This is a genomic window from Rhodovulum sp. YNF3179 (genome assembly GCF_050586465.1).
Classification (GTDB): domain Bacteria; phylum Pseudomonadota; class Alphaproteobacteria; order Rhodobacterales; family Rhodobacteraceae; genus CAJXYS01.
In genome coordinates this window covers 160,815-270,008 of sequence record NZ_JBOCEG010000004.1, presented here as the reverse complement: position 1 = coordinate 270,008, position 109,194 = coordinate 160,815, and the positions used below count along the sequence as shown (strand labels likewise).

The 109,194-nt window shown below is 68.6% G+C and carries 108 protein-coding genes and 1 other RNA gene (2 of these 109 running past the window's edge); 67 read left to right on the top strand and 42 right to left on the bottom strand.

The window, feature by feature from the left end; genetic code table 11:
- Positions 1–1,084: the 3' portion of an FAD-dependent oxidoreductase gene (locus ACQ5SP_RS09015; RefSeq protein ID WP_430938027.1), read on the top strand. 959 nt of this gene lie to the left of the window's left edge; only the last 1,084 of its 2,043 coding nucleotides appear in the window; its start codon lies beyond the left edge, outside the window; it ends in the stop codon at positions 1,082–1,084.
- Positions 1,085–1,090: 6 nt separating this feature from the next.
- On the opposite strand, the gene ACQ5SP_RS09010 is transcribed toward ACQ5SP_RS09015, so the two are convergent.
- Positions 1,091–1,960 (bottom strand): MurR/RpiR family transcriptional regulator, encoded by an 870-nt coding sequence (locus ACQ5SP_RS09010; protein WP_430938026.1) that lies wholly within the window; start codon positions 1,958–1,960, stop codon positions 1,091–1,093.
- Between the two features lie 136 nt (positions 1,961–2,096).
- On the opposite strand from ACQ5SP_RS09010, the gene ACQ5SP_RS09005 reads away from it, so the two are divergent.
- The 10 genes from ACQ5SP_RS09005 to ACQ5SP_RS08960 all read left to right on the top strand — a co-directional run bounded on the left by ACQ5SP_RS09005 (position 2,097) and on the right by ACQ5SP_RS08960 (position 12,091).
- Complete coding sequence (locus tag ACQ5SP_RS09005; RefSeq protein ID WP_430938025.1) at positions 2,097–3,065, top strand: TAXI family TRAP transporter solute-binding subunit; 969 nt, start codon at positions 2,097–2,099, stop codon at positions 3,063–3,065.
- Between the two features lie 74 nt (positions 3,066–3,139).
- Positions 3,140–5,770 carry a TRAP transporter permease gene (locus tag ACQ5SP_RS09000; protein ID WP_430938024.1) on the top strand — a complete coding sequence of 877 codons (2,631 nt, stop codon included), beginning with the start codon at positions 3,140–3,142 and terminating at the stop codon, positions 5,768–5,770.
- Between the two features lie 12 nt (positions 5,771–5,782).
- Positions 5,783–6,214 (top strand): universal stress protein, encoded by a 432-nt coding sequence (locus tag ACQ5SP_RS08995; RefSeq protein WP_430938023.1) that lies wholly within the window; start codon positions 5,783–5,785, stop codon positions 6,212–6,214.
- A 290-nt stretch (positions 6,215–6,504) separates the two neighbouring features.
- Complete coding sequence (pcaF, locus tag ACQ5SP_RS08990) at positions 6,505–7,707, top strand: 3-oxoadipyl-CoA thiolase (protein ID WP_430938022.1); 1,203 nt, start codon at positions 6,505–6,507, stop codon at positions 7,705–7,707.
- Between the two features lie 19 nt (positions 7,708–7,726).
- Positions 7,727–8,716 carry a 1,2-phenylacetyl-CoA epoxidase subunit PaaA gene (gene paaA / locus ACQ5SP_RS08985; protein ID WP_430938021.1) on the top strand — a complete coding sequence of 330 codons (990 nt, stop codon included), beginning with the start codon at positions 7,727–7,729 and terminating at the stop codon, positions 8,714–8,716.
- Positions 8,717–8,728: 12 nt separating this feature from the next.
- Positions 8,729–9,013 carry a 1,2-phenylacetyl-CoA epoxidase subunit PaaB gene (paaB, locus tag ACQ5SP_RS08980; RefSeq protein WP_430938020.1) on the top strand — a complete coding sequence of 95 codons (285 nt, stop codon included), beginning with the start codon at positions 8,729–8,731 and terminating at the stop codon, positions 9,011–9,013.
- Positions 9,013–9,771: a 1,2-phenylacetyl-CoA epoxidase subunit PaaC gene (gene paaC, locus ACQ5SP_RS08975; RefSeq protein WP_430938019.1), complete on the top strand. Its 759-nt coding sequence runs from the start codon at positions 9,013–9,015 to the stop codon at positions 9,769–9,771. The genes paaB and paaC overlap by 1 nt, the downstream gene beginning before the upstream one ends.
- Entirely contained in the window at positions 9,765–10,238 is a 474-nt protein-coding gene (paaD, locus tag ACQ5SP_RS08970) for a 1,2-phenylacetyl-CoA epoxidase subunit PaaD (RefSeq protein ID WP_430938018.1), read from the top strand. Before paaC ends, paaD begins: the two co-directional genes overlap by 7 nt.
- Positions 10,239–10,248: 10 nt before the next feature.
- Positions 10,249–11,319, top strand: a complete 1,071-nt coding sequence (gene paaE / locus ACQ5SP_RS08965) for a 1,2-phenylacetyl-CoA epoxidase subunit PaaE (protein WP_430938017.1) — start codon at positions 10,249–10,251, stop codon at positions 11,317–11,319.
- 10 nt (positions 11,320–11,329) lie between these two features.
- Positions 11,330–12,091 carry a Phenylacetic acid catabolic protein gene (locus ACQ5SP_RS08960; protein ID WP_430938016.1) on the top strand — a complete coding sequence of 254 codons (762 nt, stop codon included), beginning with the start codon at positions 11,330–11,332 and terminating at the stop codon, positions 12,089–12,091.
- Positions 12,092–12,139: 48 nt separating this feature from the next.
- On the opposite strand, the gene ACQ5SP_RS08955 is transcribed toward ACQ5SP_RS08960, so the two are convergent.
- From ACQ5SP_RS08955 to paaG, 4 genes are read right to left on the bottom strand one after another with little or no spacing between them, the layout of a single operon-like run.
- Positions 12,140–12,736 (bottom strand): TetR/AcrR family transcriptional regulator, encoded by a 597-nt coding sequence (locus ACQ5SP_RS08955; RefSeq protein ID WP_430938015.1) that lies wholly within the window; start codon positions 12,734–12,736, stop codon positions 12,140–12,142.
- A gap of 3 nt (positions 12,737–12,739) precedes the next feature.
- The gene (gene paaK / locus ACQ5SP_RS08950) at positions 12,740–14,050 is read right to left on the bottom strand and encodes a phenylacetate--CoA ligase PaaK (protein WP_430938014.1); all 1,311 of its coding nucleotides are present in this window, start codon (positions 14,048–14,050) and stop codon (positions 12,740–12,742) included.
- 11 nt (positions 14,051–14,061) lie between these two features.
- Positions 14,062–14,505: a hydroxyphenylacetyl-CoA thioesterase PaaI gene (paaI, locus tag ACQ5SP_RS08945; protein WP_430938013.1), complete on the bottom strand. Its 444-nt coding sequence runs from the start codon at positions 14,503–14,505 to the stop codon at positions 14,062–14,064.
- The gene (gene paaG / locus ACQ5SP_RS08940; RefSeq protein WP_430938012.1) at positions 14,502–15,293 is read right to left on the bottom strand and encodes a 2-(1,2-epoxy-1,2-dihydrophenyl)acetyl-CoA isomerase PaaG; all 792 of its coding nucleotides are present in this window, start codon (positions 15,291–15,293) and stop codon (positions 14,502–14,504) included. The genes paaI and paaG overlap by 4 nt, the downstream gene beginning before the upstream one ends.
- Positions 15,294–15,418: 125 nt before the next feature.
- Between paaG and ACQ5SP_RS08935 the strand changes: the two genes are divergently transcribed.
- The 5 genes from ACQ5SP_RS08935 (at position 15,419) to paaZ (ending at position 22,567) form a co-directional block, all read left to right on the top strand.
- Positions 15,419–17,464, top strand: a complete 2,046-nt coding sequence (locus tag ACQ5SP_RS08935) for a 3-hydroxyacyl-CoA dehydrogenase NAD-binding domain-containing protein (RefSeq protein WP_430938011.1) — start codon at positions 15,419–15,421, stop codon at positions 17,462–17,464.
- A gap of 37 nt (positions 17,465–17,501) precedes the next feature.
- Positions 17,502–18,524 (top strand): TRAP transporter substrate-binding protein, encoded by a 1,023-nt coding sequence (locus tag ACQ5SP_RS08930; protein WP_430938010.1) that lies wholly within the window; start codon positions 17,502–17,504, stop codon positions 18,522–18,524.
- A 59-nt stretch (positions 18,525–18,583) separates the two neighbouring features.
- A complete protein-coding gene (locus ACQ5SP_RS08925) occupies positions 18,584–19,087 on the top strand; it encodes a TRAP transporter small permease (protein ID WP_430938009.1) in 504 nt (167 codons plus the stop codon).
- On the top strand, positions 19,084–20,427 hold the full coding sequence (locus tag ACQ5SP_RS08920) for a TRAP transporter large permease (RefSeq protein WP_430938008.1): 1,344 nt from the start codon (positions 19,084–19,086) through the stop codon (positions 20,425–20,427). Before ACQ5SP_RS08925 ends, ACQ5SP_RS08920 begins: the two co-directional genes overlap by 4 nt.
- Before the next feature lie 109 nt (positions 20,428–20,536).
- Positions 20,537–22,567 (top strand): phenylacetic acid degradation bifunctional protein PaaZ, encoded by a 2,031-nt coding sequence (gene paaZ / locus ACQ5SP_RS08915; RefSeq protein WP_430938007.1) that lies wholly within the window; start codon positions 20,537–20,539, stop codon positions 22,565–22,567.
- A 4-nt stretch (positions 22,568–22,571) separates the two neighbouring features.
- On the opposite strand, the gene ACQ5SP_RS08910 is transcribed toward paaZ, so the two are convergent.
- Positions 22,572–23,006: an acyl-CoA thioesterase domain-containing protein gene (locus tag ACQ5SP_RS08910; protein ID WP_430938006.1), complete on the bottom strand. Its 435-nt coding sequence runs from the start codon at positions 23,004–23,006 to the stop codon at positions 22,572–22,574.
- Positions 23,007–23,086: 80 nt separating this feature from the next.
- On the opposite strand from ACQ5SP_RS08910, the gene ACQ5SP_RS08905 reads away from it, so the two are divergent.
- Entirely contained in the window at positions 23,087–23,914 is an 828-nt protein-coding gene (locus ACQ5SP_RS08905) for a PaaX family transcriptional regulator (protein ID WP_430938005.1), read from the top strand.
- A gap of 63 nt (positions 23,915–23,977) precedes the next feature.
- Positions 23,978–26,167, top strand: a complete 2,190-nt coding sequence (selD, locus tag ACQ5SP_RS08900) for a selenide, water dikinase SelD (RefSeq protein ID WP_430938004.1) — start codon at positions 23,978–23,980, stop codon at positions 26,165–26,167.
- Positions 26,168–26,279: 112 nt separating this feature from the next.
- On the opposite strand, the gene mnmH is transcribed toward selD, so the two are convergent.
- A complete protein-coding gene (gene mnmH / locus ACQ5SP_RS08895; RefSeq protein WP_430938003.1) occupies positions 26,280–27,344 on the bottom strand; it encodes a tRNA 2-selenouridine(34) synthase MnmH in 1,065 nt (354 codons plus the stop codon).
- Between the two features lie 131 nt (positions 27,345–27,475).
- Between mnmH and ACQ5SP_RS08890 the strand changes: the two genes are divergently transcribed.
- From ACQ5SP_RS08890 to ligD (ACQ5SP_RS08880), 3 genes are read left to right on the top strand one after another with little or no spacing between them, the layout of a single operon-like run.
- The gene (locus ACQ5SP_RS08890) at positions 27,476–28,051 is read left to right on the top strand and encodes a DNA polymerase ligase N-terminal domain-containing protein (RefSeq protein WP_430938002.1); all 576 of its coding nucleotides are present in this window, start codon (positions 27,476–27,478) and stop codon (positions 28,049–28,051) included.
- The gene (gene ligD / locus ACQ5SP_RS08885) at positions 28,048–29,046 is read left to right on the top strand and encodes a non-homologous end-joining DNA ligase (protein WP_430938001.1); all 999 of its coding nucleotides are present in this window, start codon (positions 28,048–28,050) and stop codon (positions 29,044–29,046) included. Before ACQ5SP_RS08890 ends, ligD (ACQ5SP_RS08885) begins: the two co-directional genes overlap by 4 nt.
- Positions 29,043–29,969, top strand: a complete 927-nt coding sequence (ligD, locus tag ACQ5SP_RS08880) for a non-homologous end-joining DNA ligase (RefSeq protein WP_430938000.1) — start codon at positions 29,043–29,045, stop codon at positions 29,967–29,969. Before ligD (ACQ5SP_RS08885) ends, ligD (ACQ5SP_RS08880) begins: the two co-directional genes overlap by 4 nt.
- Before the next feature lie 67 nt (positions 29,970–30,036).
- Here ligD (ACQ5SP_RS08880) and ACQ5SP_RS08875 read toward each other — a convergent pair whose 3' ends face one another.
- The 4 genes from ACQ5SP_RS08875 to ectA all read right to left on the bottom strand — a co-directional run bounded on the left by ACQ5SP_RS08875 (position 30,037) and on the right by ectA (position 33,880).
- A complete protein-coding gene (locus tag ACQ5SP_RS08875; protein WP_430937999.1) occupies positions 30,037–31,494 on the bottom strand; it encodes an aspartate kinase in 1,458 nt (485 codons plus the stop codon).
- Positions 31,495–31,574: 80 nt separating this feature from the next.
- Positions 31,575–31,967 carry an ectoine synthase gene (locus ACQ5SP_RS08870; RefSeq protein WP_430937998.1) on the bottom strand — a complete coding sequence of 131 codons (393 nt, stop codon included), beginning with the start codon at positions 31,965–31,967 and terminating at the stop codon, positions 31,575–31,577.
- 8 nt (positions 31,968–31,975) lie between these two features.
- Positions 31,976–33,268, bottom strand: coding sequence for a diaminobutyrate--2-oxoglutarate transaminase (gene ectB / locus ACQ5SP_RS08865; protein WP_430937997.1), 1,293 nt, complete (start codon positions 33,266–33,268; stop codon positions 31,976–31,978).
- Between the two features lie 75 nt (positions 33,269–33,343).
- Positions 33,344–33,880 (bottom strand): diaminobutyrate acetyltransferase, encoded by a 537-nt coding sequence (gene ectA / locus ACQ5SP_RS08860; protein ID WP_430937996.1) that lies wholly within the window; start codon positions 33,878–33,880, stop codon positions 33,344–33,346.
- A 257-nt stretch (positions 33,881–34,137) separates the two neighbouring features.
- Between ectA and ACQ5SP_RS08855 the strand changes: the two genes are divergently transcribed.
- From ACQ5SP_RS08855 to dctP, 5 genes are all read left to right on the top strand, one after another.
- Positions 34,138–34,623, top strand: a complete 486-nt coding sequence (locus tag ACQ5SP_RS08855; protein ID WP_430937995.1) for a MarR family winged helix-turn-helix transcriptional regulator — start codon at positions 34,138–34,140, stop codon at positions 34,621–34,623.
- A gap of 72 nt (positions 34,624–34,695) precedes the next feature.
- On the top strand, positions 34,696–35,496 hold the full coding sequence (locus ACQ5SP_RS08850) for a DeoR/GlpR family DNA-binding transcription regulator (RefSeq protein WP_430937994.1): 801 nt from the start codon (positions 34,696–34,698) through the stop codon (positions 35,494–35,496).
- A gap of 169 nt (positions 35,497–35,665) precedes the next feature.
- Positions 35,666–36,172: a TRAP transporter small permease gene (locus ACQ5SP_RS08845; RefSeq protein WP_430937993.1), complete on the top strand. Its 507-nt coding sequence runs from the start codon at positions 35,666–35,668 to the stop codon at positions 36,170–36,172.
- Positions 36,172–37,461, top strand: coding sequence for a TRAP transporter large permease (locus tag ACQ5SP_RS08840; protein WP_430937992.1), 1,290 nt, complete (start codon positions 36,172–36,174; stop codon positions 37,459–37,461). The genes ACQ5SP_RS08845 and ACQ5SP_RS08840 overlap by 1 nt, the downstream gene beginning before the upstream one ends.
- 40 nt (positions 37,462–37,501) lie before the next feature.
- Entirely contained in the window at positions 37,502–38,560 is a 1,059-nt protein-coding gene (gene dctP, locus ACQ5SP_RS08835; RefSeq protein ID WP_430937991.1) for a TRAP transporter substrate-binding protein DctP, read from the top strand.
- 74 nt (positions 38,561–38,634) lie between these two features.
- On the opposite strand, the gene ACQ5SP_RS08830 is transcribed toward dctP, so the two are convergent.
- Complete coding sequence (locus ACQ5SP_RS08830; RefSeq protein WP_430937990.1) at positions 38,635–39,105, bottom strand: tetratricopeptide repeat protein; 471 nt, start codon at positions 39,103–39,105, stop codon at positions 38,635–38,637.
- A gap of 33 nt (positions 39,106–39,138) precedes the next feature.
- Here ACQ5SP_RS08830 and ACQ5SP_RS08825 point away from each other — a divergent pair, with 33 nt between their 5' ends.
- The 6 genes from ACQ5SP_RS08825 to ACQ5SP_RS08800 all read left to right on the top strand — a co-directional run bounded on the left by ACQ5SP_RS08825 (position 39,139) and on the right by ACQ5SP_RS08800 (position 46,308).
- Positions 39,139–40,419, top strand: a complete 1,281-nt coding sequence (locus ACQ5SP_RS08825) for a cytochrome-c peroxidase (protein ID WP_430937989.1) — start codon at positions 39,139–39,141, stop codon at positions 40,417–40,419.
- The gene (locus tag ACQ5SP_RS08820; RefSeq protein ID WP_430937988.1) at positions 40,416–41,297 is read left to right on the top strand and encodes a PfkB family carbohydrate kinase; all 882 of its coding nucleotides are present in this window, start codon (positions 40,416–40,418) and stop codon (positions 41,295–41,297) included. Before ACQ5SP_RS08825 ends, ACQ5SP_RS08820 begins: the two co-directional genes overlap by 4 nt.
- A complete protein-coding gene (locus ACQ5SP_RS08815; protein ID WP_430937987.1) occupies positions 41,294–42,316 on the top strand; it encodes a tagatose 1,6-diphosphate aldolase in 1,023 nt (340 codons plus the stop codon). The genes ACQ5SP_RS08820 and ACQ5SP_RS08815 overlap by 4 nt, the downstream gene beginning before the upstream one ends.
- 2 nt (positions 42,317–42,318) lie before the next feature.
- The gene (locus tag ACQ5SP_RS08810) at positions 42,319–43,707 is read left to right on the top strand and encodes an L-fucose/L-arabinose isomerase family protein (protein ID WP_430937986.1); all 1,389 of its coding nucleotides are present in this window, start codon (positions 42,319–42,321) and stop codon (positions 43,705–43,707) included.
- Between the two features lie 3 nt (positions 43,708–43,710).
- Positions 43,711–44,808 carry a Gfo/Idh/MocA family protein gene (locus tag ACQ5SP_RS08805; RefSeq protein WP_430937985.1) on the top strand — a complete coding sequence of 366 codons (1,098 nt, stop codon included), beginning with the start codon at positions 43,711–43,713 and terminating at the stop codon, positions 44,806–44,808.
- Positions 44,809–44,871: 63 nt separating this feature from the next.
- Positions 44,872–46,308, top strand: a complete 1,437-nt coding sequence (locus ACQ5SP_RS08800) for an FAD-binding oxidoreductase (protein WP_430937984.1) — start codon at positions 44,872–44,874, stop codon at positions 46,306–46,308.
- Between the two features lie 135 nt (positions 46,309–46,443).
- Here the strand turns inward: ACQ5SP_RS08800 and hemC are convergent, their stop codons facing one another.
- Positions 46,444–47,391, bottom strand: a complete 948-nt coding sequence (gene hemC / locus ACQ5SP_RS08795; RefSeq protein ID WP_430937983.1) for a hydroxymethylbilane synthase — start codon at positions 47,389–47,391, stop codon at positions 46,444–46,446.
- Positions 47,392–47,498: 107 nt separating this feature from the next.
- On the opposite strand from hemC, the gene hemE reads away from it, so the two are divergent.
- Positions 47,499–48,530 (top strand): uroporphyrinogen decarboxylase, encoded by a 1,032-nt coding sequence (gene hemE, locus ACQ5SP_RS08790; protein ID WP_430937982.1) that lies wholly within the window; start codon positions 47,499–47,501, stop codon positions 48,528–48,530.
- 18 nt (positions 48,531–48,548) lie between these two features.
- On the opposite strand, the gene hemF is transcribed toward hemE, so the two are convergent.
- Positions 48,549–49,442 (bottom strand): oxygen-dependent coproporphyrinogen oxidase, encoded by an 894-nt coding sequence (gene hemF / locus ACQ5SP_RS08785; RefSeq protein WP_430937981.1) that lies wholly within the window; start codon positions 49,440–49,442, stop codon positions 48,549–48,551.
- Between the two features lie 116 nt (positions 49,443–49,558).
- On the opposite strand from hemF, the gene ACQ5SP_RS08780 reads away from it, so the two are divergent.
- Entirely contained in the window at positions 49,559–50,503 is a 945-nt protein-coding gene (locus ACQ5SP_RS08780) for a DMT family transporter (protein WP_430937980.1), read from the top strand.
- A gap of 43 nt (positions 50,504–50,546) precedes the next feature.
- Positions 50,547–50,939, top strand: coding sequence for a hypothetical protein (locus tag ACQ5SP_RS08775; protein ID WP_430937979.1), 393 nt, complete (start codon positions 50,547–50,549; stop codon positions 50,937–50,939).
- 3 nt (positions 50,940–50,942) lie between these two features.
- Here the strand turns inward: ACQ5SP_RS08775 and recR are convergent, their stop codons facing one another.
- The 5 genes from recR to ACQ5SP_RS08750 form a co-directional block, all read right to left on the bottom strand.
- Positions 50,943–51,542 (bottom strand): recombination mediator RecR, encoded by a 600-nt coding sequence (recR, locus tag ACQ5SP_RS08770; protein WP_430937978.1) that lies wholly within the window; start codon positions 51,540–51,542, stop codon positions 50,943–50,945.
- A gap of 34 nt (positions 51,543–51,576) precedes the next feature.
- Positions 51,577–51,921, bottom strand: coding sequence for a YbaB/EbfC family nucleoid-associated protein (locus ACQ5SP_RS08765; RefSeq protein ID WP_430937977.1), 345 nt, complete (start codon positions 51,919–51,921; stop codon positions 51,577–51,579).
- Positions 51,922–51,995: 74 nt separating this feature from the next.
- Positions 51,996–53,768: a DNA polymerase III subunit gamma/tau gene (locus tag ACQ5SP_RS08760; protein ID WP_430937976.1), complete on the bottom strand. Its 1,773-nt coding sequence runs from the start codon at positions 53,766–53,768 to the stop codon at positions 51,996–51,998.
- Between the two features lie 106 nt (positions 53,769–53,874).
- Positions 53,875–53,971, bottom strand: an RNA gene (gene ffs / locus ACQ5SP_RS08755) — signal recognition particle sRNA small type.
- A gap of 53 nt (positions 53,972–54,024) precedes the next feature.
- Positions 54,025–55,926, bottom strand: coding sequence for a bifunctional 2',3'-cyclic-nucleotide 2'-phosphodiesterase/3'-nucleotidase (locus tag ACQ5SP_RS08750; RefSeq protein ID WP_430937975.1), 1,902 nt, complete (start codon positions 55,924–55,926; stop codon positions 54,025–54,027).
- 195 nt (positions 55,927–56,121) lie between these two features.
- Between ACQ5SP_RS08750 and nudC the strand changes: the two genes are divergently transcribed.
- Positions 56,122–57,087, top strand: coding sequence for an NAD(+) diphosphatase (gene nudC, locus ACQ5SP_RS08745; RefSeq protein WP_430937974.1), 966 nt, complete (start codon positions 56,122–56,124; stop codon positions 57,085–57,087).
- A gap of 43 nt (positions 57,088–57,130) precedes the next feature.
- Positions 57,131–57,616: an SRPBCC family protein gene (locus tag ACQ5SP_RS08740; RefSeq protein ID WP_430937973.1), complete on the top strand. Its 486-nt coding sequence runs from the start codon at positions 57,131–57,133 to the stop codon at positions 57,614–57,616.
- Here ACQ5SP_RS08740 and ACQ5SP_RS08735 read toward each other — a convergent pair.
- Positions 57,610–58,443, bottom strand: a complete 834-nt coding sequence (locus ACQ5SP_RS08735; RefSeq protein WP_430937972.1) for a prephenate dehydratase — start codon at positions 58,441–58,443, stop codon at positions 57,610–57,612. The two genes, ACQ5SP_RS08740 and ACQ5SP_RS08735, sit on opposite strands and share 7 nt — an antisense overlap.
- A 161-nt stretch (positions 58,444–58,604) precedes the next feature.
- Here ACQ5SP_RS08735 and ACQ5SP_RS08730 point away from each other — a divergent pair, with 161 nt between their 5' ends.
- From ACQ5SP_RS08730 to ACQ5SP_RS08710, 5 genes are all read left to right on the top strand, one after another.
- Positions 58,605–59,651, top strand: coding sequence for a c-type cytochrome (locus ACQ5SP_RS08730; protein ID WP_430937971.1), 1,047 nt, complete (start codon positions 58,605–58,607; stop codon positions 59,649–59,651).
- Between the two features lie 227 nt (positions 59,652–59,878).
- Positions 59,879–61,795 (top strand): extracellular solute-binding protein, encoded by a 1,917-nt coding sequence (locus tag ACQ5SP_RS08725; RefSeq protein WP_430937970.1) that lies wholly within the window; start codon positions 59,879–59,881, stop codon positions 61,793–61,795.
- Between the two features lie 3 nt (positions 61,796–61,798).
- Positions 61,799–62,884: a microcin C ABC transporter permease YejB gene (locus tag ACQ5SP_RS08720; RefSeq protein WP_430937969.1), complete on the top strand. Its 1,086-nt coding sequence runs from the start codon at positions 61,799–61,801 to the stop codon at positions 62,882–62,884.
- Positions 62,884–64,095, top strand: a complete 1,212-nt coding sequence (locus tag ACQ5SP_RS08715; protein WP_430937968.1) for an ABC transporter permease — start codon at positions 62,884–62,886, stop codon at positions 64,093–64,095. The genes ACQ5SP_RS08720 and ACQ5SP_RS08715 overlap by 1 nt, the downstream gene beginning before the upstream one ends.
- Positions 64,092–65,705 (top strand): ABC transporter ATP-binding protein, encoded by a 1,614-nt coding sequence (locus tag ACQ5SP_RS08710; protein WP_430937967.1) that lies wholly within the window; start codon positions 64,092–64,094, stop codon positions 65,703–65,705. Before ACQ5SP_RS08715 ends, ACQ5SP_RS08710 begins: the two co-directional genes overlap by 4 nt.
- Before the next feature lie 7 nt (positions 65,706–65,712).
- Here the strand turns inward: ACQ5SP_RS08710 and hemN are convergent, their stop codons facing one another.
- Positions 65,713–67,068, bottom strand: a complete 1,356-nt coding sequence (gene hemN, locus ACQ5SP_RS08705; RefSeq protein WP_430937966.1) for an oxygen-independent coproporphyrinogen III oxidase — start codon at positions 67,066–67,068, stop codon at positions 65,713–65,715.
- Positions 67,069–67,130: 62 nt separating this feature from the next.
- Here hemN and fnrL point away from each other — a divergent pair, with 62 nt between their 5' ends.
- Complete coding sequence (fnrL, locus tag ACQ5SP_RS08700; RefSeq protein ID WP_430937965.1) at positions 67,131–67,877, top strand: transcriptional regulator FnrL; 747 nt, start codon at positions 67,131–67,133, stop codon at positions 67,875–67,877.
- A 38-nt stretch (positions 67,878–67,915) separates the two neighbouring features.
- On the opposite strand, the gene ACQ5SP_RS08695 is transcribed toward fnrL, so the two are convergent.
- The gene (locus ACQ5SP_RS08695) at positions 67,916–68,752 is read right to left on the bottom strand and encodes a universal stress protein (RefSeq protein WP_430937964.1); all 837 of its coding nucleotides are present in this window, start codon (positions 68,750–68,752) and stop codon (positions 67,916–67,918) included.
- A gap of 200 nt (positions 68,753–68,952) precedes the next feature.
- On the opposite strand from ACQ5SP_RS08695, the gene ccoN reads away from it, so the two are divergent.
- From ccoN to ACQ5SP_RS08645, 10 genes are all read left to right on the top strand, one after another.
- Positions 68,953–70,554 (top strand): cytochrome-c oxidase, cbb3-type subunit I, encoded by a 1,602-nt coding sequence (gene ccoN / locus ACQ5SP_RS08690; protein WP_430937963.1) that lies wholly within the window; start codon positions 68,953–68,955, stop codon positions 70,552–70,554.
- Positions 70,555–70,565: 11 nt separating this feature from the next.
- Complete coding sequence (ccoO, locus tag ACQ5SP_RS08685; RefSeq protein WP_430937962.1) at positions 70,566–71,291, top strand: cytochrome-c oxidase, cbb3-type subunit II; 726 nt, start codon at positions 70,566–70,568, stop codon at positions 71,289–71,291.
- 10 nt (positions 71,292–71,301) lie between these two features.
- Entirely contained in the window at positions 71,302–71,514 is a 213-nt protein-coding gene (locus ACQ5SP_RS08680; RefSeq protein ID WP_430937961.1) for a cbb3-type cytochrome c oxidase subunit 3, read from the top strand.
- Positions 71,511–72,368: a cytochrome-c oxidase, cbb3-type subunit III gene (gene ccoP, locus ACQ5SP_RS08675; protein ID WP_430937960.1), complete on the top strand. Its 858-nt coding sequence runs from the start codon at positions 71,511–71,513 to the stop codon at positions 72,366–72,368. Before ACQ5SP_RS08680 ends, ccoP begins: the two co-directional genes overlap by 4 nt.
- Positions 72,369–72,668: 300 nt before the next feature.
- A complete protein-coding gene (locus tag ACQ5SP_RS08670) occupies positions 72,669–73,544 on the top strand; it encodes a LysR family transcriptional regulator (protein ID WP_430937959.1) in 876 nt (291 codons plus the stop codon).
- Between the two features lie 131 nt (positions 73,545–73,675).
- Complete coding sequence (ccoG, locus tag ACQ5SP_RS08665; protein ID WP_430937958.1) at positions 73,676–75,109, top strand: cytochrome c oxidase accessory protein CcoG; 1,434 nt, start codon at positions 73,676–73,678, stop codon at positions 75,107–75,109.
- On the top strand, positions 75,106–75,573 hold the full coding sequence (locus ACQ5SP_RS08660) for a FixH family protein (protein ID WP_430937957.1): 468 nt from the start codon (positions 75,106–75,108) through the stop codon (positions 75,571–75,573). The genes ccoG and ACQ5SP_RS08660 overlap by 4 nt, the downstream gene beginning before the upstream one ends.
- Position 75,574: 1 nt before the next feature.
- Entirely contained in the window at positions 75,575–77,755 is a 2,181-nt protein-coding gene (locus ACQ5SP_RS08655) for a heavy metal translocating P-type ATPase (protein ID WP_430937956.1), read from the top strand.
- A 9-nt stretch (positions 77,756–77,764) separates the two neighbouring features.
- On the top strand, positions 77,765–77,926 hold the full coding sequence (gene ccoS, locus ACQ5SP_RS08650) for a cbb3-type cytochrome oxidase assembly protein CcoS (RefSeq protein WP_430937955.1): 162 nt from the start codon (positions 77,765–77,767) through the stop codon (positions 77,924–77,926).
- A gap of 84 nt (positions 77,927–78,010) precedes the next feature.
- A complete protein-coding gene (locus tag ACQ5SP_RS08645; RefSeq protein ID WP_430937954.1) occupies positions 78,011–78,985 on the top strand; it encodes a glycosyltransferase family 8 protein in 975 nt (324 codons plus the stop codon).
- On the opposite strand, the gene ACQ5SP_RS08640 is transcribed toward ACQ5SP_RS08645, so the two are convergent.
- The 3 genes from ACQ5SP_RS08640 to ACQ5SP_RS08630 form a co-directional block, all read right to left on the bottom strand.
- Positions 78,972–79,658 carry a fumarylacetoacetate hydrolase family protein gene (locus tag ACQ5SP_RS08640; protein ID WP_430937953.1) on the bottom strand — a complete coding sequence of 229 codons (687 nt, stop codon included), beginning with the start codon at positions 79,656–79,658 and terminating at the stop codon, positions 78,972–78,974. The two genes, ACQ5SP_RS08645 and ACQ5SP_RS08640, sit on opposite strands and share 14 nt — an antisense overlap.
- 56 nt (positions 79,659–79,714) lie before the next feature.
- Complete coding sequence (locus ACQ5SP_RS08635) at positions 79,715–81,115, bottom strand: D-alanyl-D-alanine carboxypeptidase family protein (RefSeq protein WP_430938165.1); 1,401 nt, start codon at positions 81,113–81,115, stop codon at positions 79,715–79,717.
- A 172-nt stretch (positions 81,116–81,287) separates the two neighbouring features.
- Entirely contained in the window at positions 81,288–82,004 is a 717-nt protein-coding gene (locus ACQ5SP_RS08630; RefSeq protein ID WP_430937952.1) for an HAD family hydrolase, read from the bottom strand.
- A gap of 117 nt (positions 82,005–82,121) precedes the next feature.
- Between ACQ5SP_RS08630 and clpS the strand changes: the two genes are divergently transcribed.
- The 3 genes from clpS to ACQ5SP_RS08615 are packed head-to-tail and all read left to right on the top strand — an operon-like array spanning position 82,122 to position 84,304.
- The gene (gene clpS, locus ACQ5SP_RS08625) at positions 82,122–82,445 is read left to right on the top strand and encodes an ATP-dependent Clp protease adapter ClpS (protein ID WP_430938164.1); all 324 of its coding nucleotides are present in this window, start codon (positions 82,122–82,124) and stop codon (positions 82,443–82,445) included.
- Positions 82,446–82,469: 24 nt separating this feature from the next.
- On the top strand, positions 82,470–83,498 hold the full coding sequence (locus ACQ5SP_RS08620) for a class I SAM-dependent methyltransferase (RefSeq protein WP_430937951.1): 1,029 nt from the start codon (positions 82,470–82,472) through the stop codon (positions 83,496–83,498).
- Entirely contained in the window at positions 83,495–84,304 is an 810-nt protein-coding gene (locus ACQ5SP_RS08615) for an SDR family NAD(P)-dependent oxidoreductase (protein WP_430937950.1), read from the top strand. Before ACQ5SP_RS08620 ends, ACQ5SP_RS08615 begins: the two co-directional genes overlap by 4 nt.
- 106 nt (positions 84,305–84,410) lie before the next feature.
- On the opposite strand, the gene ACQ5SP_RS08610 is transcribed toward ACQ5SP_RS08615, so the two are convergent.
- The gene (locus tag ACQ5SP_RS08610) at positions 84,411–85,184 is read right to left on the bottom strand and encodes a DUF1013 domain-containing protein (protein ID WP_430937949.1); all 774 of its coding nucleotides are present in this window, start codon (positions 85,182–85,184) and stop codon (positions 84,411–84,413) included.
- Between the two features lie 135 nt (positions 85,185–85,319).
- On the opposite strand from ACQ5SP_RS08610, the gene ACQ5SP_RS08605 reads away from it, so the two are divergent.
- Positions 85,320–85,949, top strand: a complete 630-nt coding sequence (locus tag ACQ5SP_RS08605) for a ribonuclease T2 family protein (protein ID WP_430937948.1) — start codon at positions 85,320–85,322, stop codon at positions 85,947–85,949.
- On the opposite strand, the gene ACQ5SP_RS08600 is transcribed toward ACQ5SP_RS08605, so the two are convergent.
- From ACQ5SP_RS08600 to ACQ5SP_RS08590, 3 genes are read right to left on the bottom strand one after another with little or no spacing between them, the layout of a single operon-like run.
- On the bottom strand, positions 85,946–86,944 hold the full coding sequence (locus ACQ5SP_RS08600; RefSeq protein ID WP_430937947.1) for an NAD(P)H-quinone oxidoreductase: 999 nt from the start codon (positions 86,942–86,944) through the stop codon (positions 85,946–85,948). The genes ACQ5SP_RS08605 and ACQ5SP_RS08600 overlap by 4 nt on opposite strands.
- Before the next feature lie 10 nt (positions 86,945–86,954).
- Complete coding sequence (locus tag ACQ5SP_RS08595; protein WP_430937946.1) at positions 86,955–87,809, bottom strand: branched-chain amino acid aminotransferase; 855 nt, start codon at positions 87,807–87,809, stop codon at positions 86,955–86,957.
- 19 nt (positions 87,810–87,828) lie between these two features.
- On the bottom strand, positions 87,829–88,539 hold the full coding sequence (locus tag ACQ5SP_RS08590; RefSeq protein WP_430937945.1) for a COQ9 family protein: 711 nt from the start codon (positions 88,537–88,539) through the stop codon (positions 87,829–87,831).
- 109 nt (positions 88,540–88,648) lie between these two features.
- Here ACQ5SP_RS08590 and rpsU point away from each other — a divergent pair, with 109 nt between their 5' ends.
- Positions 88,649–88,855: a 30S ribosomal protein S21 gene (gene rpsU, locus ACQ5SP_RS08585; RefSeq protein WP_430937944.1), complete on the top strand. Its 207-nt coding sequence runs from the start codon at positions 88,649–88,651 to the stop codon at positions 88,853–88,855.
- A gap of 103 nt (positions 88,856–88,958) precedes the next feature.
- Here the strand turns inward: rpsU and ACQ5SP_RS08580 are convergent, their stop codons facing one another.
- The 4 genes from ACQ5SP_RS08580 to ACQ5SP_RS08565 form a co-directional block, all read right to left on the bottom strand.
- On the bottom strand, positions 88,959–89,576 hold the full coding sequence (locus tag ACQ5SP_RS08580) for a hypothetical protein (protein WP_430937943.1): 618 nt from the start codon (positions 89,574–89,576) through the stop codon (positions 88,959–88,961).
- A gap of 27 nt (positions 89,577–89,603) precedes the next feature.
- Entirely contained in the window at positions 89,604–89,738 is a 135-nt protein-coding gene (locus ACQ5SP_RS08575) for an aa3-type cytochrome c oxidase subunit IV (RefSeq protein WP_430937942.1), read from the bottom strand.
- 85 nt (positions 89,739–89,823) lie between these two features.
- Positions 89,824–90,873 (bottom strand): MBL fold metallo-hydrolase, encoded by a 1,050-nt coding sequence (locus ACQ5SP_RS08570; protein WP_430937941.1) that lies wholly within the window; start codon positions 90,871–90,873, stop codon positions 89,824–89,826.
- Positions 90,873–92,591: an acyl-CoA dehydrogenase gene (locus ACQ5SP_RS08565; protein ID WP_430937940.1), complete on the bottom strand. Its 1,719-nt coding sequence runs from the start codon at positions 92,589–92,591 to the stop codon at positions 90,873–90,875. Before ACQ5SP_RS08565 ends, ACQ5SP_RS08570 begins: the two co-directional genes overlap by 1 nt.
- Before the next feature lie 93 nt (positions 92,592–92,684).
- Between ACQ5SP_RS08565 and ACQ5SP_RS08560 the strand changes: the two genes are divergently transcribed.
- Positions 92,685–93,668 carry an L-threonylcarbamoyladenylate synthase gene (locus ACQ5SP_RS08560; protein WP_430937939.1) on the top strand — a complete coding sequence of 328 codons (984 nt, stop codon included), beginning with the start codon at positions 92,685–92,687 and terminating at the stop codon, positions 93,666–93,668.
- Positions 93,669–93,670: 2 nt separating this feature from the next.
- On the opposite strand, the gene ACQ5SP_RS08555 is transcribed toward ACQ5SP_RS08560, so the two are convergent.
- Complete coding sequence (locus tag ACQ5SP_RS08555; RefSeq protein ID WP_430937938.1) at positions 93,671–94,246, bottom strand: YqgE/AlgH family protein; 576 nt, start codon at positions 94,244–94,246, stop codon at positions 93,671–93,673.
- A gap of 114 nt (positions 94,247–94,360) precedes the next feature.
- Here ACQ5SP_RS08555 and ACQ5SP_RS08550 point away from each other — a divergent pair, with 114 nt between their 5' ends.
- On the top strand, positions 94,361–95,182 hold the full coding sequence (locus ACQ5SP_RS08550) for a protein-disulfide reductase DsbD domain-containing protein (protein WP_430937937.1): 822 nt from the start codon (positions 94,361–94,363) through the stop codon (positions 95,180–95,182).
- 5 nt (positions 95,183–95,187) lie between these two features.
- Here the strand turns inward: ACQ5SP_RS08550 and ACQ5SP_RS08545 are convergent, their stop codons facing one another.
- From ACQ5SP_RS08545 to ACQ5SP_RS08525, 5 genes are all read right to left on the bottom strand, one after another.
- Positions 95,188–98,577 (bottom strand): efflux RND transporter permease subunit, encoded by a 3,390-nt coding sequence (locus tag ACQ5SP_RS08545; RefSeq protein ID WP_430937936.1) that lies wholly within the window; start codon positions 98,575–98,577, stop codon positions 95,188–95,190.
- A gap of 3 nt (positions 98,578–98,580) precedes the next feature.
- On the bottom strand, positions 98,581–100,047 hold the full coding sequence (locus tag ACQ5SP_RS08540; protein WP_430937935.1) for an efflux RND transporter periplasmic adaptor subunit: 1,467 nt from the start codon (positions 100,045–100,047) through the stop codon (positions 98,581–98,583).
- 87 nt (positions 100,048–100,134) lie between these two features.
- Entirely contained in the window at positions 100,135–100,605 is a 471-nt protein-coding gene (locus tag ACQ5SP_RS08535; RefSeq protein WP_430937934.1) for an NUDIX domain-containing protein, read from the bottom strand.
- The gene (gene moaB, locus ACQ5SP_RS08530) at positions 100,602–101,144 is read right to left on the bottom strand and encodes a molybdenum cofactor biosynthesis protein B (RefSeq protein WP_430937933.1); all 543 of its coding nucleotides are present in this window, start codon (positions 101,142–101,144) and stop codon (positions 100,602–100,604) included. Before moaB ends, ACQ5SP_RS08535 begins: the two co-directional genes overlap by 4 nt.
- On the bottom strand, positions 101,144–101,959 hold the full coding sequence (locus ACQ5SP_RS08525; RefSeq protein ID WP_430937932.1) for a uracil-DNA glycosylase: 816 nt from the start codon (positions 101,957–101,959) through the stop codon (positions 101,144–101,146). The genes moaB and ACQ5SP_RS08525 overlap by 1 nt, the downstream gene beginning before the upstream one ends.
- Positions 101,960–102,070: 111 nt before the next feature.
- Here ACQ5SP_RS08525 and ACQ5SP_RS08520 point away from each other — a divergent pair, with 111 nt between their 5' ends.
- From ACQ5SP_RS08520 to ACQ5SP_RS08495, 6 genes are all read left to right on the top strand, one after another.
- Positions 102,071–103,021, top strand: a complete 951-nt coding sequence (locus ACQ5SP_RS08520; protein ID WP_430937931.1) for an aspartate carbamoyltransferase catalytic subunit — start codon at positions 102,071–102,073, stop codon at positions 103,019–103,021.
- Positions 103,018–103,599, top strand: a complete 582-nt coding sequence (locus tag ACQ5SP_RS08515) for a hypothetical protein (RefSeq protein WP_430937930.1) — start codon at positions 103,018–103,020, stop codon at positions 103,597–103,599. The genes ACQ5SP_RS08520 and ACQ5SP_RS08515 overlap by 4 nt, the downstream gene beginning before the upstream one ends.
- A 13-nt stretch (positions 103,600–103,612) precedes the next feature.
- The gene (locus ACQ5SP_RS08510; protein WP_430937929.1) at positions 103,613–104,071 is read left to right on the top strand and encodes a hypothetical protein; all 459 of its coding nucleotides are present in this window, start codon (positions 103,613–103,615) and stop codon (positions 104,069–104,071) included.
- On the top strand, positions 104,068–105,345 hold the full coding sequence (gene pyrC, locus ACQ5SP_RS08505) for a dihydroorotase (protein WP_430937928.1): 1,278 nt from the start codon (positions 104,068–104,070) through the stop codon (positions 105,343–105,345). The genes ACQ5SP_RS08510 and pyrC overlap by 4 nt, the downstream gene beginning before the upstream one ends.
- A 3-nt stretch (positions 105,346–105,348) precedes the next feature.
- Positions 105,349–105,957, top strand: a complete 609-nt coding sequence (gene plsY, locus ACQ5SP_RS08500) for a glycerol-3-phosphate 1-O-acyltransferase PlsY (RefSeq protein ID WP_430937927.1) — start codon at positions 105,349–105,351, stop codon at positions 105,955–105,957.
- Between the two features lie 74 nt (positions 105,958–106,031).
- Positions 106,032–106,463 carry a DUF805 domain-containing protein gene (locus ACQ5SP_RS08495; protein WP_430937926.1) on the top strand — a complete coding sequence of 144 codons (432 nt, stop codon included), beginning with the start codon at positions 106,032–106,034 and terminating at the stop codon, positions 106,461–106,463.
- On the opposite strand, the gene ACQ5SP_RS08490 is transcribed toward ACQ5SP_RS08495, so the two are convergent.
- The 3 genes from ACQ5SP_RS08490 to ACQ5SP_RS08480 form a co-directional block, all read right to left on the bottom strand.
- Complete coding sequence (locus tag ACQ5SP_RS08490; RefSeq protein ID WP_430937925.1) at positions 106,457–107,827, bottom strand: glutamate--cysteine ligase; 1,371 nt, start codon at positions 107,825–107,827, stop codon at positions 106,457–106,459. The genes ACQ5SP_RS08495 and ACQ5SP_RS08490 overlap by 7 nt on opposite strands.
- A gap of 64 nt (positions 107,828–107,891) precedes the next feature.
- A complete protein-coding gene (locus tag ACQ5SP_RS08485; RefSeq protein WP_430937924.1) occupies positions 107,892–108,428 on the bottom strand; it encodes a hypothetical protein in 537 nt (178 codons plus the stop codon).
- A complete protein-coding gene (locus ACQ5SP_RS08480) occupies positions 108,425–109,156 on the bottom strand; it encodes a 16S rRNA (uracil(1498)-N(3))-methyltransferase (protein WP_430937923.1) in 732 nt (243 codons plus the stop codon). Before ACQ5SP_RS08480 ends, ACQ5SP_RS08485 begins: the two co-directional genes overlap by 4 nt.
- A gap of 12 nt (positions 109,157–109,168) precedes the next feature.
- Here ACQ5SP_RS08480 and ubiA point away from each other — a divergent pair, with 12 nt between their 5' ends.
- On the top strand, positions 109,169–109,194 hold the 5' portion of the coding sequence (gene ubiA, locus ACQ5SP_RS08475) for a 4-hydroxybenzoate octaprenyltransferase (protein WP_430937922.1). It continues 955 nt past the right edge of the window; 26 of the gene's 981 nt are visible here — the first part of the coding sequence; the start codon lies at positions 109,169–109,171; its stop codon lies beyond the right edge, outside the window.

The window sequence follows — 109,194 nt, the reverse complement described above, 5'->3', positions numbered from 1 at the left end:
GACCCGGGCACATATCGCGGACCCGCATATCGGCCACAAGCTTTCTCAGGGCCAGGAGGATCGTATCCGGCCCTGCGTCGGCGCCACCTATTGTCTTGACCGGATCTACGAGGGGGGCAGCGCGCTCTGCATCCACAACGCCGCGACGGGGCGCGAGGCGCGGATGCCGCATGTGATCCGCCCGACCGAGGGGGCGAAGCGGCGCGCCGTGGTGGTGGGAGCCGGCCCTGCCGGGCTCGAGGCGGCACGGGCCGCGGCCGAACGCGGGCACAGCGTCACCGTGCTCGAGGCCGCGGACCGCGCCGGCGGCCAGGTCGCGCTGCTGGCACAGAACCCGCGGCGGCGCGAGATGATCGGGATCATCGACTGGCGGTGCGCGGAACTCGACCGCCTGGGCGTCGAGATCCGCTTCAACACCTTTGCCGAAGCCGAGGACGTGCTGGCGCTGTCGCCGGAGATCGTCGTCGTGGCGACCGGCGGGCTGCCGCAATGCCCCCCGCTCGCGGCCGGGGAGGATCTGACCGTGTCCAGCTGGGACATCCTGGCAGGCACGGTGAAGCCCGCCGGCCGGGTTCTGGTCTATGACGACAATGGCGGGCACCAGGGCATGAGCGCGGCGGAGGCGATCGCGCGGAGCGGCGCCCGGCTGGAACTGATGACGCCAGAGCGGTTCTTCGCCCCGGATGTGGGGGGGCTGAACCATGTGCCCTACATGAAGGCGCTTCACGAGGCGGGGGCCACGATCACCATCAATACACGCCTCGAGTCGGTCGAACGCCGCGGCAACGCGCTCTGTGCGCGGCTCCGCTCGGATTTCGCGCCCGGCTGGCAGGACGAACGCATGGTGGACCAGGTCGTCGTCGAGCACGGCACGGCCCCGCTGGACGAGCTGTATTTCGCGCTGAAACCCGGGGCGCGGAACGCCGGCGCGGTGGACTACGACGCCCTGATCGCGGGCGCACAGCCCTTTCCCGAGACGAACAGCGAAGGGCGCTATCTTCTTTACCGCATCGGGGACGCCGTGGCGGCGCGCAACATTCATGCCGGGATCTACGACGCGCTGCGCTACGGACTGACCTGGTAGGCCCGTTCAGCCGATATATCCGCCCAGCCGCCGGATCCGCGCCTCGAAGCCCTGGATGCGATCGGTCGCTGCGTCGGAGCGCGCCGCCATCTCGGCAAGGATCAGTTCCGCGACCAGGATCGCGGACATCTGCGAGGGCATGATCTGCGGTCCGGACATCGGCAGCGGCACGACAAGCTCGGCACCCTCGGCGATCGGCGCGGCGTAGCTGTCGGTCAGCGCGATGATCCGGGCGCCGCAGTCCCGCGCGATCTCGCAGGCGCGGACGACCTCGGCCGAGTAGTAGGAAAACGTGATCGCGACCAGAACGTCCTCGGGGCCGGTTTCGCTGATCGTGTCCATGATCGCGCCCGGAACGGTGACGGGCGGCGCGAAATTCGGGAATGCCATGCGCCCGAGATAGGCGAAGTAATGCGCCGCGCCGTAGCAGCTGCGCACACCGACGCAGTGGACGCTGCGCGCGGTGCCGAGGATCGCCGCGGCCTCGCAGGCCAGGCGGTTCATCTCGGGGCTGAACAGCGCCTCGACATTGGACAGCGCGGCCGCCCGCACCGAGTCGAACACGTCCTCGTCGTCACGGTTACGCAGCGCCGCCGCCCGCGCGGAATAGGCCAGCGTCGTGCCGCGCAGCGCCTCCTGGAAGGCGGCGCGACAGGCCTCGTAGCCGTCGAAGCCAAGCCCGTGGGCGAGGCGGACGACCGTGTTCGAGTTGACCTGGGCTTCGGATGCAAGCCCGCGAACGGACTGGAAGGCCAGCTCGTGTGGTCTGTCCAGAAGCCACCCGGCGAGCGTCGCCAGTTGCGGCGCGCCCTCCTGGGAAAGGGTTCGCAGCCTGTCGGTGAGGGTCTTCAGCGTGCCCGTCTGACCGTCCGCCATGTTCGCTCCCTTCGTTTTGCCCGAGATCGATAGACACGGATGATAGCTTACCTTGACATGTTGAACACATTCGTTTCACCTTTTCGCCGCTCGCCGCGTGCGCGGCTGACAGTGTGCATATCAAGGGAGACGTAAGATGAAGAAGCTAATCCTTGGCGCGGCCGCCGCGCTTGCCACGGGGCTTGCCGCCCCGGTTGCCACGGCGCAGGACCAGCAGTTTATTTCGATCGGAACCGGGGGCGTCACCGGCGTTTACTATCCGACCGGCGGCGCGATCTGCCGCCTGGTGAACCGCGACCGCAAGGAGCATGGCATCCGCTGCGCCGTCGAGTCGACCGGTGGCTCGGTCTACAACATCAACACCATCAAGGCCGGCGAGCTGGAATTCGGCGTCGCCCAGTCGGACTGGCAGTACCACGCCTATAACGGCACCTCGCGGTTCGCGGACAACCCGTTCCCGGAAATCCGCGCCGTCATGTCGGTGCATCCCGAACCCTTCACACTGCTGGTGCGCGGCGATAGCGGCATCGAGAGCTTCGAAGGCATCAAGGGCAAGCGCGTGAACGTCGGCAACCCCGGCTCCGGCCAGCGCGCCACGATGGAAGTCGTGATGGAGGCGTTCGGCATCGGCATGGACGACCTGGCGCTCGCGACCGAGTACAAGGGCTCGGAGATGGCCAAGCAACTCTGCGACGGCAACATCGACGCGATGATCTACACGGTCGGCCACCCGGCCGCGGCGATCCAGGAAGCCACCACGACCTGCGACGTGCAGCTCGTCGACGTGGCCGGTGCGCCCATCGATCAGCTCGTGGCGGACAACCCGTTCTACCGCGTCGCCACCATCCCGGGCGGCATGTATGCCGGCAACGACCAGGAGACGACCACCTTCGGCGTGGGCGCGACCTTCGTGACCTCGGCATCGATCCCGGAAGACACGGTCTATGTCGTCGCCAAGGCCGTGATGGAAAACATCGACGACTTCAAGCAGCTGCACCCGGCCTTCGCCAATCTCGACCCGTCGCAGATGGTCAAGGACGGCCTGTCCGCGCCGCTGCACCCGGGCGCCGAGAAGGCGTACAAGGAACTGGGTCTGCTGGACTGACCAGCCCCCGAAACGCCCGGCCCCTTGCCGGGCGTTTCACCCCGGACGATCTCATTTTTTTCTAGGGAAAAGCCATGAGCGACCAGCCCGAGCTTGATCGGTCCGCCGACGATATGGTGGCCGAAACCGACACCGGCGCGCGCGATCCTTCGGCCGCCTGGCAGGCCAGGCTGATCATCGGGACCTGTATCGCGTGGTCCGTGTTCCAGCTCTATATCGCCTCGCGGCTGCCCGGCGTCGTGGCGCAGGCCACCGGCATGGGGATTTTCGCCAATATTGTTGCCCAGGCCCGGTTCGTGCACCTGGCCTTTGCAATCATGTTGGCCACGCTGGCCTTCCCGCTCTTCAAGTCCTCCCCGCGCGACAGGGTCCCGTTCTATGACTGGATCCTGATGGCCCTCGGCGTCGCGGCCTGTCTCTATCTCGTGGTCTTCCGCTTCGAGATCGCGGATCGGCCGGGGCTCTGGAACACGACCGACATCACGATGTCCGCCATAGGGATGACGGTCCTCATGATATCGGTCTACCGGTCGCTCGGCCTGCCGCTGGTCGTCGTCGCGAGCTGCTTCATCCTGTTCGCCTTCTTCGGCGGCTATTCCGAGTGGGCGCGCAACATTACGAACTATGGCGGCGCGTCCCTCTCGAAGGCGCTCGGGCACTACTGGATGCAGACCGAGGGGGTCTTCGGGGTGGCCCTCGGCGTGTCCACCACGATGATCTTTCTCTTCGTCCTGTTCGGCGCGCTGCTGGACAGGGCCGGTGGCGGCAACTGGTTCATCAAGGTCGCCATCGCGCTGCTCGGCGCGCTGCGCGGCGGGCCGGCCAAGGCGGCCGTCCTGAGCTCGATGATGACCGGCATGATCTCGGGAAGCTCGATCGCCAACACCGTCACGACCGGCACCTTCACCATCCCGCTGATGAAACGGATCGGGTTCCCGGCGGAAAAGGCCGGCGCGGTCGAGGTGGCCAGTTCCACGAACGGGCAGCTCACGCCGCCCGTCATGGGGGCCGCGGCCTTCCTCATGGTCGAATACGTCAACATTCCCTATATCGACGTGGTGAAACACGCCTTCCTGCCGGCGGTGATTTCCTACATCGCGCTTCTCTATATCGTGCATCTCGAAAGCCTGAAGATCGGGCTCAAGGGTCTCGAGAAGCCCGGACGCCGCATCGGCGTCCTGATGATCATGATCCTGTTCCTCTCGGGCTTCATCTTCCTGGGGATCTGCACCTTCCTGATGATCGGGCTGCGCGCCGTGCTCGATCCCTTCATGGGGGAAAGCGTCTATGCCGCCGTCGCGCTGCTGGCGGTTCTCTATATCGCGCTCGTGGGCGTTGCCGCCCGCTACCCGGACATCGCCATGGACAAGGACGACGACGGTCCGCCGACGGCGCCCCGCCTCACGCCCACGCTGATCGGCGGGGCCTATTTCGCGATCCCTATCTTCGTTCTCATCTGGAACCTGATGGTGCGCACGGACAGCCTCGACCGGCTGTCGCCGGCGCTCTCGGCGCTGTGGGCCACCGTCTTCATGATCGTCATCGCGCTCACCCACCGTCCGCTGAAGGCGATGTTCCGCAGCCAGGGCTTCGGGACCGAACTCGCCCGGGGCTGGCGCGATTTCGTCGACGGCCTGATCCTCGGCGCGCGCAACATGATCGGCATCGGCGTCGCCACCGGCGCCGCGGGCATCATCGTCGGCACGATCAGCCTGACAGGCGCGCACCAGGTGATCGGCCAGGTGATCGAGGTCATCTCCGGGGGCAACCTGATTATCCTGCTGGTGCTCGTGGCGGTGCTGTCGCTGATCCTCGGGATGGGCCTGCCGACGACGGCCAACTACATCGTCGTCTCGTCGCTCATGGCCCCCGTGATCGTGAGCGTGGGCGCACAATCGGGCCTGATCGTGCCGCTGATCGCCGTGCACATGTTCGTCTTCTACTTCGGCATTCTGGCGGACGACACGCCGCCGGTGGGCCTGGCCGCCTATGCCGCGGCCGCGATCAGCCGCGGCGATCCGATCCGGACCGGCGTGCAGGGCTTCGCCTATGACATCCGCACGGCGCTGCTGCCGTTCCTCTTCATCTTCAACACGGATCTGCTGTTGATCGACGTGGGCTTTGCGAAGGCCATCCTGGTCTTCTTCGTGTCGCTGATCGCGATGCTGCTCTTTGCGGCTGCGACGCAGGGATACTTCATCGCGAAGTCCCGGAAGTGGGAATCGGTCGCGCTGCTCTTCATCGCGTTCATGCTGTTCCGGCCGGATTTCTTCCTCGACCAGGTCAGCGAACGTTACGCCACCGCCACCGGTCCGGCCGGCCTGACCCTGATGGACGAGACCGCCGACGGCAAGGACATCCGCCTCGTGGTCGAGGGACCGGATTTCGACACGGGGGAAATGAAACCGACCACCATCACGGTCCCGGCGATCGCGGACGACGCGCTGGCCGCGCTCGAGGCGCAGGGACTCCTGGTGCGCGAGGAAAGCGGCGCGCTGCTGCTGGACGAGCCCTTCCCGGGGACGCCGCATTTCGAGAGCCTCGGGATCGGCTACGACTTCTACGGCGACCAGCCGGTGACCATCACGACCGTCGAGGTGGAAAACGAGCGCTGGCCGAAGGAACTCTTCTTCATCCCGGCGCTCATCCTGCTGGCGGGGATCGTGTTGATCCAGCGCCCGCGCGCCACCCAAGCCGCCTTCTGAAGGAGCCCCGCGATGTTTTCCGCCATTCTTCTGCCCATCGACCTCGAGGACGACGGCGGCGCCGCGCGCGCGGCCGAGGCCGCGCTGCGCCTTGCCCGGCAAGAGGACGCCAAGCTCCACGTGCTCAGCGTGCTGCCGGATTTCGGCATGTCGATCGTCGGCTCCTATTTCAAGAAAGGCTTCGAGCGCGAGGCCACCGCCGAGGCGGAGACCAAGCTCAACGCCTGGATCGCCGATCACGGGCTCGATGCGGCCGGGGCGACCCCGCATGTGGCCCATGGCAAGATCTATGACGAGATCATCCACGCCGCCGACGCCTTCGGCTGCGACGCCATCGTGATGGGCGCCCACCGGCCGGAGTTGCAGGACTACCTTCTCGGGCCGAACGCGGCGCGTGTGGTCCGGCACGCCAGGCAATCGGTTTTCGTCGTCCGCGACGTCTGAGCGGCCTCCGCAGGCACGGCGCGCACCCGCGACGGCGGAACCTGCCCCCCCTCGATCCCGCTGCCGGCGGTCACCGGACCCCGCTGTCATGCCCGCGGCACGGCCCCTGTCATGCCGGGCAACGGATGCCACGGGATCGCGCCACGGTGTCCCGGCCGAGTTGCGTTACACGATAGGTGGATTTTTTCCGTTTAGGTAACATTAATTCTTGCCAGATGCCCCCGGCGCTGCTATTACCGACCATGCGGTCGGCTAATTTCGCCGCCACGATTCGGGAGGACAGCACGCCCATGAGCGCATTCATCTGCGACGCCATCCGCACGCCCATCGGCCGTTACGGCGGCGCACTCTCCGCCGTGCGGGCCGACGACCTGGCCGCCGCGCCCATTGCCGCCCTGAAAGACCGCAACCCCGGCGTGGACTGGGCCGCGGTCGAGGACGTGATCTACGGCTGCGCCAACCAGGCCGGCGAGGACAACCGCAACGTGGCGCGTATGGCCGCGCTCCTGGCGGACCTGCCGGTGGAGGTGCCGGGCACGACGATCAACCGGCTCTGCGGCTCGGGCATGGATGCGGTCGGCATGGCCGCGCGGGGAATTCGCGCCGGCGACTACGACATGGTCATCGCCGGCGGCGTCGAAAGCATGAGCCGCGCCCCCTTCGTGATGCCCAAGGCAGAGGCCGCCTTCTCGCGCGCGAACGCGGTCTACGACACCACCATCGGCTGGCGTTTCGTGAACCCGCGCATGAAATCCGCCCACGGCGTCGACTCGATGCCGGAGACCGCGGACAACGTCGCGGCCGACTACGATGTCAGCCGCGCCGACCAGGATGCCTTCGCCGCGCGCAGCCAGGATCGCTGGGCGGCCGCGCAGGAGGCCGGCGTTTTCCGGCAAGAGATCGTCCCCGTCACCGTGCCCCAGCGCAAGGGCGACCCGGTGATCGTCGATACCGACGAGCACCCGCGTCCCGGCACCACGGCCGAGAAGCTGGCCAAGCTGCGGGGCGTCAACGGCCCGGACCTGACCGTGACCGCCGGCAACGCCTCGGGCGTGAACGACGGCGCCGCGGCGCTGCTTCTGGCCAGCGAGGCCACGGCAGAAGCCCAGAGCCTGGAACCGATGGTCCGCGTCGTCGCCATGGCGGCGGCCGGCGTGCCGCCCCGCATCATGGGCGTCGGCCCGGTGCCCGCCACCCGCAAGGTGCTGGCCAAGGCGGGGCTCACGCTGGACCAGATGGATGTGATAGAATTGAACGAAGCCTTCGCGGCACAGGGCCTCGCCGTCCTGCGCGAGCTTGGCCTTCCCGACGACGCGCCCCATGTCAATGCCAATGGCGGCGCCATCGCGATGGGCCATCCGCTCGGCATGAGCGGCGCCCGCCTGGTGCTGACGGCGGCCTATCAGCTTCGGCGCACCGGCGGGCGCTATGCGCTCGCGACCATGTGCGTCGGCGTGGGACAAGGGATCGCAATCATTCTTGAACGGGTCTGAGGACCGGGAGGAAACGCAGATGTACGCACAGATGGTGAAATCGACCGGCAAGGGCATCAAGAGCCGCGAGGAAATGACCGACGAAGAGCGGCAGTTCCAGGACCGCGTCGATGCCGACGAAAAGATCGAGCCGAAGGACTGGATGCCCGAGGGCTACCGCAAGACGCTGATCCGCCAGATCGGCCAGCACGCCCATTCCGAGATCGTCGGCCAGCTGCCCGAGGGCAACTGGATCACCCGCGCGCCGACGCTGGAGCGCAAGGCGATCCTTCTGGCCAAGGTGCAGGACGAGGCCGGCCACGGGCTCTACCTCTACTGCGCCGCGGAAACGCTCGGCGTCAGCCGCGACGAGCTGATGGAAAAGCTTCATTCCGGCGACATGAAGTATTCCTCGATCTTCAACTACCCGACGCTGAACTGGGCCGATATCGGCGCGGTCGGCTGGCTGGTCGACGGCGCGGCGATCATGAACCAGGTGCCGCTGCAGCGGACATCTTACGGCCCGTACAGCCGCGCGATGATCCGCATCTGCAAGGAAGAGAGCTTCCACCAGCGCCAGGGCTACGACATCATGATGAAGATGGCCTTCGGCACCGAGGATCAGAAGAAGATGGCGCAGGATGCGCTGAACCGCTTCTGGTATCCCTCGCTGATGATGTTCGGCCCGTCGGACAAGGACTCGGTGCACTCGGCCCAGTCCATGGCCTGGAAGATCAAGATCAACACCAATGACGAGCTGCGGCAGAAGTTCGTCGACCAGACCGTGCCCCAGGCCGAGTATCTCGGCCTGACCGTCCCGGACGAGAACCTCAAGTGGAACGAGGAAACCGGCCATTACGACTTCACCGAGCCGGACTGGTCGGAGTTCTTCGAGGTCATCAAGGGCAACGGCCCCTGCAACAAGGAACGTCTCGGCGCCCGGGTGAAAGCCTGGGAAGACGGCGCCTGGGTCCGCGACGGGCTCATGGCCCATGCCGAGAAGAAAGCCGCCAAAGTCGCGGCCGAGTGAGGAGAGAGATCCATGTCCACCGAATGGCCCCTCTGGGAGGTCTTCATCCGCGGCCAACACGGCATGTCCCACCGCCATGTGGGCAGCCTGCACGCGCCGGATGCAGAAATGGCGATCAAGAACGCCCGTGACGTCTACACCCGCCGCAACGAGGGCGTGTCGATCTGGGTGGTGAAGGCCGCCGACATCGCCGCCTCCTCGCCGAGCGACAAGGGCCCGCTCTACGAGCCGTCCCAGTCCAAGGTGTATCGCCACCCGACCTTCTTCGACATTCCCGACGACGTTGGAGCGATGTGATGACCCGTGACGAGGCTTTCTTCGAGTTCCTCCTGCGCATGGGGGACAACACGCTTATCCTCGGCCATCGCGTCAGCGAATGGTGCGGCCACTCGCCAGTGCTGGAAGAGGACATCGCGCTGGCCAACACCGCGCTCGACCTGATCGGCCAGACGCAGATGTGGCTGGGCCTCGCGGGCGAGATCGAGGGCAAGGGCCGCTCGGCCGACGACCTGGCCTATCTGCGCGACGCCTGGGATTTCCGCAACGTGCTGCTGGTCGAACGCCCGAACGGCGATTTCGGCCAGACCATCATGCGCCAGTTCCTCTTCGACGCCTGGCACAGCCTGATGCTGGGCCGGCTGATGCAATCCTCCGACACACGCGTGGCCGAGATCGCCGCCAAGGCGTCGAAGGAAGCCGCCTATCACCTGGAACGCTCGGCCGATCTGGTGGTCCGTCTCGGCGACGGCACCGCCGAGAGCCATGCCCGGATGCAGGCGGCGCTGGACGATCACTGGCCCTATACGGGCGAGCTGTTCCTCTCGGATGCCGCCGACAAGGCCGTGGCCGAGGCCGGCCTCGCGCCGGACCCGGCATCGCTCAAGGAGGAATGGGACGAGATGGTCACCCGCGTGCTGACCGAGGCGACGCTCGCCATCCCCGAGGGCGCCTATGTCCACAAGGGCGGCAAGGCCGGCACCCACACAGAGCACCTGGGCTATATCCTGGCCCAGATGCAGTGGCTGCAACGCGCCTATCCCGGAGCGACGTGGTGAGCACCGCCGCGCTGCCCTCGACCGACGAGGTCTGGACCTGGCTCGACCAGGTTCCCGACCCCGAGATCCCGGTGATCTCGGTCGTCGACCTCGGCATCGTGCGCGGGGTGGAATGGCAGGACGACACGCTGGTCGTCCATGTCACCCCCACCTATTCCGGCTGCCCGGCGACGACGCTGATCAATATCGAGATCGAGAAGGCGCTGCGCGACCGTGGCATCGAAAAGCTCCGGATCGAGCGGCGCATCTCGCCGGCCTGGACGACCGACTGGCTGTCCGAGCGCGGCCGCCAGAAGCTGGAGGACTACGGCATCGCGCCGCCCCAGGCCGCCGGCGGCCCCGATCACTGCCCGCGTTGCGGCAGCAAGAACGTCGAGAAGGTCAGCCAGTTCGGCTCCACGCCCTGCAAGGCGCAGTGGCGCTGCAAGGACTGTCTCGAACCCTTCGACTATTTCAAGTGTATCTGAGGAGAGGCGCATGGCACGCTTCCACCCCCTGACCGTCACCGATGTGCAGAAGACGATCCGCGATGCCGTCGTGGTGACCCTTAGGCCCGAGGATCCGGCGGCCTTCGATTTCATCCCGGGCCAGTACCTGACCTTCCGTCGCGATTTCGACGGCGAGGAGTTGCGCCGCAGCTATTCGATCTGCGCCGGCAAGGACGAGGGCGTGCTGCAGGTCGGTATCAAGCGGGTCGAGGGGGGCGCCTTTTCCACCTGGGCCAACGAAGAGCTGAAGCCCGGCGACACGCTGGAAGCGATGCCGCCCATGGGCAACTTCCACACGCCGATCGCGCCCGGGGCCGACAAGCATTACCTCGGCTTCGCGGGCGGATCGGGCATCACGCCGGTGCTGTCGATCCTCAAGACGGTGCTGCACCGCGAACCGGAGTCGCGCTTCACGCTGGTCTACGCCAACCGCGCGGTGAACACGATCATGTTCCGCGAGGAACTGGAGGATCTGAAGAACACCTATCTCGGGCGGCTGAACGTCATCCATGTTCTCGAATCCGGCGGCGAGGAGATCGACCTCTTCACCGGCCGCGTGGACGAGGAGAAATGCGCCCAGCTCTTCCGGCTCTGGATCGACGTGAAATCCGCCGACACGGCGTTCATCTGTGGCCCCGAACCGATGATGCTGGCGATTTCGCAGGCGCTGCGCGACCACGGCATGGGCGACGATCGCATCAAGTTCGAGCTTTTCGCCAGCGCCCAGCCCGGCCGCGCCCGGCGCAAGGCCGTGTCTGCCGACGCGGCCCGCCAGGGCAACACCACCGAGGCGACCGTGCGTCTCGACGGGGCGGCACACAGCTTCACCATGCCCAAGGACGGCCAGACCATCCTGGATGCTGCTCTCGGGCAACAGATGGACGCGCCCTTCGCCTGCAAGGCCGGGGTGTGCTCGACCTGCCGCGCCAAGGTGGTCGAGGGCGAGGTCGAGATGATCGCCAATCATGCGCTCGAGGATTACGAGGTCGCACGCGGCTACGTGCTGACCTGCCAGTGCTTCCCGCTGACCGACACGGTCGTCGTGGACTACGACCAGTAAGGAGAGATCGATGGCCGAGGACATGACGATCGAGAGCTATCTCGCGCAGGGCGGGGTGCTGTCCAACCCGGAAAACGTGCCCCCGCGCTACCGCGCGGAACTGATGAAGCTGATGACCACCTTCGTGGACAGCGAACTGGCCGGCTCGGCCGGCTTCGCGGATATCATCAACGAGGCGCCCGGCATCAAGGAACGGATCGCCGCCTGCCGGATCGTGATGGAAAAGACCGATCACGCGGAACGCGTGATGAAGGTCATGGCCGATTTCGGCGCCGATATCGAGAAATACGCCACCCACCAGCCCTGGACCGCGCGGCTGGACCGTGACGCGGTGCTGGGACCGACGCGCACCGGCGGCGACATGCGTCTCTCGGTCTTTCACTACCCGCTCGCGGGCTGGACCGACGCGGTGGTGATGAACGTCCTGATGGGCCGCGCCGTGAGGATCCAGCTGGACGAGTTCGCCCGGGTCTCCTACCAGCCGCTGGCCGAAGCCTTCCGCGCGATCCTGCCCGTCGAGACGCGCCACGCCGAGCTTGGCGAGGAAGGCCTGCGCAAGCTAATCGCGGACCCGGCCGCGCGCGACGCGGCCGCGGCGTCGGTCGCCTATTGGTGGCCGCGCGTGGCCGAAAGCTTCGGCGCCGCCGAATCCGCGCGCTTCGAGCAGCAGAAGGGCTACGGGCTGCGGCACCGGTCCAACGCGGACTTGCTGGCAAGCTGGGAAAAGGACGCCGGCGCGCTTCTGTCGGAACTGGGCCTCAAGGCCGGCTGACGCCCCGCCTGCCTGCCGTCCCGCACGGCCCGGTCGGCCGGCGGCGGTTCAGAGTCCCTTCACCCCGTGCAGCACGAGCTTGGTGACGAGATCCGCGTAATCGCGCCGGGCCTCTTCGCTGTCGTCGTGGTTCCACATGTAAAACCAGTTGAGCATCCCGAAGACCGACATGGTGGCGGCGCGCAGCTTGCGGCTGTCATCGGCGAAGACGCCGGGCGCCACGGCACGCACGATCTCGGCCACCTGGCCCACGAGGTCACGCTGGTAGTCGCGCAGGACGCGCTGCTGTTCCGAAGGCAGGGCCGCCATGCCCCCGATCTGCACCCGGTGCTCGTCATCCGCGCCGCGATAGGCCATCAGGATCTCGAGCACGACCGCCCGCAGATGCGTCTCCGGGGTCATTCCCGCGCCGTCCACCGCGGCGATGCGGTCGCGCAGCTCTTTCAGGTAGGTATCGAGGATGTCGTAGAGCAGCGCTTCCTTGCTGTCATAGTAGTGGTAGATGTTCGCCTTCGAGATTCCGCATTCCCTGGCGAGCAGGCTCATCGACGCGCGGTCGTAGCCCTGCTCGGCGAAGACCCGGGCGGCCGCGGCCAGGATCTGGCCGCGCTTCTCGTCATGATCCTTGGCGATCGTCCGGGCCACTGGTCACTCCTTCGGGCGCTTGTCGACGACGCGCTGCGCCTTGCCTTCCGACCGGGTCACGCCGCCGGGTTCGGCCACGATGATCTCGGCACTGACGCCGACCGTGTCCTTGATCTTCTTGCCCAGCGCCCTGGCCGCGGCCGCGCGGCCCTCCTCGCTCGCCGCCGCCGGCAGGCATTCGCAATGCACCCGCATCGCGTCCATCCGCCCGTGGCGGAAAAGCTCGATCTGGAAATGCGGCGCCAGCCCGGTGGTGGCGAGCAGCAGCTCTTCCACCTGGGTCGGGAAGACGTTGACGCCCCGCAGGATGATCATGTCGTCCGACCGGCCGGTGATCTTCTCCATCCGGCGCATCGACCGCGCCGTGCCCGGCAGCAGCCGCGTCAGGTCGCGGGTCCGGTAGCGGATCATCGGCAGGCCTTCCTTCGTGAGCGTTGTGAAGACCAGCTCGCCAAGCTCGCCGTCCTCGACCGGCTCGCCCGTCTCGGGGTCGATGATCTCGGGGTAGAAGTGATCTTCCCAGATATGCAGCCCGTCCTTGGTCTCGACGCATTCATTGGCCACGCCCGGCCCCATGATCTCGGACAGGCCGTAGATGTCGACCGCGTGCATGTCGAAGGCGTCCTCCACCTCCTTGCGCATCGCGTTGGTCCAGGGCTCGGCCCCGAAGATGCCGACATCGAGCGAGGTCAGCCGCGGATCCATGTCCTCGCGGCGGAACTCGTCGAGAATGTTCAGCATGTAGGACGGCGTCACCATGATGGTCGAGGGCTCGAAATCCTGGATCAGCATGACCTGGCGCGGCGTCATGCCCCCCGAGACCGGCACAACCGTGCAGCCCAGGCGCTCGGCCCCGTAATGGGCGCCGAGCCCGCCGGTGAAAAGCCCGTAGCCATAGGCCACGTGCACCACGTCACCCGGCCGCGTTCCGCTGGCGCGCATCGACCGCGCGACAAGATCGGCCCAGGTGTCGATATCGTTCCTGGTGTAGCCGACGACGGTCGGTTTGCCGGTGGTGCCGGACGAGCCATGCACCCGCACGATCTGGTCGCGCGGCACCGCAAAGAGGCCGAAGGGATAGTGATCGCGCAGGTCCTGCTTGACGGTGAAGGGAAACTTCGAGAGATCCTTCAGGGTCTTCAGGTCGCTTGGATGCACGCCGACCTCGTCGAAGCGCTGCCGATACATCGGCACGTTCTCATAGGCGTGGTGCAGCGACCATTTCAGCCGCTCGAGCTGCAGCGACTGGATCTCGTCGCGCGACGCGATTTCGATTCGATCGAGGTCTTCCTTCCTCGGCGTCAGGTCCTTCATGTCTCCCCCCTTCAGGCGTCCGCCTCTTCGGCGAAATGCTGTCCGTTGATGATGCGCGAGCAGCCGCGGAACTCGGCGATGGTCGCGCCGTCCGAATCGGTCACGGTTACGTCGTAGATACCGCTGCGCCCCCGCAGGCTGATCTCGCGCGCGGTGGCGGTCAGCCTGTCGCCAAGCTGCCCCGGCGCGATGAAGGTGATCGTGTTGTGCTGGGCGACGGCATGCTTGTTGTAGCTGTTGCAGGCAAAGGCAAAGGCGCTGTCGGCCAGGCTGAAGATCACGCCGCCGTGGCATATGTCATGGCCGTTGGTGTGGTGCTTCTCGACGGTCATGGTCAGCACGGCACGGCCCGGCCCGACCTCGGCGATTTCCATGCCGAGCCACTTGGACGCGTCGTCATTGGCCCACATCGCCTCCGTGCTGCGGCGGGCGCGGTCCTGGGCGGAAACGGTCATGCCTGTCCCCCGGTGAATTTCGCGGGCCGCTTTTCCAGGAAGGCCGACACGCCCTCGGCATAATCCGGTGTCGCGCCGCAGGTCTTCTGGTAGTCGGCTTCGAGGTCGAGTTGTGCGTCGAGCGTGTTGGTCGCCGCGGCATGGATCGCCTTCTTCGTGTGGGCGAGCCCGACCGTCGGCCCGGCGGCCAGCGTCGCGGCGAGCGTGCGGGCCTCGTCCATCAGCGCCGTGTCGGCCACCGCCTTCCAGATCAGGCCCCACTCCGCGGCCCTCGCCGCGGGCAGCGGCTCGGCCGTCAGCGCCAGCGCCTTGGCGCGCGCCTCGCCCAGCAGCCGGGTCAGGGACCACGTGCCGCCGCCATCGGGAACCAACCCGACCTTGGCGAAGGACTGGATGAACTTGGCGCTCTCGGCGGCCAGGACGATGTCGCAGGCCAGCGCCACGTTGGCCCCTGCCCCCGCGGCCACGCCGTTCACGGCGCAGACCACCGGGCAGTCGAGCGACCGGATCAGCCGCACCAGCGGGTTGTAGAACTCGGTCAGGGTGCGGCTCAGGTCCGGCGCGCCCTCCATCTCGGACGGGTCCCGGTCGCCAAGGTCCTGGCCGGCGCAGAAGCCCCGCCCGGCACCGGTCAGCAGAACGGCACGCGCGCCGCCATCCCGCGCCGATTCGAGTGCGGCGCGCAACGCGAGATGCATCTCGTCGTTGAAAGAGTTCAGCCGATCCGGGCGGTTGAGGGTAATCTCCACCCAATCACCGTGATCCTGCGAAAGAATCGTATCGCTCATGCCCTGTCCCGTTTCCGGTTGTTTCGACAAAACATTTGCATAAACCGAACGGTTGGTCAATAATGTTGGTCAATCACCCGCCGCGCTGATTCCGGCGGCGGCCAGACGAGACATTCGGGGGGAGCATGACGGAACGGGAGCCGGTGACGGTGCGGATAGAGGGCGACCTGGCCTGGGTCAGGATCGACAATCCGCCGGTCAACGCGACATCGGCCGCCGTGCGCGCCGGGCTCGAGCGCGCCGTCGACGCGGTCGCCGCCGCCGGCGCACGCGCCGCGATTCTCTCCTGTGCCGGCAAGACCTTCGTGGCGGGCGGCGACATCTCGGAATTCGGCAAGCCGCCGGTCCTGCCGCACCTGCCCGACGTCGTCACGAAGATCGAACAGAGCGACGTGCCGTTCATCGCGGCGATGCATGGCAACGTGCTTGGCGGTGGCTTCGAGATCGCCATGGCCTGCGCGTGGCGAATCGCGCGGGCGGGCACGAGGTTCGGCCTGCCGGAGGTGAATATCGGGCTCGTGCCCGGCGCGGGCGGCAGCCAGCGTCTGCCGCGCCTGATCGGCGTCGAAGCCAGCGTCGAGGTTGCCTGCCAGGCCAAGATGCTCGACGCGCAGACCCTCCATGACCTGGGCGGCCTCGACATGGTAACGGATGGCGATCCCGAACTGGCCGCGGCCGAATTCGCCAAGACCCTCCCCGAACGGCCCGCGCCGGTCAGCGCGCGTCCCGTGGCCCCGGTGGCCAGCGACTTCTTCGACACGACCCGCGCGGCGCTGCGGAAGAAGTCCAAGGGCCAGCAATCGCCCCTGCACAATCTCGACGCCATCGCATGGGCGACGCAGATGCCCTTCGACGCGGGGCAGCCGAAGGAACGCGCGCTGCACCTGGCGTTGCGCGACGGGGCCGAATCGCGGGCCCTGCGCCACGTGTTCTTCGCCGAGCGGACCGTCGCCCGGCCCGGCGCCATCGACGGCGTCGCACCCCGCGACGTCGCGCGGATCGCCGTCGTCGGCGGCGGGCTGATGGGGGCGGGTATCGCGATGGCGGCGCTTTCGGGTGGCCTGTCGGTCACCCTGGTCGAGCGTGACGCCGACGCGGCCGCAGCCGCGCATGATCGCGTGGCGGGGCTCCTCGAGGGCGCCGTCAGCCGCGGCAAGATGCGTGCCGACGACCACGCCGCCGCGCTGGCCCGGTTCACCGCCACCGCGGATTACGCCGACGCCGCCGGCGTCGATCTCGCCGTGGAAGCGGTGTTCGAGGATCTCGCCGTCAAGCAGGAAGTCTTCCGGCAGCTTGCCGCCGTTGTGGACGGCACGGCGATCCTGGCGACCAACACCTCCTATCTCGATCCACGCGAGATCTTCGCCGGCATCGCCAATCCCGGCCGCTGCCTCGGGCTGCATTTCTTCTCGCCCGCGCATGTGATGAAGCTGCTGGAAATCGTGAAGACCCCCGACACCGAGGCCGCGGTGCTCGCCACCGCCTTCGCGCTCGCCAAGCGGCTCCGCAAGGTGGCCGTGCTGTCGGGCATATGCGACGGCTTCATCGGCAACCGGATGCTCTCGGCCTATCGTCGCGAGGCCGATTACCTGCTGGCCGACGGCGCCTTGCCCCACGAGGTCGACGCGGCGATGCGCGCCTTCGGCATGCCGATGGGCCCCTACGAGTTGCAGGACCTGACGGGGCTGCAGATCGCCTGGGCCAACCGCAAGCGCCAGGCCGCGACCCGCGACCCGGCCGAGCGCTACGTCACCATCGCCGACCAGCTGTGCGAGATGGACCGGCTCGGCCAGCGCAGCGGGCGCGGCTGGTACCGCTACGAGGCGGGCGACCGGACGCCAAGGCACGATGCGGAGGTCGACACGCTCATCGAACGGTATTCGGCGGACAACAGAATCTCGCGCCATGCCTTCACCGCCGAGGAGATTGCCGACCGGCTGATCGCCGTTCTCGTCAACGAGGGCGCGCGCATCGTCGAGGAAGGCATCGCCGAACGCCACGCCGACGTCGACATGGTCCAGATCCACGGCTACGGTTTCCCGCGCTGGAGGGGGGGACCGATGCATTACGCGACCGAGACCGGCACCGACCGGGTCGCCCGCACGATGCGCGACGTCGCCGAGCGGAGCCCCGGCTCCTGGACAATTTCCGATTTGCTACTCGGGGCCTGAACAGGCCCTGTCCGACTGGTCAGAAAGGGAGGAAACCATGACCAAACTCAACACGCTCTCGACGCTGCTTGCCGGCGCCGCCCTTGCGGTCACCGGCACCGTCGCGTCGGCGCAGGACTACACGCTGACGATCTCGAGCTGGGCACCGCCCACGCACAACATCAACGCGAAGATGTGGCCGAAATTCATCGAGATGGTCGAAGAGGCCACCGACGGACGCGTCACCGCCGAGCTGAAGCTGGGCCTCGCCCCCCCGCCGGCGCAAATGGACATGATCATGGACGGCGCCGCCGATGCCTCGATCATCTTCCACGGCTACCAGGCCGGCCGCTTCGTCACCACGAAGATGATCGAGCTGCCCGGCTATGAAGGCTCCGCCGAGGCCGCGTCCGTCGCCTATTGGCGCGCCTATGAAAAGTACCTCTCCGAGGCCGACGAGCATCGCGGCGTCAAGGTCATCGCCATGCACACCCACGGCCCGGCCCAGGTGCACGTGGCCGAGAAGATCGAGAGCCTCGACGAGATCGCCGGCCTGAAACTCCGCGTGCCGGGCGGCGTCGGCAGCGCCGTGGGCGACGCGCTCGGCGCGACCGGGATCCAGGTGCCCGCGCCCAAGGTCTACGAGACGCTGGCCTCCAACGCCGCCGACGGCGTGGTGATGCCGGTCGACTCGCGCAAGGGCTTCAACCTGATCGAGGTGGCACCGCATCTCTACGAGATGCCGGGCGGCTTCTACCGCGGCTCCTTCGCCTTCATCATGAACGAAGACACCTTCGCCAGCCTGCCGGAGGACATCCAGCAGGTCCTGGACGAAGAGGTCTTCGGCGAACCGCTGTCGCGCGAGATCGGCAAGATCTGGGACGGCGGCGATATCGAGAGCCTCGAGGCGACGGAAGCCGCCGCGGACAACACGATCACCGAGGCCTCGGAAGCCGACCAGGCGAAGTTCAAGGAAATCGCCTCGGGCGTCATCGACGCGGTGATCGAGGAAGTCTCCGCCACCGGCGTCGACGCCGGTGCCGCGCATGAGATGATCATGAACGAGATGGCGAACTACTGAGCCACAGGGCCCGGCGGCGCGTCGTCGCCGCCGGGCCGCATTTCCCGGAGGCATCCCCCATGCAATCCCTCATCCGCCTGATCCGACGTGCAGAGGTCCTGCCGGTTCTGCTGGCGTCGGTCGCGCTGTTCGTGCTGATGGTGATGACCTTCGCCGACGTCGTTCTGCGCTCGGCCTTCAACGCCCCGATCGAGGCCGCGACCGAGCTGACGCGCATCCTGATGGCGATCATCGTCTTCTCGGTCCTGCCCATCGTGTCGGCCCGCAACGATCACATCGCCGTCGACCTGACCGACCCGGTGTTCCGCCGCCTCGGCATCGCCCGGCTGCGGGACGGGCTGGTGCAGATCGTCTGCGGCGGCCTGCTCTACTGGCCGGTGGAACGGGTGCTGGTCCTGGCCGGGCGCTGGCGCGACTACGGCGACGTGACCGAGTATCTCGCCATCCCCGAATTCTACGTGGGCTATTTCATCGCCGCCCTGGCCGGCCTCTCGGGGCTGCTGATGGTGATTTCCGGCCTGCTCACCCTGTTTGCCCCGCGTGTTCTGAAGGAAGCGAAATGACCGAAGCTCTGATCGGGTTCGCCCTCGTTCTTGTCCTTGTCCTTGCCCGCATGCCCATCGTCTTCGCGATGGGGATCGTCGGCACCTTCGGCTATGTCTGGGTGCGGGGCGACGGCGGCCTGTTCGACGAGCGGGGCATGACCGCCGCCATGTCGATGGTCGGCCGGCAGATCACCGACACGGCCCAGAGCTACGGCCTGTCGGTCGTGCCGCTCTTCATCCTCATGGGGCTGTTCGTCAACAAGGGCGGGCTGAGCCGCGAGCTATACGCCGTGTCCAACGCCTTCCTCGGGCATCTGCGCGGCGGGCTGGCCATGGCCACGGTCATGGCATGCTCGGGCTTTGCCGCGATCTCGGGCTCGTCTCTGGCGACGGCCGCGACCATGTCCAAGGTCGCGATGCCCGAGATGCGCCGCTACAAGTATTCCGACGAGCTGTCGACCGCCTCGATCGCGGCCGGCGGCACGCTCGGGATCCTGATCCCGCCCTCTGTGATCCTGGTGATCTACGGCCTGCTGACCGAGACCTCCATCGGCAAGCTGTTCATCGCCGGGATCCTTCCGGGTCTGCTGGGCGTGGTGTTCTATCTTCTGGCGGTGCGCTGGACCGTCTGGCGCAAGCCCGAAGCCGGCCCGGCGGGCGAGCGCCACGCCTGGCCCGAACGGCTGCGCGCGCTGCGGTCGGTCTGGGCGGTTCTGCTGCTGTTCTTCCTCGTGATCGGCGGGCTTTACGGCGCGCTCGATATCTGGCCGCTCAACCTGACCTTCTCGCCCACCGAGGCCGCCGGCATGGGGGCGATGGGCGCCTTCCTGATCGCGCTTTTCCGTGGCAATCTCGGCATCCGCGACATGCTCGAAGCCCTCAAGGAGACGGCCATCACCTCGGCGGCCCTCTTCGCGGTGCTGATCGGTGCGCAGGTCTTCTCGAACTTCGTGAACCTCGCGGGTCTGCCCACCGAACTGATCACGCTGGTGACCGAGAACGCGGTCTCGCCGATGGCGGTGATGGCGCTGATCCTGCTGATCTACATCGTGCTCGGCATGGTTTTCGAAAGCCTCTCGATGCTGCTGCTGACGGTGCCGATCTTCTTCCCGCTGGTGACCGAGCTTGGCTTCGACCCGGTCTGGTTCGGCATCGTGGTCGTGGTGGTCACCGAGATCAGCCTGATCACCCCGCCGGTGGGACTCAACGTCTTCATCCTGCGCGGCGTCGTGGGCGACGTGACGACGGGCACGATCTTCCGGGGCGTCACGCCGTTCTGGATCGCCGACATCCTGCGCCTTGCCCTGATCGTGCTGATCCCGGCGCTGGTCCTGTTCCTGCCGAACCAGATGGGCTGAGCCGCGCACGACCCGACCCGATTGCCGCCGCGCCGGGCGCGGCGGCCGCCCACCGCCCCGGCGGACGGGCGGAGCCTTTCCTGACCTAACCCAGACAGGGGACGACACCATGACGATCATGCAGATCAGCAGCTTTGCCGCAGGCGAATGGATCGCGCCGGGCGCCGGCGCCCGCCCGATCGCCAGCGCCATCACCGGAGACACCATCGCCGAGGCCGGCAACCGCGGGCTCGACGTGCAATCGATGCTCGACCATGCCCGCGAGGTTGGCGGGCCGGCCCTGCGCAGGATGACCTTTCACGACCGGGCGCGCATGCTGAAGGCGCTCGCCGCCTATCTCTCGGACCGCAAGCAGCCGCTATATGATCTGTCCTTCGACACCGGCGCCACGCAGAAGGACCACCTGATCGACATCGACGGCGGCATCGGCACCATGTTCGTCTTCGCTTCCAAGGGCCGGCGCGAGATGCCGGACGCCCATGTCTATCTCGACGGGGGCGTCGAACAGCTCTCGCGTTCGGGCAGTTTCCTCGGCCAGCATATCTGCACGCCGCTGCAGGGCGTGGCGGTGCATATCAACGCCTTCAACTTCCCGGTCTGGGGCATGCTGGAAAAACTGGCGCCGACCCTGCTGGCGGGGGTCCCGGCGATCGTGAAGCCGGCCACGGCGACCAGCTACGTCACCGAGGCCGCGGTGCGCATGATGCTCGACTCGGGTCTTCTGCCCGAGGGGGCGCTGCAGTTCATCGCCGGCGGCACGGGCGACCTGCTCGACCGGCTCGGCTGCCAGGACGTGGTCAGCTTCACGGGCTCGGCGTCGACGGCGCTCAGCCTGCGATCGACCCCGAACATCCTGCGGAACTCGGTGCGCTTCGTGGCCGAACAGGACAGTCTCAACGCCTCGATCCTCGGTCCCGACGCGGTGCCGGAGACGCCGGAATTCGATCTCTTCGTGAAAGAGGTCGTGCGCGAGATGACCGCCAAGGCGGGGCAGAAATGCACCGCGATCCGGCGCATCATCGTGCCCGAGGGGCAGGTCGACGCCGTGAACGCGGGGATCTCGGCCAAGCTGGCCCGGACCACCATCGGCGATCCCCGCGACGCGGACACCCGCATGGGGGCACTGGTCTCGGCCGACCAGCGCGCGGACGTGCTGGAAAAGGCCGCGATCATCGGCACCGAGGCCGAGCGCGTCTTCGGTGACCCGGAGAACTTCGAGGTCCATGGCGCCGACCGCGACAAGGGCGCTTTCCTGCCGCCGATGCTGTTCTGCTGCCGAGATCCCGACGCGGCCGAGAAGGTCCACGACACCGAGGCCTTCGGCCCCGTCTCGACCGTCATGGGCTACCGCGACATCGGCCACGCGATCGAGATCGCCAATCGCGGACAGGGCAGCCTCGTGGCCTCGGTCATCACCCATGACCGCGATGTCGCGCGCGAGATCGCCATGGGCGCGGGCGCGTATCACGGCCGGATCTACTTCAACAACCGCGACTCGATGAAGGACTCCACCGGCCATGGCTCGCCCCTGCCGCACATGGTCCATGGCGGCCCCGGCCGCGCCGGCGGCGGCGAGGAAATGGGCGGCGTGCGCGGCGTGATGCACTACATGCAGCGCACCGCGATCCAGGGCAGCCCCGACATCCTGTCGGCCGTGGGCGAGACCTGGATGCCCGGCGCGCGCGAGATCGAGGGCCCGGCGCATCCCTTCACCCGGCGCTTCGGGGATCTGCAGGTGGGCGAGACGCTCTATACCGAACCACGCGAGATCACGCTGGAGGATATCGAGCATTTCGCCGCGTTCACCGGCGACACCTTCTACGCCCACATGGACGAGGAGGCCGCCGCCGCGAACCCGTTCTTCCCGGGACGCGTCGCGCATGGCTACCTGCTGCTGTCCTTCGCGGCCGGGCTCTTCGTGGAACCGGCGCCGGGGCCGGTGCTGGCCAATACCGGCCTGGACGGCCTGCGCTTCGAGAAACCGGTCAGTCCCGGTGACAGCATCAAGGTGCGGCTCACGGTCAAGCGCAAGACCAAGCGCACCGACGACTACGGCGAGGTCCGCTGGCACGTGACCGTCACCAACCAGGACGACGAGACCGTGGCGGAATACGAGCTGCTGACGATGAACGCCTTCTGAGGCGTCAGTCCTCGAGATACATGAAGGTGGCGGTGGCAAGGGCCGCCGCCTTCTCCGCGCCCTCGGCGCGCAGGCTCACCCGCGCCACCGCCATCTTGCGGCCGTTGCTCTCGATATCGACCGTTACCTCGGCCGGTCCGGATAGCGGACGGATGAAACTGACCGACAGGTCCACCGTGGTGCAGACGCGGAAACGTCCATTGGCCCCGGAAAGCGCCAGCACCACCGCCGTATCCGCCACCGCCGCGACCGCCTGGCCGCAGAGCACCCCCTGCCCCGGCCCGCCGCGCAGGGCAAGCCGCGGGTTTTCCGGCAACCGAAAGCGCGCCTGACGATCCGAAAAGACAAGCGGTTCCAACCCGATCTCCGCCACCCAGGGTGCAAAGACCTCCTGCAGCAGCCGCTTGGCGTCTTCCGGGCCGAATGCGTCTTGCGTCATGCCGTTTCCTCCCGCTGATGTGAGCCTGCCTCGCGCCGGGGCGTGTGGCGCTCGGCGCGTTCCCGGTCTATAGCTTCGCCATGAGCCAGGAAACCCGTTCCGACGCAGACCGCATGATCGCGCGCCTTGCCGCGCTTGGCGATCTGCGGGTCTGGTCGGTGATCATCACCATCTTCGGCGACGCGGTCCTGCCACGCGGGGGCACCGTCGCGGCGACGACGCTGGCACGCATCGTCGAGCGGATGGACATCAAGCCCGAAGCACTGCGCGTGGCCCTCTTCCGCCTCGCGCGGGACGGGTGGCTCACCCGCACGAAACAGGGCCGGAACAGCTTCTACCGGCTCTCCGAAAGCGGCATCGCCAACTTCCAGCCGGCGACCAAACGGATCTACGCCGCCGCGCCGGCGCTGCAGGGGCCGTGGTACCTGGCCGTCGCGGACCCGGGCGGCCCGGACCTGTCGGACGCGATGACCGCGGCGGGATTCCTGCCGGCTCATGGCGGCGTCTTCATCGGCCCGGCGGGGGCCGGCCCGGCGCCGGAGGGGGTGCTGGTCGCCGAAGGCGAGCTGCCCCGCCTGCCGGACTGGCTGCGCGCCGCCTTCGGCCCGCCGGACCTCGCGGCCGATTACGCGCGGCTTTCCGACGGTCTCGCCGCGCTCCGGGCCGATCTGGAAAAAGGCCCGCCGCCCGACCCCCTCGACGCGGTGGCGCTGCGAACCCTGGTGGTGCACCAGTGGCGCCGGCTCCTGCTGCGCCATCCCGACTTGCCGGAGAGATTCTTTCCCCGCGACTGGCCGGGCGAGACCTGCCGGGCGCGGGTGCTGGCGCTCCACGCGGCGCTGACGCCGTTGGCCCGTCCCTGGCTCGACGCCGAGATCGGCGCCTCAGAACCGGCACGCGGCCGGTGACCGCATCGCCGCGCGCCCATCCCCACCCTAGAGTGTCACGCGGAGCCTGACCGGAACCCCGAGATGATGCAGACGCCCCTTCCCCTGACCCGTGACATCGTCCTGATCGGCGGCGGCCACGCCCATGCGCTGGTGCTGCTCAAATGGGCGATGGCGCCCTTGCCGGGGGCGCGGCTGACGCTGATCAACCCCGCGCCGACAGCCCCCTATACCGGGATGCTGCCGGGGCACGTGGCCGGCCACTACCCGCGCGAGGCGCTGGAAATCGACCTCGTCCGGCTCGCCCGGCACGCCGGGGCGCGCCTTGTCCTGGGGCGCGCGAGCGGCATCGACCGGCAGGCCCGGCGGGTGCAGCTGCCCGGACGCGCCGATATCGCCTACGACATCGCGTCGCTCGACATCGGCATCACCTCCGACATGCCCGGCTTGCCGGGCTTTGCCGAACACGGGCACGCCGCCAAGCCGCTCGGGCCATTCGCCGACGCATGGGCACGATTCGTGGACGCGGCCGCTGCCGGCGCGGTGCCGGCCCGCGCGGTCATGATCGGCGGCGGGGTCGGCGGGGTCGAGCTGGCCATGGCGATGGCCTGGCGGCTGCGCCGGGCCGGCTGCCGAGACGCCGAGGTGACGGTGGTCGAAACGGCGGGCGAGGTGCTGCGCGACCTGCACCCGGGCGCACGGGCCGCACTGCGCCACCGGATGCAGCGGCTGGGCCTTCATCTGCGGACCCGCGCCCAGGTGACCGCGCTGCGCGACGACCGCGTCGTGCTGGCGGGCGGCGAAAGCCTGCCCTCGGCCTTCACGGCGGGGGCGGCCGGGGCGCGCCCGCAGGACTGGCTCGGCGGCACGGGGCTGCACCTGACCGACGGTTTCGTGACCGTCGACCGGCAGTTGCGCTCGGTGACCGACCCGGCGATCTTCGCCGTGGGCGATTGCGCGCATCTCTCCCACGCGCCGCGCCCGAAGGCCGGCGTCTACGCCGTGCGCGCCGCGCCGGTGCTCTATCGCAACCTGCGCGCCGCCGCGTCGGGGCGGCGCCTGCGCAGCTTCCGGCCGCAGGCGGACTACCTGAAACTCATCTCCGCCGGGGACCGCGACGCGGTGGCCGACAAGTTCGGCCTGCGCGCCGGCGGGCGCCTGCTCTGGCGGCTCAAGGACCGCATCGACCGCCGCTTCATGGCCCGCTTCCAGGAGCTGCCCGAGATGACGCCGCCACCACTCCCGCGGGAAACCGCCGAGGGCGTGCGCAGCGCGCTGGCCGGCGGCAAGCCGCTTTGCGGTGGCTGCGGCGCGAAGGTCGGCAAGGAAGACCTCGCCGCGGCGCTCGCGGCCCTGCCGGCGCCCCGGCGCGGCGACGTGCTGTCGGGGCCGGGCGACGACGCCGCGATCCTCGCCCATGGCGACGACGCGCAGGTCTTCACCACCGATCACCTGCGCGCCTTCGTGGACGATCCCTGGCTGCTGGCGCAGATCACCGCCGTCCACGCCATGGGCGACATCTGGGCCATGGGCGGCAACCCGCAGGCGGCGCTGACCCAGGTGATCCTCCCGCGCATGTCGGACCGGCTGCAGGCCGAGACCCTGCGCGAGATCCTCGCCGCCGCGGCCGAAACCTTCGGCGCGGCCGGTGCCGACGTCGTGGGCGGGCACAGCTCGATCGGGGCGGAACTCACGATCGGCTACAGCGTGACCGGGCTCGTGGCCGGCCGTCCCATCGGGCAGGACGGTGCCCGCCCCGGCGACGCGCTCATCCTGACGAAGCCGATCGGCAGCGGCACGATCCTGGCCGCCGAGATGGCGAGGGCGGCCCGTGGCGACTGGGTCGCGGCCGCCTATGACGTGATGGCCCGCCCGCAGGACCGGGCCGCCCGGATCCTCGCGGGCGCCCATGCCATGACCGACGTCACCGGCTTCGGCCTGGCCGGTCACCTGATGGGGATTTGCGCCGCCTCCGGCGTGGCGGCGCGGCTCGAACTGGACCGGATCCCGCTGCTCGCCGGGGCGGAAACGCTTGCGGCCGCGGGCACGCGCTCGACGCTCTGGGAGTCGAATGCCGGCCAGTCGGGCCGCGTATCGCGCCCCGACGGGCCGCACGGCGATCTGCTCTTCGATCCGCAGACGGCGGGCGGGTTGCTGGCCGCCCTGCCGCAGGCTGCCGCCCGGTCAACGCTCACCCGCCTCCATGACGCCGGCGAGACCGCCGCCATCATCGGCGAGATCACCGACGGCGCGCCCTGGATCGAGGCGCGCTGAGCCGCTGCGCGGCGATTCCATGCCTCCGGCGGGGATATTTTTCCACTTGGAGGGACACGCCTGGCTTCCAAGTGGTCCAAGTATCCTCGCGCCGGAGGCGCGAAACCCCGGCTCAGCGGCCGGCCACGAGCGCGGCGATGCGGGGCAGGAGCCGCTCGGCCGCGCGCGCGATCCCGGTCTCCGACAGGTCGTCCAGCGTGACCCGCGTCTCGCGGGGCGACGCCATCCGGCGGCGGTGCTTGGCATAGCGCGGGTCGTAGTGCTCGGCCATCAGGTCGCGTGCCAGGGTCTCGAACGCGCCGGAGCCGGCAAGGCCGCGCCAATGCGCGATCGTGGCCGCGGCATGCATCGGGCGCATCCGCTCGATCGTCTCCGCCAGCGCCGCCGGGTCCCCCGCCAGATCGGCATAGGCGCGCGCGAGGTAGCGCGCCCGCTCGTCGAGGCAGGCGGACAGCGTGATCCGCGGGGCCGCCTTCATCGCCTTCCAGAGCGCTGGCGGCAGGATACGGTCACCGACCCTGCTCGACTCGGCCTCCACGATCACCGGGCGCGCCGGATCGAGCGCCGCGATATCCATCGCCAGGCTGCTTTCGAAGGCCTTCTGTCCCGGCTGTCCGCCGGTCCGCGCGCCGAACAGCGATCCGCGGTGATTGGCACGCCCTTCGAGGTCGAGCACCTGCACGTCGCGTGCGGCCAGCGCATGCAGGATGTCCGTCTTGGCCGTGCCGGTATTGCCGTCGAGCAGCACGACGGGGGCGGGGAAATCCTGCGCGTACAGGGCTTCGGACACCAGCCGGCGATAGCTGCGATAGCCACCGTCCAAAAGCTCGACCCGCCAGCCGATCTGCGCCAGGATCGACGCGAAGCCCCCCGAGCGCTGCCCGCCCCGCCAGCAATAGACCAGCGGCCGGTAGCCGCCATGCTTCCCCGCCAGCGCCGTTTCGAGATGGTGCGCGGCGTTGCGCGCCACCAGCGCGGCGCCGATCTTTCGAGCCTTGAAGGGATCCTCCTGCACGTAGATCGTGCCGACCCGCGCACGCTCCGCGTCGCTGAGCACGGGCAGGTTGACGGCGCCGGGCAGGTGATCCTCGGCATATTCCGAGGGACTGCGGACGTCGATGATCTCGTCGAAGGGCAGCGCCGCCAGGTCGGCGAGCGCGGTGAGTCTGAGGGCCATGTCGCTGACATAGCGCCGCGCCCGGGCACATGGAAGCCCGCGCGGAACCGCCCCCGGGGCGCGCTGCGTTTCCATTCCACGCGGTCGTCGGGCTATGATGCGGGCGGCCGCCCCAGGAAAGGATGCCCGCGATGCCGGAAAGCGCATACCAGAAAAAGCGTGACTTCTCGCGGACCCCGGAACCCGACAGGGACACGCCACCCGGCGGGGACGGTCCGCTCTTCGTGATCCAGAAACATGACGCCTCGACGCTTCATTACGACTTCAGGCTCGAGGTGGACGGAACCCTCAAGTCCTGGGCGATCCCGAAAGGTCCCTCGACCGATCCCCGCGAGAAGCGGCTCGCCGTGATGACCGAGGATCACCCGCGCGCCTATGCCGATTTCGAAGGCGTGATCCCCGAGGGCGAATACGGCGCCGGGACGGTGCTGATCTGGGACCGCGGCCGCTACGAGAACATCACCCGGAAAGAGGATGGCCTGCGCGCGGTCGGCGACGCGCTGAAGGACGGTCATCTGCTGGTGCGGCTGCACGGCGAAAAGCTCAGCGGCGGCTACGCGCTCCAGCGCATGGAAGGCGACGACTGGCTGCTGATCAAGATGGACGACGACGCGGCCGATGCCCGGCGCAACCCGGTCTCGACCGAACCCGACTCCGTGGCGAGCGGGCACAGCCTCGAGGAGATCGCGGCGGAGGCCGGGGCATGAGCGCGCTCGACCGGCTCTCGCCGGAGGTGCGCGCCGCGCTGCCGGAGGCCGCGGCGCCGGGCTGGACCGCGCCCATGCTGGCGGTGCTGACCGACAGCCCCTTTTCCGACGCCGGCTGGGTCTATGAACGCAAGCTGGACGGGGAACGCGCGCTCGTTTTCATCGCGGACGGGCGTGCGCGGCTCATGACCCGCAACCGGAAATGCCTGAACGATACCTATCCCGAGCTTGTCGACGCGCTCGAGGCGGCCGCCCCGCGCGACGCCATCCTCGACGGCGAGATTGTCGCCTTCGATGGGCGAGTGAGCAGTTTCGCGCGGCTGCAGAAACGGATGCAGATCAAGGATCCGGCGGCGGCCCGGCGAAGCCCGGTACGCGTCTGGCTCTATCTCTTCGACATCCTGCACCTCGACCGGCGCAAGCTGGACGGCCTGCCGCTCAGGGATCGGAAAAAGCTGTTGCGGGCGGCGGTCGACTGGGACGACCCGCTACGTTTCACCCCGCACCGGAACGAAACCGGGCTGGACTATTACAGGGAGGCCTGCGCCAGGGGGTGGGAGGGCGTGATCGCCAAGCGGGCCGACGCGCCCTATGCCCATCGCCGGTCGCGCGACTGGCTCAAGTTCAAATGCAGCCAGGGCCAGGAGCTGGTGATCGGCGGCTTCACCGCGCCCCAGGGGGCGCGGACCGGCTTCGGCGCGCTGCTGGTGGGCTATTACGAGGATGGAGACCTGCGCTACGCGGGCAAGGTCGGCACCGGCTACGACGATGAGACGCTGGCGCGGCTCCATGAGCGCATGTGCGAGATCACCCGCGCGAACAGCCCCTTTGCCGATCCGGTGGATGACGGCGACGTGACGTGGATCGATCCGGAACTCGTCGGGGCGTTCGGATTCACCGAGTGGACGGAGGCAGGCAAGCTGCGCCATCCGCGGTTCCTGGGCCTGCGCCGGGACAAGCCGGCGGGCGAGGTGGTGCGGGAGCGTCCGGCATGACCGACACGATGGAGGTTCTTGGCAAGCAGATCGAGATCAGCCACCCGGACAAGCCGTATTTTCCGGATGACGGGATCACAAAGCGCGATCTCGTGGCCTATTACGCCCGCATCGCCGAGACCGCGGCACCGCTCTGGCAGGGCCGCGCGGTGACGATGCAGCGCTTTCCCGACGGCATCGGGGCGGAGGGGTTTTTCCACAAGAACGCGCCGGATCATTTCCCCGGATGGGTTCGGCGCGCCGAGCTTCCGAAAGAGGGCGGAAGCGTCAGCTACGCGGTCGCCGACCACCCGGCAACGCTTGCCTTTCTCGCCACGCAGGGCACGATCACGCCGCATCTTTCGCTCGCGCGGGTGGACCGTCCGGATCATCCGGACCGGATGATCTTCGATCTCGATCCGTCGGACCGGGATTTCGGCAAGGTGCGCCGTGCCGCACGGCACCTGAAAGACCTGTTCGAGGCTCTCGACCTGACCGCCTATGTCCAGACCACCGGGTCGCGCGGATTCCACGTCATCCTGCCGCTGGATCGCAGCGCCGGATTCGACCGGGTGCGGGCGCTGGCGCGACGGATCGCGGACCGCCTGGCAGCGGCCGAGCCGGACAGCTTTACCACCGAGCAGCGCAAGGCCGGGCGCGGCGACCGGGTGTTCCTGGACACGCTGCGCAATGCCTATGGCCAGACCGGCGTGGCGCCCTACGGCGTCCGCGCGAAACCGCGCGCGCCCATTGCGACGCCGCTCGACTGGGACGAGGCACTGGGCCGGACCGGCCCGCAGGATTACCACATGGGCAACATCTTCCGCCGGCTGGCGCAAAAGGAGGATCCGTGGCGCGGGATCGCGCAGGCCGGCGTCGCCGCCGAAACGGTAGAAGCGCGGCTCGATGCCCTTGGCACCGAGGGTCGAGATGTGGTGGGGTAGATGACCTAGGGGCCGGGCGCGTTGAGATGAGGACGTAGCGCCCGGCCGCCCAGGGTTGCACGCCGCCTCAGGCGGCGTGCAATTCCGCGGTCTTGCCGGCGGTCTCCGCCGGTTCGACCAGTTCCTTGTGAAGCTGGCGGATGGTGTCCGCCATCTTGTCCTTGGGCACGACGAACTGCACGTCCACGTCACGCGTGGTCTGCTGCACGGCGATCGGCTCGATGCCTGCCGCATCCAGCGCCGAGAGACCGCGCAGCATCACCTTCAGCCCCGAGAGATCGCCGCCGATGGCGGCCACGATGGCCAGGTTCCGCGCCGACAGCTCGGCAGACGGGTAGAGCTTGCGCAGGTCCTGCTCCACGCGGCGCACCGATTTGAGCGGCGCGTCGACATAGTGCGTGATCGTGTTGGCGTTCGACGATTTCGCCACGATGCGCACCTTGTGGCGCGTCAGCACGTCCAGCACCGTCGTGTCGTAGCCCTTCACGCCAACCATGTCCTGCTCGAAGAGTTCCAGCGCGTAGACGCCGAGACCCGTCACCATTTCGACGCGCGGTTCGCCGGCGGCCTCCTCGTCGATCAGCGTGCCGGGATCTTCCGGCTCGAAGGCGTTGGCCACGCGCAGCGGAATGCCGGCACGGCGCAGCGTCTTGGCCGCGCGCGGATGGATCGCTTCCATCCCCATGTTCGAGAGCTGGTCGGCCACGTCGTAATTGGTCCGGCCGATCTTCTGGACGGCCTCCACGCCGACCAGTTTCGGGTCCGCGCTCGACAGGTGGAATTCCTTGTGGATCACCGCCTCGCGCGCGCCCGTCAGCGCGGCGATCTGGCTGAAGGTGACCTCGGAATAGCCGCGGTCGAATTCACGCATCAGCCCGCCCTTGCACTGGGCATACCCGGTGACGACAGGCAGCTCGGTGGCGAAATCGACGTCCTCGAAGGCGCGGGTGATGCGCTCTTCCAGCGTCACGACCTCGTCGTCGCGCCAGCCGGTCAGGTCGACGGCCCGCGCGTTGACGCCCTCGCGGTTCAGCAGCAGCGAGGTGACGAAAGCCGAATGGGCCTCGCCCAGCCCCGAGAGCAGTTCCCGGATGGTCAGCATGTGCTCGTTAAGCCGGAAATGGCCATAGGAACACAACCGCTGCAGGTCGATCAGGCAGCTGCGCGCGCCCTCGATCCGTTCGCGGACGAAGTCGTCGGCCATGCGCTGGTCGCCCGGCTCGCTCAGGATCTCGCCATGGGTGTCGCACATGGCCTCCGCGACCTTGTTCAGCGCGTCGGACCAGGCGTGATCGTTGTCGGCATTCGCGAACAGCCCGTAGACCCCGGGCGTGCCGGATTTCTTGTGTTCCAGCAGCAGGTCGGTGATGCCGCCGAAGGCCGACACGACGAAGACGCGGTTATAGGGCGTCCCGTCAGGGCCCTCGCGCTTGTAGAGGCTGTCGATCAGCTCGCGCGAACGGCTCATTGTCGTGCCGCCGATCTTCTCGACGGTGTGGCCCGTATGGGCTTGCTTGTCAGTCACTGTGAACCTTCCTGGTTTTCCTTGGCAGGCGCGGCCCCGAACCGGGGCCGCCGCCGCGTTCCTGCGAAACGTCTCGCGCTTCAGGCGTCGGCCGGGGCCGGCGCGTAGGATCCGTCGGCCTGGTGCACCTCGGTCCCGGTCACGGGCGGGTTGAAGCAGCAGGCCATCACCAGATCCTCTTCGGACCGCACGGTGTGCTTGTCGTGCTGGTCCAGCGCGTACATCACGCCGGGGCGGATCTCGTGGGTCTCGCCGGTGGCGAGATCCGTGATCGAACCCTTGCCCGAGATGCAGTAGACGCTCTCGAAGTGGTGCTTGTAGTGGAACGTGTGTTCCGACCCGGCCTTCAGCGTCGTGATATGGAAGCTGAAGCCCATCCCGTCGCCGGCCAGGAGCATCCGGACGGATGTCCATTCCGCGTCAGAGACGGCCTTGTCGGTGTTCTTCAGCTCGTGAAAATCGCGTACGATCATGGGTGGTGTTACTCCGCTGCGATGGATTTGCTTCCGGCGACGCCGCGCACGGCTGCCTCGAGGATGTCGAGGCCCTCGGCCATCACCTCGTCGGGCGTGGTCAGCGGCGCCAGCACCTTGACCACCTCGTCATGGGCGCCGGAGGTCTCGATCACCAGCCCGTTGTCGAAGCAGGTGGCGCAGATTTCCTCGGCCATTTCGCCCGAGCCCACGTCGATGCCCTGCATCATGCCGCGGCCCTTGAGGTGCGCCCCGGGGATGTAGGCGGCGATCTCGGACAGGCGCTTGTTCAGCACCTCGCCCTTGCGCTTCACCTCGGTGGCGAACTTGTCGTCGCGCCAAAACTTCTCGAGCGCGATGCGCCCGGTGACGAAGGCATGCGTGTTGCCGCGGAAGGTGCCGTTATGCTCGGCCGGCTTCCAGATGTCGTGCTCCGGCTTCAGCAGCAGCAGCGCGAAAGGCAGGCCGAAGCCCGACAGCGACTTCGCCAGCGGGATCAGGTCGGGCGAGATGCCCATCCCGTCGAAGGAGAAGAACTCACCCGTGCGGCCGATGCCGGCCTGGATATCGTCGACGATGAAGAACGCCCCGTGCTTGCGGGCGAGCTTCTCCACGCCTTGCAGCCATTCCTTGGAGGCGGCGTTCAGCCCGCCCTCGCCCTGGACGGTTTCCAGGATGAAAGCCGCCGGCGCGTCGATGCCGCTCGAGGGGTTGCTCAGCATGGCGTCGGCCAGTTCCAGCGTGTCGACGTCCGGACCCATGGCCCCTTCGAAGGGCAGGTGCGTCACGTCGCCCAGCGCCACGCCGCCCGCGCCGCCGCGCTTGCCGGAATTGCCGGTCAGTGCCAGCGACCCCAGCGTCATGCCGTGGAAGCCGTTGGTGAAGGAGACGACGTTCTTGCGGCCGGTCACCTTGCGCGCCAGCTTCAGCGCGGCCTCGACGGCGTTGGTGCCGGTCGGGCCGGTCATCATCACCTTGTGATCCATGCCGCGCGGCTTGAGGATCAGCTCCTCGAAACTCTCGAGGAAGGCGGCCTTGCTGTCGGTGTACATGTCGAGCCCGTGCGCGATGCCGTCGCCGGCGATATGCTCGACCAGCGCGGCCTTCATCTCGGGATCGTTGTGGCCGTAGTTCAGCGACGAGCAGCCAGCCAGGAAGTCGATGAATACCTCGTCGTTCTCGTTGATCAGGTGGCTGCCCTGCGCGGTGGAAAACACCGTGTCGAAGCTGCGGCTGTAGCTGCGCACCTCGGATTCACGGCGCGCAAAGATCGATTTATCCGCTGTCTTGGCGGTGGTCATGACTATCCTCGTCATCTGGGGAAAGGGGGTGGGCGCGGCAGCGACTCCGCCGCGCCGGCCGGGTGAAGGGGCCGGTCAGGCCGCTTTCTTCAGATCCTCGGCCGCAAGGTCGATGGTGACCAGGTGTTCGGTCGCCGCCGTCCCGTCGAAGTGTTCGTCGCGGGTGAAGTGCGGCTCGTGATCCATGTCGCCGTCCATCCGGTCGCAGAAGCGCGAGAAGAGCGCCCAGCTGGCCGCGTTGGAGCGGGTGATGGTCGTCTGCAGCGTGGTCACGTCACGGCACGCGTCGCGGTCGAGAAGCGCCGTCAGCATCCGGCTGCCGACGCCCATGCCGCGGGCGGTTTCGGACACGGCCACCTGCCAGACGAAGACCGTCTCGGGTTCGCTCGGCTTGATATAGGCCGAGATCCAGCCGACGATTTCGCCGTCCAGCTCTGCCACCACGCAGGTATCCGCGAAGTCCGTGCACTGGATCAGGTTGCAGTACATGGAATTCTCGTCGAGAGGCTTGCTCTCGCGGATCAGGTTCCAGATCGCGGCGCCGTCGGTGTCCGTGGGTGTGCGGAACACCACGTCCCGCGATCGGCTAGGATCGTTGTCTTTCGAAGGCATGTTTTCCGTCCTCAACTCATCTGGACGTATAGATAGCCAATGAAGCTGAATATTTCAACAGCCTAAGCAACATTTCCTCAGAGCCCTATTTTTTAAGGCTATATGCGCAAATTTTACATTCGATAGCCGTTACATTCCCCGAATCCCTCGACGCGCAGGGGCATTTTCATTTAGCCAGCCAAACAATTAGCTATTGCGAAACACCGGTTTCGGTGGAAAATCGGCGCGTCCGATGTTGTCCCGCGAGCGGAGGGTCCATGAAACGGTCCGATATTGCCCTGATCGCGCTCCGCCGCATCTTGCGCGCCACCGAGATGCACAGCCGGAATCTGGCCAAGGCCTCGGGCCTGACCACGGCGCAGATGCTGACCTTGCAGGCGGTCGGCGAGACCGGACGCTCGACGCCCAAGGAAATGGCCGCGACCCTCGGCGTCTCCCAGGCCACGATGACGGCTTTGCTGGACCGGCTCTCCGAAAAGGGCATGATCCGGCGCCAGCGCTCCGAGACCGACAGGCGCCAGACCAACATCCTGCTCACCGACCAGGGCCGCGAGGTGCTCGACCGTGCGCCCGATCCGCTGCAAGACCAGTTCACCGCCCAGTTCGACGGGCTGGAGGACTGGGAACAGGCGATGATCGTGGCCGCGCTGGAACGTGTCGCGCTCCTGCTGAACGCCAAGGGACTCGATGCCTCGCCGGTGCTCGACCTGGGCGACATCCGCCGGAGTCCCGCCGGGCACTGAGGCGGATTTGCGAATTGTTTCGTTTCTGGTCTATAAACGAAACCTGTTCGCCCTGTCCAAGCGGCCCCACCCATGCTCTCGCCTCGCCAGACCGCCATCATGAGCCAGATCCGCCAGGAAGGCCGGGTCCTCGTCGAAGAGCTGGCACAGGTTTTCGGCACCACGCCCCAGACGATCCGCAAGGACCTGCGCGCGCTTGAGGCCGCGCACCTTGTGAACCGCTTTCACGGCGGCGCGACCCTGCTGGCGGGGGTCGAGTACACCAGCTTCGAGGTGCGCCGCGACATCGCCGCCCCGCAGAAAGAGGCCATAGGCGCCGCCGTGGCCGAACGCCTCCCCAACAACGTGGCGCTGCTGATCAACGCCGGGACGACGACCGCGGCGGTGGCTCGGGCGCTCGGGCGGCATGTCGGGCTCAAGGTGATCTCGGACAATGTCGGGATCGCCAACGAGCTCAGGAAATTCCCGGGTGTCGACGTGATGGTGCCGGGCGGCACCGTCCGCCACTCCGATGGCTCGATCGTCGGGGCCGGCGCGGTGGAGTTCATCCGCCAGTTCCGCGCCGATTTCGCGGTGATCGGGGCGGCCGCCGTGGCCGAGGACGGCGCGCTTCTGGATTTCGACCTGCGCGAAGCCCATGTCGCGCGCGCCATCATCGAGAACGCCCGGCACGTGATCCTGGCCGTGGACAGCGGCAAGTTCGGCCGCTCGGCGCCGGTCCGGATCGGGCATGTGCGGCAGATCCACAGCCTCGTCACCGATCGCTGCGATTCCCCCGCGCTGCGGCGGCTCTGCCGGACCCACGACGTCGATCTCGTCGAGGCCGCCCCGCACCGCACCGAACCGCAGCCCGCCTTGACCGGTCAGGGTTGACTCAGGGTTTCGTTTCGGAAAGCATTCGAAAGCAACGCGGCAACAAACGAACCGCGCGTGAATCTGACCGACCGGGGAGGAGCCTGCCATTCGGGGGATTCTGCTAATCCTGCGGGCGCATTGCGCGGTCAACACGGCCGTTCTGCGCGTCGGTCGCCACATCGCCTGGATGGCGATGTTCCTGATGGTGCTCGTCATCCTGGTCCAGGTCGTCGCGCGCTACGTCTTCAACAGCGCCCTGCCCTGGCCGGACGAGGCCGCCCGCTTCCTGATGTTGTGGATGACGGGGGTGGTCGCGCCCTCGGCCTATCGCTGGGGCGGCTTCGTTTCGATCGACATGTTCGCCCGCCTCCTGCCCAGGGTGCCCGGGCTGATCTTCGGCATCCTGCTCTTCGCGCTGTCGCTCGTCGTTCTGGTGGTGGGCCTGCAGCTTGGCCTCAAGCATGTGAACAGCGGCTGGCTTTTCGCCTCGTCGACGCTGAAGCTGCCGCTCGATCTCTTCGGGCTGAAGGCGGTGCCGATCAAGCTGGCGTGGATGTACATGTCGCTGCCGGTCGGGCTGGTGCTGCTGATCTCGGTCAATGTCGAGCTGATGCTGAAATGCCTGGTCCGCATCTTCGACCCGGAGGTCGAACTGCCCTCCGATGACCACGCCCTCGTCGTGGGGGCCGAGTGATGCTGGTCTGGTTCCTGCCGGTCTTCCTGCTGTTCCTGATGGTCGGGCTGCCGGTCTTCTTCGGGCTCCTGGCCGCGCCGGGCCTGCTGCTCTGGCTGAACGGGCAGGAGCGCGACATCGCGCTGCTCTACCGCAACGTCTACAACGGGATGGACAGCTTCCCGCTGATGGCGATCCCCTTTTTCATGCTCGCGGGCGAGCTGATGAACCGTGGCGGCATCACCATGCGGCTGGTGGAATTCAGCCAGGCGATGATGGGGCACCTGCGCGGCGGGCTGGCGCATGTGAACGTGCTCTCCTCGATCCTCTTCGCCGGGCTCTCGGGATCCGCGGTGGCGGACACCTCGGCGCTCGGCTCGATGCTAATCCCGGCGATGGAAAAGCAGGGCTACACCCGCCGTTTCGCCGCGGCGATCACCGCGGCAAGCTCGGTGATCGGGCCGGTGATCCCGCCCTCGGGCATCATGATCATCTATGCCTATGTCATGGGCGAATCGGTCGCGGCGCTGTTCCTCGCCGGTATCGTCCCCGGGCTGATGGTCGGGATCGGCCTGATGATCATGGTCAAGCTGCAGGCCGACAAATACGGCTTCCCCGCCGCGACCGCCAAGGCGAGCTGGGGCGAGCGCGGCCAGGCGAGCCTCAAGGCGTTCTTTCCGCTGATGACGCCGGTCATCATCCTGGGCGGTATCCTCGGCGGCATCTTCACCCCGACGGAGGCCTCTGCCGTCGCCGCCGGCTACGCGCTGATCGTCGGGCTGTTCATCCTGCGCACCCTTGGGCCGTCCGACATTCCCGCGGTCTTCACGAAGGCGGCGCTGACCTCGTCGGTCGTTCTGCTGCTGGTCGGCGCCGCGATGGCGTTCAAGACCGTCGTCAGCCTCAGCCACACGCCGGAGATACTGGCCGAGTTCATCCTGGGCCTCAGCGAGAACCCGCTGATGCTGCTCTTCCTGATCAACCTGCTGCTCTTCGTGGTGGGCATGTTCCTCGATGCCGGCCCGGCGATCATCATCCTGGGCCCGATCCTCGCGCCGATCTTCACCGATCTTGGCGTGCATCCGGTGCATTTCGCGATCATCATGTCGGTCAACCTGACCGTCGGCCTGGCGACGCCACCCATGGGGCTGGTGCTTTTCGTGGCCTCCTCCGTGTCCAACGAGCGGGTGGAGACCATCGCCAAGGCCATCCTGCCGTTCCTCGCCATCGAAGTGCTGGTGATCTTCCTGATCACCTACGTGCCCGCGATCTCGATGTTCGTTCCGCGGATCACGGGCTTCGTGCAGTGAGGCAAATCCGAGACGCATGACCAGAAAAGGGAGGTACACCATGCTCAAGGGAACCATCGGGTCGCTGCTGATGGCGACGCTTCTCGCGGGGGCGCCGCTGGCGGCCACGGCGCAGGAGTACACCATCCGCGCGACCGCAAATTCCAACGAGAACGACGAGGACTACGACGGCCTCATCGTCTTCGAGAACTACGTCGAGAACGCCTCCAACGGCGCCATCGACGTGGAACTCTTCATCGGCACGCAGCTCTGCTCCAAGGGCGCGGAATGCCTGCAGGGCGTCTCCGACGGGTCGATCGACGTCTATATCTCCACCTCGGGCGGCGCGGCCGGCATCTTTCCCTATGTTCAGGTGCTCGACCTGCCCTACCTGATGGCCGATGACCGCATCGCCGAGAAGGTCCTGCGCAGCGATTTCGTCAACGAGATGCGCGACATGGCGCTGGAGGATTCGGGCGGCACGATCCGGCTGATGACCGTCGGCAACACCGGCGGCTGGCGCAACTTCGCCAACACCGAACGGCGCATCGCCGCGCCCGAGGACATGGAAGGCCTCAAGATCCGCACCGTCGTGGCCGACCTGCCGCAGGAACTCGTCAAGGCGATGGGCGCCAGCCCGACGCCGATTCCGTGGCCCGAGCTCTTCACCAGCTTCCAGACCGGCGTGGTCGAAGGCTCCAAGAACGGGATCACCGACATCATGGGCATGAAGTTCCCGGATGCCGGCCTGCAATACGTCACGCTGGACGGGCATGCCTACATGGGCGCGCTCTGGTGGATGAACAACGAGAAGTTCATGTCCATGCCCGACGAACTGAAACGCGTCGTGGTCGACGGCTTCTACCAGCTGCAGCAGGCGACCTTCGCATCGCCGAAGCGCAAGTCGATCCAGGCCTACACGGACTTTGTCGACGGCGGCGGCGATCTCTACGTTCCGACCCCGGAAGAGAAGGCCGCGTTCCGCGCGGCGGCGGCGCCGGTCTTTGACTGGTTCCAGGAGAACGTGAACCGCGGGCCGGAGATCTTCGCCGCCTTCACCGAAGCGGTCGAAGAAGCCGAGGCCGAGGTCAACGCGGCCCGCCAGGCCGACATGCAGTGACCCAGGGCGGCGCCCCGGTCCGCCGGGGCGCCCGATTTTCACCGCGCGGCCCGGTGCCGCGCTGCCGTTGCCGCTCAGCGGAACGGGTAAAGCCACACCCGGTAGTCGTCGATCAGCTCATGCGCCGCCTCGATCTGTTCCTCCGTCATTTTCTTGACCACCTCCTCCTGCGAGATGGCCGCGTCGGGATCGCCGCCGATGGCGGAGAGGACGTACCACATGTAGGCGCGCACGAGGTCGGGTTCGGGCATGCCGCGGCCGACCTCGTAGTACCAGCCGACACCGGATTGCGCCCCCGGATGCCCCTTCATCGCCGAGCGCAGGTACCATTCGAAGGCACGCCGGTCGTCGCGCTCGACGCCAAGGCCCAGCGCATACATGACGCCGATCAGTTCCTCGGCATCGGCATTTCCGGACCGGGCAGCGGGGCGCAGCTCCGCCATTGCCTCGGCAAAGCGCCCCGTTTCCATCAGGTCGCGGGCATGTTCGATCTCGGCCGCCGCCGGGGCGGCCAACAGCATCAGCGCAAGGGCAAGCGCGCGCATCTTCCGGCTCTCCTCCTGTCCTGCGTCGCGGGGATGGCCGGCGCGGCCGACCTGCCGGCCCCTTTGACCGACGACGATTTCCACGCATTTGACGCAGAGAAGGCCCGGATCGGTCAACTGCTCTTCCACGACAAGATCCTTTCGGGCAACCGCAACATCGCCTGCGCGACCTGCCACCACCCCGATCACGGCACCTCGGACGGGCTGTCGCTGGGCATCGGCGAGGGCGGCACGGGCCTCGGGCCGGAGCGGCGGGCCGGCACGGGTGAGGACCGCATTCGCAAGCGCATCCCGCGCAACGCGTCCGCACTCTGGAACCTCGGGCACAAGGATATCGACGTGCTGTTCCATGACGGCCGGCTCGAGGTCTCGGACATCTACGGCAACGGCTATAATTCCCCGGCCGAGGAATGGCTGCCCCCGGGGCTGGAAACGATCCTCGCCGCGCAGGCCCTCCTGCCGCTGGCCGCGCAGTTCGAGATGGCCGGCAACCCGAAGGAAAACCAGATCGCCGGGGCCGCCCATGACCGGATCGATTACGTCTGGCCCTATGTCGCCAAGCGGGTCCGGACGATCCCCGAATACGGGCGCATGTTCGTCGCGGCCTTCGACGATGTCGACAGCCCCGAGGACGTCACCATCGTCCATGTCGCCAACGCCCTCGCGGCCTTCCAGGGGACCGAGTACCGCTCGCACGACGCGCCGTTCGACGCCTATCTGGCCGGCGACCGGGGCGCGCTGGACCCGGCCCAGCGGCGGGGGCTGGACCTGTTCTATGGCAAGGCGCTTTGCGCGACCTGTCATTCCGGGCCGCTCCTGACGGATCACCGCTTCCATGCGCTGGCGCTGCCGCAATTCGGCCCCGGCCGCACGCGCCGCTTCGACCCTTATGCCCGCGACGTGGGGCGCATGGCCGAAAGCGACCGGCTCGAGGACGCCTACCGCTTTCGGACCCCGTCGCTCCGGAACGTGGCGCTGACCGCGCCCTACGGGCATAACGGGGCCTTCCCGACGCTCGAGGGCATCATTCGCCATCATCTCGACCCGCTGGGCAGCCTCGACGACTGGCAAGGCGACATGGCGCGCCTGCCCGCGGCACCCTGGCTGGCCGCAACCGATTTCGTGGTGACGCAGGACCGGCTGGAACGCGCCCGGCACCGCGCCCGCGTCGATATTGACCTGCCCCCGTTGACCGGGGCCGAGATCGAAGACCTTGTCGCCTTCCTCCACGCCCTGACCGGCACCGAAAGCGTGGAGGGACGGCTCGGCGTGCCGGACTCCGTGCCCTCCGGACTGGCGGTGGACGGACCATGACCCGTATCCTCATCGCCGGCCAGGCCGTGCTCGACCTCATTTTCGACGTGGACGCGATCCCCGACGCGGCGCGCAAATACCGGGCCACGGGCGGACGCATCGCCGGCGGCGGCTGCGCCGCCAATGCCGCGGTCGCGGTGGCACGGCTGGGCGGGCGGGCACATCTCGCGGCCTGCGTCGGCGATGACGAGATCGGTGCATTGATCATGGACGGGCTCGCCGCCGAGGGCGTCGAGACGTCCAACATCGCCCGCCGGACCGGCAGCCGGTCTTCCTACTCGGCGGTCATGGTGGACCCGGCCGGCGAGCGGCAGATCGTGAACCTGCGCGGTGACCCGCCGGGGCCGCCCGATGCCTGGCGCCTGCCCCGGCTCGACGCGGTGCTGGCCGACACAAGATGGGTCGAGGGCGCGGCAGCCGCGCTCGACTTGGCCCGCGCGGCCGGGATCCCCGGCATCCTCGACGCCGAACCGCCGATCGACGCCCCGCTCGCGGAGAATGCAAGCCACGTCGTCTTCTCGCGCCAGGGCCTCTCCGGTTTCACCGGGCTCGACTCGATCGAGGACGGCCTGCACGCCGCGGCCGCCCGGCTACCCGGCTGGGTCGCCGTGACCGACGGCGCCGCGGGCTGTTTCTGGGTCGCGCGGGGCGCCATCGCCCACGCCCCGTCCTTCGCCGTGGAAGCCGTCGACACGCTCGGGGCCGGCGACGTCTGGCACGGGGCTTTCACGCTCCGCCTGGCCGAGGGCGCGGCCCGCGCGGACGCGATCCGCTTCGCCGCCGCGGCGGCGGCGCTCAAATGCACGCGGCCCGGCGGCCGGGCAGGCACGCCCGACCGCGCCGAGGTCGAGAAATTTCTGAAGGAGACGGACAGATGAACCTGACGCCCGGCAAGCTCTGGGGCATGCGCCGCATGGCCGACGCCAAAGGGATCTTCAAGATGACCGCCGTGGATCAGCGCCCGCCGATCAAGGGGCCCATCGCGCAGGCGCTCGACGTGGCGGAGGCGCCCTGGGACGAGGTCGCGCGGTTCAAGCGGCTGCTGATCGAAACCCTGCAGCCGGGCAGCACCGCCCTGCTGCTCGATCCGCATTTCGCCATCCCGCACGCCATCGACGTGATGTCGCCCGAGAAGGGCCTGGTCGTCACGCTGGAGGACTCCGTCTTCGAGGAGACACCCGGCGGGCGGCTGTCGGACAGCATCGACGACTGGAGCGTGAACAAGATCAAGCGGATGGGCGGCGACGCGGTGAAGGTGCTGGCGTGGTACCGCCCCGACGCCACGCCCGAGGTCTGCCGCGCCCAGCAGGATTACGTCAAGCGCGTGGGCGCGGCCTGCGCGCGCTTCGACATTCCCTTCCTGTTCGAATTGCTCGTCTACCCGCTGGCCGCGGACGCCGACCAGACCAGGGACTATGTCGAGATGCAGGGCAAGAACACGGATCACGTGCTCGCCTCGGTCGCGGAATTCGCCAAGCCCGACTACGGCGTCGACGTCTTCAAGCTGGAAAGCCCTGTCGCCGCCGCGGCGGCCGACGGGTCGGCCGGGGTGCAGGATGCCTTCGACGAGATGGGCCGGCTCGCGGGCCGGCCCTGGGTGATGCTGTCGGCCGGGGCCGGCCAGGCAGAGTTCCGCCGGATCCTCGAACACGCCTTCCGCGCCGGCGCCTCGGGCTTCCTCGCGGGGCGTGCGATCTGGCTCGACGCCTTCCGCGCCTATCCCGACTGGGACGCCATCCGCCAGGGCCTGTCCGGCGGCGCGGTCGCCTATCTCGACGAGATCGGCGCGCTGGCCGATGCGCAGGCCACCCCTTGGAACGCGCACCCCGTATTCGGCGGCGAGGCCGGTTTCCGGCCCGCCGACGCCTCTTTCCGCCACCAATATGCAGAGATGTGATCTTGAAACTCGGACTTCTTCCACTCGGCCGGCCCACCTTCGACGTCCCCTTCGCAGAGGAAAAGCTCGCCGCCATGTGCGCCGCGCTCGACGCGACGGGCCACGAGATCGCCGGCCCCCGAACCCTGCTCTTCGACGCCGGGACGACCGAGGCCGCAATCGCCGATCTGCAGGCCGCCGGCATCGATCAGCTGCTGATCCTGCAGGTGACCTTCACCGATGCCTCGATGACGGTGGCCGCCGCGCATGCCTTTCCCGATACGCCGCTCTCGCTCTGGGCGGTGCCCGAGCCCCGGCTGGGCGGGCGTCTCAGGCTCAACGCCTTTTGCGGCCTAAACCTGGCGAGCCACGCGCTCGGCCGGGCCGAGCGCGGCTTCGGCTGGCTCTTCGCCGATCCCGCGGGCGATGTCGCGGCCGATCTCGAGTCGATGCTTGCCGGCCACCGGCCTTCGGGGCGGATGCGCCCGCACGGCAACGCCATGCGCACCACGCCCGAGGCCGAGGACATCGCCGACCGGATCGCCACGCGCCGCATCGCCCGGATCGGGGCGCACCCCGACGGCTTCACCACCTGCGCCTACGATCCCGACGAGATCGAACGCCTCGCCGGGGTGAGCGTCGACGAGATCCCGCTCGAGCGGCTGTTCGACGACGCCCGCGCCCTGCCCGAAGGCGCCGAGGCCGCCGTCCGCGCCGCGGCCGAAGCCCAGATGACGGACCTCGAGTCCGTCGACCAGGCAGAGTTGACCCGGTCGCTCCGGCTCAAGACGGCGCTCGACGGGCTTCGCGCGCAAGGCGACTACGACGCCTTCGCGATCCGCTGCTGGCCCGAGACCTTCACCGAGTATGGCGGCGCGGTATGCGGGCCGGTGGCGATGATGGGCGAGGCGCGCGTTCCCTGCGCCTGCGAGGCCGACGTCTACGGCGCGCTGACCCAGCTGGTATTGCAGGAAACAGCGCAGGACCCGGTCTTCCTCGCAGATCTCGTGGACATCGACACCGCGGACGGCACCGGCGTTGTCTGGCATTGCGGCCAGGCGCCCATCTCGATGCGGGATCCCGACGTCGCGGCGACCGCGACGGTGCACACCAACCGGCGGATGCCGCTGCTCTACGAGTTCCCGCTGAAACCCGGCCGGGTGACCTTCCTGCGCATCAGCCAGGCCTTTGGCCAGCCCAAGATGGTCATCGCCGCGGGCGAGATTCTGAAACGCCCCATGGCCTTCACCGGCACGTCCGGCGTGGTGCGCTTCGACAATCCGGCTGGCCAGGTCCTGGCCGACGTGATCGCCTCGGGGCTGGAGCATCACGTGGCGCTCGCCTATGGCGACCATCGCCAGGCGCTGCGCGACGTCGCCGGGGCCATGCATCTGCCGGTGATGGAGCTCTGATCGATGACGATACGCTACGGGCTGATCGGCGCCGGCATGATGGGCCAGGAGCACATCCGCAACCTCGCCCTGATCGAGGGCGCCTCGATCGCCGCCTTGGCCGAACCGGACGCGGCGATGCGCCGCGACAGTCTCGCGCTGGCCGGCGGCGGGGCACGGGCCTTCACCGACCACCGCGAGCTGCTCTCGGCGGATCTCTGCGACGCCTATGTGATCGCCACGCCCAACGACACCCATCACGACGTGATGCTGGACGTGCTGGCCACCGGCAAACCCATCCTCTGCGAGAAGCCGCTTGCCACGACCAGCTTCGACTGCCGGGAGATCCTGCGACGGGCCGACGACCGCGCGGCGCCGGTATGGGTGGCGATGGAATACCGTTACATGGCGCCGGTCCAGCGCCTGCTGGCCGAGCTTGCCGCCGGCACGGCCGGCCCCCCGCGGATGATCTCGATCCGCGAGCACCGCTTTCCGTTCCTGCCCAAGGTCGGCGACTGGAACCGGTTCAACCGCCGCACGGGCGGCACGCTGGTCGAGAAATGCTGCCATTTCTGGGACCTGATGCGGCTGGCGATGCAGGACGACCCGGTGCGGGTCTACGCCTCGGGGGCGATGGACGTGAACCATGTCGACGAGGTCTATGACGGCCAGGCGCCCGACATCATCGACAACGCCTATGTCATCGTCGATTTTGCCAGCGGAACGCGCGGGATGCTGGATCTCTGCATGTTCGCCGAGGGCAGCGCCTGGCAGGAGGTGATCTCGGTCACCGGGCCGCGCGCCCGCGTGGATGCCTGTGTGCCCGGTCCGGCGCGCTTTGCCCCCGGCGGCGTCCAGCGGCCCAGCCAGGTCGTGATTTCCGACCGCACCACCAAGGCCGAGCAGATCGAACAGGTGGAGGAAGACCCGCGCATCCTGGGCGCGGGCGACCATCACGGGTCGACCTATCACCAGCACCGCCGGTTCTTCGACCTGGTCCGCACCGGCCGCGGCACGCCCGAGGTCACGCTCCGCGACGGGCTGTGGTCGGTCCGGGTGGGCGAGGCCGCCGAACTGTCGGCGCGCACGGGCGCGGCGATCGACCTGCGCGAGGGGCTCTGAGAGGGGCGGTTGCGCTCGGCGCCGGCGGCGCTAGCATGCCGGTCTTCGCGACACGGAGGCCCGATGCCCGACACGCTGCTCCAACCCCTGGCCGAGATCGTCGGCGCGGCCCATGTTCTGACCGACGCGGACGCCCGCGCGCCATACGAGGAAGATGCGACCGGCACCTACCGGAGCCAGGCGCGCGCCGTCGTCCGGCCCGCCGACACGGCCCAGGTCGCCGCCGTCATGCGGCTGGCCCACGAGACGGGCACGCCGGTGGTGCCGCTCGGCGGCAATACCGGGGTCTCGGGCGGCGCCTGGGCCGGCGCGGAGCAGGGCGCGATCCTGCTCTCGCTCGAACGACTTTCCCGCATCCGCGAGATCCGCCCGGGGGCACGCCTCGCCATCGTCGAGGCCGGCGTGGTGCTCGAGACCCTGCACCGGGCGGTGGCGGATCACGGCCTGATCTTCCCGCTGGTCTTCGGGGCGCGCGGCAGTTGCACGATCGGCGGTAACCTGGCGACCAATGCCGGCGGGTCGAACGTGCTGCGATACGGCAACACGCGGGCGCTGACCCTCGGGGTCGAGGTCGTCACCCCCGACGGGCGCGTGATGGACCTGATGACCGAGCTTCACAAGGACAACACCGGCTACGACCTGAAGGATCTCTATATCGGCGCCGAAGGCACGCTCGGCGTCATCACGGCGGCGGTGCTGAAACTGGCGCCCGCGCCCCGCGCCTACGCGACCGCGATGCTGGCCGTGCCGCGGCTTTCAGCGGCGCTTGACCTGCTGAACCGCCTGCAGGCGACCACGGGCGGCGCGGTGGAGGCGTTCGAATACATGCCCGGGGCCTACATGGACGCCCTTGCCGAACGCTTCCCGGATACCCGGCCGGTCTTCGGGGAAACGCATCCGATCAACGTCCTGGTCGAGATCGGGGCCACCGCGCCCCGCGATGCGGCGCCCGGCCCCGACGGGCGCCTGCCCGTCACGGCGGTGCTGGAGGACGCGCTCGGCGAGATGCTGGAGGCCGGCCAGCTGTCCGACGCCGTCATCGCCCAGACCGAGGCCCAGCGCCGCGAGATATGGGCCCGGCGCGAAGCCGCCTACGAGGTCTCGGTGATGCGCCGGCCGGTGGTGAACAACGATATCGCGCTGCCGCTCGACAAGGTGGAACCCTTTCTCGACCGCATGGCCGAAACGCTGCCGGGAATCGCCCCCGGTGCAGAGGACATCACCGTCGGCCATCTCGGCGACGGCAACCTGCATTACTGCGTCTGGCTGGACCGCTGCGCCACGCCCGGGGATCCGGCGCTCTACGAACGGGTGGTCGAGACGGTGGAGGACGCGGTGCAGGATCTCGGCGGCACCTTCTCGGCCGAGCACGGGATCGGCCACACCAAGCGCGGCACCATGGCGCGGCGCAAGGATCCGGCCGCGCTGGAGGTGATGCGCGCGATCAAGGCCGCGCTCGATCCCAAGGGCATCATGAACCCGGGCAAGGTCCTGCCCTGACGGCCGGGGTTCGGCCCTTCGGGCCGGTATTTCGCGCTCCGCGCGAGGATATTTGGCCCACTTGGAAGGCAGGCATGCCGTCTCCAAGTGGCGGAAATATCCCCGTCGGAGACATCGAATCGCCGCGAAGCGGCCTCAGGACAGCCAGTCGAGAAAGCCCGGACCGGCGCGGCCCAGCAGCGACCGGGCAAGCTCCCGCCCCATGGCCGTACCCTCCGCGACCGGGCCGCTGATCTCGTCGGCATGCGCCTCGGAGCCGTCGGGGCGCAGGATCTCGCCGCGCAGTCGCAGCGTTCCGTCGGTCACCTCGGCCAGCCCGGCGATGGGCGTTTCGCAGGAGCCGTCGAGCTCTGCCAGGAAGGCCCGCTCTGCCGCGAGCCGCTCCGCGGTCGCGGCGTCGTGGATCGGCGCCAGCAGGGCGGCCATCCGATGGTCGTCGGCGCGCCGTTCGATCCCGATGGCCCCCTGCGCGATCGCCGGCAGCATTTCCGTGTCGGGCACCGGGCCGCGGGCCACCTCGGCCATGCCGAGCCGGTTCAGGCCAGCCATGGCGAGGAAGGTACAGCGCGCCACGCCGTCCTCGAGCTTGCGGAGGCGCGTCTGCACGTTGCCGCGGAACTCCACCACCTCGAGATCGGGGCGGCGGTGCAGCATCTGCGCGCGCCGCCGCAGGCTGGAGGTGCCCACCACGTCGCCCGCGGCGAGGTCGAAGATGCTGTCGATATGGGGCGACACGAAGGCGTCGCGCGGATCCTCGCGCGGCAGGTAGCAGTCGAGCACGAGCCCGCCGGGCTGCGCGACCGGCATGTCCTTCATCGAGTGGACCGCGATGTCGATCTCGCCGCTTAGCATCGCCTCCTCGATTTCCTTGGTGAAGAGCCCCTTGCCGCCGATCTCCTTCAGCGGGCGGTCCTGGACCCGGTCGCCGGTGGTCTTGATGACCACGACCTCGAAGGCGGACTCCTCGGCGCCATGGGCGGCCATCAGGCGCGCGCGGGTCTCGTAGGCCTGGGCCAGCGCCAGCGGCGAGCCGCGGGTGCCGATCTTCAGCGGTCGGTCGGGGGTCGGGATCTCGATGCTCATGACGCTTTCCTAGCCGGGCGGCCGCGGCAGGGCAACGGTCGTGCTGACGCATTGACATCCGCGCGCGGGCGCGGAATGTCTCGCAGGAGTGACAGACGGGAGGATCCATGGCCGACGACAGATTGCTGATGCGCGCGCTCCGGGGCGAGACGCTGCAGGTTCCGCCCGTCTGGATGATGCGACAGGCCGGGCGCTACCTGCCCGAATACCGCGCCACGCGGGCCCAGGCCGGCGACTTCCTGTCGCTCTGCTACACGCCCGAGCTGGCCGCCGAGGTGACGCTCCAGCCGATCCGGCGCTACGGCTTCGACGCCTCGATCCTCTTCGCCGACATCCTGCTGGTGCCGCAGGCGCTCGGGGCGGATCTCTGGTTCGTGACCGGCGAGGGGCCGCGGCTGTCCACCGTCACCGGCGCCGCCGATTTCGCCGCGCTGAAACCGGCGGAGGCGATTCACGAGACCCTGTCGCCGATCTACGAGACCGTGCGCATCCTGCGCCGCGAACTGCCGGCGGAGGTGCCGCTCATCGGGTTCGCGGGGGCGCCCTGGACGGTGGCGACCTACATGATCGCCGGCCGCGGCACGCCCGACCAGGGGCCGGCGCACCGGCTCAAGGACACCGACCCCGAGACCTTCGGCCATCTCATCGATCTTCTGACGGAGGCCACGACGGGCTACCTTCTGGCGCAGGTCGCGGCCGGCGCCGAGGTGGTGAAGCTCTTCGACAGCTGGGCCGGCTCGCTCAAGGGCGCGGATTTCGACCGTTTCGCGCTGGAACCGGCGAAGAAGATCATCGCCGCGCTGAAGGCCGCGCATCCCGACCTGCCCGTCATCACCTTCCCGCGCGAGGCCGGCCCCCGCTATGACGGCTTCGCCCGGGCCACCGGTGCGGATTGCGTCGCGCTCGACACCGCGGTGGACGCGGCCTGGGCCGCGGAGGTGCTGCAGCCCCAGAGCTGCGTGCAGGGCAATCTCGACCCGCAGCTGCTGGTCGAGGGCGGGCAGCGCCTGATCGACGAGACCAGGCGCATCGTCGGTGCCTTCTCCGGCGGGCCGCATGTCTTCAACCTCGGCCACGGGATCACGCCGCAGGCGGACCCGGCCAATGTCGACATCATGCTGGAAGCGATTCGCGGCTGAGCCGCCGCGAAACCCTTGTCACGGCCACTTCGCGATCGGCGGCAGGCTCATCAGCACGGCATCGGGGTCATGTCCGGTCTCCAGACCGAACTTGGTGCCCCGGTCGTAGACGAGGTTGTACTCGGCATAGAGCCCACGGTAGGCGAGTTGCGCCTCGCGCTCCGCCGCGTTCCAGGAGGTGTCGCGCCGTTTCTCGGTGATCGGCAGGAAGGCCGGCAGGAAGGCGCGGCCGGCCTCCTGGGTGAAGGCGAAATCGGCCTCCCAGTCGCCGGTGTTCAGATCGTCGAAGAAGATGCCGCCGACGCCCCGGGCACGCTTGCGGTGCCTGATGAAGAAATACTCGTCCGCCCAGGCCTTGAAGCGCGGATAGTATTCCGGGTGATGGCGGTCGCAGTGCGCCTTGAGCACGGCGTGAAAGGCGGCGGTATCCTCGGCATACTCGATGCACGGGTTGAGATCCGAGCCGCCGCCGAACCACCACGCGCCGGGCGTCCAGAACATGCGCGTGTTCATGTGCACCGCCGGCGTGTGCGGGTTCTGCATGTGGGCCACCAGGCTGATGCCGCTGGCCCAGAAACGCGGATCGCTTTCCATGCCGGGCACGCCGCGCGCCGCCATGGCCGCCTGCGCCTTCTCGCCCAGGGTTCCGTAGACGGTCGAGACGTTGACGCCGACCTTTTCGAAGACCCGCCCGCCGCGCATCACGCTCATCAGCCCGCCGCCTGCATCCGATCCGTCGTCGGAGGTGCGGGTCGTCTCGGTCACCTCGAAGCGGCCGGCCGGCGCCTGGGCGAAGGGTCCGGTCGCCTGGGTATCCTCCAGACGCTCGAAGGCGGCGACGATGTCGTCGCGAAGCGTCCTGAACCAGGCGCTGGCGCGGGCCTTGCGGTCGTCGAAATTCTCGTCGGTCATGGGCGTCTCCGTCTCTCGGCCGATCTTCCGAGTAGCAGACCGGCGGCGCGCCCGCCAGCACCTGCGTGATCGCATAGGCACTTGACGGCGCGGGCGCTTCGGCGGAAGCAGGGGATATGGCGACCCACCCCGTCCCGACCCCCTCCGGCCCACCCGCGGGCCCGGTGCCCGCCGCCGACCGGCACGGGCACGAGAACCTGCGCGGCATACTCTGGATCCTGTTCTCGGTGGTGATGGCCAGCGCGATGTCGCTGTCGGTCCGGGCCCTGGCCGGCGACATGGACAGCCGCATGATCGTCCTGTTTCGCGCGGCGGTGCTGGCGGTGCTGGTGGGCATGCCCCTGATCCCGAACACGCCGCTGCGCCGGCAGATGGGGCTTTCGCGGCCCTGGCTGCACCTGATCCGCGGCGCGATGATCGGGTTTGCCACCCATTTCGGCTTCTACACGCTGGCGAGCATCCCGATCGCCACGGCGAGCGTGCTGTTCTTCACCGCGCCGATCTTCGCCACCGTTCTGGCCGGCATCTTCCAAGGCGAACGCGTCGGGCCGCGCCGGGTCGCGGCCGTGGCCGCGGGTTTCCTGGGCGCGGTCATCATCCTTCGGCCCGGCTTCGGCGTCTTTCATCCCGCCATGCTGGCCGGGCTCGCGTCCTCGGCCTGTTTCGCGGTGGCGCTGACCATGTCGCGGGGACTGGTCAAGGCGGATGGCTGGCTCGCGGCCTATTTCTCGTCCGTCGTGGTGACGGTGATCGTGTCGCTGCCGCTGGCCTGGCCGGTGCTGGGCCTGCCCACGAGCGGTTTCGGCTGGGCCGTCGCCGCGGTGCTGGTGGTCACCGCCTTCGGGCGCGGTGTCGCGGATCTGCTGGCCTACCGATACGCCGAGGCGGCGGTCCTGGCCCCGATCACCTATCTCAGGCTCGTCTTGCTCGGGGTGGCCGGCTACGTCTTCTGGGGCGAGGTCCCGGACGGGCCGACCCTGGCCGGTGCGGCGGTGATCGTGGCGGCCACGCTCTACATCGCGCGGCGCGAGGCGCAGCTCGCCCGGGCCGCGAAGACATGATCGGGCAGGGCGAATCCTGCTATGCTCGGCGCGGAGGTGCCCTATGACCCGTTTCGCCCTGCTGTCCCTGCTGCTGGTGCTGGCCGCCTGTGCCACGCCACTGGAGCGATGCGTCACCCAGGCCACGCGCGAGTTGCGCACGGTCGAGGGGCTGATCGCCGAGACCGAGGCCAACATCGCGCGCGGCTACGCGATCGAGGAGGAACGCGTGCCCTACAGTTACTTCACCTGGTGCGCGCGCGGCGATGTCGACGAGGACGGTTCCGGGCTGGTCTGGTGCCGGCAGACCGACTTCCGGCTGCGCGAGAAGCCCGTCGCGATCGACATGCAGGCCGAGCGGCGCAAGCTTGCCGACCTGGAAGAGAAACGCCGGGATCTCGCCGCCGCGGCGGCAGCCGAGATCCGGCGCTGCCGCGCGGCCTATCCCGCGAACTGACCGTCAGAAGCTCTTGCGCGCCTTGAGCGCGGCCGAGATCGTGCCGTCGTCGAGATAGTCAAGCTCGCCGCCCACCGGCACGCCCTGGGCGAGAGAGGTGACCGTCACGCCCGTGCCCTCGAGCCGGTCCGCGATGTAATGCGCGGTGGTCTGGCCATCGACGGTCGCATTGAGCGCGAGGATGATCTCCTCGACCCTTTCCTCGGCGACACGTTCCAGCAGGCGCGGGATGCGCAGATCCTCGGGGCCCACCGCATCGAGCGCCGAGAGCACGCCGCCCAGCACGTGGTAACGGCCGCCGAAGACGCCGCCCCGTTCCATCGCCCAGAGATCGGCCACGTCCTCGACCACGCAGATCTGGCCGTTGGCGCGGTTCTCGGCGCGACAGACACCGCAGATATCGTCCGTGCCCACATTGCCGCAGACGCTGCACTCGCGGGCATGGGCGGCGACATCGGCCATCGCCTCGGCCAGCGGGCCCATCAACAGGCCGCGCTTCTTGATCATGTGCAGCACAGCGCGCCGCGCCGAGCGGGGCCCGAGCCCCGGCAGCCGGGCCATCAGCTCGATCAGCGCCTCGATCTCGGTGGTGTCGTCGCCCATGCGCGCCCCCTGCCGGTCCGATCCCGCGCGGGGATCAGAACGGCAGTTTCATGCCCTCGGGCAGGTTCAGGCCCTCGGTGACCTTGGCCATTTCCTGCTGGCTGCGTTCGGCGGCCTTGGCCTGCGCGTCCTTCACCGCGGCGAGGATCAGGTCCTCCACCACTTCCTTGTCGTCGGGGCTGAAGATCGACGGATCGATGTCGAGCGCCTTCAGCTCGCCCTTGGCCGTGGCGGTCGCCTTGACCAGGCCGGTGCCGGATTCGCCCGTGACCTCGATGCGATCCAGGCTTTCCTGCACCTCGGCCATGCGCGACTGCATCTCCTGCGCCTGCTGCATCACCTTGGCCATGTCGCCGAGCTGGCCCAGTCCCTTGAACATCTCGCTCTCCTCTGTCGGGGTCCTGATGGTAGATACGTCCGCCGGGGCGTTCGCACAAGTCTGTGCCGCCCGCCCTATTCCTCGAACGGGTCCCAGTCGTCGTCCGGCTCCTCGGGCGCCTCGGTGACGCCGGTCTCGGCCTCGGCCCCGGCCTCCGGCAGGCGGACGTCGCGGATCTCGGCCCCCGGGAAGGCCGCCAGCGCCGCGGCGACCAGCGGGTGGGTCCTGACCTGGGCGTGCAGATCGTCGCGCGCCGCATCGCGGGTCTCGGCGATGGTCGGTGCCCCCTCGGCATTCACCACGGTCACGGCCCAGCGAGCACCGGTCCAGTGCTGCAGCCGCTGCGCGAGCCGCGCCGCCAGGTCGGTCGGCGCGTCGGGGGTCGGGGCGAACTCGATCCGGCCCGGGCTGTATTTCACCAGCCGGAGCCCGGTCTCGACTTCGACCAGGAGCTTGACGTCGCGCTGGCTCCGGACCAGGTCCACCACCTGCTCGAAATCGTGGTAGCGGGCCAGCGCGTCCTGCGGCGCGACCGCGCGGGCCGTCGCCGCTGCCCCGTGACCACCCTGCGCGCGCGGCGCCCCGGCGCCACCGCCGCCCCGGGCCACCGGCGCGGCCCCGCCGGCGACCGGGCCACCGGCGGGCGCGCCGCCACCGCCCCCCGCCGGCCCCGGGGGTGGCGGGGTGTCCTGCAGCTTGCGCACGAGATCCTCGGGGCTCGGCAGTTCGGCCACATGGGTCAGGCGAATGACCGCCATCTCGGCGGCCATCATGGCGTTGGGCGCCTGGGCCAGTTCCTCCAGCGCCTTCAGAAGCATCTGCCAGGTGCGCGTCAGCGCCCGCATCGGCAGCGCCTCGGCCATGGCCCTGCCGCGCGCGCGTTCCTCGGGCCCTATCGTGGGATCCTCGAGCGAGTCGGGGGTGATCTTCACGACGCTCAGCCAGTGGGCGATCTCCGCGAGGTCGCGGAGCACCGCCTGCGGATCGGCACCGTCCGCATATTGCGCCGACAACTCGGACAGCGCGCCGGACGCGTCGCCCTTCATGATCGCGTCGAACAGGTCCAGAACCCGGCCCCGGTCCGCCAGCCCCAGCATCGCGCGAACCTGTTCGGCGGTGGTCTCGCCGGCGCCGTGGCTGATCGCCTGGTCCATCAGGCTCATGGCGTCGCGCACCGACCCCTCGGCCGCGCGGGTGATCAGCGCCAGCGCGTCCCCGGCGATCTCGGCGTTTTCCTTGGCGGCGATGGAGTCCAGATGGGCGATCATCACCTCCGGCTCTATCCGGCGCAGGTCGAACCGCTGGCAGCGGCTCAGCACCGTGACCGGCACCTTGCGGATCTCGGTTGTGGCGAAGATGAACTTCACATGTTCCGGCGGCTCCTCGAGCGTCTTCAGCAGCGCGTTGAACGCGCTGTTCGACAGCATGTGAACCTCGTCGATGATGTAGATCTTGTAGCGCGCCGAGGCCGCACGGTAATGCACGCTGTCGATGATCTCGCGGATGTCGTTGACCGAGGTATTGGACGCCGCGTCCATTTCCATCACGTCGACGTGGCGCCCCTCGGAGATGGCGCGGCAATGCTCGCACTGGCCGCAGGGATCGGTCGTGGGCCCGCCGCTGCCATCCGCCCCGGTGCAGTTCAGCCCCTTGGCGATGATCCGCGCCGTGGTGGTCTTCCCGACCCCGCGCACGCCGGTCATGATGAAGGCATGGGCGATCCGGTCGGCCGCGAACGCGTTCTTGAGCGTGCGCACCATCGCGTCCTGGCCGACCAGGTCGGCAAAGGTCGCCGGGCGGTACTTGCGGGCGAGAACCTGATAACCGCTGTCGGGCGCGTCCTGCATGAAGGCTCCGGATTCGAGACGGTTTGAACTTAAGCCCGGGGCCTCGCGCCGTCCACCGCCCATGCGTAACGCCTGCGACGGGCCGGTGACGCGCCTGCTGGGAAAGGGTGAGAGGTTGGACAGCGACCCGAACGGGACTCGTTACGGCTGCTTCCTTCCGGACCTGACCGGGTTGGCGAGGCGTCCGCCCGCGCCAACCTCTCGCCCGCCGATATAAGGGCGCATCGGCGGATTCGCAAGCCGCGCGGCACCAAGGTCACAGGGTGACGCGAAACCGTGCGAAGCCCGCGGGCGTGGTCCCTGCAGGCGCAATCCGCACCGCGCCAAGATCGTCGAGATAGGCGCCCGCGCCGGGCCCGCTGTCGAACAGAACCGTCGTCCCCGGCATCGGCACGAAGCCCCATGCTCCCGTGGCCACCGGCGCGATGCTGGCCTGCCCGGCGATGAAACGCTGGAGGATGTCGCGGTTGGTCTCCGGTGCCGCGAGGATCACCTCGGCGTCGGCGAGGCCCGGGAAGTTGCCCCCGCCGCCGGCGCGATAGCTGTTGGTGGCGACGATGAAGGCCTGCCGGGGATCCACCGGCACGCCGCCGAAGGACAGATCGGCGATCCTGGACGCCGCCGGGTTCACCAGCACCCCGTCATGGTCGTATCTCGCGGGCTGCGACAGATCGATCCTGTAGCGCAGGCCGTGGATCACGTCGAAATTGTAGGACGGCGCATCCGGGGCGAGCAGTTGCGCGTCGGCCGTCCCCGGCAGGACGCGGTTGAACACCCCGGCCGCGCGTTCGAGCCAGGCCGCGATGCCCGCACCGGTCACGCGCACGGCCCGCACCGTGTTCGGGAAGGGATAAAGATCGGCAACGTGACGGCGGGCGATCTGCCCGGCGGGCACATGGGTATAGTGATCGGGCCCGCCACGCCCGCCGGCCTTGCCGGGCGAGGCCGCCGACAGGATCGGCAGGTCCTCATGGGCCGTGCCCCTCAGCGCGCGGGCGACGAAGGCGCGCTGCGCCTCGGCGACGAGCTGGACCGCCGGCGCATCGGCCAGCAGCGCGAAGTAGCTGTGCAGCGGCACGGTCGTGCGGCCCACCGGGCGGCGGACATGGGCCAGCGTTGCCGCGTGATCCCGGGCGACGGCCGCCATGACGGCCGGGTCGCTCTCGACCTGCGGCACCGGCCGGGCGGCGGCGCCGGTCTTCGCGATCGGGCGGAGCACCGCGTCGTGACCCACGACCGCCCAGCCCGCCCCGCGGCGTGCCAGCATCAACTCGATCACACCGAGATCGCTGCCCGCGCTGCCGGCCATCACGGCCGGCTTGCCATGCAGGGTGCCGCGCGCGGGATCCACCCGGCCGGTGGGCTGAAAATCCGGTCCGGGAAAGCGCAAATGCTGGTGGCCGGCGACAAGCGCATCGATACCCGGGACGGCCGCCAGGGGCACGGCGGCGTTTTCCATCCCCGCGGCATGGGCGTCCGCGCCTATACCCGCGTGGCAGAGCGCGATCACGATATCCGCGCCGCGCGCTTTCATCTCGGGCACCCGTGCCCGCGCCGTGTCGACGATGTCGCGGACCGTGACCCGCCCCTCGAGATGCCGTCGATCCCATTTCACGACCTGCGGCGGCACGAACCCGATGACCCCGATCCGGATCGGGTGGGTCTGCCCGGCCCCGTCGGTCAGCATCCGGTCCAGAAGAACATAGGGCCGCACGCCCGGGATCCCGGCGAGGTTCGCGGTCACGACCGGGAACCCGGCCCCGGCCAGCGCGTCCTGCAGGAAACCGAGCCCGTAGTTCAAATCGTGATTGCCCAGCGTTGCCGCATCTACGCCGAGCGCGTTCATGGCCGCGACGACCGGGTGCGGTGCCGCGTCCGTGACCGCCCGCACCTCGGCGGCGTAGTCGCCCAGCGCCGTGCCCTGAAGAAAATCCCCGTTGTCGAGCAACACCGCATTCGGCGCCGCCGCGCGCAGGTTGCGGACATGGGTCGCCGTCCGGGCAAGGCCCGCCGTATCGACGGGCCTGTCCGCGCAGTAGTCATAGGGACAGACATGCGCATGAAGATCCGTGGTCGCCATGACGCGAAGATGCGCCTGGTCTGCCGCCGCGCGTGCCGTGAAAGGGTGACGTCCGATGACGCTGACCTCCGCCGTCATCCCGGCGCAGAGGCCGCGACGGCTGATTCGCCGGATTGTTCCGAAAAAGTTATCCATCGGCACCGCATACGTCATGCGGATTTGGAACGGACGTGACGTCAGCCTCGCGGGACCTCGAGACCGGCCCCGTCCGTGCCGGGCCGGTGATTGCGCCCGGGGGCGGCCCGGCTTAAGCAAGCGACAGGAGGGCGCGGGATGCGAATATCGGAAGAGGTGACCTTCGGCGGCGCCGGGTTCGACAGGGCGGGCCATCTGCGCGGCGGCGCGGCGGCGGATCTGCTGGCGGCTCCGGGCACGCTGGCGCTGGCGCTCTGGCGTGGAAAGCCGCTGATCGCGGGTGCCGAGAATGCCGCGCTCGGCTGGCTGGCGCCCGATCACCCGGTCTTCGCCGAGGCCGGCGACGCCCCGGTCTTTCTCGGCCGTGACGCGGCCGGGCAAGCGCGTTTCGCTTTCGACATCTCGCGCTGGGAACCGGCCGACGCCGACGAGGATCAGCTGCGCGCGTTTTTCGACCCGACCGAACAGCACCACCCCGCGCTGCCGCGTGACTGGACCTTCGCGGAACTGCGCGGGGCGATGACGCGGCTGTCGGCCGAGGACGCGGAACTCGCCGCGACATCGCGCGGGCTTTTCGCCTGGCATCGCTCGCACCGGTTCTGTTCGCGCTGCGGGGCGGAATCCGAAAGCGCGCAGTCCGGCTGGCAACGGGTCTGCCCGGCCTGCGGCGGCCATCATTTCCCGCGGACCGATCCCGTGGTCATCATGCTGATCACCCGGGGCAATTCGGTGCTGCTCGGCCGGTCCCCGCACTGGCCGGAACGGATGTATTCGCTGCTGGCCGGGTTCATGGAGCCCGGCGAGACGATCGAGGCCGCCGTCCGCCGCGAGGTCGCCGAGGAAACGGCCATCCGGGTCGGGCGCGTCGACTACCTGGCCTGCCAACCCTGGCCCTACCCGTCGTCGCTGATGATCGGCTGCCACGGCCGGGCCGAAACGACCGAGATCGCCATCGACGAAACGGAGATCGAGCACGCGCTCTGGCTCACCCGCGAAGAGACGCTCGACGCCGTCTCCGGCGCCCATCCCGGTGTGGCGCCGCCACGCAAGGGCGCGATCGCCGAGTTCCTCCTGTCCGCCTGGCTTGCCGACCGGCTCGGCTAGGCGCAGGCTGCGTGGCGTGTAACGAGTACGAGGGCACGAGCAGATGCGCTTCACCACCAAGGAGGATATCCGCGCCCCGGCGGACTTCGTCTTCGGGCAGCTGTCCGACTTCGACGCCTTCGAGCAGGCGGCGCGTCAGCGGGGCGCCGAGGTCCTGCGGCTCGACAGGCTCGAACGGCCCACGGTGGGCCAGCTCTGGGAGGCGCGGATCGTCCTGCGCAATCGGCAGCGCCGGCTGCTCATCGAGATGACGGATTACAGCCCGCCCGAGCTGCTGCAGTTCTCGGCCACCTCGGACGGAATCGCGGCACGGTTCTCGGTGGACCTCATCGCGCTGGCGCCGGACCTGACCCGGCTGGCGCTCGATCTCGACATCAAGCCGCGCACGGTCGCCGCGCGGCTGGCGATCCAGTCGGCGCGGCTGGCCAAGGGCACGCTCAAGCGGCGCTTCAAGCGGCGCGCGCGCAACTACGCCTTCGAACTGGAGGATCGTTTCGCCGCCGCCGCGCGGGACGCCCGGGGTCAGTGACGGCGGGGATCGGCCGGGTAGACCCCCAGCACCTTCACGTCCGAGGTGAAGTAATCCAGCTCTTCGAGCGCGCGGGCGACGGGCGGGTCTTCGGGATGTCCCTCGATATCGGCGTAGAACTGCGTGGCGAGGAAGCTCCCGCCGACCATGTAGCTTTCCAGCTTGGTCATGTTGACGCCGTTCGTCGCGAACCCGCCCATCGCCTTGTAGAGCGCGGCGGGAATGTTGCGCACGCGGAACACGAAGGAGGTCATCATCCCGTCGCTGCCGCGGCGGCTGAAATCGGGCGCACGTGCCATGATGAGAAAGCGCGTGGTGTTGTTCGACTGATCCTCGATATGGCGCGCGAGGACGTCGAGCCCGTAGATCTCGCCGGCCAGTTCCGAGGCCAGCGCCGCCTGGGTCCGGTCGCCGTGCTCGGCCACCAGCTTGGCCGAGCCGGCCGTGTCCGCGCCCGTGACGCGATGGATGCCGTGGCGGCGCAGGAAGTCGTGGCACTGGCCGAGCAGCACCGTGTGGCTGATCGCGGTCTCGACCTGCTCCAGCCTGGTTCCCGGCAGGGCGAGCAGGTTGATATGCACCCGGACGAACGCCTCGTCGACGATGTGCAGGCCAGAGTCCGGAAGCAGGCGGTGGATGTCGGCGACGCGCCCGTAGGTCGTGTTCTCGACGGGCAGCATGGCAAGGTCGGCCGCGCCGTCGCGCACCGTGTCGATCACGTCCTCGAAAGTCTTGCAGGGCACGGCCTCCATGTCGGGCCGCGCATCGTGGCAGGCCTGGTGCGAATAGGCGCCGGGCTCTCCCTGGAATGCGATCTTCTTGGTCATGCGGCGAAAATGCCTCGTCTTCTTGGTTCCGGGCGTTTGGTCGCGCCTTCTACACCTTGCCAGAGGCGTGTGGAAGCATATACATCCCCGCGTGAACGGGATATGTGGTTCCAGACCACGCACGAGAAGAAACGGACCGGACCATGTTCGACACAATGACAATGACGAAACTCGTCGGCGGCTTCTGCGGGGCGCTGCTGGTGTTCATGCTCGGAAACTGGGCGGCGGAGACGCTGTATCACACCAGCGGCGGACACGGTGACGACGAACACGCCGCCTATGTCATCGACACCGGCGAGGACGACGCCGCGGGCGCAGAGGAAGAGCAGGGCCCGACCTTCCAGGAGCTCTTCGCGAGCGCCAGCGCCGCCGACGGTGAGCGGTCCTGGGGCAAGTGCCGTGCCTGCCACGCGCTTGACGGGACCGATGGCACCGGCCCGCATCTCGACGGTGTGATGGGGCGCCAGATCGCCGCGGTCGACGGCTTCAACTACTCGGATGCGCTGGCCAGCCTGTCCGACCGCGAATGGACGCCGGCGGAAATGGACGCCTGGCTCGAGAATCCCAAGTCCTACGCCCCGGGCAACAAGATGACCTTCGCGGGTCTGCGCGACATGGAAGAGCGCGCCAACCTGGTGGCCTACCTGGTCGACCAGTCGCCCGGCTACACCCCGCCCGCGGCCGCAGAGGATGCCTCTGCGATGCCGGCGGAGGAAGAAACCACCGACACCGCGGCCGCCGACACCGCCGCCGAGGAAACGACCGAGGAGACCGCTGCCGCCGAGGACGTGACCGAAGAGACCGTTGCCGAAGAGACCGCGGCCGCGGAAGAGGCCGCGGCCGAGGAAACGGCAGCCGCGGACGCCGCGGCGGACTCGCCCCTGCAGCAGGCCCTTGCCCAGGGCGACGCCGATGCCGGCGAGGCCGCATTCCGCAAGTGCCGCGCCTGCCACAAGCTGGACGACGGCGCCAACGGTGTCGGCCCGCATCTCTACGGGGTCATGGGCCGCGAGATCGCCGGGGTCGACGGCTTCAACTACTCGGACGCGATGGCCGGGCTGGACGGGACCTGGACGCCCGAGGAAATGGATGCCTGGCTCGAGAACCCGCGCGGCTACGCGCCGGGCAACAAGATGAGCTTCGCCGGTGTCCGCGACCTTCAGGAGCGCGCCGACCTCATCACCTACCTGCAGACGATCGGCGACTGATCGCGGATCGCGCAGACAGGCAACGGGCCGTCCCCGCGGGGGCGGCCCTTTTCGTTCTGGGCCCCGCAGTCACCAAGATGTGCGCGTCTCGGCTTTTGCTTTCCGGATGCGCGGCATTAAATCATTGGGGCGTCGCGCTTTCACATCTTGAACGGACGCGGTCGCGCTCTTTACGGTAGACGGGGATCCCGGGCCCGCACCGGCCCGGCATGGCGGAGGAGGACGACATGCGGCAGGACAAGGCCCGCGCGGCCACGGCAACAGCCAGCGCATCCCGTGCGAGATGGGCGGCAGGTGTCTCTGCCCTGACCGCCCTCGCCGCGGCGGTGGCCCTGCTGACCGCAGGCGTCGCACGCGCACAGGACGGCGGGGCCGTGCAGACGCGGCACGGCATCTCGACCTTCGGAGAGCTGAAATACGGCCCCGATTTCGCACATCTCGACTACGTGAACCCGGAGGCGCCCGTCGGCGGCGAAATGTCGGTCTGGGCGTTCGGGTCCTTCGACTCGATGCATCCCTACACAACCAAGGGCCGCGCCGGCGCGTTGTCCTCGATCTTCTTCGAGTCGCTGCTCGAAGGGACCGCCGACGAGCCCGACTCCGCCTACGGGCTGCTGGCCGAGAGCCTCGAATACCCCGAGGACCGGTCCTGGGTGATCTTCAACATGCGTCCCGAGGCACGCTTCTCGGACGGCACGCCGGTCACCGCGGAGGACGTCGTCTTTTCCTTCGAGACGCTGCGCGACAAGGGGCTTCCCAGCTTCCGCGCCGTCATCCGCAAGCAGATCGCCTCGGCCGAGGCGCTCGACACGCACCGGGTGAAGTTCACCTTCGCCGAGGATGTCCCGACCCGCGACCTGCCCCTTGTGGCGGGCGGGTTGCCGGTCTTTTCCAAGACCTATTACGAGCAGAGCGGCGCGGATTTCGAGGACTCGACCATGACGCCGGCCGTGGGCTCGGGACCCTATGTTCTCGAAGAGGTCGATGTCGGCCAGACACTGGTCTATCGCCGCAACCCCGATTACTGGGGCTGGGCGCTGCCGATCAACCAGGGCCGCTACAATTTCGAGACCATCCGGGTCGAGTACTATGCCGACTACAACTCGGCCTTCGAGGGGTTCAAGGGCGGCACCTACACCTTCCGCAACGAGGCGTCCTCGCTTTCCTGGGCGACGGGCTACGACTTCCCCGCCGTGCGCGAGGGCGCGGTCGTCAAGCGGGAACTGCCCGACGGCAGCCTCGCCCCCGGCCAGGCCTTCGTCATGAACCTGCGCCGCGAGAAATTCCAGGATCCCCGCGTCCGCGAGGCGCTGGGGCTGATGTTCAACTTCGAATGGTCGAACAAGACACTGTTCTACGGGCTCTATGCGCGCATTCATTCCTTTTGGGAAAACAGTGACATGGCCGCGACCGGCCTGCCCTCCGAGGCGGAACTGGCGCTGCTGGAACCGCTGGCCGACACCCTGCCCGAAGGCGTGCTGACCGAAGACGCGGTGATGGCGCCGTCCTCCTCGGCCGACCGCCAGATCGACCGGGGCAACTTGCGCGAGGCCTCGCGCCTGCTGAACGAGGCCGGCTGGATCGTCGGCGACGACGGGCTGCGCCGCAACGCCGATGGCGAGACGCTCAAGATCGAGGTGCTGAACGACAGCCAGACCTTCGACCGCGTGCTCAATCCCTTCGTGGAAAACCTGCGCCGGCTCGGTGTCGACGCGATGCTCAACCGGATCGACAACGCGCAGATGACCCGGCGCGAGAGAACCTTCGACTTCGACATGGTGATCGGCAACTATCCCATGACCCTGACGCCGGGTGGCGGGCTGGAGCAGTATTTCGGCTGCGAAAGCGCCGAGACCTCGATCTTCAACCTTGCCGGCTACTGCTCCGAGGCGGTCGATGCCCTGATCGAAGAGGTCAAGGCCGCCGAGAGCCGCGACGAACTGCGCGTCGCGGTCCGGGCGCTCGACCGGGTGCTCCGCGCCGAACGGTTCTGGATCCCGCAATGGTTCAAGGACGTGCATACCGTCGCCTATTACGACATGTACGAACACCCAGAGATCCCGCCCTTCGCGCTCGGCAATCTGGATTTCTGGTGGTGGAACGCCGAGAAGGCGGCCCAGCTCGAAGCCGAGGGGGCGCTCTAGCCCATGGGCGCCTATATCCTCAGACGTCTGGCCCTGATCATCCCCACCCTGCTGGGGATCATGATCATCAATTTTTCGCTGATCCAGTTCGTGCCCGGCGGGCCGATCGAACAGATCATCGCCCAGATGGAAGGCGAGGGCGACGTCTTCCGCAACATCGCGGGCGGCGGTGGCGAGGCCGGCAACTTCCAGGGCGAGGGCGAAAGCGCCTATCTCGGCGCGCGCGGCCTGCCGCCCGAGTTCATCGAGGATCTCGAACGCCAGTTCGGCTTCGACAAGCCCCCGGTAGAGCGGTTCTTCGACATGATCTGGGGCTATCTGCGCTTCGATTTCGGCGAGAGCTATTTCCGCTCGATCTCGGTGGTCGAACTGATCGTCGAGAAGATGCCGGTGTCGATATCGCTCGGGCTCTGGTCGACGCTGATCGCCTACCTGGTGTCGATCCCGCTGGGCATCCGCAAGGCCGTGAAGGACGGGACGCCCTTCGACACCTACACCTCCGGCGCGATCATCATCGGCTACGCGATTCCGGGATTCCTCTTCGCGATCCTGCTGCTGGTGTTGTTCGCGGGCGGCTCCTACTGGCAGATCTTCCCGCTGCGCGGCCTGACCTCGGACAACTGGGAAGAGCTGAGCCTTCTCGGCAAGGTGGCCGATTATTTCTGGCACATCACGCTGCCGGTGCTGGCCTCGACCATCTCGGCCTTCGCGACGCTGACGCTGCTGACCAAGAACAGCTTCCTCGACGAGATCAAGAAGCACTACGTGATAACCGCCCGCGCCAAGGGGCTGGGCGAGCGCCGGGTGCTTTACGGCCATGTCTTCCGTAACGCCATGCTGATCGTGATCGCCAGCTTCCCGGCGGTCTTCATCGGGGTGTTCTTCGGCGGCTCGCTCATCATCGAGACGATCTTCTCGCTCGACGGGCTCGGGCGTCTCGGCTACGAGGCCGCCGTGGCGCGCGACTACCCGGTGGTGTTCGGCACGCTCTACATCTTCGGGTTGCTCGGGCTGCTCATGGGGCTGGTTTCCGACCTGATGTATGTCTGGATCGATCCCCGGATCGACTTCGAGACGCGGGAGACGTGATGCAGCTGAGCCCGCTCACCAAACGCCGCCTGCGCAATTTCCGCAAGAACGGCCGCGCCTTCTGGTCTCTGGTCCTTTTCTGCATCCTGTTCGGGCTGTCGCTCTTCGCGGAGTTCCTGGCCAACGACAAGCCGATCCTCGTGAGCTACCGCGGCGACATTCGCGCGCCGATCTTCAACTTCTATCCCGAAACGGCCTTCGGCGGCGACTTCCAGACCGAGGCCATCTACAAGGATATCGAGGTCCAGTGCCTGATCGTGTCGGGCGGCATGACGGAATGCTTCGACGATCCCGACGGCATCATGACCGACGCCGCGGATGGCGAGGTGCTGGGCAACCCGATCGAGAAGGGCTGGCTGCTGTGGCCGCCCATTCGCTATTCCTACGACACCATCTCGAGCGACCTGCCCGGGGCCGCGCCCTCGCCGCCGGACGAGAACCACTGGCTCGGCACCGACGACACCGCGCGCGACGTGCTGGCGCGGGTGATCTACGGCTTCCGGCTGTCGATCCTGTTCACCCTCATCGTGACGCTGCTGACCTCGGTCGTGGGGATCGCGTCGGGGGCGATCCAGGGCTATTTCGGCGGCAAGCTCGACCTGATCTTCCAGCGTGTGATCGAGATCTGGGGCGCGACGCCGGCGCTCTATATCATCATCATCGTCTTCGCGATCCTCGAGCGAAGTTTCTGGATGCTCGTCCTGCTGACCACGCTCTTCGGCTGGACCGCGCTGGTCGGGGTCGTGCGCGCGGAATTCCTGCGGGCGCGCAACTTCGAGTATGTCCGCGCCGCCCGCGCGCTCGGCGTGTCGAACTGGGTCATCATGTTCCGCCACGTGCTGCCCAACGCGATGGTCGCGACGCTCACCATGCTGCCCTTCATCGTCACCGGCACGATCGCCACGCTTGCAACGCTCGACTTCCTCGGTTTCGGCCTGCCCTCCTCCGCGCCGTCGCTGGGCGAGTTGACGCTGCAGGCGAAACAGAACCTCCAGGCGCCGTGGCTGGGTTTCACCGCCTTCTTCACCTTCGCCATCATGCTGTCGCTGCTGGTCTTCATCTTCGAGGGCGTGCGCGACGCCTTCGACCCGCGCAAGACCTTCCAGGACCAGGGCGGCACCCATGTGGCGACAACGGCGGAACCGGCGGCCCCGGCCGAGGGCACGGCGGCGCAGACCGCGGAAGACGCCGCCCGCAAGGAGGCCCGATGACCGAGAGCATCCTCGATGTCCGCGACCTGTCGGTCACCTTCAACCAGGACGGGGCCGAAACCCGTGCCGTGCGCGGGGCGGCGTTCACCATCGGGCGCGGTGAAACCGTCGCGCTGGTCGGTGAGAGCGGCTCGGGCAAATCGGTCACCGCGCTGTCGACGGTGAACCTGCTGCCGGCCAGCGCATCCATCCGCGGCTCGATCCGCTACGAGGGCATGGAGATGGTCGGCGCCTCGACCGCGACGCTGCAACAGGTGCGCGGCAACGACATCAGCTTCATCTTCCAGGAGCCGATGACGAGCCTCAACCCGCTTCATACCATCGAGAAGCAGATCGGAGAGTCGCTCCTGATCCATCGCGGGCTGACCGGCGACAAGGCCCGGGCGCGGATCCTCGAGCTGCTCGAAAAGGTCGGGATCCACGACCCCGCGTCGCGGCTGAATTCCTATCCGCACCAGCTTTCGGGCGGTCAGCGCCAGCGCGTGATGATCGCCATGGCGCTGGCCAACGAACCGGATCTGCTGATCGCCGATGAACCGACGACGGCGCTCGACGTCACGATCCAGGCGCAGATCCTCGACCTGCTGTTCGAGCTGAAGCGCACCGAGAACATGAGCCTGCTCTTCATCACGCACGACCTTGGCATCGTGCGCCGGATCGCGGACCGGGTCTACGTGATGAAGGACGGCGAGATCGTCGAGTCCGGCGCGACCGAGGCGCTGTTCCGTGAACCGGCGCATGCCTACACGCGCAAACTGCTCGGGGCCGAGCCCGCCGGCAGGCCGGACCCGGTGCCCGACGAGTCCGCCGAGGTGGTCCGGACCGAGGCGCTCAAGGTGTGGTTCCCGATCCAGCGCGGTTTCCTGCGCCGGACCGTCGGCCATATCAAGGCGGTCAACGACGCCACGATCGACGTCCGCGCCGGCGAGACGGTCGGGATCGTGGGCGAGTCCGGCTCGGGCAAGACGACACTGGCGCTGGCGATCATGCGGCTGACCTCGTCGCAGGGACGGATCCTCTACCAGGGGCGCGATATCCAGGGCTGGAAATCGCGCCAGCTCCGCCCGCTGCGGCGGGACATGCAGATCGTGTTCCAGGACCCGTTCGGATCACTCAGCCCGCGCATGTCGATCGCGCAGATCGTGGCCGAGGGGCTGACCGTGCACGACATCGACCCGGGACGCCCCCATCGCGAGCTGGTGGCCGAGGTGCTCGAGGAGGTCGGGCTGGAGCCCGCGATGATGGATCGCTACCCGCACGAGTTCTCCGGCGGGCAGCGCCAGCGCATCGCGATCGCCCGCGCCATGATCCTGCGGCCGAAACTGCTGGTGCTGGACGAGCCCACATCCGCGCTCGACATGACGGTGCAGGTGCAGATCGTCGATCTCCTGCGTGACCTCCAGCGGCGCCACGGGCTTGCCTATCTCTTCATCAGCCACGACCTGAAGGTGGTGCGCGCCCTCAGCCACAAGGTGGTGGTGATGAAAGAGGGCGACATCGTCGAATGGGGCAGCAGCGACGAGATCTTCGACGCGCCGAAGACCGAATATACGCGGGCCCTGATGGCGGCGGCGTTCGACCTGACGCCCTGGGGGCGCGCCAGCGCCTGAGCGCGGCTCAGATCGCCGAGCTGTGGCCCTTGCCGGAGAGCGTGTAGGCGTCGAAGGCCCGCGCGATCATCCGGGTCAGCGCCCGACCCTCATGCGGGATCTCGATGATGCGCTCCCTGAGCTTCATCGCGCCCGGGAATTTCCGCGCCGCCGTCTCGGCCGGCTGTTGCAGCGTGCCCGGCGCGGCCCCGCATTCGGACTCGATCGCGTCGAGATCGGCGCGGAACTGGCACATCAACTCCTCGATCACGCGGCCGCGCACACAATCCTCGCCCTTGAAGACATGGCCGCGCGCGGTGGCGAGTCCGCCGCCGCGCACCATGCGCTGATAGTCGGCGGTCTTGCTGGCGTTCTGCGCATAGCCCTGCGGGAAGCGCGAAATCGCCGAGGCCCCCAGCCCGACAAGGGTGCGTGCCTGGTCGTCGGTGTAGCCCTGGAAGTTCCGCCTCAGCGTGCCGTTCTGCAGGGCAAGATCGAGCCCGTCGCCGGGTTTCGCGAAATGGTCGATGCCGATCTCGCGATAGCCGGCCCAGACAAAGAGCCGTCGCGCCGTGTCGTAGAGATGCAGGCGCGACTCGGGCGTGGGCAGCGCCTTGACCGGGATCATCGTCTGGCGCCGCGCCATCCACGGCACATGCGCATACCCGTAGAGCGCGACCCGGTCCGGCTCCAGCTCCAGCAGCTTTCTGGTGCTGTCGGCGATCCTGGCGTTGTCCTGGAAGGGCAGCCCGTAGAGGATATCCGCGTTCAGACTGCGGATGCCGCGCGCGCGCAGCGCCTGCACGGCGTCGCGCGTGACCTCGAAGCTTTGCACGCGGCCGATGACTTTCTGGATCTCGGGATCGAAATCCTGCACCCCGATCGAGGCACGGTTCATGCCGGCGTCGGCCAGCGCGTCGAGCCGCGCCGAATCGATCTCGTTCGGATCGATCTCGACCGAGAATTCCGCGTCCCGGGCGAAGGGGAACTCCGCCGTGACGGTCGCCGCCAGGTCGGAGATCATCTCGGCGGGCAGGATCGTCGGCGTGCCACCGCCCCAGTGCAGCCGGCTCAGCCGCACGTCATCGGGCAGCGCGGCGCGCACGCGCGCGATTTCCTGCTTGAGCGTTTCGACATAGAGCCGCACCGGCAGATCGTTCGTCACACCCTGGGTTCGGCAGGCGCAGAACCAGCACAATCTGCGGCAGAACGGCACATGCAAATATAACGAAACCGCATCCCCGTCGGGCACAGCCGCCAGCCAGCGCCCGAAATCATTGGCATCCACGTCGTCCGAGAAATGCGGCGCCGTGGGATAGCTGGTGTAACGCGGGACCTTGGCGTCAAAGAGCCCCAACCGCGCGAGTTGCGATTCATGTTTCATCGTCATACCTTATGAGTGTAAACGCGCCGATCATCCTTGATCGAAATCAAACCGAGGAAGTCATGGCCGATACCGGCTTGGCCGAGGTCCACGTCAAGTGCTCTAGCTGCCCGATACGTCATCGGGCCGTCTGCTCGCGTTGCGAGCAGGACGAGCTCGATGTCCTCGACCGTATCAAGTATTACAGAGACTTTACGCCCGGCCAGACGATCGTTTGGGCGGGTGACGAAATGGATTTCGTGGCCTCCGTGGTGACGGGGATCGCGACTTTGTCCCATACCATGGAAGACGGGCGGCGGCAGATGGTGGGGCTGCTTTTGCCCAGCGATTTCCTGGGCCGCCCTGGCCGCGAGACCGCGCCTTACGACGTGGTGGCCACCAGCAAGATCACGCTGTGCTGTTTCCGCAAGGGCCCGTTCGAAGAACTCCTGCGCTCGACGCCGTCCATCAACCAGAGGCTGCTGGAAATGACGCTCGACGAGCTCGACGCGGCGCGGGAATGGATGCTGATCCTCGGCCGCAAGACGGCCCGCGAGAAGATCGCGAGCCTGCTCGCGATCATCGGGCGCCGGGACGCCAGCCTCAACATGTCGACGGCTGATGGCCGGCTGGTCTTCGACCTGCCCCTGACACGCGAGGCGATGGCGGATTACCTCGGCTTGACGCTCGAGACCGTCAGTCGCCAGATCTCGGCACTGAAGCGCGACGGCGTGATCCAGATCGAGGGCAACCGCCACGTCACCGTGCCGGATTTCCAGCGCCTGATCGAGGAAACCGGCGACGACACGGATGGTGGCCTGATCGCGTGATCCGAACGCGCGGGGGCAGCGCCCCCGCCTGGCCCGGGTCAGTGGGCCATCAGCACCGGAAGCTCGGATTCGGCCAGCATGTCGCGGGTCGCACCGCCGAGGATCGACTCGCGGAAGCGCGAGTGCCCGTAGGCCCCCATCACGATCAGGTCGGCGCCCTCGTCCGTGGCGTGGCGCATCAGCACGTCCGACACCTTCGGCATGGTCTTGGGCAGCACCGAGGCCTCGACCGAGATGTCGTGGCGCGACAGCATGCGGCAAAGCTCGGCCCCCGGGTCGGCCTGTTCCGAGGCGTGCTGGTAAGGATCGATGATCGCCACGTCGACCTCGTCGGCGGCCTGGAGAATCGGCATCGCGGCGCGGATCGCCGACAGCGCCTCGACGCTTTCGTTCCAGCCGATCACCACCTTCTTGCCAAAGCGCGCCATCGGCTTGCCCGGCACGACGAGCACCGGGGCGTTACCCTCGAAAAGCGCGGCCTCGAGAACGGCGGCGTCCTCGACCTCGTTATCGCCGCCATAGGGCTTCGAGAGCACCACGAGATCATTGTAGCGGGCGGTCTGCCCGACAACCTCGGCGATCGCGCCGATCTGGACCACGGCGGCGCGCACGGCATAGGGAATGTCCTCGCCCTTGAGCCGCGCCTCGACGGCGTCATGTGCCGCCTGCGCCTCTTCGCGGGCCCTCGCGATGCCCTGTTCGAGCAGGGCCGGCGACGCGGTGTCGAAATAATAGCCCACCTGAACACGATCGACCCCGAGGCACAGCACGTCGAGGTGCCCGCCTTCCTGACGGGCAATCTGCACCGCCGAGTCGAGCGCCTCGGGCTTCACCGTCTCGCCAAGTGTGACCGTCAGTATCGATTTGTAGGCCATGTCGCGTTTTCTCCCATTCGCGTTGGTTTTTGCACGCTAGGCGCCCACTATCGAGGCTTCCTTGATATGGGTCAAAGTGCGTCCACGGCCCTTTTGACATGGATCAAGGCAAGCCGCGACGCGATCGGCAGGTTCGCGGCGTAGAAACCGTGCGTGACCGGGCGTGGATTCGGTTGCGAAATATAACTAGGGGACGTGCGATGTGGGATTATCTCAAACTCGCTCTTCTGGCAGTGATCGCGCTTCTGGCGGCGATCGCGGCCAACTACGCCCGTGACCTTGCCTACCTGGTGAACGCTTTGACGATCATGCTGGTGGCAGGCGGGCTTTTCCTGTGGGTGCTCCGCAGGACAGACGAGCCAAAACCGGCGGCCGTCGAAACCGGCTACATGGACGGCGTCGTGCGCTACGGCGTGATCGCGACCGCCCTGTGGGGCGTCGTTGGCTTCCTGGTCGGAACCTTCATCGCATTCCAGCTGGCCTTTCCGCAGCTCAACTTCGAGTGGGCGCAAGGCTACATGAACTTCGGGCGGCTGCGGCCGCTGCACACCTCGGCCGTGATCTTCGCCTTCGGCGGCAACGCGCTGATCGCGACCTCGTTCTACGTTGTCCAGCGCACCAGCGCCGCCCGGCTCTGGGGCGGCAACCTCGCCTGGTTCGTGTTCTGGGGCTACCAGCTGGTCATCGTCCTGGCCGCGACCGGTTACCTGCTGGGCGCCACGCAGTCCAAGGAATACGCCGAGCCCGAATGGTACGTCGACTGGTGGCTGACCATCGTCTGGGTGGTCTACCTGGCCGTGTTCCTCGGCACGATCATCAAGCGGAAGGAACCCCACATCTACGTGGCGAACTGGTTCTACCTCTCGTTCATCGTCACGATCGCCATGCTGCACGTCTTCAACAACCTGTCGATCCCGGTGTCGCTCTTCGGCTCGAAGTCGGTGCAGGTCTTCTCGGGCGTGCAGGACGCCATGACCCAGTGGTGGTACGGCCACAACGCGGTGGGCTTCTTCCTGACGGCGGGCTTCCTCGGGATGATGTACTACTTCGTGCCGAAGCAGGCCGAACGCCCGGTCTACAGCTACAAGCTGTCGATCGTGCACTTCTGGGCGCTGATCTTCCTCTATATCTGGGCCGGCCCGCACCACCTGCACTACACGGCGCTGCCCGACTGGGCCTCGACGCTCGGCATGGTGTTCTCGGTCGTGCTCTGGATGCCCAGCTGGGGCGGCATGATCAACGGCCTGATGACGCTCTCGGGCGCCTGGGACAAGCTGCGCACCGACCCGATCATCCGGATGATGGTCGTCTCGGTCGGCTTCTACGGCATGTCCACCTTCGAGGGCCCGATGATGTCGATCAAGGCGGTGAACTCGCTCAGCCACTACACCGACTGGACGATCGGCCACGTGCACTCCGGTGCGCTCGGCTGGAACGGCATGATCACCTTCGGCGCGCTCTACTTCCTGGTGCCGCGGCTCTGGAACCGCGAGCGGCTCTATTCGCTCAGCCTGGTGTCCTGGCACTTCTGGCTCGCCACCATCGGCATCGTGCTCTACGCCGCGTCGATGTGGGTCACGGGCATCATGGAAGGCCTGATGTGGCGCGAGGTCGACAGCCAGGGCTTCCTGGTCAACGCCTTCGCCGACACCGTGAGCGCCAAGTTCCCGATGTACGTCGTCCGCGCGCTTGGCGGGGTGCTCTACATCGCCGGGGCACTGATCATGTGCTACAACCTCTGGATGACCGTCGTTCGCGGGCAGGCGAAAGCCTCTGCCCCGGCCGCGGCTCCGGCTGAATGAAGGAGGGCCGGATGTCCATTCTCAGCAAGCATAAGGTAATCGAGAAGAACGCGACGCTGTTGCTCGTTCTCAGCTTCCTGGTGGTCACCGTCGGCGGCATCGTCGAGATCGTGCCCCTGTTCTACCTGCAGAACACGATCGAGAAGGTGAAGGGCATGCGCCCCTACGCACCGCTGGAACTGGCCGGGCGCGACATCTACATCCGCGAGGGCTGCTACGTCTGCCACAGCCAGATGATCCGCCCGATGCGCGACGAGGTCGAGCGTTACGGCCATTACAGCCTGGCGGCGGAGTCGATGTACGACCACCCGTTCCAGTGGGGCTCCAAGCGGACCGGGCCGGACCTGGCCCGCGTCGGCGGCCGCTACTCGGACGAGTGGCATGTCGATCACATGATCGATCCGCAGTCCGTGGTGCCGGAATCGGTGATGCCGAAATACGGCTTCCTGATGAACCGCGAGATCGACGGCGAATACATCGAGGATCTGATGCGGACCAACCGCATGGTCGGGGTGCCCTACACCGACGAGATGCTCGAGAACGCCGTGGCCGACTTCCGGGTTCAGGTGGAGCCCTTCGGCGACACCGACGGCCTGCTGGCGCGCTATCCGAAAGCACAGGTTCGCAATTTTGACGGGCAGCCCGAGCTGACCGAGATGGACGCGCTGATCGCCTATCTCCAGATGCTGGGCACGCTGGTGGACTTCTCCACCTTCACCCCGGTCGCGAACCGCTGAGGAGACGGGAATGGAGACCTACTCGATCCTTCGCCAATTCGCCGACAGCTGGATGATGCTTTTCCTGCTGCTCTTCTTCCTCGGCGTGGTTGTCTGGGCGTTTCGCCCGGGCAGCCGGGCGAAGCATCGCGACATCGCCAACATTCCCTTCCGGCATGAAGACAAACCCGCGGACACCGACTCTCACGGGGACGGTGATCGGTCCAAGGAGACGCGGAAATGAGCAAGAAAACCGAAAACCAGGAACCGGATACCACCGGCCACGAGTGGGACGGGATCAAGGAATACGACAACCCCATGCCGCGCTGGTGGCTCTGGACTTTCTACGCCACGATCATCTGGGGCGTGGCCTACACCATCGCCTACCCGGCCTGGCCGCTGATCAAGGAGGCCACCCCCGGCCTGCTCGGCTACAGCACCCGGGCCGAGGTCGCCGAGGAAATCCAGCGCTTCGAAGAGATGAACGCCCCGCTTGACCAGAAGCTGGTCGCGACCGAGCTGGCCACCGTCCCCGATGACGCCGAGCTGCACAGCTACGCCGTCAACGGCGGCGCGGCGGTGTTCCGCACCTGGTGCGCGCAGTGCCACGGTTCCGGCGCGGCGGGGGCCAAGGGCTACCCGAACCTGCTGGATGACGCCTGGCTCTGGGGCGGCTCGCTGGAGGAGATCGAATACACCGTCGCCCATGGCATCCGGAACGAGCAGGATCCCGACGCCCGCTGGTCGCAGATGCCGGCCTTCGGCGAGATCCTCGAGGAACAGCAGATCAGCGAGGTCGTGCATTATGTCCGGCAGATGTCCGGCCAGGAGCACGACGCCGACCTGGCTGCCGCGGGCGAGACCGTCTACCTGGACAACTGCGCCGCCTGCCACATGGAAGACGGCACCGGCGACACCTTCCAGGGCGCGCCGAACCTCACCGACGCCATCTGGCTCTATGGCGGGGACGTCGAGACGCTGACCGAAACGGTGGCCTACAGCCGCTTCGGCGTGATGCCGCCCTGGAACGAGCGTCTGACGGAAGCCGAGATCGACCAGGTCACGCTCTACGTCCACCAGTTGGGCGGCGGGGAATAAGTTTCTCCCGAACCCGGGGGCACGTTCCCCCGGCACTGCACCGGCCCCTTTTCCTGTTCGCGCGTTTCTCGGGGGGGCCGGTGCTTTTTTTCCGGGTCAGCCCTTGCGGGAAAAGATCCGGCGCCACCCGCCGCCAGCCGCCTGCGAAGAGGCCTCGGCGCGCGATGCAATCATGAAAGTCTGAGCGTAGATCCCGATCATGGCGGGCCTCCTTTCCTGTGGTATCTGCCCTTGCATATCGCCCCAAAGGGTCCAGATTGCGAGTCAGGAAAAATTCCAACATGAAAGTCTGGCTTTCAGATGAACTGGCGTCGCCTCCCCCCGCTCCACGCGCTCCGCGCCTTCGCCGCCCTGGCCGAACATGGCAGCCTCTCCGCCGCCGGCACGGCGCTCAATGTCAGCCATGCGGCGGTCGGCCAGCAGGTGCGCGCGCTCGAAGCCCATCTCGGCCTGCGGCTGGTCGAGAAATCCGGCCGCAGCCTTGAGCTGACCCCGGCGGGTGCACGGCTCGCCGACACGCTGAGCGGCGCTTTCGCGGCCATCGGACGCGAGGTCGACGACATCACCGGCGCCGACGCCGACCGGCCTCTGCAGGTCTCCACCACCCCGACCTTCGCGGCCAACTGGCTCCTGCCCCGGATCGCGGATTTCCATGGCCGCCACCCCGAGATCGACGTCATGCTGAACCCGACCCCGCAACTGGTCGCGCTGGAGCCGGGCGGCATCGATATCGCGATCCGTTTCGGGCGCGGCGACTGGCCGGGGCTGGACTGCGCGCAGTTGCTGTCGACCGATCTCGCCATCGTCGCCAGCCGCAGCCTGATCGGCGATCGTGACATCCGCACCCCGGCGGAGTTGCTGGACTATCCCTGGCTGCAGGAACTCGGCACCACCGAGGTCACCGACTGGCTGAAGCGCATGGGCGTGACAGAGGGACGCGTCCGCACCATGACCCATGTGCCGGGCAACCTGGTTCTGGACGGCGTCCGGCGCGGCACCGGAATCTCGGCCACGACCCGCGCCTTCATCGAGGACGATATCGCGGCTGGCCGGTTGCGCGTGCTCTTCGAGGAACCGCAGCCGGGATCGGGGTATCACATCGTGACCCGCCCGGGCGTCCTGCGCCCCTCTGCCAAGGCCTTCGCCGCCTGGCTGCGCCGGCAGGCCGCGGCCTGAGCCCCGGCGCCTTTCCGGGGCAGGCACGGCAAATCATAGGTTTGCCGTGCATATTTTGATCTGGGTCAATGCCACCCGCGCCGGGCCCTGCCAAAACGAGCCGAACCTGCAGGTCTGTCCGGAGTATCTTCGTGGCCGTTTCGGAAAAGCTTCCCCCCCGCCTCTACGCCGCACGCGAGCCGATCTTCCCGCGCCGGGTCTCGGGCCAGTTCCGCACGCTGAAATGGTGGATCATGGCGGTAACGCTGGGCATCTACTATCTCACGCCCTGGATTCGCTGGGACCGGGGGCCCAACCTGCCCGACCAGGCGGTGCTGGTGGATCTCGCCGACCGGCGCTTCTTCTTCTTCTGGATCGAGATCTGGCCGCACGAGTTCTATTTCATCGCCGGCCTGTTGATCATGGCGGGCCTGGGGCTCTTTCTCTTCACCTCGGCCCTTGGACGGGTCTGGTGCGGCTATACCTGTCCGCAGACGGTCTGGACCGATCTTTTCATTCTCGTCGAACGCTGGATCGAGGGCGACCGCAACAAGCGCGTCCGGCTCTGGAACGCGCCCATGTCCTTTCGCAAGGCCCGGCTGAGGGTCACGAAATGGACGGTCTGGCTGCTGATCGCCGTCGCGACCGGCGGTGCCTGGGTGTTCTATTTCGCGGATGCTCCCACGCTGTTGCAGAGCCTCCTGACCTTCGACGCGCCGCCGGTCGCCTATGGCACCATCGGCGTCCTGACCGCGACGACCTTCGTCTTCGGCGGGTTCATGCGCGAACAGATCTGTATCTATGCCTGCCCCTGGCCGCGCATCCAGGCCGCCATGATGGACGAGGACACGATCACGGTGGCCTACCGCGAATGGCGTGGCGAACCGCGCGGCAAGCACCGCAAGGGGCCGGAGGCCGACAAGCTGGGCGACTGCATCGACTGCATGGCCTGCGTGAACGTCTGCCCGATGGGCATCGACATCCGCGACGGCCAGCAACTCGAATGCATCACCTGCGCGCTCTGCATCGACGCCTGTGACGACGTGATGGAGAAGATCGGCAAGCCGCGCGGGCTGATCGACTACATCGCGCTCTCCGACGAGCCCCGCGAACGCGAGGGGCAGCCACCCAAGGCCGTATGGAAGCACGTCTTCCGTCCCCGCACGATGCTTTATACCGTCCTCTGGGCGGCGATCGGGCTCGGGCTCGTGGTGGCGCTCTTCATTCGCCCCGAGATCGACATGACCGTCGCCAAGACCCGGAACCCGGTCAACATCGTGCTGTCCGACGGGGCGATCCGCAACAGCTACGACGTCCGCCTGCGCAACAAGCACGGCGAGGCACGCCCGTTCCGGCTGTCAGTCAGCAGCGAGGCCCCGCTGAACATCGAGGTCGAGGGCGCCGGCGGCGATGCGACCGTCACGGTGCCGCCCGACTCGACGCTGCAGCAGCGGGTCTACGTGGTCGCGCCGGCAGGCACGGCCGCCGCCACGACGGAACGCACGGAGATCCGGCTCTGGATCACCGACCAGATCAACGAGGAACGGTCCTACGAGGACACCCATTTCAACGGGAGAGCGCAATGACGACCGACACCGGCAAACCACTGACCGGCCGCAAGGTTCTGGCCATCGCCGTGGCAGCCTTTGGCGTCATCATCACGGTCAACATCGTCATGGCCTGGCAGGCGGTCAGCACCTTCCCCGGGCTCGAGGTCAAGAACAGCTACGTCGCCAGCCAGAAATTCGAGGAACGCCGCACCGCGCAGGAGGCGCTTGGCTGGACGCTCGACACGCAATACGCGGCGGGGCTGCTGACGCTGGACTTCACCGGGCCCGACGGCCGCGGGCCGGAGATCACCGATCTCTCCGTTCTGGTTGGCCGCACGACCGAGTCCCGCGACGACATCCGCCCGGAAATGGCCGGCGTCCAGGGCCGGTTCACGGCCCCGATGGATCTCGACTACGGCAAGTGGCTCGTGCGGGTCGAGGCCACATCCGCCGACGGCACCGTCTTCCGGCAGCGCCGGGACATTTTCGTGGGCCGCTGAGATGAGCGACACCGCGCGCCCCTCGGTCGCCGCCTGCCCCGCCTGCGTGGCGACGCCTCCACGCCCGGAGTCCGCGCCTGAAAAACCCGGCCGGCTGATGCTGTCGCTGCCGGGCATTCACTGCGCCGGTTGCATCGCGACCGTCGAGAAGGGGCTCAACGCCCTGCCGGGTGTGCACGAGGCCCGCGTGAACCTGACGCTCAAGCGCGCGGCGGTGGATGCCGACGCCGACATCACCGCCGAGGACCTCGTCGCCGAACTCGACCGGCTGGGCTACGAGGCGCATGAACTCGACCCGGGCACCATCGCCGCGACCGAAACCGACAGCGCCGGCCGCGACCTGCTGATGCGGCTGGCGGTGGCGGGTTTTGCCATGATGAACGTCATGCTGCTCTCGGTCGCGGTCTGGTCGGGCGCCGAGGACGCCACCCGCGACCTGATGCACTGGATCTCGGCGATGATCGCGCTGCCGGCGGTCGCCTTCTCGGCGCGGCCCTTCTTCGTCAACGCGCTCTCCGCCCTGTCCGCCCGCCGGCTCAACATGGACGTGCCGATCTCGCTCGCGATCATCCTCGCCGCCGGCATGTCGCTTTACGAAACGGCCATGTCGGGGCGCCACGCCTATTTCGACGCCGCGCTGTCGCTGACCTTCTTCCTTCTCGGCGGGCGCTATCTCGATCATCGCACCCGCGCCACCGCGCGGTCCGCCGCGCAGGAACTGGCCGCCCTCGAGGTGCCACGCGCCGTGAAGCTCGAGGACGGCAGGGAAGTCGTCACGCCGATCGCGGAACTGGCCATCGGCGACCGCGTCGTGGTCAAGCCCGGGGCGCGCGTGCCGGTGGACGGCGTCGTCGAGATCGGGACCAGCGAAATCGACCGCGCCCTCCTGACGGGCGAAAGCCTGCCGGTCTTCGCCGGCCCCGACAGCGATGTGGCCGCGGGCGAACAGAACCTGACCGGCCCGCTGACGGTGCGCGTCACCGCGCGGGGCGAGGACACCCGGCTTCACAAGATCGCGGACCTTGTCGCGCTGGCCGAAACGGCGCGCAACCGCTACACCTCGCTCGCCGACCGCGCGGCGGCGGCTTACGCGCCGGGGGTCCATCTTCTGGCGCTTTTCGCCTTCGCCGGGTGGATGATCGCGTCGGGCGACGTGCGACTGTCCATCAACATCGCCATCGCCACGCTGATCATCACCTGCCCCTGCGCGCTGGGGCTGGCCGTGCCCGCGGTGACCACCGCGGCCAGCGGGCGGCTTTTCCGCAAGGGTGTCCTGCTGAAGAGCGCCACCGCGCTGGAACGGCTGGCCGAGATCGACACCGTGGTGTTCGACAAGACCGGCACGCTGACGCTCGGCACCCCCGAGATGCAGGGGCTCCGGGACCATGCACGCACGGATCTCGCGCTGGCCGCGGCGCTGGCCGCCGGGTCGTCGCACCCGCTGGCCCAGGCGCTGGCCGGGGCGGCCGCGGCCGACGGCGTCACGCCGGCCGATGTGTCGGAGATCCGCGAGGTGCCCGGCTACGGCGTCCAGGCGCTATGGGGCGGGCAGCGCGTGCGGCTCGGCCGCGCCAGCTGGGTCGGCGCAGAGGCCGCCGCCGAGGGCCCGGCCACCTGGCTGCAGGTCGGCGATGCCCCGCCGGTCCGGTTCGATTTCACCGACGAGCTGCGACCGGGCGCGGCGGAGGCGATCGGGGCGCTGCGCGGGGCCGGCTGCCGCGTCATGCTGATCTCGGGCGACAGCGACCGCGCCGTTGCCGCCACCGCCGACCGGCTTGGCATCGCGCTCCACGAAGCCGGCGCGCTGCCAGAGGACAAGGCGGGCCGAATCGAGGCGCTGCACCGGGAAGGCCACAAGGTTCTGATGGTCGGCGACGGGCTCAACGATACCGGCGCGCTGGCCGCGGCGCATGTCTCGATCTCGCCGGCTTCGGCGCTGGACGCGGCGCGGGTGGCCTCGGACATCGTGCTGTTGAACGGCGACCTGACCGTGCTGGGCGATTGCCTCGTCACCGCCCGGTCCGCGACCAAGCGGATACGCGAGAATTTCGGGATCGCGACCGCCTATAACGCCATCGCCATCCCGATCGCGCTGGCGGGCTTCGCGACGCCGCTTGCCGCGGCTTTGGCGATGTCGATCTCGTCGATCACGGTGTCGCTCAATGCCCTCCGACTGCGCTAGGGTCAGGGCATGGACGTTCTGACATACCTGATTCCAATCTCGCTGGTGCTCGGCGGCATTGGCCTCGCGGCCTTCTTCTGGGCGCTCAAGACACGCCAGTTCGAGGATCCCGACGGCGACGCCCAGCGCATCCTGCGCACCGATTACGACGACGAGCCCAAAGAGGACTGAGGCGCCAGCGCGGGGGTGACAGCCCCCGTCCGCTGATCCATAAGGTGCCTCGTAACAGGCCAGCCGCAGGATCACGCCACCGTCATGAGCCAAACCGCCCCGCGCCACCGGTCGGCCGTCGCCCTGGCCTGCAACGACGCCTATGCGCCCTACGCCTTCTTCGTAGCCGACCAGATCGCCCGGCTGCATCCAGAGCGCAGCTTCGACATCTGCATCGCGATGCCGGATCCGCCGGCACCGCCGGCGTCTCTGGCCCGGCACGACATCCGGCTGCTACGCTTCGCCGACGGCAACCCCTTCGACGATGGTCCCAATCCCGGGCGGCACGGCGGCGCGGCCTATCTCCGGCTCGTTCTGCCGGATCTGCTGGCGCGGGACTACGACCGGATGCTCTATCTGGACAGCGACGTGTTCGTTACGTCCGGCGGGCTCGACCAGCTCCTGCAAATGGATCTCGGCCCCCATCCCGTCGGGGCGGTGCGTGACAACCTCCAGTGGCGGACGCCGGATCGGCAAGTGCCGGAATTCCGGAAAATGGGGCTCGGGCGCGCACCCTATTTCAACTCGGGCGTCCTGCTGATCGACATCCCCCGGTTCCGGGCCGAGAGCGTGCTTGACCGCTGCCTCGAGACCTTCGCCATGCATCCCGAAGCACTGCCCCGGCACGACCAGTCGCTTCTGAATATCGTGCTGCACGGCGGCTGGGCGGAACTCAGCCCGGTCTGGAACTGGCAGTATACCTGGTCCTCGCGCTTCTTCGCCGATCTCGTCGCGCCGAAGATCCTGCATTTCATCGGAACCGTGAAACCATGGCGTGACCGCAAACGCCGGTTGCCGGAACGCTACCGCGCCCCCTATGCCGCCTTCCTGGCAGAAACCTATCCCGACCGCCCCGACCTGGCCCTGCCCAGCCCGGACGGGCCAGCCGCGCTGGACGAGATGGGGCCGAGCTTTCTCAAGCACTGGCAAAGCCTCGGGGCGATGCGGCGATACCTGGGGCGGTTCACCTCGCCCTACGCCCGCGCCGAGGGGGAGCGGCAGGCGCTCAGGCGATCTTGACCGTGACGCCGCCCACCCCGGCAATCTCCACCTCGCAGGTATCGCCGCGCTCCAGCGGGCCGACGCCCGCGGGCGTTCCGGTAAAGACCAGGTCGCCCGGCTGCAACTCGATCGACCGCGCGAGAGACGCGATGATCTCGGGCACGCTCCAGATCATCTCGGCCAGATCGCCTTCCTGGCGGGTTTCGCCGTTCACCCGGCAGAGGATCCTGCCGGATGCGGGATGCCCCGTCGCGGCGACCGGGCGAAGCGGACCGCACACCGCCGAACGGTCGAAGCCCTTGGCCCAGTCCCACGGCCGGCCGGCCTTTTTCGCCGCCGCCTGCAGGTCGCGCCGCGTCAGATCATTGCCGGCGGCATAGCCCCAGACATGGGACAGCGCGTCGGCCTCGGCGATCTCGCGCCCGCCGGTACCGATCGCGACGACGAGCTCGGCCTCGTGGTGCAGGTTCTGCGTCTCGGGCGGGTAATCGAGGATGGCGCCGTCATCGACCACGCTGTCCGCCGGCTTGGTGAAGAAGAAGGGCGGCTCGCGCTCGTCATTGCCCATCTCCCGCACATGCGCGGCATAGTTGCGCCCCACGCAAAAGATGCGACGCACCGGGAAGCGGTCGGGCGTGTCGGCGACGGCGACGGACGGCGTGGCGGGCGGGGGGATCACGAAACGGGTCATGGCGGCTCCTTTGTCGGCGCCTATTCCTGCCCTGCCCTGCCCCCGCGCACAAGCGCTCAGGGGCCGGAAATCTCGCAGCCGAGCCGGCGGGCGGAGAGACGGGCACAAGCGGTTTCCGCCTCTGCGCGGGTGAGCCCGACGAAATTGGCCTCGAACCCGGTCGGACGGCGCACGACCTTGCGCAGGGCCTCGTCCAGCGTGTCGAGTTCCTGCAGCGCCGTTTTCAGCAACAGTTTCTCGGCGTGGTAACGCGACGGCTGCTGCCCGAGATTGATCGCCCAGAGCCGCTCACCCGATGTCGAAGACCGGGCGACGACCTCGAGTTTCGCGGCGCCGGCGGCCGTGGCGACGGCCTGCACGGCCGGCTTCGGGCGCGGCGCCGGCGTTGCGGCGGTCGCGGCCATCGCGACGACTTCGGTGCCCCCTTGGGGGACGACGTCGTCGGGGCGCGCCCGCGGGTCCGGCGCGGCCTTGAGTGCCGCCACCTCGGCGACCGCGGTCTCGATATCTTCCTGCATGGCGATCAGGATCTCCGGCGCAGGTGCGGCCAGGGGCCGCGACCGGGGCCGCAGGCTCCGGGTTACGGCGAGCGCGAAGGACCCGGCGCCGCCGCCGGCATAGTCGGGGCGGGCGGGCTCGCGCAGCGCGACGCGTGTCGGCGAGCGCTTGAAGCCCATGTCGAGCAGTTCCGCCACGCGCTGGTTGCGCCAGGTCGAGGACCGGCCGCCGAAGACCGTGGCGATCACCCGCTCGTTGCCGCGCCGGGCCGAGGCGACCAGATTGAAACCGGCGGCGCTGGTATAGCCCGTCTTGATGCCGTCGGCACCGCGATAGGCGCCCAGTAGGCGGCGGTTGGTGTTGCGCACCTCGCGAATGCCCGCATGGGTCGATTGGCGCGAGAACAGGTTGTAATATTCCGGGTAGTGGAAGAAGAGCGCGCGGCCCAGCTGGGTCATGTCCCGCGCCGTCGAAAGATGGCCGGATTCGGTCAGGCCATGGGCGTTCTTGAACGTGGTCCGCGCCATGCCAAGCGCCTTGGCCGTGCGGTTCATCCGCCGGGCAAAGGCGGCCTCGGACCCTTCGATTGCCTCGGCAAGCGCGGTCGCCGCGTCGTTCGCGGATTTCACCGCGGAGGCCCGGATCAGGTAGCGCAGCTTGATCGTCGATCCCGCGCGAAGGCCCAGTTTGGACGGCGGTTCGGCCGCGGCCCTGCGGGAAATCTTTACCGGCGTGTCCAGCGTGATCTCGCCGTTTTCCACCGCCTCGAAGACGACGTAGAGCGTCATCATCTTGGTCAGGGACGCCGGGTGAAGACGCGTGTCGGCGTTACGGGAATGGAGAACCTCGCCGCTGCGGGCATCGATCACCATTGCGGCGTAGGGCGCCGCAGAGGCTGCGCCCGCCACCAGCACATACACGGCCAGAACCGCCACGGCCCGGGCGATGAGATCAGTCAGTTTTTTCAAGGCACCTGCTCGACACTGCCCCTGTCCCCGCGTTTGGCCACGGTGGACGTTTCATTTATAGGTAGAGTATCACAGCTTCCCCACAGGTAAAGCATTTAATTTCAAGGGGTTTCACGACAGAGTTCGGGCACCCAACATATCGCGGCCGCATCGCCGCCACCCGCTAGATCGAGTCCGCGGCCCGCCGTATTTCCCGAACAAGGTCAGGCAGTTCGCCCAGGTCGCCCAGTTGGAGAAACCGCGGCTCGGACTCGGGCGCGGTGTCGTGCTCCACCTCCCAGGTCAGGTCGTGCGGCACGAAGACCCCCCAGGCCCCGGCCCGGATCGCGGGAACGATATCCGATCTCAGGGAATTGCCGACCATCATCGCGTGCGCCGGTCCCCCGCCATGGACGCTGAAGGCGCGCATGTAGGTCTCGGGGGTCTTGTCGCTGACGATTTCGACCGCGTCGAACATGTCGCCCAGCCCCGATTGCGCGAGCTTGCGCTCCTGGTCGAGCAGGTCCCCCTTGGTGATGAGCACCAGGCGGTAATGCGGCGCGAGGGCGGCGACGGCCTCGGCGGCCCGGGGCAAAAGCTCGATCGGATGACGGAGCATCTCGCGCCCGGCCTCCATGATCTCGCGGATGACGGCGGCCGGCACGCGATCCTCGGTCACCTCGATCGCGGTCTCGATCATCGAGAGCGTGAACCCCTTGATGCCGAACCCGTAATGACCCAAGTTGCGCCGCTCCGCCGCGAGAAGACGCTGGTCGAGATGATCCGGCCCGGCATACTCGGCCAGAAGCGCCTTGAAGCGCTCTTGCGTGATCCGGAAAAACCGCTCGTTCTGCCAGAGCGTGTCGTCGGCATCGAACCCGATCGTGGTCAGTGCATGCATGCGGCCCCCGGCTTTTCCACCCGCGCCCTCTTTTCACGGATTTCCGCAGGAATATATAGTGGGGTCGAGATTCGGACCCGGAAAGTGGGAGACGACTCCGTGCGTGACTTCCCGATCATGATGGCGGACAAGAAAGAGGACGGCGAAAGCGACGCGGCGGTCATCACCAAGGCCAAGCCCAAGACGCAGCGCCCCCCTCTCTACAAGGTTCTGCTGTTGAACGATGACTATACGCCGATGGAATTCGTCGTTCACGTTCTCGAGCGGTTCTTCGGGCTGTCGCACTCCCAGGCCGTCGAGATCATGCTCACCGTCCACAAGAAGGGCGTCGCCGTGGTCGGCGTGTTCTCCTACGAGGTGGCGGAGACCAAGGTCGCCCAGGTCATGGATTTCGCGCGGCGCAACCAGCATCCGCTGCAATGCACCATGGAAAAGGAATAGGCGGCCCCGTCCGCCCCGCACCCGATGGCCGCATCGCGTCTCTCCCTCGCCGTCGAGACCGGGGCCCTGCCGCTGCCGGCACAGGGGCGGATCGGCCTGTTCCGGGTCCGTCCCGACCATGACCTGACGGCCTTCCCGGCCGAACGGCTGCACATCGTCCAGGGGTTCTGCCCGCATTACAGGGCCCTGGCCGCGCGGGGGCTCGACTGCAGCGTCACCGCCGAAGGCCCCTATGCCGCCGTGCTGGTCGCGGCGACCCGCAGCAAGGAAGAGACGCTCGGCCTGATCGCCGACGCCCTGGCCGAGACCCAGCCCGGCGGGCTGGTCGCCGTCGATGCCCAGAAGACGGAAGGCGCCGAGGCGCTGCTGAAAGCCTGCAAGCGGGCACTCGGCGTCGAGGACGTGGTGTCCAAGGCGCATGGCAAGCTTTTCACGCTGCGCCGTCCCGAAACCCTGCCCGGGACCGTGGCCGGCTGGGCGGCGGCGGCGGCCGCGCGCCCCGGCGCAGGCGGTTTCGTGACGCGGCCGGGGATTTTCTCGTCCGACGGCGCGGATCCGGGCTCGGTCCTGCTGGCCGACCATCTGCCCGACGCGCTGAAGGGGCGGGTTGCCGACCTGGGCGCCGGCTGGGGGTATCTCTCGCATCGCCTGCTTGCCCTTGAGGCCGTGACCCAGCTGGACCTGGTCGAGGCCGAACACGCCGCGCTCGAATCCGCGCGGGCCAACATCACCGACCCGCGCGCCCATTTCCTATGGGAGGACGCGACAAGCTGGCGGCCGGGCGCCGTCTATGACGCGGTGATCTCGAACCCGCCCTTCCACACCGGCCGCGCCGCCGACGCGTCGCTCGGCCAGGCCTTCATCCGCACCGCCGCCGCGATCCTGAAGCCCGGCGGACAGTTCTGGATGGTGGCAAACCGCCAACTGCCCTATGAACGGACCTTGGAGGCCGCCTTCCGCGAGGTTGAAACCGTCGCGGAGACCCCCGCCTACAAGATCTTCCGCGCCGCCCGGCCGGCGCCCCCGAGCAAGCGAGGAGCGCGCCCGACATGACCTTTTCCGTAGCCGGCAAGACCGCCATCGTGACCGGCGCCGCCAATGGCGTCGGGCTTGCCATCGCGCGGCGCTTCGTCGATGCCGGCGCCAACGTCATGTTCGCCGACATGGACGAGGCGCGGCTGAAGGACGAGATCGGCAAGAGCGACGCCGACGCCTCCACCGCGCGCGCCTTCGCCGGCGACCTGCGCGAGAAGCTGACCCAGGCCAACCTTCTGTCGGCCACGATCGACGCCTTCGACCGCGTGGACATCCTGGTCAACGGGTCGCGCCAGGTCATGTTCTCCGACCCGCTCGACCGCGACGACGACTCCGTCGACACGCTTTTGCAACAGAACCTCCTGGCCAATCTGCGGCTCAGCCAGCTTGTGGCCAAGCGGATGATCGCCCAGGCCGAGGAGTCCGGCGAGGAGGAAGGCACGGTCGGCGCGATCGTCAACCTGTCATCGGTGGCGGGGCAGCGGACCCGGCCCGACCTGCTGGCCTACTCGGTCAGCTGCGCCGCGCTCGACCAGTTGACGCGCTCCCTGGCCGTGGCGCTGGCGCCCCACCGCATCCGGGTGAACGCCATCGCCTTCGGCAGCGTGATGAGCGCGAGCCTGCGCCAGGCGCTGCGCGACGACAGCGACCTGCGCGACGCCATCACCACCGCGACGCCGCTCGGGCGCATCGCGCCGCCGGGCGAGGTCGCGGATGCCGCGCAATTCCTCGCCTCCGACAGCGCGGGCTTCATTACCGGGGAAATCCTGCGCGTGGATGGCGGCCGGTCGATCCTCGACGCGGTCGTGGCCTCGGCCCACTGACATGCGGCGCGCGGGTCCGCGCGCCACGCCTTCTCTCTCGCGCCCCTGCGGGGCGCTCGGGTGCCTCCGGCGGGGATATTTCGCCCACTTGGAGCCGGCGCGACGCTCAGCGCCCGGCGGTGTCGTCCTCGTCGTCTTCCGCGTCCGTGTCGGAGTCGGGCAGGTTGAAGAGGCTGTCGGCATCGACCGGGGTCTCTTCCTTGTCGCTGCTGTCCGACTCGTCCGAGCCGCCGAGGGTGAAGGTCTCGAGCCCGGAGATGCTCGACGGCATCTTCGGTTCGGCCTCCATTTCGAGCGACTGCTCGGTCGAGACCAGGCGGCGGCGTTCCTCGTCGGACATCAGCTCGCCGTCCTTGGCTTTCTTGGCCGCGGCTTTGCGCACGGCCTCGTCCAGCTCGGTCTGTTTGCAGAGGCCCAGCGCCACCGGGTCGATGGGCTGGATGTTCTGGATGTTCCAGTGCGTGCGCTCGCGGATCGACTGGATCGTGGGCTTGGTGGTGCCGACCAGCTTGGAAATCTGGCTGTCGGTCAGTTCGGGGTGAAACTTCACCAGCCACAGGATCGCGGCGGGTCGGTCCTGGCGCTTGGAAAGCGGGGTGTAGCGCGGACCGCGGCGCTTTTCCTCGCCGGCGGCGGCGGGGTTGTGCTTGAGCTTGAGCTTGTAGGCGCGATCCTTTTCGCCCCGCTCGATCTCTTCGGGATCGAGCTGGTTGTTGGCGATGGGATCGAAGCCCTTTATCCCGGCCGCGACCTCGCCATCCGCGATGCCCTGCACCTCGAGCTCGTGCAGGCCGCAGAAATCGGCGATCTGCTTGAAGCTGAGCGTGGTGTTGTCCACGAGCCAGACGGCGGTGGCTTTCGCCATGATCGGATAGGCCATGTTCGGAACCCTCTTTCAGATATGCGTCACCCGTGCCGGGAAGTCGGCTGCGCCCGGACCGGGCGCGGTTTCCTCGATGACGGGGAAGTCGCGACGTATATAATCGCCACCGACCCGGATGCAAAGGGGGAAATGATGCGCGTTATCCTGGCGCTGCTGCTGATGGCGGGGATGGCCCGGGCCGGGTCGGACCGCCCCGGCGATTTCGACTACTACGTGATGGCCCTGTCCTGGAGCCCGAGCTGGTGCGCGCTGGAGGGCGACGCGCGCGGCGCCGCGCAATGCGATCCGCGCCGCGGTCACGGCTTTGTCCTGCACGGGCTCTGGCCGCAGCACGAGACCGGCTGGCCGGCCTGGTGCGACAGCGACGCGCGCGCCCCGTCCCGGTCGGAGATCCGCGCGATGGTGCCGATCATGGGCTCGGCCGGGCTGGTCCGCTACCAGTGGGAAAAGCACGGGCGCTGTTCGGGTCTCGCCGCCGGGGCCTATTTCGACGCGGCGCGCCGGGCCTGGACGCGCGTGCGCCGGCCCGCGGCGCTCCGCCAGCCGGACCGCCCGGCGCGGCTCGCGCCCGCAGAGGTGGAGCGCGCCTTTCTCGCCGCGAATCCCGGCTGGACGGCGGACATGGTGACCATCACCTGCAAGAACGGCCACATCCAGGAAGCGCGGATATGCCTGACGAAGGATCTCGCGCCGCGCCCCTGCGGCGCGGACGTGGTGCGCGATTGCCGGGCGCGCGCGGCCCGGATGCCGCCGGTCCGCTAGGCGATCTTCAGGACGATCTTGCCCATGTGGGTGGAGCCTTCCATCCGGGCATGGGCGGCGGCGGCCTTCTCCAGCGGAAATTCCGAGTCCATCACCGGCCCGACGGCGCCGGTCTCGAGCAGAGGCCAGACACGGGTCCGAAGCTCGTCGGCGATTCGCGCCTTGGCGAGATCCGATTGCGGCCTGAGCGTCGATCCGGTGATCGTCAGCCGACGCGCCATGACCTGGGCGAAATTCAGGTCGACCTTGGGGCCGGACAGGAAGGCGATCTGCACCAGCCGGCCGTCGTCGGCCAGCGCCTTGACGTTGCGCGGGATATAGTCGCCGCCCACCATGTCGAGGATCAGGTCGGCGCCCCGCCCGTCGGTGGCGTCCTTCACGGCGGCGACGAAGTCCGTCTCGCGGTAGTTGATCGCGCGCTGGGCGCCGAGATCGCGGCAGAGCGCGCATTTCTCGTCGGACCCGGCGGTCGTCAGCACGCGGGCGCCGAAATGACGGGCCAGCTGGATGGCCGTGGTGCCGATGCCCGACGATCCGCCATGGACGAGGAACACCTCGCCGCCGGTAAGCCGGCCGCGCATGAACACGTTGCTCCAGACGGTGTAGTAGGTCTCGCAGAGCGCCGCGGCGCGATCCAAAGGCAGGCCCGCGGGAACGGGCAGCGCGTGGTCCTGGTGGGTGACCGCGTACTCGGCATAGCCGCCCCCCGGCAGGAGTGCCGTCACCGGGTCGCCGACCGCCCAGCGGCTGACATTCGGTCCGACCGCGGCGACGGACCCTGCCGATTCGAGACCGGGCAGGTCCGACGCCGTCGGCGGCGGCGCGTAGGCGCCCGCGCGCTGCAGCGCGTCGGGGCGGTTCACCCCGGCATAGGCGTTACGGATCAGGATCTGTCCAGGGCCGGGCACCGGCACGGGGCGGGTCACCGGGCGCAGCACCTCGGGGCCGCCCGGTTCGGAGATTTCCACGGCGCGCATCGTCTCGGGCAGGGTCATGCGGGTCTCCTTACCTGGAATGGGCCCAGTCCCAGTACATCTCGCGCAGCTGCAGGCCGAAATGCTGCGGCAGGGTGCGGTCGTCGAAGCGCGCGACCGGCATCACCTTGGCGATATTGCCGGTGACGAAGATCTCGTCGGCGGCGCGGAAATCCGCGACGGTCAGGCTGGCCTCGGTGACGGTGTGGCCCGCGGCGCGCAGCAGCGCGATCACCCGCTGCCGTGTCAGCCCGTTCAGGAAGGTGCCGTTCGGCACCGGGGTCAGCACCTCGCCGTCGCGGACCATAAAGACATTGGTCGAGGCGGTCTCGGCGACGTGGCCGTCGATGTCGAGCGAGAGCGCGTTGTGAAAGCCGCGCTTCCGGGCCTCGGCCATGATCCGCCCGTTATTGGCATAGAGCGAGCCCGCCTTGGCCTCGGTCAGCGCCATGTCGGGACGGGGCCGGCAATAGGGAGAGACGGTCAGGCTGAAATCCCCCGGCTCCGGCATCGGCAGGGTCTCGAGGCAAACGGCGAAACCGGTCGACCCGGGGTCGATATCGATGATGCCGGGCGTGCCCTCGCGCGCCCACATCATCGGGCGGAGATAAAGCGCGGCATCCGGCGCGAAATGGGCGCAGCCCTCTTCCATCAGGCCGTGCACGGTCCCGGCATCGACCGGGGGCACCATGCCCATGGCCTCGGCCGACCGGATGATACGCTGGCTGTGCAGGTCGAGGTCCGGGCGCACCCCCTCGAACTGCCGGGCGCCGTCGAACACCTGGCTGCCGAGCCATGCCACGTGGTCCGCGGCGCCGATGATCGGCGCGTTGCCCTTGTGCCATTTGCCCTCGTACCAGGTGACGATTTCTTTCCCGACAGCCAATGACCTCTCCTTCGCGGTTCTAGCGGCGGGTCCATCCCGGCGCGTTCTCGCGGAAGGTTTGGTCCGGCGCGCGGACGCGGTCAAGCAGGCGGAGCGGTCCTTTTTCCAGAACGCGGCCCAGCGGCGACTTCATCACCTTGCCCTTGACGCCCTCGAAGGACATGACGTTGTCGATCCGGCGGTCGAGAAACTCCCACGTCGCCTGATGGCCCGGCGAATCGTCGCCGAGCCAGTAGAGCACGGTGGAGGAATAGACCGCCGAGAGCGTCGCGCGCTTGGTGTACCAGTTGTAGTCGCGCGCGGTGTCGCCAAGCGCCGTCCAGATCGCGTCGGCGGTGTGCCAGATCGCACCGGCGCCGTCGGCGGCATGGTTCGGCAGCGCGAAGAGGGTCGCGCCGCGGCGCACGGCCTCCTTGTCCATCTCCATCGCCTCGAGCCGGAACCGGATCGCCGCCGCGACCCGGTCGCGAAAGCGCATCTGGGCCAGGTCGGCCTCTGCGATCCGCTGGACCATCAGCGCGTCACCGCGGTAGTGGAACGCCAGCGCCATGTCGACCGCCCCGCGCGGAAAGGCGGCGCGGGCGAGCGCCGGGTCGACGTCCGAATCGGTGACCGCGGCATCGAACGTGGCCTGGGTCCAGCCGTCGAACGGCACGTGCGGCAGGGCCGCGTCGAGCAGCCTGTCACGGATGCCGGCGAGCCCATCGGGGTCGGCGTGCGGATCGGTCATGCTGTCTGCCTCCTGTTGCGTGTCACGTGTGGACAAGCTAGCGGGCGTTTGCTATAGGACCACCTCCTGCGATTTGAGCAACTCTAACACGGAAAGGTGGTGACACCACATGCAGGTATCGGTTCGCGACAACAATGTCGACCAGGCGCTGCGCGCCCTGAAGAAGAAGCTTCAGCGCGAAGGCGTGTTTCGGGAAATGAAGCTGCGGCAGCATTACGAGAAACCGTCCGAGAAGCGCGCCCGCGAACAGGCCGAGGCCATCCGCCGCGCGCGGAAACTGGCCCGCAAGAAGGCTCAGCGCGAAGGCCTTCTCTGATCGCCGCCTGACGGCAAGCGAACCGGCGGGGCGATCCGCCGCACGCACCACCCCCGGGGCTGACGCCGCGGGGGTTTCTTTTTGCCTGTCGTCCTTGCGCGGCTCAGGGGGTTTGCTTGGCCATCGCCGTCTGCTGCGCCGCGAGGAGATCCCCGTTCCTGGCGTCGTCGTCATCGCGGATCACGCTTTCCGCGACGCCCGCGATCTGAGCGAAATCCCGGCGGGCCCTGTGGGGCCAGAAATTCCGCGCGACGCCCTCGAAGCCGGGGATGTCGCGCAGGATACGGGTCGTGGCCACGCTGCACTGGGTCTTTGGCACCGCGCCATAGGCTTCCACCCGGCGGATCGCCATGTCCGCGACCTCGCGCGGGACCTGCTTTTCCTGCAGAACGACGCGCCATGTCTCGCGCGCGTGGTAGTCCAGGTAGAAGTCCAGCATGGTCGGCGTGATCCCGTAGAGCACGTCGTTACGCTCGGGCACGGTGCGGTGCCACCAGGTGCCGGCGGGATCGAAGATCACCCGTTCCGAGCCATTGATGAGCAGCGCGGCGTGACCGCCTTCGTCGGACCGGTTGTTGATCACCGTGATCAGCGTGATCGAGGCCGGCGCATCATGGCTGTAGCGCGCACGGTCGACCGCGTCCTGCGGTGCCCAGACCTTTTCCGCGCAACCCGCCAGCATAAGCCCCAGGGCAATAAGAGCGGTCGGGATGCGGCGCATCGGCTGCTCCTGCGCGGGCCGGACCCGTCAGCTGTTGAAGATCGCCAGGAAGATCAGCACAGCGATGGAAAAGGCCGCGACATAGATCGTCCAGCGAATGAACCCCTCGAAGGTCTTCTCGTGTTCGGTGACGTCCATCTCGCCGTGCTTGTGCTCCGCCATCGTCGTCCTCGTCTGAAGCAATGTCTGTCGTTTCCGGAGATAGAATATTCCCGCGGGGCTGTCACCCGTTTCCGTGCGCCCTGCGTCACTCCACGCCAGCGCGTTGCCAAAGCCAGGCGCCATCCGCGCGACGCCTGCGCGTGACCTCGCCCCGGCGGTGAAGGTGGTTGAGATGGCCGATGGCCTCGACCAGCGCGAGCCCGTACTCGCCCTCGCCGATCTCGCGCTTGAAAAGCGGCGGGAAACACTCCGCGGCCGTCCGGGGCGCGGCGAGCGCATGGCGCAGCCGCTCCAGCGCACCATGATGATTGTCGATCAGTTGTCCCATGCGCGTCGGCAGCCCGGTGAAGGGCAGCTTGTGGCCCGGCAGGACGAGATGACCCTCGCGCGCCAGCCGCGCGAGACGGGTGCAGGACTCGAGCCAGTCCGCCACCGGGTCGGCCTCGGGCTCGGTCGCGTAGACGCCCAGGTTGGGCGAGATCGACGGCAGGATCTGGTCACCGGCGATCACGAGCGCCGCGTCGCGGCACCAGAAGGTCGCGTGTTCGGGGGCATGGCCGTTGCCGGTATGCACCTCCCAGTCCCGGCCGCCCATCGTCACGACTTCGCCCTGCGCGATCCGCGTGAACCCCAGCGGCATCGGCGCCACCACGTCGGCGAAGTTGAAAGGCCGCTCCGCCGCCCGTTTCTCATAGAGCGCCGGATCCATGCCGCCGGCGCGCCAATGCGCCAGGGTTTCCGGCGCGGGGCGGTCCTGCACGTCGAGCGTGAGCATCCGCGCGAAAAGCCAGGCCGTGCGGGTGGACAGCAGATCCGCCCCGTGGTCGCGCTGGAACCAGCCGACCAGCCCGACATGATCGGGGTGGTGATGGGTCATGACGACCCGTTTCACCGGGCGCCCCTCGAGCGGGCCCTCGAGGATCTTCGCCCAGATCGCCCGGGCGCGCCGGGTGGCGAAACCCGTGTCTATCACGGTCCAGCCATCGGCCTCGCGCAGGGCGTAGACATTGACGTGATCGAGCCGCATCGGCAGCGGCAGACGCAGCCAGAGGATGCCGTCCGCGACCTCGATCGCCTCGGCCTCGGCCGGCGGCACCGGGTGCGGGTAGCCGAGCGGGGCCTGTCCCCCATCCATCACGCGACAAGATCCTCGTCCGAGAGCGCGTAAAGACCGGCGGCCCCCTCGCGCACCGCGGCGCAGAGCGCGTCATGGGCCGGCAGCATCCGCCGGATGAAGAGCCGCGCCAGCGCGGTGCGCGGCCCCTGCCCGCCCTCGGCCAGGGCGGCGCGCAGGTGGTAATGCCCGCCCAGCACCAGTGCGAAGGCCCGCAGATAGGGCACGGCCCCGGCGAAACGGTCGTTGATCTCTCCCTGTTCCAGGAGCCAGCTCGTCGTCGCCGTCAGGGTCGCCTCGGCCGAGGCGAGGAACGCCGCGAGATCCGGCAACTCTTCCTCGGCGCGGGCGGCGGTCTGGCCGATCTCGGCCAGGAGCGCAAAGGCCGCCGCGCCCCCGTCCGACAGCTTGCGTCCGACGAGGTCCATCGCCTGGATGCCGTTGGTGCCCTCGTAGATCGCCGTCACCCGCACGTCGCGCAGATACTGCGCCGCGCCGGTCTCCTCGATATAGCCCATGCCGCCATGCACCTGCACCCCGGTGGAGGCGACATCGATCCCGGTCTCGGTCCCATAGGCCTTGGAAATCGGCGTCAGGAAGGCCGCGCGGGCCTGCCAGGCGGCGTCGCCCGTGGCATGCGCCATGTCGATGGCCACCGCGTTGTCGAAGGCGATGGCGCGGGCGGCGAAGGTCTGCGCCTTCATCTCGGCCAGCATCCGGCGCACATCCGCATGATCGAGGATCGTGCCGGTGCCATCTTCAAGCGGTGACGGGCCCTGACGCCGGTCGCGCGCGTAGGCCAGCGCGTGCTGGCAGGCGGCCTCCGCCACGCCGATGCCCTGCACGCCGACGCCCAGGCGCGCGTTGTTCATCATGGTGAACATCGCCGCCATGCCCTTGTGCGGCGCGCCGACCAGCCAGCCGGTCGCGCCGTCATATTCCATGACGGCGGTGGGCGAGCCGTGCAGACCCATCTTGTGCTCGAGCGAGACGACCCGCAGGCTGTTGGCCGGCCCCGGCGTGCCGTCGGCGTCGGGAATGCGTTTCGGCACCATGAAAAGGCTGATCCCCTTGGTGCCCGGCGGCCCGTCCGGCAGCCGCGCCAGCACCAGGTGGCAGACGTTTTCCGTGAAATCGTTGTCGCCCCAGGAGATGTAGATCTTCTGCCCGGTGATCGCGTAGGTGCCGTCGCCCTTGGGTTCGGCCCTGGTGCGCAGCGCCCCCACGTCCGATCCGGCCTGCGGTTCGGTCAGGTTCATCGTTCCGCACCATTCGCCGGTGATCAGCTTCGGCAGGTAGAGCGCCTTGATCTCGTCGCTGGCATGGTGCTCCAGCGCCTCGATCTGCCCCTGGGTCATCAGCGGCGCGATCTGGATCGCGAGGCAGGCGCCCGACATCATCTCGTTCACGGCGGTCGTCAGGCTCTGCGGCAGGTCCATGCCGCCATGCGCCGGCCCGGCCGACATCCCGACCCAGCCGCCGGCGGCGATGGCGCGATAGGCCTCGGCAAAGCCGGGCGTCGTGCGCACCACGCCGTTCTCGAGCACGGCGGGATGCTGATCCCCCGCGCGCTGCAGCGGCGCGAGCACCTCGTTGGCGAGCCGCGCGGCCTCTTCGAGGATGGCATCCGTCACGTCCGCGGTACTCTCGGCGAAACGTTCGGTCGCGCGGAGGCGGTCGAAACCGACCACGTGCTCGAGAATGAACCGGTAGTCCGGTACAGGTGCATGATACGGCATCCAACCCTCCCGTCTTGGCAATGCGTGGAATAACAAGCTATGCCGGTCACCGCCACGACAAGTTTTCCGACAGCGCCCGGACGCCACGTCACCATGAACCTCGAGACGACCGAAAAGCTGAGGCCCGACGCAGACGGGCTTGCCCGTGCCGCGGACCTGCTGGCGGCGGGCCGCCTCGTGGCCTTCCCGACCGAGACCGTCTACGGGCTCGGCGCCGATGCGCGGAACGCCACCGCCGTCGCAGGCATCTTCGCGGCCAAGGGCCGGCCGGCCTTCAACCCGCTGATCGTGCATGTGGCCGATGCGGCAGCCGCGCGCGAGATCGCGGTTTTCGACACGGACGCGGACCGGCTGGCCGACGCCTTCTGGCCCGGACCGCTCAGCCTGGTGCTGCCGGTGCGGGCCGGCGCGGGCCTGTCCGAGCTCGTCACGGCCGGCCTGCCCACCGTCGCGATCCGGGTGCCCGGGAACCCGGTCGCGGCGGCGCTGCTGAACGCCTTCGGCGGCCCCGTCGCCGCCCCCTCGGCCAATCCGTCGGGACGGGTCAGCCCGACGACGGCGACCCATGTTCTGGACGGGCTGGACGGCAAGATCGCCGCGGTCGTCGACGGGGGCGCCTGCACGGTCGGACTGGAGTCGACCATCGTGGCGACGGGTGCGGACGGTGCGCGCCTGCTGCGCCCGGGCGGATTGCCGGCCGAGGCGATCGAGACCGCGCTCGGCCGCCCGCTCGCCGCCGCCGAGACGCCCGGCACCGCGCCCGAGGCCCCGGGACAACTGGCGTCGCATTACGCGCCGGAGATGGCGCTGCGCCTGGACTGCGCCGCGCCCGCGGCCGACGAAGTCTGGCTGGGCTTCGGCCCGGCCGCACGCGCGGCGGATCTGAACCTGTCGCCCAATGGCGACCTGGTCGAGGCCGCGGCCGCGCTCTTCGCCGCGCTGCGGGAAATCGACAGGCTGGGTCGGGTGTCCGGCAAGGCGCGCGCCTGTGTCTCGCCCGTGCCGGACACCGGCCTTGGACGGGCCATCAACGACCGGCTCAGGCGCGCCGCGGCGCCGCGGCCGCAGGGCGGCTGACCTCAGGCCGATCCGCCGTCGGCGGACAGGAAACTCGGGCTGATCCCCATGCTTTCCAGCGCGGCGGTCCACTTGCCGGCATCGTCGGCGCTGAAGACGAGATCGGGGGCTGCGGCGCAGGTCAGCCAGCCATTGGCCTGCAGTTCCTGTTCAAGCTGTCCGGGCCCCCAGCCAGCGTAGCCCAGCGCCAGCAGGCACGCGCCGGGGCCGGCGCCGCGCGCGATATCCTCGAGGATGTCGAGCGTCGCCGTCATGCCGAAATCCTCGTCCACCTGCAGCGTCGACTCGTTCGAGCGGTAATCCGAGGAATGCAGCACGAAGCCGCGGCCATGCTCGACCGGCCCGCCGAAATGCACCCGGATCGCCGAGGTATCGTCCGACGGGGCGATCTCGAGCTGTTCGAGCAGGTCGGAAAACCGCAGGTCCGGCGTCGGCTTGTTCACGATCAGCCCCATCGCGCCGTCCGCGGAATGGGCGCAGAGATAGACCACGCTCTTCTCGAAACGGGGGTCGGACATCCCCGGCATGGCGATGAGGAGTTTCCCGCTGAGGGACTCGGCGACGGCGGTATCGGTCATGGATCGACAATGTGCCTTGCCGGGACCGGGTTCAAGGGCCGGCGCACCGGCTTTGGCCGGCCACGGACGGAAAAGTGATTTTGCCGGCGCGCCAACATGCCTATGTTGACGCGCATGACGTTTTTTTCACCACCTTTCGCAGCCGTTCTGGCCGCCGCGCTGATCGGTCTGCCCGGCGCCGGCGCGGCCGATATCGTCACGCCCCGGGACGCCGTCGAGGCGCGGCTCCTGCCCGGGTGGCGCCAGGCCGACGGCACGCATATGGCCGCGCTACGTCTGCAGCTGGCCCCCGGCTGGAAGACCTACTGGCGCGCCCCGGGGGATGCCGGGATCCCGCCACGCTTCGACTGGGACGGATCCGAGAACCTTGACCGGGTGGATCCCCACTGGCCGCGCCCAGAGATTTTCGTGGTCAGCGGGATGCGGTCCATCGGCTACAGCGACGAAGTGGTGTTGCCGCTGCGGATCACCCCCCATGCAGGGGCGGATCCGATCACGATCAGCGCCCGGATGGAGATCGGGGTGTGCGAGGATATCTGCATGCCGGTCGATTTCTCGGTGCGGGCCGTTCTTCCGGCCGGGGGGGCGCCCGATCCGCGCATCACGGCGGCGCTGGCCACCGAGCCGGAAACCGCCGCCGCGGCCGGGGTGGGCAGGGTCACCTGCCGCCTTGCCCCGGCGGGCGACGGAATGGAACTGACCGCGCGGATGGCGGTCCCGTCGCTCGGCGCCGGGACGCCGGCGGTCGTGTTCGAACTGCCGGACCCGGATGTCTGGATCGGCGAGGCCGACGTCCGCCGCGCGGACGGTGCGCTCACCGCGACGGCCGAGATCATCGACTATGGCGGCGCGCTGATGCTGGATCGGTCGGCCCTGCGCATCACCCTGCTCGGCAGCGAAAGGGCCGTCGACATCCAGGGCTGCGACGGCGGCTGAGCCGGTCAGCCCCGGCGGCGCGGCGCGACGGAGAGTGCCAGCGCCGCCACGAGGTAGACCAGCAGCGTCAGCACCGCCAGCCCACCCGCGAAGAGAAGGAACGCACCGGTCATGCCGTCCGGCACCGGCAGCCCGGCCAGCGCGGCCGGCAGCGCGCCCGTCACGGCCACATGGCCGAGCGTCGCGGCAAAGAGACCCGCCGCACCCAGCGCCGCAACGCCCACGGCCGCGCCCGGCGCCCCGGCCCGCCCCGACACGACCCGGCGCAACCCGGCGACTTGGCGGCCGATATCCATCTGCACCGCAAGCAGCGCCGGCACCACGATCAGAACGAGGAACATGCCGAAGCCGAGCCCGTAGACCAGCGTGATGACGGTCGGCTTCAGGAACTGCGCCTGCTGAGAACTCTCGTAAAGCAGCGGCGCCAGCCCCAGCACCGTCGTCGCGGTCGTCAGCAGGACCGGCCGCAACCGGTCGGCGGCACCGTCGACGATCGCCGGGATCAGCCCCCGATCCTGCGCGTACTCGTCGATGGTCGAGACCAGGACGATGCTGTCGTTGATGATGATCCCCGTCATGCCGATCAGCCCGACGACCGTGAACATGGACAGCGGCACGCCCCAGACGTAATGCCCCCAGATCGCCCCCACGAGCCCGAAGGGAATGATCGCCATCACGACGGCAGGCCGCGTCCAGCTGGCGAAGATCCAGGCCAGCGTCAGGTAGATCCCCATGAGGCACAGGATGAAGCCCGTGCGCGCATCCGACAGGAAGTCGCGCTCCTGCTCGGCGAGACCGGTCATCGTCCAGGCGACGCCCTGCGCCGTCTCGATCTCGGGCAGGATCGTCTCGCGCAGGGTGTCCTGGATCTCGGTGGCGCGGGCCGGATCGTCCTCGGCGATGTCACCGGTGACGCTGACGACGCGCAGGCCGTTTTCGCGCCGGATGGTGGAAAAGCCCGTGCGCGAGGTGACGGTGACGATATCGGCCAGGGGCACGTAGCCGCCGGCGGTGGTCCGCATCACGGTGCGGTCGAGGAAATCGGCGGTCAACTCGTCCTCGGGCAGCTCCACCCGGATCGTGGCCGAGCGCGGTCCGGCCGGGTAGCTCGCGGCCTCCACCCCGTTCAGCCGGTCGCGGAGCACGCGGCCGAGCCCGTCGATGGTGAACCCCAGCGCCTCGCCCTGCGGGGTCAGCTCCAGCACCAGTTCTTCCTTGTCATAGGCCAGGCTGTCCTCGACGGCCGATACCTCGGGGTAGTCCATGACCGCCGTCTTCAGCGACTCGGCGGCGGCCTTGAGCGTCTCGCTGTCGGCCCCGTAGAACTGCACCGACAGCGAGTCGCCGCCCGGCCCGCCGCGCCAGCCCCGGAAGCTGAGCGTCTCGAGCAGCGGGTGACGCTGCACCTCGTCCTGCAAGGCGGCGACGAACTCGAACGAGGAATAGGGCCGAAGGTCCGCGTCGATCAGCTCGATGGCGATCCCGCCCAGCTGGTCGGGCTCCTTGGTGTCGGCCCCCGAGAGGCCGCGCCCGGTGTTGCCCCCGATTTCGGCCAGGGCATAGTCGATCGGGTTACGGCCGTATTCTTCCGCGTAGCGTGCCCCCAGCGCCTCGGTCGCGCGCTGCAGCTCGCGCATCATCTCCATCGTGTCGTCGCGGCCGGCGCCGGTGACCATGGCGAAATTCCCCGTGACCGAGCCGAGTTCCGGCGCGTTGAAGAACCGCCACTGCACATCGCCGCGGATGAACAGCACCGCCTGCGTCGAAAACAGGAAAACGGTCAGCGCAAGCGCCGGGTAGCGGGCCCAGATCACCAGCCGGATGAGCCGGCGGAAGATCGTCCGCCGGACCCAGGTGAAGCCGGCATTCACCACGCGCGAGGGCGCGTCGTACCAGTGCCGCGCGGCCGTGTGGCGCAACGCATGCGCCATGTGGTTCGGCAGGATCAGGAAACACTCGATCAGCGATGCGATCAGCACCACGATCACCGTGAAGGGAATGTCGGAGATCAGGTCGCCGAAGCGCCCGCCGATGGCAACCAGCGCGAAGAAGGCGATCACCGTCGTCAGCGTCGCCGAGAAGACCGGCGCGGCCATGCGGTTGGCGGCGTTCTCGGCCGCCACGACCGGGGGCTCGCCCAGCTGGCGCGCGCGGAAGTCGGCATGCTCGCCCACGACGATGGCATCGTCGACCACGATGCCGAGCGTGATGAGCAGCGCGAAGAGCGAGATCATGTTGAGCGTCAGCCCGAAGGCATACATCAGCGCCACCGCGGCCAGCATGGCGACGGGAATGCCCGCCGCCACCCAGAACGCGGTGCGCGCGTTGAGAAACAGGAACAACAGCAGGACCACCAGCGTCAGCCCCAGCATCCCGTTGTCGAACAGGATGTCGAGCCGGCCGGTGATCGCCTCGGCGCGGGTGCGGATCAGCTCGATCTTCACGCCCTCGGGCAGGGTCGCTCCCATCTCGGCGGCCACCTCCTCGACCTGGCGCTGGATCGCGATGGCGTCGCCCTTGTCGGACCGGTCGACCCTGAGCGAGATCGCGGGGTCCGGGCCGGCGAAATAGGCGCGCGCGCGGTCGATGCCCTCCACCCGGACGGTGCCGAGATCGCCCACGGTGAGCGTCGATCCGTCCGGGTCGGACCGGATCACGATTCCGGCGATCTCGTCGTAATCACGCTTGGCCACGCCCGTGCGGACCCGCGCCGCGCCGCCGGCCACGTCGCCGGCCGGGTCGGTGTCCGCCTCGGCGCCGATGGCCTGCGCGATCTGCGACAGGCTCACGTCATGCTCGATCAGCGCGGCTTCAGGCACCTCCACCACGGTTTCCGGGGCCTCGAGCCCCCGGATCGTCGTCCGCGTGACCCCGGCCGCGAAAAGCCGGGTGACGAACTCGTCGGCGAAACGGCCCAGCTGCTCGACCGAAACCGGGCCGGTGATCACGACGTCTGTCACCCGGTCGCGCCACGCGCCGCGGCGCACCACGGGCTCCTCGGCCTCCTCGGGCAGGTCCGTCACGGCGTCCACGGCCACCTGCACGTCGTCGGCGGCGCGGGCCATGTCCCAGCCCGGTTCGAAATCCAGCTCTATCGCGGCGCGCCCCTCGCGCGAGGTCGCCGCGCTCGACTCGACGCCTTCCACGGCGAGAAGCGCGGGTTCGAGCACCTGCACGATGGCGGCATCCACGTCCTCGGCCCCGGCGCCCTGCCAGGCGACCGAGACCGAGACGTTGTCGATGATCACGTCGGGGAAGAACTGCGCCCGCATCCGCGGGAATGCCGCCAGGCCCAGCGCGATCAGCACCACCAGCAACAGGTTCGCCGCCGTCCGGTGCCTGGCGAAATAGGAGAGGAGCCCGACAGCGGCTTTCGGGGCGCGGCGCTCGGCCATCGGTCAGCCCCCGATCCGGGCTTCGAGCCGCTCGACGACGCGCGCGGGCACGCGGGTCTCCTGCAGCTGGGCGCGCAGCCGGTCCTTGACGTCCTCCGGCATCGCGCCGTTGCCCTCCACGAAGGACAGGAGCCGCGCCCGGCGTTCCGGCGTCAGCTCCAGCATATCGGGCGGCTCGGCCATGTCGGCGCGGTCGCCCGCGCGCACCGGACGGACGCGGATCCCGGCACCGATGAGCGGCGTCCGCTCGGCCACGACCTCCGCACCGTGGAGATCCGGCGCCCGCACGATCACGTCGTTGCGCTGCTTGCGCAGGATCTCGACGCGCCGTTCGAGCAGCCGGTCATCCTCGCCCAGAACGAGAACCGTGCCGGCCGCGTCCACCGCCGTGGCGGGCAGGACCGCCACGTTCGGCAGTTCCGGCTCTTCGATCTCGACGGCGACGAAATCGCCGGGGCGGAAGCCGATCGCGGTCTTGCCGTCCAGCGTGGCGAAGATCAGCCGGCCCGTCTGCCCCTCTCCGACCGCGGCCCCGGCGCGGGATACCTGGCCATGCGCCACGAGATCGATGCCGAAATTGTCCAGCTTGACGCGGACCGGAACCGGGCGCAGCCGTCCGGTGTCGTCCAGAAGCCGCGCATATTGAGAGGTCGAGACCCGGAAAGACACCTCGAGCGCACGGGGGTCGATCAGACGCGCCACGCGCTCGTTCGCGGCCACAAGCCCGCCCTCGACCACGGCGACGTCGCTCAGCGTGCCGGCGAATTCTGCCCGGAGCTCGGTATCGGCAAGCCGCCGTTCCGCCTCGGCCTGGCCGATCTCGCGCCGGGCCACGGCGTTGCGCGCCTGGTCGACGCGCGCCTCGGCCTGGGCGATGGCCTGGCGCTTGGCCAGCACGGCCTGCTCTGCGGCGGAGGCGGCGAGTTCCGCGGTTTCCACGGCGGCCTCGGTCCCGACACCGCGGCCGAGCAGGTCCCGCTGGCGCGCGAGCGCCTGGTCGCGCAACCGCGCCTGGTCCGCGGCGGCGCGCAACTCGTCACGGGCGAGCGCCAGCGCGCGCACGGCGTCGCGCAGCTCGGCCTCGGCCTCGGAGAGATCGGTGCGCGCCACGTCCAGCGCGGATTGCGCGTCGGCCGGGTCGATCCGCAGCAGGAGCTGCCCGGCCGCGACGCTGCCGCCTTCCTCGAAATCGGCGGCCAGTTCCACCACGGGGCCGCCCACCGCGGCGCGCAGGTCCAGCGTCCGACGCGAGCGGATCTCGCCGAAGGCCGTCATGACGGGCCGGATATCCGTGCCGACGACCGGGATCACGTTGACCGCGAAGACCCGCTCGCGGGCCGGGCGCTCGGGCGGCGCCTCGGACCAGCGCTCCTGCAGGGCGGTCATCACCCCCTGCCCGGCCAGGGCCAGGAGCCCGAGCGTGAGACCCGCGAGGAACAGGCCGACGAGGCTGCGTCTCAGGAAGCGCATGGTGAAGGACACTCCGGTAACGGCACGCCCGCGGCGCCCCGGGTCGACAGGATAGCAGCCCGGCGGCGCGGGTCCACTGCATGACTGTCACACGTCCGTGCGGGGATTTTCCGTCGCGAGACCGGCCGCGATCAGCACCCGGCGGATCTGGGGTACAAGCTCGTAGCGCCCGGCCTGTGCCGCCGTGAGAAACGCGAAGCCCGCACCTTCGCCCAGGCGCAGGTCCTCGGGCGCCACGGGGCGCACGAGCGCGAAGACATGGAGCATGTAGCGCCGCGGCGGCATGCCCAGCAGGCGGAACCGCGGCGCGAGGTCGGCCGGGTCCACGGCGATCCCGGTTTCCTCGGCGAATTCGCGCGCGGCGGCCCCGGCGAGGCTCTCGCCCGGCTCGACCTCGCCGCCGAAAAGCGCCCACTGCCCCGCGCCGGCGAGCCCCGGCAGATCGTCGCGCAGCTGCATCAGGACCCGGCCGGCCCGGTCCCGTGCCAGCACCAGGGCCGCGCAGCCGTCGCCCGCGCCCGACAGATCCCCCAGCGGCACGAAGCCGTCGCCGGTCATTTCCGGCGCTTGTGCTCGTCGAGCCGCGGCAGGATCTCCACGAAGTTGCAGGGCATGTGCCGGTAATCGAGCTGCGGCTCGAGGATCTCGTCCCAGGCGTCCTTGCAGGCCCCGGTGCTGCCCGGCAGGGCGAAGAGATAGGTGCCGTTCGCCACCCCGCCACAGGCGCGCGACTGGATCGCCGAGGTCCCGATCTTCTTCATCGACACGATGGTGAAGACGGTGCCGAAGGCCTCGATCTCTTTCTCGTAGACGTCGCGATGCGCCTCCACCGTCACGTCGCGGCCGGTCAGCCCCGTCCCGCCGGTGCTCAGCACCACGTCCACGCCGCGATCGTCGCACCAGGCGCGCAGCTGGGTCGCGATCTCGGCGCGCTCGTCGCGCAGGATCTTGCGGTCGGCCAGGACGTGGCCGGCCCGCCGGATGCGCGCGGCCAGCGTGTCGCCCGAGCGGTCGTCCTCGGGGGTGCGCGTGTCGGATACCGTCAGCACCGCGATGCGGACCGGGATGAAATCGCGGGACTCGTCGATGCGGGACATTAGCCTTCCTCTTCCAGGCGGTGCCGGATCATCAGCAGGTCATGCCAGGCCTCGCGCTTGGCCGCGGGATTGCGCAACAGGTAGGCCGGATGGAACATCGGCAGCGCCGGCCGGCCCAGGACCTCGGCCCAGTGACCGCGCAGGCGGGTGATACCCTTGCGGCCAAGCAGCGCCTGGCAGGCGGTGTTGCCCATCAGGACCAGGATATCCGGCGCCACCAGCTCGACATGGCGTTCCACGAAGGGCAGCATCATGGCGATTTCCTCGGGCGTGGGATCGCGGTTCTGCGGCGGGCGCCAGGGCATCACGTTGGTGATGTAGAGCGCCGCCGCCCCGCTGCCGGCGCGCGCCAGCCCGATCGCGTCGAACATCCGGTCGAGCAGCTTCCCCGCCCGCCCGACGAAGGACTTGCCCTCGATGTCCTCGTCGCGGCCCGGCGCCTCGCCCACGATCATGACGCGGGCCTCGGGATTGCCGTCGGAGAAGACGGTGTTGCGCGCGCCCTTCTTCAGCTCGCAATGGGCAAACGAGGACAGGGCATAGCGCAGCCCTTCGAGGCTATGGGCCTCGGCGGCCGCGCTGCGCGCGGCCTCGACCGCGTCCGCGCCGGCCGGCGCCGGGTCCGCCGCGGGGGCGGCGGCCGCCGCCGCGACCGCGGCTTGCGGCGGTTTTCCGGGCGCGGGCGCGGCGGGCGCGGGGTCCGCGGCGGCCGCATAGCGATCCACGGGCGTCTCGCCGATCGCCTCGGTCGCGCCCAGCTCGATCTGCCATTCGAGCATCGCCTTCGCGGTATGAAAATCCAGCACCCGGTCCATCTTCCGTCCGCCTGTCGCGCCGAAACCCTAGGCCGCCCCGCGCGTGGCGTAAATCCCTTGTTCCGTATCTCCGCGCCACCTATAAGTCGGGCGAAGACAGGGATGGAGGCCATGACTTTCAGCGCGCGACACCTCCTCGGCATCGAACCGCTCTCGCAAGCCGATATCCTGTCCATCCTCGATCTTGCCGACACCTATGTCGCGTTGAACCGCGGCGCCGAGAAGCACGGCGACGCCCTCGCCGGCATGACGCAGGTCAACATGTTCTTCGAGGCTTCGACCCGCACCCAGGCCAGCTTCGAGCTTGCCGGAAAACGGCTCGGCGCCGATGTGATGTCCATGGCGATGCAGGCCTCCTCGATCAAGAAGGGCGAGACCCTGATCGACACGGCGATGACGCTGAACGCCATGCATCCCGACCTCCTGGTCGTGCGCCATCCCCATTCGGGCGCGGTGAACCTGCTGGCTGAGAAGGTCAACTGCGCGGTGCTGAACGCGGGCGATGGCCGGCACGAGCATCCCACCCAGGCGCTGCTCGACGCGCTGACCATCCGGCGCGAGAAAGGCCGGCTGCAACGGCTGTCCATCGCGATCTGCGGCGACATCGCCCACAGCCGGGTCGCGCGGTCCAACATCCTTCTGCTCGGCAAGATGGAGAACCGGGTTCGGCTCGTCGGCCCGCCGACCCTGATGCCCGCGGGCGTCGCGGATCTCGGGGTCGAGGTCTTCGACGACATGTGCGAGGGGCTGCGCGACGTGGACGTCGTGATGATGCTGCGGCTCCAGAAGGAACGGATGGACGGCGGGTTCATCCCGTCGGAGCGCGAGTATTATCACCGCTACGGCCTCGACGCCGAGAAGCTGGCCTTCGCCAAGGACGACGCGATCGTGATGCATCCCGGCCCGATGAACCGCGGGGTCGAGATCGACGGCACGCTGGCCGACGACATCAACCGGTCGGTCATCCAGGAACAGGTCGAGATGGGCGTCGCGGTCCGCATGGCGGCGATGGATCTGCTGGCGCGGAACCAGCGCGCCACCGCGGCGGAGGGGGCGGCATGAGCGACCGCATTTCGGTACCCGCCGAGGAATACGGTGTCGTTCGCGTCTTCACGCTGGACATATCCGGCGCGGAGAAGGCCGCCTATCTCCCGCCCGAAGACGAGGCCGGCGCGGAGGGCTGGAAACTGCCCGATGCCCTGGGGGCCGAGCGGCTCGACCCGCGCTATGTCCAGGTGTTCGCCCTCCGCGAGTTGGAGGGGATGGGGTTTTCCGACTACCTCGTCGAGGGCCAGGGCGTTGCCGAAGAGGAGCTTTCGGGCGACCGGGGGCGTCTCGACGGGCTGTCGGGCCATGTCGCGGTGCTCAGTTCCGCGGCCTTCGGCGACCGCGCCCAGACCCTGACGCCGACGGCCCCGGCGCGCTGGATCGGCACCTACCGCGAAGAACGCGGCGCCGCGGTTCACATGCCCCTCCATGCGGAGAGCGCGCGCAAACAGACCCCCGACGGGTCCGAGACCGGCGGCGACGCGCCCGCGGAACCGGCCGGCGCGGGGCCGTCCAGCCGCCGCATGGTTCTGGCGGGCCTGGCGCTGGTTCTGCTGCTTCTCGCGGTGCTCGCCCTGGCGGGCGGCGGATAAGGGGCGCGGGTCCATGATGCACGAGATGACGCCGACCACGCCGCTCGAACCGGGCGAGGAGGTGGTACACAGCTTCCATCCCGACCGCGCGACCTACTGGCGTGACCATGCCTGGCTTGCGGCCTTTGCCATGGCGCTTGGGATGATCGTGCTCTGGATCATGGGCAATCCCTTCCTGTGGACCGGCGCTGTCGGCGGGCTGGCCGCGGTGGCGGTGCGGGCCTTCTACGTCGCCTCCGACGAGATGGCCGCGCGCTGGGACCTGACGGAGTTTCGCCTGCTCGGCCCCCAGACCCGCGCCGTGCGCCTCGACGAGATCGCCCGCGTCCGGGGCCTGGGCAGCGCGGTGCAGGTCGTGACCCGCAGCGGCGACAAGCACCTGATCAAGTACCAGGCGGACCGCGCAGACACCGAACGCCGCATCGCCCGTGCCGCGGCCGCCGCCGGAAACACCGCCATGGAGACCTCATGACGACGCTCCTGAAGAACGCCCGCCTGATCGACCCCGAAGCCGGGACGGAGCGGACCGGCGACCTGCTGATCCGGGACGGGGCCATCGCCGCGGTCGGCGGCACGGAGGCGCCCGGCGGGACGCAGGTCATCGATTGCGCCGGCAAATGCCTCGCGCCGGGCATCGTCGATATCGGCGTGAAGGTCTGCGAGCCCGGCGAACGCCACAAGGAAAGCTTCCGCACCGCGGGGCTGGCCGCGGCGGCGGGCGGGATCACGACGATGGTGACCCGCCCCGACACCCTGCCCGCGATCGACAGCCCCGAGACGCTGGAATTCGTGCTTCGCCGCGGCGATGCCGCGACCCCGGTCCGCTTCAAGCCGATGGCGGCGCTGACCAAGGGGCGAGCGGGCCGCGAGATGGTCGAGATCGGCTTCCTTATGGATGCGGGTGCCGTGGCCTTCACGGATTGCGACCATGTCGTGACCGACCCCAAGGTGTTTTCCCGCGCGCTGACCTATGCCAGGTCGCTCGGCGCGCTGGTGATCGCGCACCCGCAGGATCCGGGCCTGACCGCCGGTGCGGCGGCCACCAGCGGCAAGTTCGCGTCGCTGCGCGGGCTGCCCGCGGTCTCGCCGATGGCCGAGCGCATGGGCCTCGAACGCGACCTCGCCCTGGTCGAGATGACGGGTGCCCGCTACCACGCCGACCAGATCAGCACCGCCCGGGCCCTTCCCGCGCTGGAACGCGCCAAGGCGGCAGGGCTCGACGTGACGGCCGGCGTGTCGATCCACCACCTGACGCTCAACGAGTTCGACGTCGGCGACTACCGCACCTTCTTCAAGGTCAAGCCGCCACTGCGGTCCGAGGACGATCGACTCGCGATGGTCGAGGCCGTGGCCGGCGGAACGATCGACGTGATCTCCTCCATGCACACGCCGCAGGACGAGGAATCGAAGCGGCTGCCCTTCGAAGAGGCCGCCAGCGGCGCGGTGGCGCTGGAAACCCTGCTGCCGGCGGCGCTGCGGCTCTACCATGCCGGGGCGCTGGACCTGCCACGCCTGTTCCGGGCGCTGTCGCTGAACCCGGCCCGACGGCTGGGGCTCGACGGCGGACGGCTGGCAGCCGGGGCGCCGGCGGACCTCGTGCTGTTCGATCCGGATGCGCCCTTCGTGCTCGACCGCTTCAAGCTGCGCTCGAAATCCAAGAACACCCCCTTCGACGGCGCACGGCTCCAGGGCCGGGTTTTGCGCAGCTTCGTCGGCGGGGCCGAGATCTACCGGCACGGGGACTGACGGATGCCCGAGCTCGACACGTCCGCCGGCCTGCTCGCCGTCACCGCCGTTCTCGCCTACCTCCTGGGGTCGGTGCCCTTCGGCGTGGTGATCGCGCGGCTTTTCGGGCTGGGCGACCTGCGCAAGATCGGGTCCGGCAATATCGGCGCGACCAACGTGCTGCGCACCGGCAACAAGCCCGCCGCCGCGCTGACGCTACTCCTCGACGCGGGCAAGGGTGCGATCGCCGTGCTGGTCGCGCGCGCCCTGATCGGGGACGACGCCGCGCAGGTCGCGGGCTTCGCAGCCTTTCTCGGGCACATCTTCCCGGTCTATCTCGGGTTTCGCGGCGGGAAGGGCGTGGCGACCTTCCTGGGCACGCTGCTTGCGCTGCACTTCCCGGCCGGGCTGGCGTCCTGCGCCACCTGGCTGGTCGTGGCCGGCCTGTTCCGCATCTCGTCGCTCTCGGCGCTGGCAGCGGCGGCGCTGGCGCCGGTCTGGCTGGCGCTGTTGTCGCGGCCCGATGCCGTGGCGTTCGGCGTGGCGCTGGCCGCGCTGGTCTTCCTGCGCCACCACGAGAATATCCGCCGTCTGCTCAAGGGTGCCGAGCCCCGCATCGGCGCGGGCAAGTAGCGCCGGGGCAGGCTTGACGGATCGCCCGCCAGGCGCAACCGTCATCGCGCACCCCCAAGATGGAGTCCCGCCCCATGGATTTTCAGACCGCCGTCCGGACCTGTCTCGCCAAATACGCCACCTTCAGCGGCCGCGCCGCGCGCTCGGAATTCTGGTGGTTCGTTCTTTTCAACGTGCTGGCGAATTTCGCCCTGGGGCTCATCGACACGGCGATCTTCGGCACCGCGCCCGACAGCGCCGCGATCTTCGCGCCGCTTTTCTCACTGGCCATGCTGATCCCGAACATCGCCGTCGCGGTGCGCCGGCTGCACGACACCGACCGATCGGGCTGGTGGTATCTGCTGATCCTGATCCCGCTGATCGGCATCATCGTCCTGATCGTCTGGTGGGCGACGCCCGGCACCCAGGGGCCGAACCGCTTCGGCCCCGATCCGCTGGAGGGTCCGGATACCGGCGCCGCCTACCGCGACAGCTCGGTTCCCCATGTCGGGCGGGGCGATCAGTAGCTGTATTCGTTGTAGATGCGGCCGATGTCACCGTCCCAGTCGCCGTGGTAGTGTTCCAGCAGCTCGTCGGCCGGCACGCGGCCTGAATCGACGCTTTCCTTCAGCGCGTTGAGGAAATGGGTCTCGTCGGGGATCATGCCCCCCGCGCCGGGGCGTGCCCGCGCGCGCAGCCCGCCCTCGGAGATCTCCAGGACGCGGCAGGCCAGATCCCGCATGCGCACACCGTTCGCCTCGGCCTGGAGCCCGTCGACCGCGGCGGCGACGCGCAGCGCCTCGCGGGTCTCGGCATCCCATCCCTTCACCAGGTCCCAGGCGGCATCCAGCGCGCCCTGGTCGTAGAGCAGCCCAACCCACAACGCCGGCAGCGCGCAGAGCCGCCGCCACGGGCCGCCGTCCGCCCCGCGCATCTCGAGGAATTTCTTGATCCGGGCCTCCGGGAAGATCGTGGTCAGGTGATCGGCCCAGTCGCTGAGCGTCGGCGTCTCGCCCGGCAGGGCCGGAAGCTTGCCCGCGAGGAAATCCCGGAAGGACTGGCCCAGCGCGTCGATATAGACCCCGTCGCGGTAGACGAAATACATCGGCACGTCGAGCGCGTACTCCGCCCAGCGCTCGAAGCCGAAGCCATCCTCGAAGACGAAGGGCAGCATCCCCGTCCTGTCGGCGTCGAGATCGCGCCAGACGCGCGAGCGCCAGCTCTTGTAGCCGTTGACCCTGCCCTCGAAGAAGGGCGAGTTCGCGAAGAGCGCGGTCGCCACGGGCTGGAGCGCCAGCGCCACGCGCAGCTTCTGCACCATGTCGGCTTCCGAGCCGAAATCGAGATTCACCTGCACCGTGCAGGTGCGGTACATCATCTGCTTGCCGTGGGTGCCGACGCGATCCATGTAGTCCGTCATCAGCCGGTAGCGCCCCTTGGGCATCATCGGCATCTCGTCATGGGTCCATTCGGGCGCCGCCCCGAGCCCGATGAAGCCAGCGCCGATATCCTCGGCGACGGAACGCACCTCGCGCAGGTGTTCGTTCACCTCGTCGCAGGTCTCGTGGATCGTCTCGAGCGGCGCGCCGGAGAGTTCCAGCTGGCCACCCGGCTCGAGCGAGACGTTGGCGCCGCCCTTGACCAGGCCGATGATGTTTCCGGCCTCTTCCACGGGGGTCCAGTCGAAGCGTTCCGCGAGCCCGGTCAGCATTGCCCTGATCGAGCGCGGCCCATCATAGGGCAGCGGCTTGTGGGTGTCGCGGCAATAGCCGAATTTCTCGTGCTCGGTGCCGATGCGCCAGTCGGCGCGCGGTTTGCAGCCGGCTTCGAGATATTCGGCAAGCTGCGCGCGGCTCTCGATCGGTCCGCCGCCGGACTGGGGAATGGACATGATACGGGGCTCCGGTCTGTTGCGCGCGAATGGGCCTGACAGGTGGCGCGCCTGCGCGGCCAAGTCAAGACCGGGGCAGTTGCGTCCGCGCGCGCCGTGTCCAGATCACCTGCTTGCCGGCGTCCCCGCGTTCGACGGCGGCGACCAGCCGCGCGGTATCCAGCCCCGGCAGGGCCGCGAAGGCATCGAAGAGCGCCTCCGCCCCGTCCGCGGAAAGCGGAATCGCCAGCGGCGGGCCGTCTTCGTGATGCAGCATCCAGTGCCGATCCCCGCCGCCCGCCGGCACCAGTGCCAGCTCCTCGAGCCGCGACAGCGCGACCGCGCCGCCATGGATCGGACCCATATAGGTGATCTGGCGCTCGGTGACCCGCACCAGGCCGGGGCCCTGGCCGCCACCACGAAAGCGCGCGCGCTGGATCGCGGCCCAGGCGACGACCGCACCGCCGAGGATCAGGACCCCGCCGACACCCTGCAGGAGCCAGTCGCCCCGCCCCAGCCCGCGCCCCAGCGCCCAGAGCCCTAGGATCGTGACCCCGACCGCCGCGAGCGCCTCGCGCCAGCGCAGGAGCTGCGCGACCACTTCCGGGCGGATAAAACTCATCGCCAGTCTCCCAGCCGGTCCTGCCAGAGCGTCATCGCCGCCACCGCGGCGGTGTCGGCGCGCAGGATGCGCGGGCCGAGGCTGACCGTGGTGACGAAGGGCAGGCGCCGAAGCCGCGCACGCTCGGCCTCCGTGAAGCCGCCCTCGGGGCCGACCAGGATCGCCCAGGGTCCCGGCCCGGCCGCGTCGAGCGCCAGACCGGCGCCGACCTCTGCCTCGTCGCAGAACATCAGACGGCGATCTTCGGGCCAGGCGTCGAGAACCTGGTCGAGCCGCGCCAGGTCCGCCACCTCGGGCACGAAGGTGCCGCCGCATTGCTCGGCCGCCTCGACGGCATGGGCCTGCAACCGGTCGCGGCGGATGCGTTCGGAATTGGTGAACCCGGTCTGCACCGGCAGGATGCGGGCCGCGCCCATCTCGGCGGCCTTCTCGACGATGAAATCGGTGCGCGCTTTCTTGACCGGCGCGAAGAGCAGCCAGAGATCGGGGGGATCGAGCTGCGGCGCGGTCTGCAGGCTGCAGGTCAGCGTGCCGCCCTTCTTGCCGGCCTCGGCCACCTCGGCACGCCACTCGCCATCCCGCCCGTTGAAGAGCGCCACCGCGTCCCCCGGCTTCAGCCGCATGACGTTGAAGAGGTAATGCGCCTGGTCGCGCGCCAGAGGAACCGATTGCGCGGGGCCGAGCGGGTGCTCTACACAGAGCCTGACCTTTGGACGCGTATCCGACATGGGCGGGACCATATGACCGACGACAGCCGAACGCCAGA

What these genes read in the sequence shown, in the direction of transcription:
- ACQ5SP_RS09010 (WP_430938026.1), bottom strand. Translation starts at nt 1,960, where the DNA reads ATGGCGGACGGTCAGACGGGCACGCTGAAGACCCTCACCGACAGGCTG.
- ACQ5SP_RS09005 (WP_430938025.1), top strand. Translation starts at nt 2,097, where the DNA reads ATGAAGAAGCTAATCCTTGGCGCGGCCGCCGCGCTTGCCACGGGGCTT.
- ACQ5SP_RS09000 (WP_430938024.1), top strand. Translation starts at nt 3,140, where the DNA reads ATGAGCGACCAGCCCGAGCTTGATCGGTCCGCCGACGATATGGTGGCC.
- ACQ5SP_RS08995 (WP_430938023.1), top strand. Translation starts at nt 5,783, where the DNA reads ATGTTTTCCGCCATTCTTCTGCCCATCGACCTCGAGGACGACGGCGGC.
- pcaF (WP_430938022.1), top strand. Translation starts at nt 6,505, where the DNA reads ATGAGCGCATTCATCTGCGACGCCATCCGCACGCCCATCGGCCGTTAC.
- paaA (WP_430938021.1), top strand. Translation starts at nt 7,727, where the DNA reads ATGTACGCACAGATGGTGAAATCGACCGGCAAGGGCATCAAGAGCCGC.
- paaB (WP_430938020.1), top strand. Translation starts at nt 8,729, where the DNA reads ATGTCCACCGAATGGCCCCTCTGGGAGGTCTTCATCCGCGGCCAACAC.
- paaC (WP_430938019.1), top strand. Translation starts at nt 9,013, where the DNA reads ATGACCCGTGACGAGGCTTTCTTCGAGTTCCTCCTGCGCATGGGGGAC.
- paaE (WP_430938017.1), top strand. Translation starts at nt 10,249, where the DNA reads ATGGCACGCTTCCACCCCCTGACCGTCACCGATGTGCAGAAGACGATC.
- ACQ5SP_RS08960 (WP_430938016.1), top strand. Translation starts at nt 11,330, where the DNA reads ATGGCCGAGGACATGACGATCGAGAGCTATCTCGCGCAGGGCGGGGTG.
- paaK (WP_430938014.1), bottom strand. Translation starts at nt 14,050, where the DNA reads ATGAAGGACCTGACGCCGAGGAAGGAAGACCTCGATCGAATCGAAATC.
- paaI (WP_430938013.1), bottom strand. Translation starts at nt 14,505, where the DNA reads ATGACCGTTTCCGCCCAGGACCGCGCCCGCCGCAGCACGGAGGCGATG.
- paaG (WP_430938012.1), bottom strand. Translation starts at nt 15,293, where the DNA reads ATGAGCGATACGATTCTTTCGCAGGATCACGGTGATTGGGTGGAGATT.
- ACQ5SP_RS08935 (WP_430938011.1), top strand. Translation starts at nt 15,419, where the DNA reads ATGACGGAACGGGAGCCGGTGACGGTGCGGATAGAGGGCGACCTGGCC.
- ACQ5SP_RS08930 (WP_430938010.1), top strand. Translation starts at nt 17,502, where the DNA reads ATGACCAAACTCAACACGCTCTCGACGCTGCTTGCCGGCGCCGCCCTT.
- ACQ5SP_RS08925 (WP_430938009.1), top strand. Translation starts at nt 18,584, where the DNA reads ATGCAATCCCTCATCCGCCTGATCCGACGTGCAGAGGTCCTGCCGGTT.
- ACQ5SP_RS08920 (WP_430938008.1), top strand. Translation starts at nt 19,084, where the DNA reads ATGACCGAAGCTCTGATCGGGTTCGCCCTCGTTCTTGTCCTTGTCCTT.
- paaZ (WP_430938007.1), top strand. Translation starts at nt 20,537, where the DNA reads ATGACGATCATGCAGATCAGCAGCTTTGCCGCAGGCGAATGGATCGCG.
- ACQ5SP_RS08910 (WP_430938006.1), bottom strand. Translation starts at nt 23,006, where the DNA reads ATGACGCAAGACGCATTCGGCCCGGAAGACGCCAAGCGGCTGCTGCAG.
- ACQ5SP_RS08905 (WP_430938005.1), top strand. Translation starts at nt 23,087, where the DNA reads ATGAGCCAGGAAACCCGTTCCGACGCAGACCGCATGATCGCGCGCCTT.
- selD (WP_430938004.1), top strand. Translation starts at nt 23,978, where the DNA reads ATGATGCAGACGCCCCTTCCCCTGACCCGTGACATCGTCCTGATCGGC.
- mnmH (WP_430938003.1), bottom strand. Translation starts at nt 27,344, where the DNA reads ATGGCCCTCAGACTCACCGCGCTCGCCGACCTGGCGGCGCTGCCCTTC.
- ACQ5SP_RS08890 (WP_430938002.1), top strand. Translation starts at nt 27,476, where the DNA reads ATGCCGGAAAGCGCATACCAGAAAAAGCGTGACTTCTCGCGGACCCCG.
- ligD (WP_430938001.1), top strand. Translation starts at nt 28,048, where the DNA reads ATGAGCGCGCTCGACCGGCTCTCGCCGGAGGTGCGCGCCGCGCTGCCG.
- ligD (WP_430938000.1), top strand. Translation starts at nt 29,043, where the DNA reads ATGACCGACACGATGGAGGTTCTTGGCAAGCAGATCGAGATCAGCCAC.
- ACQ5SP_RS08870 (WP_430937998.1), bottom strand. Translation starts at nt 31,967, where the DNA reads ATGATCGTACGCGATTTTCACGAGCTGAAGAACACCGACAAGGCCGTC.
- ectB (WP_430937997.1), bottom strand. Translation starts at nt 33,268, where the DNA reads ATGACCACCGCCAAGACAGCGGATAAATCGATCTTTGCGCGCCGTGAA.
- ectA (WP_430937996.1), bottom strand. Translation starts at nt 33,880, where the DNA reads ATGCCTTCGAAAGACAACGATCCTAGCCGATCGCGGGACGTGGTGTTC.
- ACQ5SP_RS08855 (WP_430937995.1), top strand. Translation starts at nt 34,138, where the DNA reads ATGAAACGGTCCGATATTGCCCTGATCGCGCTCCGCCGCATCTTGCGC.
- ACQ5SP_RS08850 (WP_430937994.1), top strand. Translation starts at nt 34,696, where the DNA reads ATGCTCTCGCCTCGCCAGACCGCCATCATGAGCCAGATCCGCCAGGAA.
- ACQ5SP_RS08845 (WP_430937993.1), top strand. Translation starts at nt 35,666, where the DNA reads ATGGCGATGTTCCTGATGGTGCTCGTCATCCTGGTCCAGGTCGTCGCG.
- ACQ5SP_RS08840 (WP_430937992.1), top strand. Translation starts at nt 36,172, where the DNA reads ATGCTGGTCTGGTTCCTGCCGGTCTTCCTGCTGTTCCTGATGGTCGGG.
- dctP (WP_430937991.1), top strand. Translation starts at nt 37,502, where the DNA reads ATGCTCAAGGGAACCATCGGGTCGCTGCTGATGGCGACGCTTCTCGCG.
- ACQ5SP_RS08830 (WP_430937990.1), bottom strand. Translation starts at nt 39,105, where the DNA reads ATGCGCGCGCTTGCCCTTGCGCTGATGCTGTTGGCCGCCCCGGCGGCG.
- ACQ5SP_RS08825 (WP_430937989.1), top strand. Translation starts at nt 39,139, where the DNA reads ATGGCCGGCGCGGCCGACCTGCCGGCCCCTTTGACCGACGACGATTTC.
- ACQ5SP_RS08820 (WP_430937988.1), top strand. Translation starts at nt 40,416, where the DNA reads ATGACCCGTATCCTCATCGCCGGCCAGGCCGTGCTCGACCTCATTTTC.
- ACQ5SP_RS08815 (WP_430937987.1), top strand. Translation starts at nt 41,294, where the DNA reads ATGAACCTGACGCCCGGCAAGCTCTGGGGCATGCGCCGCATGGCCGAC.
- ACQ5SP_RS08805 (WP_430937985.1), top strand. Translation starts at nt 43,711, where the DNA reads ATGACGATACGCTACGGGCTGATCGGCGCCGGCATGATGGGCCAGGAG.
- ACQ5SP_RS08800 (WP_430937984.1), top strand. Translation starts at nt 44,872, where the DNA reads ATGCCCGACACGCTGCTCCAACCCCTGGCCGAGATCGTCGGCGCGGCC.
- hemC (WP_430937983.1), bottom strand. Translation starts at nt 47,391, where the DNA reads ATGAGCATCGAGATCCCGACCCCCGACCGACCGCTGAAGATCGGCACC.
- hemE (WP_430937982.1), top strand. Translation starts at nt 47,499, where the DNA reads ATGGCCGACGACAGATTGCTGATGCGCGCGCTCCGGGGCGAGACGCTG.
- hemF (WP_430937981.1), bottom strand. Translation starts at nt 49,442, where the DNA reads ATGACCGACGAGAATTTCGACGACCGCAAGGCCCGCGCCAGCGCCTGG.
- ACQ5SP_RS08780 (WP_430937980.1), top strand. Translation starts at nt 49,559, where the DNA reads ATGGCGACCCACCCCGTCCCGACCCCCTCCGGCCCACCCGCGGGCCCG.
- ACQ5SP_RS08775 (WP_430937979.1), top strand. Translation starts at nt 50,547, where the DNA reads ATGACCCGTTTCGCCCTGCTGTCCCTGCTGCTGGTGCTGGCCGCCTGT.
- recR (WP_430937978.1), bottom strand. Translation starts at nt 51,542, where the DNA reads ATGGGCGACGACACCACCGAGATCGAGGCGCTGATCGAGCTGATGGCC.
- ACQ5SP_RS08765 (WP_430937977.1), bottom strand. Translation starts at nt 51,921, where the DNA reads ATGTTCAAGGGACTGGGCCAGCTCGGCGACATGGCCAAGGTGATGCAG.
- ACQ5SP_RS08760 (WP_430937976.1), bottom strand. Translation starts at nt 53,768, where the DNA reads ATGCAGGACGCGCCCGACAGCGGTTATCAGGTTCTCGCCCGCAAGTAC.
- ACQ5SP_RS08750 (WP_430937975.1), bottom strand. Translation starts at nt 55,926, where the DNA reads ATGACGGCGGAGGTCAGCGTCATCGGACGTCACCCTTTCACGGCACGC.
- nudC (WP_430937974.1), top strand. Translation starts at nt 56,122, where the DNA reads ATGCGAATATCGGAAGAGGTGACCTTCGGCGGCGCCGGGTTCGACAGG.
- ACQ5SP_RS08740 (WP_430937973.1), top strand. Translation starts at nt 57,131, where the DNA reads ATGCGCTTCACCACCAAGGAGGATATCCGCGCCCCGGCGGACTTCGTC.
- ACQ5SP_RS08735 (WP_430937972.1), bottom strand. Translation starts at nt 58,443, where the DNA reads ATGACCAAGAAGATCGCATTCCAGGGAGAGCCCGGCGCCTATTCGCAC.
- ACQ5SP_RS08730 (WP_430937971.1), top strand. Translation starts at nt 58,605, where the DNA reads ATGACGAAACTCGTCGGCGGCTTCTGCGGGGCGCTGCTGGTGTTCATG.
- ACQ5SP_RS08725 (WP_430937970.1), top strand. Translation starts at nt 59,879, where the DNA reads ATGCGGCAGGACAAGGCCCGCGCGGCCACGGCAACAGCCAGCGCATCC.
- ACQ5SP_RS08720 (WP_430937969.1), top strand. Translation starts at nt 61,799, where the DNA reads ATGGGCGCCTATATCCTCAGACGTCTGGCCCTGATCATCCCCACCCTG.
- ACQ5SP_RS08715 (WP_430937968.1), top strand. Translation starts at nt 62,884, where the DNA reads ATGCAGCTGAGCCCGCTCACCAAACGCCGCCTGCGCAATTTCCGCAAG.
- ACQ5SP_RS08710 (WP_430937967.1), top strand. Translation starts at nt 64,092, where the DNA reads ATGACCGAGAGCATCCTCGATGTCCGCGACCTGTCGGTCACCTTCAAC.
- hemN (WP_430937966.1), bottom strand. Translation starts at nt 67,068, where the DNA reads ATGAAACATGAATCGCAACTCGCGCGGTTGGGGCTCTTTGACGCCAAG.
- fnrL (WP_430937965.1), top strand. Translation starts at nt 67,131, where the DNA reads ATGGCCGATACCGGCTTGGCCGAGGTCCACGTCAAGTGCTCTAGCTGC.
- ACQ5SP_RS08695 (WP_430937964.1), bottom strand. Translation starts at nt 68,752, where the DNA reads ATGGCCTACAAATCGATACTGACGGTCACACTTGGCGAGACGGTGAAG.
- ccoN (WP_430937963.1), top strand. Translation starts at nt 68,953, where the DNA reads ATGTGGGATTATCTCAAACTCGCTCTTCTGGCAGTGATCGCGCTTCTG.
- ccoO (WP_430937962.1), top strand. Translation starts at nt 70,566, where the DNA reads ATGTCCATTCTCAGCAAGCATAAGGTAATCGAGAAGAACGCGACGCTG.
- ACQ5SP_RS08680 (WP_430937961.1), top strand. Translation starts at nt 71,302, where the DNA reads ATGGAGACCTACTCGATCCTTCGCCAATTCGCCGACAGCTGGATGATG.
- ccoP (WP_430937960.1), top strand. Translation starts at nt 71,511, where the DNA reads ATGAGCAAGAAAACCGAAAACCAGGAACCGGATACCACCGGCCACGAG.
- ACQ5SP_RS08670 (WP_430937959.1), top strand. Translation starts at nt 72,669, where the DNA reads ATGAACTGGCGTCGCCTCCCCCCGCTCCACGCGCTCCGCGCCTTCGCC.
- ACQ5SP_RS08660 (WP_430937957.1), top strand. Translation starts at nt 75,106, where the DNA reads ATGACGACCGACACCGGCAAACCACTGACCGGCCGCAAGGTTCTGGCC.
- ACQ5SP_RS08655 (WP_430937956.1), top strand. Translation starts at nt 75,575, where the DNA reads ATGAGCGACACCGCGCGCCCCTCGGTCGCCGCCTGCCCCGCCTGCGTG.
- ccoS (WP_430937955.1), top strand. Translation starts at nt 77,765, where the DNA reads ATGGACGTTCTGACATACCTGATTCCAATCTCGCTGGTGCTCGGCGGC.
- ACQ5SP_RS08645 (WP_430937954.1), top strand. Translation starts at nt 78,011, where the DNA reads ATGAGCCAAACCGCCCCGCGCCACCGGTCGGCCGTCGCCCTGGCCTGC.
- ACQ5SP_RS08640 (WP_430937953.1), bottom strand. Translation starts at nt 79,658, where the DNA reads ATGACCCGTTTCGTGATCCCCCCGCCCGCCACGCCGTCCGTCGCCGTC.
- ACQ5SP_RS08630 (WP_430937952.1), bottom strand. Translation starts at nt 82,004, where the DNA reads ATGCATGCACTGACCACGATCGGGTTCGATGCCGACGACACGCTCTGG.
- clpS (WP_430938164.1), top strand. Translation starts at nt 82,122, where the DNA reads ATGATGGCGGACAAGAAAGAGGACGGCGAAAGCGACGCGGCGGTCATC.
- ACQ5SP_RS08620 (WP_430937951.1), top strand. Translation starts at nt 82,470, where the DNA reads ATGGCCGCATCGCGTCTCTCCCTCGCCGTCGAGACCGGGGCCCTGCCG.
- ACQ5SP_RS08615 (WP_430937950.1), top strand. Translation starts at nt 83,495, where the DNA reads ATGACCTTTTCCGTAGCCGGCAAGACCGCCATCGTGACCGGCGCCGCC.
- ACQ5SP_RS08610 (WP_430937949.1), bottom strand. Translation starts at nt 85,184, where the DNA reads ATGGCCTATCCGATCATGGCGAAAGCCACCGCCGTCTGGCTCGTGGAC.
- ACQ5SP_RS08605 (WP_430937948.1), top strand. Translation starts at nt 85,320, where the DNA reads ATGCGCGTTATCCTGGCGCTGCTGCTGATGGCGGGGATGGCCCGGGCC.
- ACQ5SP_RS08600 (WP_430937947.1), bottom strand. Translation starts at nt 86,944, where the DNA reads ATGACCCTGCCCGAGACGATGCGCGCCGTGGAAATCTCCGAACCGGGC.
- ACQ5SP_RS08590 (WP_430937945.1), bottom strand. Translation starts at nt 88,539, where the DNA reads ATGACCGATCCGCACGCCGACCCCGATGGGCTCGCCGGCATCCGTGAC.
- rpsU (WP_430937944.1), top strand. Translation starts at nt 88,649, where the DNA reads ATGCAGGTATCGGTTCGCGACAACAATGTCGACCAGGCGCTGCGCGCC.
- ACQ5SP_RS08580 (WP_430937943.1), bottom strand. Translation starts at nt 89,576, where the DNA reads ATGCGCCGCATCCCGACCGCTCTTATTGCCCTGGGGCTTATGCTGGCG.
- ACQ5SP_RS08575 (WP_430937942.1), bottom strand. Translation starts at nt 89,738, where the DNA reads ATGGCGGAGCACAAGCACGGCGAGATGGACGTCACCGAACACGAGAAG.
- ACQ5SP_RS08570 (WP_430937941.1), bottom strand. Translation starts at nt 90,873, where the DNA reads ATGGATGGGGGACAGGCCCCGCTCGGCTACCCGCACCCGGTGCCGCCG.
- ACQ5SP_RS08565 (WP_430937940.1), bottom strand. Translation starts at nt 92,591, where the DNA reads ATGCCGTATCATGCACCTGTACCGGACTACCGGTTCATTCTCGAGCAC.
- ACQ5SP_RS08560 (WP_430937939.1), top strand. Translation starts at nt 92,685, where the DNA reads ATGAACCTCGAGACGACCGAAAAGCTGAGGCCCGACGCAGACGGGCTT.
- ACQ5SP_RS08555 (WP_430937938.1), bottom strand. Translation starts at nt 94,246, where the DNA reads ATGACCGATACCGCCGTCGCCGAGTCCCTCAGCGGGAAACTCCTCATC.
- ACQ5SP_RS08550 (WP_430937937.1), top strand. Translation starts at nt 94,361, where the DNA reads ATGACGTTTTTTTCACCACCTTTCGCAGCCGTTCTGGCCGCCGCGCTG.
- ACQ5SP_RS08545 (WP_430937936.1), bottom strand. Translation starts at nt 98,577, where the DNA reads ATGGCCGAGCGCCGCGCCCCGAAAGCCGCTGTCGGGCTCCTCTCCTAT.
- ACQ5SP_RS08540 (WP_430937935.1), bottom strand. Translation starts at nt 100,047, where the DNA reads ATGCGCTTCCTGAGACGCAGCCTCGTCGGCCTGTTCCTCGCGGGTCTC.
- ACQ5SP_RS08535 (WP_430937934.1), bottom strand. Translation starts at nt 100,605, where the DNA reads ATGACCGGCGACGGCTTCGTGCCGCTGGGGGATCTGTCGGGCGCGGGC.
- moaB (WP_430937933.1), bottom strand. Translation starts at nt 101,144, where the DNA reads ATGTCCCGCATCGACGAGTCCCGCGATTTCATCCCGGTCCGCATCGCG.
- ACQ5SP_RS08525 (WP_430937932.1), bottom strand. Translation starts at nt 101,959, where the DNA reads ATGGACCGGGTGCTGGATTTTCATACCGCGAAGGCGATGCTCGAATGG.
- ACQ5SP_RS08520 (WP_430937931.1), top strand. Translation starts at nt 102,071, where the DNA reads ATGACTTTCAGCGCGCGACACCTCCTCGGCATCGAACCGCTCTCGCAA.
- ACQ5SP_RS08515 (WP_430937930.1), top strand. Translation starts at nt 103,018, where the DNA reads ATGAGCGACCGCATTTCGGTACCCGCCGAGGAATACGGTGTCGTTCGC.
- ACQ5SP_RS08510 (WP_430937929.1), top strand. Translation starts at nt 103,613, where the DNA reads ATGATGCACGAGATGACGCCGACCACGCCGCTCGAACCGGGCGAGGAG.
- pyrC (WP_430937928.1), top strand. Translation starts at nt 104,068, where the DNA reads ATGACGACGCTCCTGAAGAACGCCCGCCTGATCGACCCCGAAGCCGGG.
- plsY (WP_430937927.1), top strand. Translation starts at nt 105,349, where the DNA reads ATGCCCGAGCTCGACACGTCCGCCGGCCTGCTCGCCGTCACCGCCGTT.
- ACQ5SP_RS08495 (WP_430937926.1), top strand. Translation starts at nt 106,032, where the DNA reads ATGGATTTTCAGACCGCCGTCCGGACCTGTCTCGCCAAATACGCCACC.
- ACQ5SP_RS08490 (WP_430937925.1), bottom strand. Translation starts at nt 107,827, where the DNA reads ATGTCCATTCCCCAGTCCGGCGGCGGACCGATCGAGAGCCGCGCGCAG.
- ACQ5SP_RS08485 (WP_430937924.1), bottom strand. Translation starts at nt 108,428, where the DNA reads ATGAGTTTTATCCGCCCGGAAGTGGTCGCGCAGCTCCTGCGCTGGCGC.
- ACQ5SP_RS08480 (WP_430937923.1), bottom strand. Translation starts at nt 109,156, where the DNA reads ATGTCGGATACGCGTCCAAAGGTCAGGCTCTGTGTAGAGCACCCGCTC.